This window comes from Rhodoferax sp. (assembly GCF_028689295.1).
Classification (GTDB): Bacteria; Pseudomonadota; Gammaproteobacteria; order Burkholderiales; family Burkholderiaceae_C; genus Rhodoferax.
Genome location: NZ_JAQTWL010000002.1, coordinates 114,331 through 229,236 on the forward strand (window position 1 = coordinate 114,331; position 114,906 = coordinate 229,236).

Sequence of the window (114,906 nt, forward strand, 5' to 3'; positions counted from 1 at the left end):
GCTCTGGCCAACGCCGCTGCGGCCTTGATAGCCAAGCACGGTCCGGCGGACGTCGCCGCCCTGGGTGCCCTGGCTTACACGCAGGACGGCTTTGGACCCACCCTGGAAGATGTGCGCAAGGGCCTCATCGGCAAGATTGGCGAGAATATGAGCTTTCGCCGTTTCAAACGTTTTGCCAGCGGCAACAAGCTCGCGTCTTACCTGCACGGCACCCGTATCGGTGTGGTGGTCGAGTATGAAGGTACTGACGCTGCCGCCAAGGATGTCGCCATGCATGTGGCCGCCATGAAGCCCGTGGCCTTGTCCAGTGACGATGTGCCCGCTGAACTGGTGGCGCGCGAGCGCTCAGTGGCGGCCGCCAAGGCGGCCGAAGATGCCGCCGTGGCCACCGCAGCCGGCAAACCCGTGCAGTCCGCAGAAATCGTGACCAAGCGTGTCGAAGGTGGCGTGCAAAAGTTTCTGAAAGAAGTCTCTTTGCTGAATCAGGCGTTTGTCAAGAATGACAAACAAACGGTTGAACAAATGCTCAAGGACACGGCCACCACAGTCAAGGCATTCACGCTCTATGTGGTGGGAGAAGGCATTGAGAAAAAGGTCAATGACTTTGCTGCCGAAGTGGCGGCCCAGGTGGCTGCTGCGCAGCAGGTCGTCTGATCGGACCCGCGCCGTTTCATCATTGAATCCCACAAACCCAAGGAGCCCACCATGACCGATGCCAAACCCGCCTACAAGCGAATTTTGCTCAAATTGTCGGGTGAGGCACTGATGGGGGACGACCAGTTCGGCATCAACCGTGACACGATCGTGCGCATGGTCGATGAAATCGCTGGCGTGACGGCTCTGGGCGTGCAGGTGGCCGTGGTCATTGGCGGCGGCAACATATTCCGCGGCGTGGCCGGCGGCTCGGTCGGTATGGACCGGGCCACGGCCGATTACATGGGCATGCTGGCCACCGTCATGAATTCGCTGGCGCTGGGCGACACCATGAACAAGGCCGGCCTGACGGCGCGCGTGATGTCGGCCATCGCCATCGAACAGGTGGTGGAGCCCTATGTGCGCCCCAAGGCCCTGCAGTACCTTGAAGAGGGCAAGGTGGTGATTTTTGCCGCTGGCACCGGCAATCCGTTCTTTACCACCGACACCGCTGCCGCATTGCGCGGGGCCGAGATTGGTGCCGAGATCGTGCTCAAGGCCACCAAGGTAGATGGTGTTTACAGCGCCGATCCCAAAAAAGACCCCAACGCCACCCGATACAGCAAAATTTCGTTTGACAATGCCATGTCTCAAAATCTGGGCATCATGGATGCCACGGCTTTTGCCTTGTGCCGCGATCAGAAATTGCCGATCAAGGTGTTCTCCATTTTTAAACACGGTGCGCTGAAGCGCGTGGTGCTGGGCGAGGATGAGGGCACACTGGTTTACGCCTGATCCTGTCCGAATCCGCTGCTATTCAATCGTTTTTTATTTTGCACCCTGAGTGAGGAAAGACCCATGTCAGTCACCGAAATTAAAACCAATGCAGAAACCAAAATGGACCAGTCCATCGAGGCGTTCAAACACAATTTAACCAAGATCCGCACCGGTCGCGCCAACCCCGCCATTCTGGACACTGTGCACGTGGACTATTACGGCGCTCTGGTGCCGATCAGCCAAGTGGCCAATGTGTCGCTGCTCGATTCCCGCACCGTGAGCGTGCAACCCTGGGAAAAGGGCATGGGCGCCAAGATCGAGAAAGCCATTCGCGACAGCGACCTGGGTCTGAACCCTTCGTCCATGGGCGACCTGATCCGCGTGCCGATGCCGCCCATGTCGGAAGAGCGCCGCAAGGAGTTGACCAAGCTGGTGCGCAACGAGGGCGAGGGCGCCAAGATTGCCGTGCGCAACCTTCGCCGCGATGCCAATGAAGGCGTCAAGAAACTGGTCAAGGACAAGCTCGCCTCCGAAGATGAGCAGAAACGCTGCGAAACCGATATTCAAAAAGTGACCGACAAACACATCGGCGTAATCGATCAACTGGTGGCCGCAAAAGAACACGACATCATGGCGGTTTGACCGGCCATGACGAACAAGTCAACGCCCCACCACGTTGCCATCGTCATGGACGGCAACGGGCGCTGGGCCTCCAGGCGGTTTTTGCCCCGCATTGCGGGCCATAAGCAGGGGGTTGATTCGCTCAAGCGCTGTGCCCGGGCCTGCGATGCGCGCGGCATCAAGGTGCTCACCGTGTTTGCCTTTTCGTCTGAAAACTGGCAGCGCCCGCAAGAAGAAGTCTCGGGACTGATGGACCTGTTTGCCATGGCCTTGGGACGCGAGGTGCCCCAGCTCAAGAAGGATGGCGTGCAATTGCGTTTCATCGGCGAACGACAGGGCCTGTCGGCACGTGTGCAGAAGGGTATTGAGCAGGCTGAGGCCACCACCGCTGACAATCGCAGGCTGGTGTTGAATGTCTGTTTCAACTACGGCGGTCGCTGGGACATCGTTCAGGCCGCTGTGCGCGTGGCCGCCCAGGGATTGGCAATGACTGAGCAGAGCCTGAGCCAGATGATGGCGCTGGCGCATGTGCCCGACCCTGACCTGGTGATTCGCACCGGTGGCGAGCAGCGCATCAGCAACTTTTTGCTGTGGCAGTCGGCCTATTCAGAATTTTTCTTCTCCGACAAATTGTGGCCTGACTTTGACGAGGCCGAGCTCGACCTGGCCATTCAAACCTTTGGCCAACGCGATCGCCGCTTTGGCCGGGTCTCGGGCCAGAGTGAGGCCAATGCCTTGCCAACGACCCCCAACTGAGGTGCTGCCATGCTCAAGCAACGCGTGATCACGGCCCTTTTGTTGTTGTTGCTGCTGTTGCCAGCGCTTTTTTACCGTGATCCGGCGCCCTTCAATTTTCTGGCGCTGCTGTTCGTGGCCGCCGCCACTTGGGAGTGGGCGCGTTTGAATGCTTGGGCGATGCCAGCGAGCACACTGGCGGCGGCATTGATGGCTGTGATCTGCGCGCTGTTATGGTGGTCTGGCTGGCTGGCGCAGCCCTTGCCGCTGATCTGGCTTTTCGCCGGGGCCGCCTGGGTTCTGCTGGGCGGCTGGATTTTGCGCGCCGGCGTGCCCGCCTGGGGGCAACTCAATCGCAGTTTCCGCATGCTGGTCGGCCTGCTGGCGCTGGTCGTCACGTGGCTGGCGGTGGCGCAGGCGAGGCTGATCGGCACCAATTTCCTGCTCTCGATCTTTGCCCTGGTGTGGGCGGCCGACATTGGCGCTTATTTTGCAGGCCGCACTTGGGGCAGTCGCCTTATCAAGCGCAAACTGGCGGCGTCGATCAGCCCTGGCAAAAGCTGGGAAGGCGTCTTTGGCGGCATGGCGGTTGTGCTGTTGCTCGCCTGGGGTTGGACCCGTTTTGACCTCTGGGCGCAACCCGCGGTGCCCAGCTTTTACAACCACTTGGCTGGGCGCGGTACGGTGTTTGCCGTGATCGCCTGTTTGTTCCTGGCGGCCATGAGTGTGGTAGGCGACCTGATCGAGTCGTTGGTCAAACGAAGCGCCGGGGCCAAGGACAGCAGCAAGCTGCTGCCTGGTCACGGCGGCGTGCTGGACCGGGTGGATGCGATGCTGCCCACCTTGCCGCTGGCCATGATGCTTTACACCTTTTGAAAGTGACCATGTCTGCGCAAAGCGGTTCTAAAAAGCAACGGGTTGCGATTCTCGGTTCGACCGGCTCGATTGGTGTCAGCACGCTCGAAGTGCTGGCACTACACCCCAATCGGTTTGAAGTCTTTGCCCTGACAGCATCCACCCAGGTTGATAAATTGCTGCAGCAATGCGTGCAGTTCCGGCCCGCTTTTGCGGTGATGGCCACCTGCGAGCATGGCCAGGAACTGGCGCGCCGATGCAAGGCGCTGGGCTTGCCGACCCGGGTGTTGTGCGGCTCAGCCGAGATTACCGCCATGGCCCGTCACGAGCAGGTCGATGTGGTGATGGCGGCCATTGTGGGCGCTGCCGGGCTGGCCTCGTGCTTGGCTGCGGCACGTGCCGGCAAGCGTTTGTTGCTGGCCAACAAGGAAGCTCTGGTGGTCGGCGGCAACTACTTTTTGCAAGCCGTCGCATCGGGCGGCGCCAAGCTGTTGCCGATCGACAGTGAACATTCCGCGGTCTTCCAGTCCCTGCCTGACGATCAAGCCACATGGGCAGCGCAGATCGACAAAATCATCCTGACCGCCTCGGGCGGGCCGTTTCGGCAACGCGACCCAGCCAGCTTTGCCGACATCACGCCCGACCAAGCCTGCGCCCACCCCAACTGGGTCATGGGGCGCAAAATCTCGGTCGATTCGGCCACCATGATGAACAAGGCGCTGGAAGTGATTGAGGCGCACTACCTGTTTGGCGTGGCGCCGGGGCAAATCGAGGTGGTGATCCATCCGCAAAGCGTGATCCACTCGATGGTGCAATACCTCGACCATTCGGTCATTGCACAGCTTGGCACCCCCGATATGAAGGTGCCCATCGCCTATGGCCTGTCCTGGCCGCAGCGCATGGCCTCGGGCGCTGGTGCGCTTGATTTCCGGGCCATGGCGGGGTTGACGTTCGAGGCGCTTGATGCCAACGGCCACCGCGCGCGTTTTCCAGGCCTGGCGCTGGCTTGGTCGGTGCTGGCTGCGCCAGCGGGCACCACGGCGGTGCTCAATGCCGCCAACGAGGTGGCTGTGGCGGCTTTTCTGGGCAGCCAGATCCGCTTTGACCAGATGCACGCCGTCAATCTGGAAACCCTGAGCAGCGTGCAGCCTGCAGCGCCGGGGTCGCTGGAAGACCTGCTCGAACTCGATGCGCAGAGCCGTGACGCGGCTTGCCGCGTGGTGGCACGCTTGGCGCATTGACGGCCTGATCGCGCATGCTGACCTTCATCGCCTTCGTCGTCGCCATTGCGCTGCTGATTGCCGTCCATGAATTCGGCCACTACCGGGTGGCCGTTGCCTGTGGGGTCAAGGTGTTGCGTTTTTCCATTGGTTTTGGCAAGCCGCTGCTGCGCTGGCAGTCCAAAACGAGTGGCACCGAATATGTGCTGGCGCTGTTTCCGCTGGGCGGTTTTGTCAAGATGCTCGACGAGCGCGAAGCCCCGGTGGCGCCCGCCGAACGGCATCTGGCCTTCAACACCCAAAGCCTGGGGCGGCGCACGGCCATCGTGGCGGCCGGCCCGCTGGCCAACTTGTTGCTGGCGGTGCTGCTGTACAGCGTGGTCAACTGGACCGGTGTGCAACTTCCCGCAGCCGTGCTGGCACCGCCGGTGGCCGATTCCATCGCCAGCCAGGCCGGCTTGGTCGGCGGCGAGCGGGTGCTGCGCGCTGGTCTGGAAGGTGAAGCCGACTATGAGGTCAGGTCATTTGAAGACCTGCGCTGGCAATTGACCCGTGGCGCGCTGGAGGGGCAGGACGTCCGGCTCTGGGTGCAGGGCGACGCCTCCACCGAGCGCGAATTCCTGCTCAAGCTTTCGGGCATTGATACCAGGGATGCCGATGCCCGAATGTTCCAGAAAATTGGCCAGATCGGCCCGATGACGCGCCCCGTGCTCGGTGACATCCTGCCCGACTCGGCCGCCGCGCAAGCGGGCTTGTTGATGGGAGATGAAGTGACCCAGGTCGATGGCAAGCCGATCGTCGATGGCCAACAGTTGCGGCTGATGATTCGCCAGTCCGTGGTGGATCAGGTGGCACCGACCCAGCTCTGGGCCATTTTGCGTGCGGGCCGGCGCCTGCAGCTCAAGGTGACGCCACAGGTTGTGATCGAGCAAGACCGAGCCATTGGCCGCATCGGTGCCTATGTGGGGACACCGCCGGAGCAGGTTCTGGTGCGCTATGGCGCGTTCGATGGCAGTTGGCAGGCGCTCGTGAAAACCTGGGATGTCTCGACGTTGACGCTCAAGATGATGGGCAAGATGCTGATCGGCGAAGCCTCGGTAAAAAATATCAGCGGCCCCCTGACCATCGCCGACTACGCCGGCAAGTCTGCGGGTCTGGGGCTGACCCAGTACCTGATTTTTCTGGCGCTGATCAGCGTCAGCCTGGGCGTTTTGAATTTGCTGCCCTTGCCGGTTCTGGATGGTGGACACCTGATGTATTATCTTTGGGAGGGTGTCACAGGTCGGCCTGTTTCAGATGCCTGGATGGAACGCCTGCAGCAAGGCGGCGTTGCCATTCTGGTGCTCATGATGTCGATTGCTCTTTTCAACGACATTTCCCGCTTGTTCGGTTGATCTTTGGTTACATGGCTGGCGGCTATCATTTTTTGAATTTTTAATATGCATCTCAATCGTTTTCGCCTCAAAACCCTCTCTGCTTTTGCGGCGCTGGTGCTCGTTGCCCAATCGTCTTGGGCCGTCAGTCCTTTTACGGTGCGCGATATCCGGATCGAAGGTCTTCAGCGGGTCGAACCGGGCACTGTTTTTGTCTCCCTGCCGGTGCGGGTCGGCGACACCTACAGCGATGACAAGGGCACCGCCGCCATCCAGAGCCTGTTTGCGCTGGGCCTGTTCAAGGACGTGCGCATCGAAGTGATCGGCGATGTGTTGGTGGTGGTGGTGGAGGAGCGACCCACCGTGGCCAATGTGGAGTTCGTCGGCACCAAGGAGTTTGACAAGGATGTGCTGGTCAAGTCCTTGCGTGATGTCGGTCTGGCGGACGGCCGCCCTTTTGACAAGGCCCAACTTGATCGTGCCGAGCAGGAGCTCAAGCGCCAGTACATCAATCGCAGTCTGTATGCCGCCCAGGTGGTGACCACGGTAACGCCAATTGAGCGCAACCGGGTCAATCTGACCTTTACTGTGGTTGAAGGTGAGCCGGCCAATATCAGCGAGATCCGCATCGTTGGCAGCAAGGCGTTTTCCGAATCCACCCTGCGCGGCTTGTTCGATCTGGATACCGGCGGCTGGTTGAGCTGGTACACAAAGTCCAACCGCTATTCGCGCGCCAAGCTCAACGCCGACCTGGAGACGCTGCGCTCCTATTACCTGACGCGCGGTTACCTGGAATTCAAGGTGGACTCGACGCAGGTGGCAATCCTGCCCAACAAGACCGACATCGGCATCAATATCAACATCACCGAGGGCGAACGCTATGTGGTTAGCAGCGTCAAGCTGGCCGGTGAATACCTGGGCAAGGAAGAAGAGTTCAAGTCGCTGGTGGTGATTCGTCCGGGGCAAGCCTTCAACGCCGACGATGTCGCCAAGACCACCAAGGCGTTCACCGACTATTTCGGCAACTTTGGCTACGCCTTTGCGCGCGTCGAGGCAAGGCCCGAGATTGACCGCATCAACAACCGCGTGGCCCTTGTGCTGCAGGCCAACCCGTCGCGCCGCGCCTATGTGCGCAAGATCAACGTGGCGGGCAACACCCGCACCCGCGATGTGGTGGTACGCCGCGAATTTCGCCAGTTGGAGGCGTCATGGTACGACGCTGAAAAGATACGCCTGTCTCGCGACCGGGTGGACCGTCTGGGCTACTTTGGTGAAGTTGCCGTTGAAACTCAAGAGGTTCCCGGCACCCCGGATCAGGTTGACCTGACCATCAATGTGACTGAAAAGCCCACCGGTAGCCTGAGTTTGGGCGCTGGCTATTCAAGTGGTGATGGTCTGGGCTTGTCGTTCGGCCTGAAACAGGAGAATGCGTTCGGTTCTGGCAACTCGCTGGGCATTCAGGTCAACACCAGCAAGATCAATCGGGTGATGGTGCTCAATACCACCGACCCCTATTTCACCGAAGATGGCGTGTCCCGTACCCTTGACCTTTATTACCGGACCAGCCGTCCCTACCAGGATCAGGACTATTACGAGTTGGTGACCGCTGGCGCCGGAATCCGTTTTGGCGTGCCCTTCTCTGAAACTGACACCGTATTTTTTGGATTGGGGATTGAAAATACGGAAATTGTGGAGGGGCTATCGTTACCCCAATCATACAAGGCGTTTGTCGAAGAATATGGCACTCCCACTTTAGCGGTGCCGCTGACGGTGGGTTGGTCGCGTGACAGTCGCGACAGTGCGCTGGCCCCTAACAGTGGACGTTTTCAACGCGTCAATGCCGAGTGGTCTTTTGCTGGTGATGTCAGGTATCTGCGCGCCACCTACCAGTTTCAGCAGTATGTGCCTCTAAGCAAGCAGTTCACCGCGGCAATGAATGCCGAAATTGGACTTGGCGCCTCCGGCAGCGACAAAACCTTCCCGGTATTCAAGAATTTCTTTGGCGGTGGCTTGGGATCTGTTCGTGGTTTTGAGCAGGGCAGCCTGGGACCAGTGGATGTCAATGGCACTAATGTCGGCGGCACCAGCAAGATCAATCTCAACATGGAACTTCTGGCGCCGTTTCCCGGGGTTGGCAACGACCGTACTTTGCGCCTGTATGGATTTTGGGATATCGGCATGGTGAGGGGACCAGATCAGGACTTACCCATTATTAATGCCAATGCCAATGAATTGCGCTCGTCGGTGGGCTTCGGCATCAGCTGGATTTCACCGGTTGGACCGCTGCGTCTGGCGTTTTCCAAACCGTTACGGAAGTTTGATAACGATAGAATTCAGAATATGCAATTTCAGATTGGGACAAGTTTCTAATGAATCATTTTTTACGTCATATTTGTGCATTGACTTTTTGTGGCCTGGCCGTTGTGTCAGTGCAAGCGCAGGAATTGCGCATGGGCTTTGTCAGCACCGACCGGGTACTCAAAGAGGCTGGTACTGCCAAGGCCGCGCAGGCCAAGCTCGAGCAGGAGTTTTCCAAGCGCGAAAAAGAGCTGGTCGATCAAAAGGCCAACATTAAGTCTTTGGCCGACAAGTTTGAGCGCGAGGCACCCACCTTGCCCGAAACCCAGCGCCAGACACGTCAAAAACAACTGCTGGAGCAGGATCGCGATTTTCAGCGCAAGAGCCGCGAATTTCAGGAAGACCTGAACGCCCGCAAGAATGAAGAACTGCAATTGGTGATTCAGCGTGCCAACAAAGTCATCAAGGACATCGCGGTGGCCGAAAAATACGACTTCATCTTTCAGGATGCGGTGTATGTCAACCCCAAGCATGACATGACTGACAAGGTCATCAAGGCGCTCAATAGCGCGCCAGCCAAATAAACCGCCCTTAAAGGCTCGATGCCTGTGACCCTGCGTTTAGGATCTTTTGTTGATGCGCTGGGCGGCGAACTGCATGGCGATGCGAATCTGTTGATCAAGGGCCTGGCTCCTCTGGAAAACGCCGTCCCCGGGCAGTTGAGCTTTCTCAGCCAGACCAGGTTCCTGAAGCAGTTGGCTGCCTGCCAGGCTTCCTGTGTAATCGTCAGCCCGCAGTTCGCGCAGCAGGCGCGTGCGCGCGGCGCCTGCATCATCACGGATCAGCCCTATCTGTACTATGCCCGCGTTACCCAGCTCTGGAAAAGGAACCTGCCTGCGGTTGTCAGACCATTGATTCATCCCAGCGCCGTGATTGACCCCCAGGCCCTTCTTCACCCCAGCGCGCGCATCGGCGCGCTGTGCGTGATCGAGGCGGGTGCCCAAGTGGGCGCCGAAACAGAACTCAAGTCACGCGTCACGCTGGGCGAGCGCTGCGTGGTGGGGGAACGCTGCCTCATTCACCCGGGCGTGGTGATCGGGGCCGACGGCTTTGGCTTTGCCCCCAACGCCGGCGCATGGGAAAAAATAGAGCAACTCGGGGCCGTGCGCATCGGCAACGATGTTGAGATTGGTGCCAACACCTGCATTGACCGCGGTGCTCTGCAGGACACGGTGATTGAAGACGGCGTGAAGCTCGACAATCTGATCCAGATTGCCCACAACGTGCACATTGGCCGACACACCGCCATGGCTGGCTGTGCCGGCGTGGCAGGCAGTGCCACCATTGGCGCCCATTGCACGGTGGGCGGCAGTGCCAATGTGCTGGGCCATTTGACGCTGGCCGATGGCGTGAATATTTCTGCGGGTTCCATGGTGATGCGCTCCATCACCAAGCCGGGTCACTATACCGGCATTTTTCCGATCGACGACAACGCGTCCTGGGAAAAGAATGCGGCAGCGCTCAAACAACTGGCCAACCTGCGTGAGCGCCTGCGTGCGCTCGAGACGCAGCTCAAATCCGGACAAAATTCAAACTAAGGACATTCCCCGATGGATATTCACAAAATTCTCACCAAGCTGCCGCACCGCTACCCGTTTTTGCTGGTCGACCGGGTGCTCGAAATCGACAAGGGCAAGACCATCAAGGCGCTGAAGAATGTCACCATCAACGAGCCCTTTTTTCAGGGCCATTTCCCTTACCGGCCGGTGATGCCGGGCGTGCTGATGCTTGAAGCCTTGGCCCAGGCGTCCGCCTTGCTGGCTTTCGATGCCATGGACTCCGGCGCCACCGAGGACAAGGTCTATTACTTTGCCGGCATGGAAGGAGTGCGCTTCAAGCGGCCGGTCGAGCCCGGCGACCAGTTGATCCTGGAAGCAACGCTTTTGCGCATGAAATCCGGCATTTTCAAGTTCCAGACGCGCGCTTTGGTCGATGGCGTGATCGCCGTGGAGGCTGAACTCACCTGCGCTTTCCGCAAGATCGTCTGAGGGTGCTGCCTTGACTGCCATTCATCCCACCGCCATCATCGACCCGGCGGCCGAGCTGGACAGCACGGTGACGGTCGGGCCCTATACCGTCATCGGTCCGCACGTCAAAATTGGTGCTGGCACCACCGTGGGCCCGCACTGCGTGCTCGAAGGCCACACCACCATTGGACGCGACAACCGCATTTTCCAGTTTGCCTCGCTCGGGGCAATTCCCCAGGACAAAAAGTACGCCGGCGAGCCCTGCGAACTGGTTATCGGCGAGCGCAACACCATTCGCGAGTTTTGCACTTTCAACATCGGCTCGCCGGCCGATGTGGGCGTGACCCGGGTGGGTGATGACAACTGGCTGATGGCCTATGTGCATCTGGCGCATGACTGCCAGGTCGGCAGCAATACCATCTTTGCCAACAACTCGACCCTGGCCGGCCACGTGCATGTGGGTGATTGGGCCATTCTGGCCGGCTTTACCATGGTGCACCAGTTCGTCAGGATCGGCGCCCACAGCATGACGGCCATTTGCTCGGTGCTGCTGGCCGACCTGCCACCGTTTGTCATGTGCCAGGGGCAACCGGCGGTGGCGCGCTCGATGAACTTTGAGGGCTTGCGCCGGCGCGGTTTTTCGCCCGAGCGCATTAGTGTCGTCAAAGCCATGCACAAGGCCTTGTACCGGCGTGACCTGACACTGCAAGCCGCCCAGGAGAGCATCGCCGATTTGAGACAAGCGCACGCGGAATCAGAGCCGGATGTGCAGATGATGCTCTCGTTCCTGGCTCAGACATCGCCCCAGCGCGGCATCGTGCGCTGAGCCTTGTCCTGCGCCATGCAAGCCGCCCTGGTCGCTGGTGAAACGTCTGGCGACCTGCTCGCAGGCTTGCTGCTTGATGGCCTGAAGTTGCGCTGGCCCGGATTGCAATCGGTTGGCATTGGCGGCCCGCAGATGGCACAGCGTGGGTTTGAGGCCTGGTGGCCGCACGACAAGCTGGCGGTGCACGGGTTCAGCTGGGAGGTGCTGCGCCGTTACCGCGAGATTCTCGGGATACGCAATCAGCTCAAGGCACGTCTGCTGCAGCATCGCCCGGATGTTTTCATTGGTGTGGACGCGCCTGATTTCAATCTGGACCTTGAAGCCGCTTTGCGGGCCCAGGGCATCAAGACCGTGCATTTCGTCTGCCCGTCCATCTGGGCCTGGCGGCCCGAGCGGGTTGAGAAGATCAGGCGCAGTGCCGACCATGTGCTGTGTATTTTTCCGTTCGAGCCGGCCCTGCTCGCAGCCCATGGCGTTGCCGCCAGCTACGTCGGCCATCCACTGGCCAGCGTGATTCCGATGCAACCCGACCAAGCGGCGGCGCGCGCCACGTTGGGGCTGGCCGGGCAGGACGCGGTGGTGGCCCTGCTGCCGGGCAGCCGAGCATCTGAAATTGCCTATTTGGCCGGTCACTTTTTTCAGGCGGCCAAGCTGATCCGGCAAGCCCGGCCGGCAACCAAATTCATCGTGCCCGTGGTGGCTGACCGCCAGGCCCAGGTCACTGCGGTGCTCGCGGCCAGCGGCATGAACGACCAAGTGCAACTGGTCATGGGCCAGTCTCACTCAGTGCTCGCAGCCTGCGATGTCACCCTGATCGCCAGCGGCACCGCCACCTTGGAGGCAGCGCTGTTCAAGCGCCCGATGGTGATCGCCTACCGCATGGGCGCACTCTCCTGGTTGCTCATGCGGCGCAAACGGCTGCAGCCCTGGGTCGGATTGCCCAATATCCTGTGCCGTGATTTTGTCGTGCCTGAACTTCTGCAGGAGGCCGCCACGCCGGTCGCGCTGGCACAGGAAGTTTTATGCTGGCTCGACGCCAAGACCCATGCGCCTGAGAAAATACGCGCCCTTGAACAACGCTTTGGCGCGCTGCACGTCGAGTTGCAACGCGACACACCACAACTTGCTGCCCATGCCATCGCGCAACTCCTTTCCAACTAAATCTGGCGCTGGCAAATTGGCTGAGCTGCGTGCAGCGCCTCCCGCCGGGCGGCGCGCCCATCCGCCAGCCAGCATGCAACAGATCGCCCTGCAATGGGGCGTGAACTGCCTGATTGCCGGTGTGGACGAGGTGGGTCGTGGTCCGCTGGCCGGTCCGGTGGTGGCCGCTGCCGTGATTCTGGATGACCTGCAGCCGATCAAGGGTCTGGGCGACTCCAAAAAACTCACGGCCCGCAAGCGCGAGCTTTTGTTCGAAGAAATCCGTGCCAAGGCGCTGTGCTTTGCCGTGGCGCAAGCCAGCGTGCAGGAGATCGATGCACTCAACATTTTGCAGGCCACCCTACTGGCGATGCGCCGTGCGGTGGAAGGCTTGCGCCTGAGCCCGAAGCTGGTGCTGGTCGATGGCAACCGCCTGCCGGTGTTGCCCGTGCGCGCCGAAGCCATCGTCAAGGGCGACGCGCTGGTGGCAGCGATTTCGGCCGCATCGATTCTGGCCAAGGTCACGCGTGACCGCTGGTGCGTCGAATTCGACCTACAGTATCCCCAATATGGTTTTGCCCAGCACAAAGGCTACGGCACGGCATTGCATCTGGCGGCCCTGCAAGCGCACGGTGCCTGTCCATTGCACCGCACCAGCTTCAGGCCAGTGAACGAGACCTTGAGGGGAGCGAAGCCATGACGACGCCCGAGGTACTGCACATCAACTCCCGGGATAACGCCCTTGTCAAAGACCTCAAGCGGCTCGCGCATGGCTCCACCGACTACCGCAAGCAACAGCGCATCTGGGCCGAGGGCGACCACCTGGTGCGCGCCGCCCTGGGTCGAGGTGTGCAACCCGTCCTGGGCATCTTTGCGGCGTCCTATTGGCCTTTGGCCGCCGCCTCCTATACCCGTTCAGCCTTGAAAAATGTCGTCATTTCAGATGACCTGTTTGACGCCATCAGCTCGCTGGAGTCGCCAGCCCGCATGGGTTTCGTCTTCGACCTGGCGCCGGCACCAGCGCTCCAGCCGGGGGTTGCCAGCGTGATTCTGGACCGGGTGCAGGATGCCGGCAATGTTGGCTCGATCCTGCGAAGCGCTTCTGCCTTTGGCTTCAAGCAGATCATCGCCCTCAAAGGCACGGCAGCGCTATGGTCGCCAAAGGTTTTGCGCGCCGGCATGGGCGCGCACTGGGGGCTGCAACTGATCGAGGGCGCTGAACTCGGCCCGCTCACGGCGCTCACCGTGCCACTGCTGGTGACCAGTTCGCATCGTGGCAGCTATTTACACCATGCTCTCTTGAATCAGGAACTGCCGTGGCCCTGTGCATGGGCCTTGGGCCACGAAGGGCAGGGCGTTTGTGCGGAACTGGAGGCGCGCGCCACCGGCCATGTGCGCATTGCCCAACCCGGCGGCGAAGAGTCGCTCAACGTCGGCGCCGCCGCTGCCATTTGTCTGCATGCCAGTGCCACCGCAGGCCTGTCCAAGGGTTGTCCCTAGGCTATAATTCGGGTCAATTTCGCACCCGCGTACGCTCACCGCAGCGGCCCAGCCCCATCCCAGTCAGCAGTCGCTTCAGGAAGCCATTCCTGTGTGTTTGGGCGTACCCGTAACCATTTCGGAGAACCCAGTGCTTTTGTCTCTCAAGGGAAATACCCCACCGGCCATATTGGCGCTCGCAGACGGCACGGTCTATCTTGGCAATTCCATCGGGGCCACGGGTTCCACGGTCGGCGAGGTGGTGTTCAACACCTCGATGACCGGCTATCAGGAAATCCTGACCGACCCCAGCTATTGTCAGCAAATTGTCACTCTCACTTATCCGCACATTGGCAACTATGGTGTCAATGTGCAGGATGTGGAATCTGACCGCGTTCACGCCGCTGGGCTGATCATCAAGGACCTGCCACTGCTGGCCTCCAACTTTCGTTCCACACAGTCGCTCGATGCCTACCTGCGCGAAACAGGCACGGTCGCCATCGCCAATATCGACACACGCCAACTGACGCGCCAACTGCGCACCGAGGGCGCACAAAACGGCTGCATTCTGGCGCTGGCAGACGGCGAAGTTGCCACCCCGGCGGCCATCGACTGTGCCATTGCGCTGGCCAGGGCGGCACCCAGCATGGCTGGCCTGGATCTAGCCAAAGTGGTGAGCGCCAAGATCGGTTATTGCTGGACGCAAACCGAATGGGCGCTGTTCAACCCGGAGCTCGGTGATCAGCCCGGTTTTGGCGAGCAGACCGCACCTCGTTTCCATGTCGTGGCATACGACTTCGGGGTCAAGAAAAATATCCTGCGCATGTTGGCCGAGCGCGGCTGCCGGGTCACCGTGGTGCCGGCGCAAACCTCGGCGGCCGATGTCTTGGCGCAGCAGCCCGACGGCATATTTTTGAGCAATGGCCCGGGTGACCCAGAACCATGCGATTACGCCATTGCCGCAGTTGCCAAACTGATCGACAGCGGAATTCCGACCTTCGGCATTTGCCTGGGGCACCAGATCATGGCGCTGGCCTCTGGTGCCAAGACCTTCAAGATGAAATTTGGCCACCATGGCGCCAACCACCCAGTGAAAGACCTCAACACCGGACGCGTCAGCATCACCAGCCAGAACCACGGTTTTGCGGTCGATGAAAGAACCCTGCCTGCCAACCTGCGCGCCACCCACATCAGCCTGTTCGACGGCACGCTGCAAGGCTTGACGCGCACTGACCAACCTGCGTTCTGTTTTCAGGGGCATCCGGAAGCCTCGCCCGGTCCGCATGACATTGGCTACCTGTTCGATCGCTTCGTGTCGGCCATGGAGTCGCGCGGATGAGCTTTTATGGCGTAACCGATATCTGGACCTACGTGATTGGCGCCTTTGGCATCATTTTGCTGCCCGGTCCCAATTCGCTGTATGTCCTGTCGGTGGCGACTGCGCGGGGAGTGCGCGCCGGTTTTCAAGGCGCTTACGGCGTGTTTGTCGGGGACACCATTTTGCTGCTGTGTACCGCGCTGGGCGCGGCCGGTGTGCTACGCACCTACCCGGCCATGTTCATGGTGGTCAAGTATGTTGGCGCCGCCTATCTGGCTTGGGTGGGTTTCAATTTGCTGCGCGCGGCACTTGTCGGTTTGCGTTCGCAGTCCGATGCGCTGGCAAGCGTTTCTGGTGCAACGGTCCCTCTCGGGTCCAGCGCGGCAACCGACGCCGCCCATTTACAGCGGCCGTTTCGCCGCGCCCTGGTGATCAGCCTGCTCAATCCGAAAGCCATTCTGTTTTTGCTGTCGTTCTTTGTGCAGTTCATCGATACCAGCTATGCCCATCCCGAAGTGCCGTTCCTGATTTTGAGCGCCATCCTGATGACTTTTAGCGCACTGTATCTGTCGGTGCTGATCGTCACTGGGGCCAAATTGGCGCAAGGCTTTGCCCAGCGCAAAAAGCTGTCGGCCGGGCTGTCGAGCCTGGTCGGCGGCCTGTTTTTGTGGTTCGGGGCCAAACTTGCTACCGCCAACCTGAATTGATAAAACAAGAGAGCAGTCCTTCAACATGCCAAAACGTACCGACCTCAAAAGCATCCTCATCATTGGCGCCGGCCCGATCATCATTGGTCAGGCCTGCGAATTTGATTACTCCGGGGTACAAGCCTGCAAAGCGCTGCGCGAGGAGGGCTACAAGGTCATCCTGATCAATAGCAACCCGGCCACCATCATGACCGACCCGGCCACGGCGGATGTGACCTACATCGAGCCCATCACCTGGAAGACGGTCGAGAAAATTATCGCCAAAGAGCGACCGGACGCGATTTTGCCGACCATGGGCGGCCAGACCGCGCTGAACTGCGCGCTGGATTTGTGGCACAACGGCGTGCTGGACAAGTACACCGGCGCGGCCACGGGCATGCCGGTGGAACTGATCGGTGCCAAGCCCGAGGCCATCGACAAGGCCGAGGACCGCCTCAAGTTCAAAGATGCCATGACCAAGATCGGTCTGGGCTCTGCGCGTTCCGGCATCGCCCACAGCATGGCTGAAGCTTGGGACGTGCAACGCACCGTGGGTTTCCCGACCGTGATCCGCCCCAGTTTCACACTGGGCGGCACCGGCGGCGGTATAGCCTACAACCCCGAAGAGTTCGAGGTGATCTGCAAACGTGGCCTGGAGGCTTCGCCCACCAACGAGTTGCTGATTGAAGAGTCGTTGCTGGGTTGGAAAGAGTATGAGATGGAAGTGGTGCGCGACACCGCAGACAACTGCATCATCGTCTGCTCGATCGAAAATCTGGACCCGATGGGCGTGCACACGGGTGACTCGATTACCGTGGCCCCGGCGCAAACGCTGACCGACAAGGAATACCAGATTTTGCGCAACGCCAGCTTGGCGGTGCTGCGCGAAATTGGTGTGGACACCGGCGGCTCCAACGTGCAGTTTTCCATCAACCCCATTGACGGGCGCATGGTGGTGATCGAGATGAACCCGCGGGTAAGCCGCTCCAGCGCGCTGGCCTCCAAGGCGACGGGTTTCCCGATTGCCAAGGTGGCGGCCAAGCTGGCGGTGGGTTACACGCTCGACGAACTCAAGAATGAGATCACCGGCGGCGCCACCCCGGCCAGCTTTGAGCCCAGCATTGACTATGTGGTCACCAAGATCCCGCGTTTTGCCTTCGAAAAATTCCCCGCTGCCGACAGCCGCCTCACCACCCAGATGAAGAGTGTGGGCGAGGTCATGGCGATGGGGCGCACTTTTCAAGAGTCGTTCCAAAAGGCCCTGCGCGGCCTGGAAGTGGGTGTCGATGGCATGAACGAAAAAACCCAGGACCGCGAGATTTTGGAGCGCGAACTTGGCGAGCCCGGCCCCGACCGCATCTGGTACGTGGGTGACGCCTTTGCCGCCGGCTGGAGCGTCGATGAGGTGTTCGACCTGACCAAAATTGACAAGTGGTTTTTGGTGCAGATCGAGCAGATCGTCAAGATCGAGCTGGAAATCGAACACCTGCCGCAGCCGGCTGTCGGCACCGCGCTTGACAGCATTGATGCCGCCACGCTGCGCGCCTTGAAACAGAAAGGCTTTTCCGACCGGCGCCTGGCCAAACAGTTCAAGACCACTGACACGGCGGTGCGCGCGCGCCGCCATGCCCTGGGCGTGCGCCCGGTGTACAAGCGGGTAGACACCTGCGCGGCTGAATTTGCCACCAACACGGCCTACCTGTATTCCACCTATGAAGCTGAAGGGTCAGAGTGTGAAGCGGCGCCCACCAACAAGAAAAAAATCATGGTACTCGGCGGTGGTCCCAATCGCATCGGCCAGGGCATTGAATTTGATTATTGTTGCGTGCATGCGGCGCTGGCGATGCGCGAGGATGGTTACGAGACCATCATGGTCAACTGCAACCCCGAGACCGTCTCGACGGACTACGACACGTCGGATCGCCTCTACTTCGAGCCGCTGACGCTTGAAGACGTGCTGGAGATTGTCGACAAGGAAAAGCCTTTTGGCGTGATCGTGCAATACGGTGGTCAAACCCCCTTGAAGCTGGCACTCGACCTGGAAGCCAATGGGGTACCGATCATCGGCACCAGCCCTGACATGATCGACGCCGCCGAAGACCGTGAACGTTTTCAGAAGCTGCTGCACCAGCTCAAATTGCGCCAGCCGCCCAACGCGACGGCCCGTACCGAGCCCGAGGCGCTGGAAAAAGCCGCCGAGCTTGGCTACCCGCTGGTGGTGCGCCCGAGCTATGTGCTGGGCGGCCGCGCCATGGAGATAGTGCATGAGCAGCGCGACCTGGAGCGCTACATGCGCGAGGCGGTCAAGGTAAGCCACGACTCGCCGGTGCTGCTGGACCGCTTTTTGAACGATGCCATCGAGTGCGACGTGGACTGCGTGCGCGATGCCGACGGCCAAACCTATATTGGCGGTGTCATGGAGCACATCGAGCAAGCGGGTGTGCACAGCGGCGACTCGGCCTGTTCGCTCCCGCCGTACAGCCTGTCTGCCGCGACCGTCACCGAAATCAAGCGCCAGACCGCCGCCATGGCGCACGCCTTGAACGTGGTGGGGCTGATGAATGTGCAATTTGCCATTCAGCACCCGGATGGGCAGGACATGATCTTTGTGCTCGAAGTCAACCCGCGCGCTTCGCGCACAGTGCCCTTTGTCTCCAAAGCCACCGGCGTGCAGCTGGCCAAGGTGGCGGCGCGCTGCATGGTGGGGCAAACGCTGGCCTCTCAAGGCATCACGCGCGAGGTCGATCCGCCTTATTTCAGCGTCAAGGAAGCGGTGTTTCCGTTTGTCAAGTTTCCGGGTGTCGATACCATTCTGGGCCCCGAGATGAAGTCAACCGGCGAGGTGATGGGCGTTGGCAAGACCTTTGGCGAGGCCTTCGTCAAATCCCAAATGGGCGCTGGCTGCAAGTTGCCGCGGCCTTTCACCGCCACCGGCGAACCTACCGGCAAGGTGTTTTTATCCGTTAAAAACAGCGACAAGCCGCGTGCCATCGAGATTGCCAAGGCGCTGGCAGCCATGAATTTTGCCGTGGTGGCCACCAAGGGCTCTGCCGCCGCCATCAATGCAGCGGGCGTGACCTGCGGTGTGGTCAACAAGGTCACCGAAGGGCGCCCCCACATTGTGGACATGCTGAAGAACAACGAGATTGTGCTGGTCATCAACACGGTTGAAGAGCGCCGCAATGCGATTGCCGACTCGCGCCAGATCCGCACCTCGGCCTTGCTCGCCCAAGTGACTACATTCACCACCATCGCCGGCGCCGAGGCGGCGGTGGAAGGCATGCGCTACATGGATGCGTTGGATGTGATTTCGGTGCAGGAAATGCACGCACTTTTGCCACGGCCTTAACAAGCCGGGTCAATCCGTGGCTTGTCGCGATATTCGCGGCATAATTCGAACCATACCGCCGGACGGCAACGTTCGGCGGTTTCATTTTGTGATGTTACTTTTTTCCGGAGCTTGATGTGGCGACCCTTCCTATTACCAAACGTGGTGCAGACAAACTCAAGGCGGAACTGCATCAACTCAAAGCGTTTGAGCGCCCAGCGGTCATTAACGCTATTGCCGAGGCGCGCGCGCAGGGCGATTTGAGCGAAAACGCCGAATACGAGTCTGCCAAGGACAAGCAGGGTTTTGTCGAGGGGCGCATCAAGGAGATCGAGGGCAAGTTGTCGGCGGCGCAGATCATCGATCCGACTGAACTCCATGCCGATGGCCAAGTGGTGTTCGGCGCCACGGTGGAGCTTGAAGACGATGCCTCCGGACAAAAGGTGACGTATCAGATCGTCGGTGAAGACGAGGCCGACCTTAAGCTTGGCCTGATCAACATCAACAGCCCGATTGCGCGCGCCCTGATTGGCAAAGGAGAAGGTGACGCGGTTGAAGTGCAGGCACCCGGCGGCTTACGCCATTACGAAGTGGTGTCGGTCGGTTACCGCTGAATGTTGACTCGCAGTCAAGCCTTGTCGCCCTGGCTGGCGGCCTTGTGGTGGGGTAGCCTGACCACCCTGGGCGCGCTGGTGGTACCGATGTTGTTTGCGAATTTGCCAACGCTGGCCATGGCGGGCGCCATGGCGGCAAAGTTGTTCGCAGCGCAATCCTGGCTCAGCATCGGCTGCGGTGTTCTGCTGTTGCTGATTCACCGGCCAGGCCAGGCGCCAGGCCAAAACGGTCGATCCCAGGCCGTGCTCGTTTTTATACTGCTCGGGGTGCTTCTGGCGTTGCTATCTGAATTTGCGGTAGCGCCCAGAATTGTCAGCCGGGAGAATTTGCGCCTTTGGCACAGCGTGGGCAGCGCGATGTTTGCGCTGCAGTGGCTGTGTGCCGGGGTGACGTTCTGGAAGTTGACGCGAAAGTCCTAGTCGGTTGAGGACAGAGCAACTTCACTCTGTCAGTTTTGGTTGCGTTTCTTGATGCTGACCTGCTTGGGCTTGGAGCGTTTGACTTGGCCGCCTGAGGTCAGGCGCTGGTTGCCGAGCACGCGCAGGGTTTTGACCTCGGGGCGCTGGCCGCCGCGGGTGCTGTACTTGAGCACCTTGACGTCGCGCGGACCGGGCATGCGCTCTTCGCCAGCGGTTTTTTCGCGCTCAGGTTTAGGCCGCCACAGCACCAGCAGTTTGCCGATATGCTGGATAGGCGCAGCGTTCAGTTCATCGGCCAGGGTATGAAACATGGCTTCGCGGGCGGCGCGGTCATCGGAAAAGACGCGCACCTTGATGAGGCCGTGGGCATTGAGCGCCGCGTCGGTTTCTTTTTTGACGGCAGCGGTTAGGCCGTCGCCACCCACCATGACCACGGGGTCGAGGTGGTGGGCTTCGGCCCGGTGAACTTTGCGTTGGGCGGGGGTCAGTTGAATTTGGGACATGGCCGTATTATCGGCGAGAGCAGGGTACTTTATTTTTATGAAATCAGCAGTCAAAAGCAGCAAGGTCAACCGGGCCTGGTTAAATGATCACGTCAACGACACCTATGTCAAGCTGGCCAAAAAGGACGGCTACCGGGCGCGTGCGGCCTACAAACTGCAGGAAATCGACGACACCCTCCACCTGATCAAGCCGGGGCAATTGGTGGTCGATCTGGGCTCGGCCCCGGGCGCCTGGAGTCAGTACGTGCGGCGCAAGTTGTCACCCAAAACGGCCACCGGTGGCGGTGCTGCTGCGGGTGCGCTCAATGGCCGCATCATCGCGCTCGACCTGTTGCCGATGGAGCCGATCGAGGGCGTGCAGTTCATTCAGGGTGATCTTCGCGAAGACGAGGTACTGGCCCAACTGGCCGAGCAGATGCAGGGTCAGTTGGCCGATGTGGTGGTGTCCGACATGGCGCCCAACCTGTCGGGCATCAGCTCGGCCGACGCGGCTCGCATCGCGCATTTGATCGAATTGGCGCTGGAGTTTGCGCAAACCCATCTCAAATCCGACGGCGCGCTGGTGGCCAAGGTGTTTCATGGCGGCAGTTACGACGCGCTGGTCCAGCGCTTTCGCGACACCTTTGTCACGGTCAAGCGCATCAAGCCCAAAGCCTCGCGCGACAAGTCATCGGAGACTTTTTTGATCGGCATGATCCTGAAGAAACCTTGAATTCCTTGCACTCGCTGTGGCTGCTGCTCTTGGGGCTTGTCGCGGCGCACCCTGAACAGCCTAGAATCAGCGCCATTGTGTTGGTGTTTGATCAAAAGCATATCTACTGGAGTTTGGCTTGAACAATCCATGGTTTTCAAAAATTGCGGTCTGGATGGTCATTGCGATGGTGTTGTTCACCGTCTTCAAGCAATTCGACACGCGTCCTGCGGCCGGTGCCGGCTACTTGGGATATTCCGATTTTCTGGAAGAAGTCAGGGGCAACCGAATCAAGAGCGCCATCATCCAGGAAGGCCAGAGCGGCACAGAGATCATTGCGGTCACCAGTGACGACCGAAAGGTGCGCACCACTGCCACTTATCTGGATCGCGGCTTGGTGGGCGACCTGATCGCCAATGACGTCAAGTTCGACGTGAAGCCGCGCGAAGAAGGCTCGCTGCTGATGACGCTGCTGGTCAGCTGGGGCCCGATGCTGCTGTTGATTGGCGTCTGGGTCTATTTCATGCGCCAAATGCAGGGTGGCGGCAAGGGCGGTGCTTTCAGCTTCGGCAAAAGCAAGGCGCGCCTGCTCGATGAAAACACCAACCTGGTCACCTTTGCCGATGTGGCCGGCTGCGATGAAGCCAAGGAGGAAGTCAAGGAAGTGGTGGACTTCCTGAAAGATCCGGCCAAATTCCAGAAGTTGGGTGGCCGCATTCCGCGCGGTTTGCTGCTGGTTGGCCCTCCGGGCACCGGCAAAACCCTGCTGGCCAAGAGTATTGCCGGCGAAGCCAAGGTGCCGTTTTTCAGCATTTCAGGTTCTGACTTTGTTGAAATGTTCGTCGGTGTCGGTGCCTCGCGGGTCCGCGACATGTTCGACAACGCCAAGAAAAATGCGCCGTGCATTATCTTCATCGATGAAATTGACGCGGTGGGCCGTCAACGCGGCGCCGGTCTGGGTGGCGGCAATGACGAGCGCGAGCAAACCCTCAACCAGATGCTGGTCGAGATGGACGGCTTCGAGACCAATGTCGGCGTGATCGTGGTGGCTGCCACCAATCGCCCCGACATTCTGGATGCTGCTTTGCTGCGCCCGGGGCGCTTCGACCGTCAAGTCTATGTGACGCTGCCCGACATTCGCGGCCGTGAGCAGATTCTGAACGTGCACATGCGCAAGGTGCCCTTGAGCCCCGACGTGAACGCGGGTGTGATCGCCCGCGGCACCCCTGGTATGAGTGGTGCCGATCTGGCCAACTTGTGCAATGAAGCGGCGCTGATGGCGGCGCGGCGCAACGCCCGCACCGTCGAGATGCAGGACTTCGAGAAAGCCAAGGACAAGATTTTGATGGGCCCGGAGCGTAAGAGCATGGTCATGCCCGAGAGCGAGCGCCGCAACACCGCCTATCACGAGTCGGGCCACGCGCTGATCGGCAAGCTGCTGCCCAAATGCGACCCGGTGCACAAGGTCACCATCATTCCGCGCGGCCGTGCCTTGGGCGTCACCATGAGCCTGCCGGCGCAAGACCGCTACAGCTACGACAAGGAGTACATGCTCAATCAGATCAGCATGCTGTTTGGCGGCCGTATTGCCGAAGAAGTGTTCATGAACCAGATGACCACCGGCGCCAGCAACGACTTCGAGCGCGCCACTCAGATCGCCCGCGACATGGTGATGCGCTACGGCATGACCGCGGCGCTGGGGCCGATGGTTTACGCTGAAAACGAGGGCGAAGTGTTCCTGGGCCGTTCGGTCACCAAGACCACCAACATGAGTGAAGAAACCATGCAGAAGGTCGATGCCGAAGTGCGCCGCATCATCGACGAGCAGTACGCGCTGGCGCGCCGCCTGATCGAGGAGCACAGCGACCACATGCACGCCATGGCCAAGGCCCTGCTGGAGTGGGAGACCATCGACAGCGACCAGCTCGACGACATCATGGCCGGCAAACCGCCGCGCCCGCCCAAGGACTGGTCGCCACGTGTGCCGCCGGCTTCGTCGGATGCCGGCAGCGGTGGCACCCCCGCCGTCAATCCTGATGCAGCGCCCCACGCTGCCTAGGCTGTGATAACGATCGAACGGGGCTGCGGCCCCGTTTTTTATTCTTTGCATAACGCAGCTCCCGGATGTATTGGCAAACCAGTCGCTATCAGATTGACCTGACGAACCCCAAAGTCATGGGCATTGTCAATGTCACGCCTGATTCATTTTCAGACGGCGGCCAGCACGGTTCCACCCTGGCTGCGCTCAGACACTGCGAGCAACTGGTCCGCGACGGCGCCGACATCCTCGATATTGGCGGTGAGTCAAGCCGGCCCGGTGCGCCACCGCTCAGCCTGGACGATGAACTGGCGCGCGTTCTGCCAGTGCTGCGTGAGGCGGTCCGCATGGGTGTGCCGATATCGGTGGACAGCTACAAGCCGAAAGTGATGCAGGCCGCGCTGGCGCTGGGCGCTGACATCATTAACGACATCTGGGCGATGCGCTGGCGCGACGTTGAGGCGGGTGCACAAGCCCAGCGCGGCGCCGACGTGGTGGCGGCGCACCCAGGCTGTGGTGTCTGCCTGATGCACATGCACCGCGAACCACGAACCATGCAACTGGCGCCCATGCAGGGCGATGTGGTGCCGCAGGTGTTCAGCTTCCTCGACGACGCAGCACGTGGCTTGCAGGCGCTCGGCGTTGACCGGTCCAGAATCATGCTGGACCCGGGCATCGGTTTTGGCAAGACGGTGGCGCAAAATTTCTCCTTGCTGGCGCGCCAGGCGGAACTGTTGCAGGCAGGTTACCCGCTGCTGGCAGGCTGGTCGCGCAAGTCCTCACTGGCGGGCATGGTCTCTTCGAGTGCGCCCGACGCCACCCTTGCGGCGTCAGGGCGTCTTGCGCCGAGCCTGACGGCGGCAGTGCTGGCCGCCGAGCGCGGCGCCTCGGTGCTGCGGGTGCATGATGTCAAGGAAACCGTGCAAGCGTTGCGTGTGTTGCAGGCGATAAGATAGCCGCTGTTTGATTCAAGATTCAGGTGAAGGAATAACAATGACAAGGCAGTATTTTGGCACCGACGGCATTCGCGGTACCGTCGGGCAAGCGCCCATTACGGCAGACTTTGCGCTCAAGCTGGCGCATGCGGTCGGGCGTGTGCTCAAGCGCACCGAGGCCAAACCCACGGTGCTGATTGGCAAGGACACCCGGATTTCCGGCTATATGCTGGAGAGCGCGCTGGAGAGTGGCTTCAACTCGGCCGGTGTCGATGTGGTGTTGCTCGGGCCCTTGCCGACGCCGGGCGTGGCCTACCTGACGCGGGCCCAGCGCGCTGCCTTGGGCGTGGTCATCAGCGCCAGCCATAACCCGTTTGAAGACAACGGCATCAAGTTTTTCAGCGCTCAGGGCACCAAATTGCCCGATGCCTGGGAGCGTGATGTCGAGGCGACACTGCGCCAGGCTCCGGTGTGGGCAGATTCAGCCAATTTGGGCCGATCACGGCGCCTCGAAGACGCGGCCGGGCGCTACATCGAGTTTTGCAAAAGCACCTTTGCCAACAACCTCACGCTCAAGGGCTTGCGCATCGTGGTGGATGCGGCCAACGGCGCTGCCTATCAGATTGCGCCCAAGGTGTTTCACGAACTGGGTGCCGAGGTGATCGCCATCGGTTGCGCGCCGGACGGCCTGAACATCAACAAGGGCGTTGGCGCCACCCACCCCGAGGCGCTGATCGCGGCCGTCAAGGCGCACCGTGCCCATCTGGGCGTGGCGTTGGACGGCGATGCTGACCGCTTGCAGATGGTCGATGCCGATGGCCGCCTGTTCAATGGCGATGAAGTGCTGTACCTGATGGTCGATGACCGCCTGCGCCGCGGTGAACCAGTGCCCGGTGTCGTCGGCACGCTGATGACCAACATGGCGGTGGAACTGGCCCTGCAAGCCCGTGGTGTGCCGTTGGTGCGCGCCAGGGTGGGCGACCGCTACGTGCTCGAAGAACTGGAAAAAAACAATTGGCTGCTCGGTGGCGAAGGTTCGGGCCATTTGCTGGCGCTGGACAAACACACCACCGGTGATGGGCTGATTTCTGCCCTGCAGGTGCTGCAACTGTGCGTGCGCAGCGGCAAACCGCTGGCAGAATTGCTCGGAGACCTCATGCTGTTTCCGCAGACCCTGATCAACATCCGCCTGAAACCCGGGCAGGACTGGCGAGCCAGCGCCAGGCTCGAATCCGAAACGCTTTCGGTGGAGGCCGAACTGGGGCAAGACGGCCGGCTGCTGATTCGCGCCAGCGGCACCGAACCACTGGTGCGGGTCATGGTCGAGGCGCGCGATGCGGACCAGGCCAGAGCATGCGCCCAGCGCATTGCCGACACCATCAGCGCTTGAGGGTCCCATGACAGCCGATGCCACTTTGACGCTTTGCCAGGCCGACTACGCCAAACCGCTGCACATGCAGGCGCTGCTCGACTTGCTGGACGGCTATGCCCGCGACCCCATGGGCGGCGCCGAGCCATTGTCTGACTTTGCCAAGGCCAACCTGCCGCAAGCGCTGGCGGCGCGGCCATTTATGTTCAGCGTGCTGGCCTTTGACCTAACCGGTTTACCGGTGGGGCTAGTCAACTGTGTCGAAGGGTTTTCCACTTTTGCCTGTCAACCCCTGGTCAACGTGCACGATGTGGTGGTTCTGGCATCACACCGCGGCCAGCGCGTGGCCGAGCAGATGCTGGCGTTGGTGACGCAACTTGCGCGCGTGCGGGGCGCCTGCAAGCTCACGCTCGAAGTGCTCGAAGGCAATATGCCGGCGCAAAAGCTGTACCGACGGCTGGGTTTCGAGAATTACCAGTTGGACCCCGCCATGGGACAGGCTCAGTTCATGCAAAAGTGGCTTTAGTGCCTCGATCACACGACCTGCTGCACCATGAACTGGCTCAAAAAACTCCCCGGTTATCAGCGCACGCCTTACGGTTTCGAGTTGCGCTTGCTGCGCATGATGCCGCGTGTGCTGCTGCTGGGCACGCTCTTGCCATTGCTGCTGTCGGGACTGGCACGGCTGTTTTATACCGAAGGCAGCACCGCCGAGGTGGCACGCCATATCGAGGTTTTTGACTTTGCCATGATCGGCCTGGCCGTGCTGCTCTTGACGGCGGTGCTGACGATCTCGATCGGCTGTGTGATTGTTTGGCTCATGAAAGGCCCGGCCTACGTGGCCGATGGCTATGATGTCTCGCACAGCGACAAGCCCAAACGCGACTGACCCGGTCCACACGCTGATGCACACTTTTCTCTGGCACGACTACGAAACCTTCGGTAGCAACACTCGGCAAACACGGGCGGCGCAGTTTGCCGCCATCCGCACCGACGCCGAGCTCAACCCCATCCGCGCACCGATCATGCTGTATTGCCAGCCGGCCAATGACTTCTTGCCCGATCCTGAGGCTTGCCTGATCACCGGCATCACCCCGCAGGAGTGCCTGGAAAAAGGCCTGCCAGAATACCAGTTTGCCGCGCAGATCGAGCAGGCGTTCAGCGAGCCCGGCACCGTGGGCGTGGGCTACAACACCATCCGCTTTGACGACGAGATCACGCGCTTCATGTTCTGGCGCAACCTGATCGACCCCTATGCGCGCGAATGGCAGAACGACTGCGGCCGCTGGGACCTGCTCGACGTGGTACGCACCGCCTACGCACTGCGCCCGGATGGCCTCCAGTGGCCTGTCAAGCCAGACGGCAAGCCCAGCTTCAAATTGACCGACCTGAGTGCAGCTAATGACCTGCTGCATACCGCCGCCCACGACGCTTTGAGCGACGTGCAGGCCACCATTGCGTTGGCGCGGCTCATCAAGACGGCGCAACCCAAGCTGTTCGACTTCTGTTTTGGCCTGCACAAAAAAGACCGCGTCATGGCCGAGCTGGGCTTGCCCACATCCCCGGCCCATGCCAAGCCTTTTTGGCACATCTCGGGCATGTTTGCCCCCGAGCGCGGTTGTCTCGCCCTGATGTGGCCGCTGACCATGCACCCGGGCAACAAAAATGAATTGCTGGCCTGGGACCTGGCCTTCGACCCCGCCGAGCTGGCCAGTCTGAATGCCGAGCAGATCCGTTTGCGTCTGTTCAGCAAGAGCGCTGATCTGCCCGAGGGCATGCGCCGCCTGCCCGTCAAATCGGTGCACATCAACAAGTCGCCCATGGTGATGAGCAACCTGAAGGTGCTGAGTCCGGCCATGGCCGATCGCTGGGGTGTCGACATGGCGGCGCAACTGCAACATGCCGCCGCAGCGCGTGATCTGCCCGACATGAGCGCCATCTGGGCGAAGGTGTTTGCCCGCCCTCAAGCGGTGCCGGTCGATGTTGATCAAGACTTGTACGGCGGCTTCGTCGGCAATTCGGATCGCCGCCGCCTCACCGACTTGCGCCGATGCAGCCCGGACGAGCTTGCCACGGCCCGTCCCGCGTTTGAAGACGCGCGTTTGTCAGAATTGCTGTGGCGCTACCGGGCGCGGAATTTCCCGCAAAGCCTCAGCGCCGAAGAAGCCCAAGCCTGGGAAGCCCACCGCGCGGCGCGCCTGTTCGACGGTGAGGGCGGCGCCCTGACGTTGGACGCCTTGTTTGAAGCACTCGACAAGCTGGCCGAAAACGCCAACGAGCGCGACGAAGCCATCCTCGGCGCGCTTTACGACTACGCCTCCGAGATCGCACCGCAGCGCTGATCCCTTAGCCGCGCCGCAAATCCAGCGTGAACGGAAACTCGCGACTGGCTGGTACGTTAATGGTAGCGGGCGGCACCTGCATCAGGCCCGGCGTGTGGCCCATGGCAAGAAAGCGCGACAGACGGCGGCTTTCCGCCTCGTTGGCGTTGACCGGCAGCGTCTCATAGCTCAGGCCACCCGGGTGCGACACATGGTACTGGCAGCCGCCCAGTGAGCGCTTCATCCAGGTATCGACGATGTCAAAGGTCAGCGGCGCATGCACGCCGATGCTGGGGTGCAGGCTGCTCGGCGGGTTCCAGGCCTTGTAGCGCACACCGGCGACAAACTCGCCGACCACGCCGGTGGGTTGCAGTGACAGCGCGCGGCCGTTACAGGTAATCACGTAGCGGCTCTCGTTGAGGCCGGTGACGCGCACCTCGATGCGTTCCAGCGAAGAATCGACATAGCGCGCGGTGCCACCCGGCGCGCCTTCTTCGCCCATCACATGCCAGGGCTCCAGCGCGTTGCGTAGCGTGAGCTCGATGCCAGCCGAGCAGACCGAGCCAATCAGCGGGAAGCGGAACTCCACGTGCGGGGCAAACCAGCTGTCGTCAAAGGCGTAGCCGGCGCGACGCATTTCAGCCATGACATCGTCAAAATCAAGCTTGATGAATGCGGGCAGCATGAAACGGTCGTGCAGTTCGGTGCCCCATCGCGTGGCGGGCGCGCGGTACGGTTCTTTCCAGAAGCGGGCGATCAGCGCGCGCAGCAGCAACTGCTGCACACTGCTCATGTGGGGGTGCGGGGGCATCTCGAAGGCGCGTAATTCCAGCAAGCCCAGCCGGCCCGTGGCCGAGTCGGGAGAGTACATCTTGTCGATCGAGATTTCGCTGCGGTGCGTGTTGCCGGTGGCGTCGATCAGGATGTTGCGCAGCGTGCGGTCCACCAGCCAGGGTGGCATGGACTGTCCGTAAATCTCTCGGTTCTGGTAGATCTGCTCGATGGCGATTTCAAGCTCGTAGAGCTGGTCGTTGCGCGCCTCATCGACACGCGGCGCTTGGCTGGTGGGGCCGACAAACATGCCGCTGAACAAGTAGCTCAGGGACGGGTGGTTGTGCCAGTAGAGCAGCAGGCTGGCCAGCATTTCGGGCTTGCGCAGGAACGGGCTGTCTGCGGGCGTGGCGCCGCCCATGACAAAGTGGTTGCCACCGCCGGTGCCGGTGTGGCGGCCGTCGGTCATGAACTTTTCAGCCGAGAGTCGCGATTCGAAGGCGGCGTTGTACAGGAATTCGGTGTTGTCGACGAGTTCTTTCCAGTGGCTTGCCGGGTGGATGTTGACCTCGATGACACCGGGGTCGGGCGTGACACTCAGCAGTTTCAGGCGCGGGTCGCGTGGCGGCGGGTAGCCTTCCACCACCAGTTGCATGCCGAGTTCTTCGGCGCTGGCTTCGACGGCGGCCAGAAGATCAAGGTAATGCTCCAGCTTTTCCAGCGGCGGCATGAACACATACAGTACCCCCGACTTTTCACCGACGGCCTCGGCCTTGGGGCCGCTGGCGCGACGCGGGTCGCGCACCTCCACGCACAGCGCGGTGCGGGTGATCCAGTGGGCGGATTCCTGCGCGCCTGGCACACGGGTGAAGTCGGCGGGCTCGGCCTGCGCTGCGCTTTGGGCGCTGGCGGCATAGCCAGCACCAGCATGATTGACGTCATCACAAGGCTGTAGACCGTGGCGAACCATGTCCCCGGCTGACATGGATTGCCGCGCCTCGCTCGCAATCACAGCCCTGCGGACTGTAGCGCTCTGAAATTTTCGAGGTGCTTCTGATTGCGGACCAGCACCGGCCAGGTAATTGGTGCCAGCGGCAGCAGCGGCACGTGCCGCAGTACCCAGGGCCAGACCCGCCGTGCCCGGGGCATATTTGGCCGCAACCGTGCCATATCTGGGCAGGGCGCCATCCAAGACTGAAGGGTCCTGCTCGATCAGGTAGGGGAAATCGGCTTCGCTGACCCAGGGCAGCGAATCGAGCGGCAGGCGCAGGCCCATGGGCGAGTCGCCCGGCATCAGGTACATGCGCTCGTCGCGCAAAAACCAGGGTCCCGTGGACCAGGCCGCACCAAAAGAGTCGTCGTAGCCAGCCACCTTGATGGGCAAGACATAACCGACCGGGGTAACGAGTTTTTGCTCAAAAACCCGGCGCAATCTGGCGCGCTCCATTTCGTCGTCCAGCTTTGAATTGAACGGATCGACGTTGACCGGCAGGCGGCGTTCACGCCACAGGTAGTACCAACTGTCTTCGAACGCGGTCTGAATAAATTTCCCAGTGACGCCGAGTTTGGCCGCTAACAGGATGGTGAAGCGCCGGGCATCTTCGCTGGTGTAGTGGGTGGGCTTGCGCTCGTCGGTGAAGAGGGCTGGGTTGGCCCAAACCGGTTCATGGTCGGCACGCCAATAGATGTTGAGCGCCCAGCGCGGCAACTGCTCGCCGGGGTACCACTTGCCCTGGCCAAAGTGCAAAAAGCCGCCTTGCCCGTATTCGTGGCGCAATCTATGCACCAATTCGGTGGCAAAACCACGCTTGGTCGGGCCCAGGGCGTCGGTGTTCCATTCTGGTGCATCGCGGTCGTCAATGCCGACAAAAGTGGGCTCGCCGCCCATCGTCAGGCGCACATCACCAGACACCAGTTCGGCGTCCACAGCGTCGCCCAGCGCCATGATGGCTGTCCACTGGTCTTCGCTATACGGCTTGGTCACGCGCGGTGACTCGTATATGCGGGTCACCTGCATGTGGTGGGCAAATTCGACCTCGCACTTGTCGGAGTGGCCCTCAATGGGCGCTGCACCCGAAGGCTGGGGCGTGCAGGCCAGCGGAATGTGGCCTTCGCCAGCCAGCAGGCCAGAGGTGGCATCCAGCCCGACCCATCCGGCACCCGGCAAATAGACCTCGCACCAGGCGTGCAAATCAGTAAAGTCAACATCGGTGCCGCTGGGGCCGTCAAGTGCTTTCACATCAGGCTTCAACTGGATCAGATAGCCCGACACAAAACGCGCCGCCAGACCACTGTGGCGCAGCAGGTTGACCATCAGCCATGCCGAGTCTCGGCATGAGCCCGAACCCAGGGTAAGCGTTTCTTCAGGCGCTTGCACGCCAGGCTCCATGCGGATGGTGTAGGCCACCGCGTGGTGAACCAATTGGTTCAGGTCCACCAGAAACAACACACTGCGGCGCTTGGTCCGGTCGATCTTGTCCAGGAAAGCCTGCACCAGCGGGGTGACCGGCTCGGGTGTCAGGTAGGGCGCCAGCTCTTGCTTGAGGTTGTCCTCGTAGCTGAAGGGAAATTCTTCGGCCTCCGGCTCCAGAAAAAAATCAAAGGGGTTGAAGACCGACATATCCACCACCAGGTCCACCGTGACCTTGAACTCTTTGGTCTTTTCCGGGAAAACCAGGCGCGCCTGGTAGTTGGCGAACGGGTCCTGCTGCCAGTTGATGAAATGGTCTTCGGGCTCGACCTTGAGCGAATACGAGATGATCTTGCTGCGGCAGTGCGGGGCAGGGCGCAGGCGCACCACTTGCGGACCGAGCGCAACCAGGCGGTCGTAGCTGTAATGGGTGATATGGTTCAGAGCAGCGTGAATGGACATGGTATCTTTGAATTTAAGGGAGGGTGAGCCTTGGGAACGAGGACTAACAAGCAATGTTGGTGCCAGAGCACTGCCGTCAATTCGGCGGTCTTACATGGCTTGCATCAGCATGGCGTGGTAGTCCTGCGGGGTGGCGATGCGCGGGTTGGTTTTGTGGCAATGGTCGGCCATGGCACCGGCGATGACGGCGGCGAACATGTCAATTGTCACGCCCATGGCGGCCAGTCCGGTGGGCAAGCCCAAACGGGCATTCATGGCCTTGACCGACTCACCAATGTCGCTGCCTGAAGCCAGCCCCATGGCGTGGGCCATGCGCTGCAGGCGGTGTTCATTTTGAATCGATTCAGCCGTTGTATTGAAGGCGATCACCGCTGGCAAAAACATGGCATTCAAGGTGCCATGGTGCAAGCCTGGATCAACACCGCCCAAGCTATGACTCAGGGAGTGGACGCAGCCCAAGCCTTTCTGAAAGGCCAGGGCTCCCTGCATCGAGGCGCTCATCATGTTCAGGCGTGCAACACGGTCGCTGCCGTCGCGGGTGGCGCGCTCAATGTGCGTCCAGCCGCGCGCCAGACCGTCAAGTGCAATACCGTCAGCGGGTGGGTTGAAGGCCGGCGCCATGAAGGTTTCCATGCAATGGGCAATGGCATCCATGCCGGTGGCGGCGGTCAACAGCGGCGGCAAGCCCAGCGTGAGTTCGGGGTCGCAAATGGCGGTTTTTGGCACCAAGTGCCAGGAATGAAAACCCAGCTTGCGGTGGTCATCGACGATCAGGATGGCGCCGCGTGCCACCTCACTGCCAGCGCCGGCCGTGGTGGGCACGGCGATCAGCGGTGCGACCCGCTCAGTGATGCGCGGCGAGCCGCCTTCGATGGTGGCATAACGGCTTAACGGCCCGGTGTGGGTGGCGGCAATGGCCACACCTTTGGCGCAATCGATGGATGAGCCGCCACCGACTGCGATCAGACCGTCGCAATGTTGGCCGGTGTACACCGCTGTGGCAACACGCACGGCGGCTTCGGTGGGGTTGGAGGGGGTCTGGTCAAACACCGCCACCGTCATGCCCGGCAGCGCGTCCAGCGCCCTTTGCAGGATGCCCGCAGCCTTGACGCCCGGGTCGGTGACGATCAGCGGCCGCGTGATGCCGGAGCGTGCGCACTCCTGTTGCAGCAATTGAATGGCACCAAACTCAAACTGGATCTGGGTCACGTAGTAGATCAAAGCCATCACTGTCTCCGGGTTGTTAGCATCAGACCCTGCACTGTAACAAGATCAATCCGCTCAATGACTCACCGCAACCCGCGCGCCTTGCTCACGCCTGCCATGCACGGCGTGCTGGAGCGCATGGCGCGCGCCGGACAGGTGCCGCTGCACGCCTTGACGCCACAACAGGCGCGTGCCTCGTATGAGGTCAACGCCGGCGTGCTTGACCAGGCTCCGGTGAAACTGCACCGGATTGAGAACTTCACCCTGCCCACGCGCGACGGCTTCGAATTGCCGGTGCGTTTGTATGCTCCAAGTGATGAGTCACTGCCGGTGCTGGTGTATTTGCACGGCGGTGGCTTCACCATTGGCAGCATCGCCACGCACGATGTGCTGTGCCGCCATTTGAGCCACCTGGCGCACTCCGCCGTGATGTCGGTGGGCTACCGGCTGGCCCCCGAGCACCGTTTTCCGACCGCCTTCGAGGACGCCTGGGATGCCGTGAAATGGGTGGCGGCCCATGGCGCCGAGAAGGGACTGGACCCGAACCGCATCGCAGTGGGTGGCGACAGCGCCGGTGGTACGCTGGCCGCGGCCTGTGCTTTGCAGGCGCGCGATTCCGGCGTGACCCTGAAGCTGCAACTGCTGTTCTACCCCGGCTGTTGCGCCCACCACGACACGCCATCGCACAAAACATTTGGCCACGGCTTTGTGCTGGAAGCAGAGCACATCGATTATTTTTTTGACCTCTACATTCCCAATGTCAAAGACCGGGAAGACTGGCGCTTTGCCCCGTTGATGGCCGATGACGTCGAGGGTGTGGTGCCAGCCTGGTTTGGCCTGGCCGAGTGCGACCCGCTGGTCGATGAAGGCCTGCAATACGCCGACAAGTTGCGCACTGCCGGGGTGGCCGTTGACCTCGACATTTACCGCGGCGTGACGCATGAGTTCATCAAGATGGGCCGCGCCATCCCCGAGGCGCGCCGGGCGCAACTGGATGCAGCGCGCGCCTTGAAACACGCTTTTTCCGAATGATCAATATGCCTCACACCCAGCTTGAGTCCAGCCGTTTTCACCACCGCCTGCGCGTGCGCTGGGCCGAAGTGGACATGCAGAAAATTGTTTTCAACGCGCATTACCTGATGTACCTGGATACCGCCATGGCCGACTACTGGCGCGCGCTGGCGCTGCCCTATGAGGCCACGCTGGCGGCGCTGCAAGGTGACCTGTACGTCAAGAAAGCAATGCTGGAATACCACGCTTCAGCCCGGCTGGACGACCAGCTCGACGTGGCACTGCGCTGCCAGCACATCGGCAAATCTTCCATCGTGTTTGCCGGCGACATCCGCTGCAGCGGCCGCTCGTTGGTCACAGGCGAACTGGTCTATGTGTTTGCCGACCCTGCCGCGCAAAAATCAAGGCCGGTGCCTGCCGCGCTGCGCGACGTGCTGCTTGGTTTTGAAGCCGGTGAGCCGATGATGAACATTGAGGTGGGCAATTGGTCCAGCCTGGCTGAAGGCGCCCGCGCTGTGCGCCTGGATGTTTTTGTGCAGGAACAGCAAATTCCAATGGCGCTGGAACAGGACGCGGCCGACGCAGGCGCGCTTCATGTGCTGATTCGCAACCGTCTTGGCTTACCAGTGGCCACCGGGCGGCTCTTGCAAGCCGCGCCAGGGGTGGGGCAGATCGGCCGTCTGGCAGTGAACCGCGTGCTGCGCGGCGGCGGCTTGGGTCAGATGGCGCTCAAGGCCTTGATGGCCACCGCTGCCCAGCGCGGCGACCGCGAGGTGATGTTGCACGCCCAGGACAGCGCCAAAGACTTTTACCTGGCGCAGGGCTTTGTCCCGCGTGGCGTGCCATTTCAGGAGGCGGGCATTGAACACATCGAGATGGTGCGGACAGTGTGAATGTGAGTCGCATCGATTGGCCCTACAAACACGAGGGCTTGCGACTGAGATAAGGGTAAACCCTTATACTGACGCCACTTTTACTCCACAGGGACTCACCATGTCCAAACTGATAGGGCTCATCAAAGCTTTCATTCCCGGCTTGAAAAGCCAACACGACATTGAAGACGCATTTCTGGCCGAATCATCCGATGTGTGCGACCTCGAGCGGCGTATGCGTCTGATTGACAGCGACACGCGTGATAGCGCGCGCGGCCTGCTTTTTGGCACCACGATGCCGTGAAAGGTCCACACATGAAAAATTCACTCACGTTGAAAAACACCACCACCGATTTGGGCCGCACGCTGTCGATGGTTCAGGGTTTGCCTTTTGACATGGCCCGTGAACAGTACGCCAAAGCGGTCCAGATGGGCTTGATCCAGCGCTCCATGCTGGCCTGGGCCAAATTTGAGCGTCAAATTGATATGCTGGAAAAAATAACCCTGGGTCCCTGGGCACGCCGGGTTTAAATATCGGCCAGCAAAGGGTAGGGCGCTGCCGACAACGCCAGCAATGGGCCATCAGCTTGCAGCGCGCGCACGCCACCGGTCTCGAATGCACTGATCTGCATCGACACGATGGCATCGAAACCACCGCCGGGCGCAGCCGCAGCCTGCACCACCAGGCCGCAGGGTTGACTGGCATCATCGGGGGCAAACAATTCGTCCCCTGCTTTCAGTGAGGCTTCTGAATGGGCAAGGTAGGCGCGGCGCTTGAGGGTGCCGCGAAACTGGCTGCGCGCCACCACCTCCTGTCCGGGATAACAGCCTTTTTTGAAGTTGACACCACCCACCGACTCGTAATTGAGCATTTGCGGCACCAGCGCCTCAAAAATAGGCTGGGTCACGGTGGCAATGCCACTGCGCACCTCGCCCCAGGCCCATTGCTCGGTTGTCATGACTGCCCCCGCAGGCGCTGGTGTGCCGGCAGGTGCCACCCACAGCGCCCGGACAACGCCATCGGCAGGATACAGGTTGACCAAGGAAATACCAGCTACATCGGTCTTGGCCCATACCGTGCTTTTGTAATCCGCTATGTCCTTGGTCGCCTCAAAGACGGCTGATCCAGCCAGCCCATACACAACAAAGTCAGCGCTGGCATCAAGCAGTTTCACCTTGGCACGCAGCACAAACATGCTCAGGCGCTTCAAGGTGACGGCTAGCAGGTCGGGATTGCACAGCAGCAAAATATCGGCATGGCTGCGCTTGAAGCCGATGAAACTTGCCTGCAACCGGCCCTTGGCATTGCAGAAACCGGCCAAACGCGCCTCGGACAAGCCCAAAAGCGAAAAGTCGCTGGTCAATTGGCCGTGCAGGAATTTGGCGGCATCTTCGCCTTGAGCGCGGATCAGCCCTGAATGTGTCAGCGGGGCTACGCCTTCGAGTGGTGTGTGCATATTGTGAATTATCATGCCCACTCAATTTTGATGAAGGCAATAGGGTTGTGCGACGTTTGATCAAATTCCTGATGGTGTTGGCGCTGGCTTTAGGTGGCTGGGCGTTCTGGTGGGTCAACCACAGTTTGCCGCTGAAAGCCCCAACGCTGGACTTGGCAGTCGAGCCCGGCACCACGCCGCGCGGTGTCGCGCAGGATGTGATGGAAAGCGGCGTGCAAACCTCGGCTGATCTGTTGTACTGGTGGTTTCGCCTGTCCGGCCAGGCGCGCCAGATCAAGGCTGGCAACTATGAGCTTGAAACGGGTCTGACCCCGCGCAGCCTGTTGGCCAAGCTGACACGCGGCGAAGAAGCCCTGCGCTCAGTGACTTTGGTGGAGGGCTGGACTTTCAAACAAGTCCGTGCGGCGCTCTCGAAAGCGGAGTCTCTGAAGCCTGATACACAAGGGATGGATAACAATTTGATCATGCAGAAACTGGGGCAATCGGGGCGACATCCCGAAGGTCGGTTTTACCCGGACACCTACACCTATGCCAAAAACAGCAGCGACCTGAAAGTGTTTTTGCGCGCCATGCACGCGATGGACAAACAGCTTGCACAAGCATGGCAGGCGCGCAGCGCCGATTCGCCCTTGAGAACGCCCGAAGAACTGCTGATCCTGGCCAGCATTGTCGAAAAAGAAACCGGTCGCGCCAGTGACCGCGCCATGGTGGCCTCGGTCTTCACCAACCGTTTGCGCCTGGGCATGATGCTGCAAACCGACCCGACAGTGATTTATGGGCTGGGCGAAAAATTTGACGGCAACCTGCGTCGCCGTGACTTGCAGACTGATACTCCCTGGAACACCTACACCCGCGCTGGCTTGCCGCCGACCCCCATCGCCATGCCCGGCAAGGCCTCGCTCTTGGCCACAGCCCAGCCAGCCAGCAGCCGCGCCCTGTACTTTGTGGCGCGCGGCGACGGCAGCAGCCAGTTCAGTGACAGCCTCGACGCGCACAATCGCGCTGTCAATACATTCCAGCGCGGCCAGTGATCCCATACAGCCATGACAACTCCCGGACTTTTTATCAGTTTTGAAGGCATCGACGGTGCCGGCAAGTCAACCCACCTTGACGCCTTGGCGCAGGCTTTTCGGGCGCAGGGCAGGGTGGTGACCCTGACCCGCGAGCCTGGCGGCACGCCGCTGGCGGAGAAACTGCGCACCTTGGTGCTCAACGACCCGATGGATGCCATGACCGAAGCCCTGCTGGTGTTTGCCGCGCGGCGAGACCATTTGCAGCAGGTCATCGAACCTGCCTTGGAGCGCGGCGAAGTGGTGCTGTGCGACCGCTTTACCGATGCCACTTTTGCCTACCAGGGTGGCGGACGTGGTTTTGATCTGAAAATACTCGGGTATTTGGAGCGGTTCGTGCAGACCGTGACACTGGCGGAAGGTGTTTTTGTGCGCCAGCCTGAACTGACGATCTGGTTTGATCTGGCGCCTGATATTGCCGCTTTGCGCTTGGCGGGTGCGCGCATGCCCGACAAGTTCGAGGCCCAGCCGGTGACGTTTTTTACCCGCGTCCGAGCCGGTTACCAGGCGCGTTATCTGGCCGACCCGCAGCGTTTCGCCCGCATCGCCGCCGAGCAAACCCGTGACGTGGTGTGGCAAGACGTGCTGGTCAGTATCAAACATAGGGGCTGGCTGGCATGAGTGATTCACCTGTCACAACTGCTGCGGTCGCGCCCTGGATTGCCGACCAAACCCGGGCTTTGCTGGCTCAACGCGGCCACGCTTGGCTGCTGGCGGGGCCGTCTGGCCTGGGACAGTACGAACTTGCACTGGCGCTGGTGCGCGCCTGGCTGTGTGAGCACGCCACGGCGCAGGGCGCCTGTGGCAGGTGCGGTAGTTGTCACGCCATCGCGGTGCGCGCCCACGCCGACTTGTGTGTTCTCATGCCAGAAACGGTCATGCTGGCGCTCAATTGGCCGCTGAGCGAAAGGGCGCAGGACGAGCTTGACAGCAAGAAGCGTAAACCGAGTAAGGAGATTCGGGTCGATGCCATGCGCGATGCCGTGGAGTTTGCGCAACGCACCAGCGCCCGCGGCCAAGGCAAGGCGGTGCTGGTGTTTCCGGCCGAACGCATGAACGTCTACACCGCCAACGCCTTGCTGAAAACCCTGGAAGAACCGGCGGGTGATGTCAAATTTGTGCTGGCAACCGATGCCGCCCATCAGTTGCTGGCCACCATTCGCAGCCGCTGCCTGGTCCACACCATGACCTGGCCCGGTCAGGCCAGCGCCCTGCAATGGTTGCAAGGGCAGGGCGTGCCCGCAGGCCAGGCCAGCGTGATGCTGCGCGCCGCCGGTGGCCGTCCACAGGACGCGCTGCAGTTTGCCCCCATTGCCGGTTTGTGGCCATGCTTGCCGCGCGCCGTAAAGGCGGGTGATGTCAGCGTCTTCAAGGACTGGACGCCGCCTCAAACGGTGGATGCCCTGCACAAGCTATGCCACGACCTGATGGCAGTCCACAGCGGCACCCTACCACGTTTTTTTGAGCTTGCCGATTTACCTAGGGCAGGTAGCTGGCAAGCCTTGAGCGCTTGGGCCAAAAGCTTGTCAGACACCATGCGAACGGTCGAGCACCCCTTTAACGCAGGCTTGATGCAGGAGGCTTTGGTCAGCCAGGCGCAACTGGCACTCAACGCAAAATCATGAAGTTCACGGATTCCCATTGTCATTTGAATTTTCCCGAGCTGCTCTCGGACTTGCCAGCCATTCGCGAGGCCATGGCCCAGGCCGATGTCACCCGCGCCCTGTGCATCAGCACCACGCTTGAGGAATTTGGCACAGTGCACCAGATGGCCCTTGATTTTGACAATTTCTGGGCCACCGTGGGCGTGCACCCCGACAACGAAGGTGTCCGGGAGCCTGCGCTGGATGATCTGCTGACTTTGGGTAGGCTGCCGCGGGTGGTAGGCGTTGGCGAGACTGGCCTCGACTATTACCGGCTCAATGGCCGCAGTGTGGCCGACATGGCCTGGCAACGCAAGCGTTTTCGCACCCACATCCGGGCCGCACGTCAATTGCAAAAACCCCTGGTGATCCACACCCGGCAAGCTGCTGAGGACACCCTGGCGATTTTGCGCGAGGAGGGCGAGGATGGCTCTGCAGGCTGTGCAAGCGGCGTATTCCACTGCTTTACCGAAGACGAAAGTGTGGCGCGCCAGGCACTCGATCTGGGCTATTACGTTTCCTTCTCTGGCATTCTGACGTTCAAGAGTGCCCAGAATTTGCGCGACGTGGCTGCCATGGTGCCGCTGGACCGGCTCCTGATCGAGACCGACAGCCCCTATTTGGCGCCAGTGCCGTACCGAGGCAAAACCAACAACCCGTCCTATGTGCCATGGGTGGCCAGGCAACTGGCAGAAATCAAGCAACTGCCTTTGGAAATCATTGCTGAGCGCACGAATGCCAATTTCGACACCCTGTTCAAAGGAATTTTGGTATGAAACAGCCAAGCAGTTACTTAATAAATAACATTAAAAACATTATTTATCTATTTGTTTTAATTGGTTTTAATATTGTTAATGCCGGCTCTTATGAGGATTTTTTCAGGGCAATCAAGCAGGACGACGCGGCCCAGGTCAGCGCTTTGCTCAGTCGGGGATTTGATCCCAATACGCTGGATCCAACAGGTTCGGCGGGTCTCATCCTGGCGTTTCAGGAGTCTTCTTTCACGGTAGCCCAAACGTTGATCAATCATCCGAAAATCAAGGTCGAAGTGCGTAATGCCGCCGACGAAAGCCCCTTGATGTTCGCGGCGCTCAAAGGCGAGACCTTGTTGTGCCAATTGTTGATTCAAAAAGGTGCCGACGTCAACAAGCCAGGTTGGGCACCTTTGCATTACGCGGCCACCAACGGGCACTTGGAAGTGATGAACCTGTTACTTGATCAACACGCCTATATTGACGCCGCTTCGCCCAACAACACCACGCCCTTGATGATGGCTGCACACTACGGGACCCCAGCTGCTGTCAAATTGATGCTGGAGGCCGGCGCGGACCCTATGCTGAAGAATGATCTGGGCTTGACCGCTACCGATTTTGCCCATCGTGCCGATCGCGTTGATTCAGCCAACATCATCGCCACATTTGTCCGCAGCCGCCAACCCAAAGGGTCCTGGTGACGCTTCAATAATACTTTATACGATGTATACAAGGGGTTAGTTCGATATTCATGGAAATTCTTTCATTAGTATATAAATAAATACCTGCTTTTCAAGATGCGCAGGACAATTGAGTTAATGCGCAGATATTGCGCCCCGCGTCGTGGACAAACTCACGGTGTGAGATTTGTTGTTTCATGGTGATACTCCCTCAATACCGCTACGCTTCGCTTCATCAGGGGTTACACCCCCGATACCCCTAACAAGGCATTCCAGCGCCTCAGAAGCCTCCCGGATGGCTTCAATCTGGTTTCTGAAGACCCGCACCCATGCTGGAGCATCCTCACCACCAGCGAGATCGAGGGCTTCACCAATGGCATCAGCAGCGATCAGACGATCATTCAGAACGTCAACGGCAGCAAGAAGGGCGCTCATGACCTGTCCCCTTGACCGACCAAGGGCAGGGGGTTTTTAGTCGCCTGGAGGGCTTTGTAGCGCCTCTGTTGACGGGTCTCAATCACCACCACTGCAGCCGGTTTGGCCCCTTCTTTGGCCTCTTCTTTGGCAAATCGACCGTCCAAACTGCGAAGCTGCAACGCCGATTTATCTGCCATCCACATCGCTTTCAAGCGCCGGATGCGACGAAACGAACTCATTCCCTTAGACATGGTCATTCCCCTTTATTTCAGATGGTGAAATTGTTGCTACATAGTTGATAGCGTATGGAAAAGGGCGTTTTCCCAATGAAACAGAGTCCGCGCCGTACCGCAATTTCCTAAAGTGATCTATTAATAAATTAGGGCCGGTCGGCTGCGCCGCCCGCCCGACTGCGTCGGCGGGTGACGTGGCGCCGACGCCGCCCGCGCCCGCGATGCTGGGCCCAGCCGTCGCCGTCACCCCGTCGCCAGCCCTGATGGCCAATAGGCGGAGCTGGGCTTCCCGATCTGCCATGGTTTTAAAGCAGCGTGCCTGACGCACCAGGAGACCCCACCAGCTCGAATCATTGGGCTTGAAGCCGTGGCCCTCGGGTGACCACAACTGGCCGCTGTGCATGTGCCAGCCATCCCAGCCATTGGCCGGCAGCTCGGCACCGGTGAGGATGCGCAGCAGCCGGTAGGCTGAATACGGGATCAGGGTTTTTCCGGAAATCCAGTACCTGACGGTGCGCGGGTTGACGTGCAACATTTTCCCGGCGGACTCAGGGGTCAGGCCCAGATCAGCCAGCATGACTTTGAGCCGGGCGCTCAGCAAAAGACGGGTTTGGCGTGCCTTGCTAGGCTTGCCTTTGGCCGAATCGTACTTTATACGATGTATATTATGTTAAGTATAGGATCGGTCTCAGTGATTTGAGAATCCCCTTCGCCCTCCTTATCGAGAAACGCTGAAGGAAACCACTGGCGCCGTAGGATCAGAGAATGAAGTGCCCAGCGCAATTTGACCTTCGCCATGCAGCACGCATTCATCGCGTCTTAGCATTAGGTCGGCGCCGCCCCCGGAAAAACGGATCCAACTGCCATAAGAGCTTTCATCGACCATCAGAAAACTGCCATTGCGCCACTCGATGCGGGCGTGGGTCCGTGATACACGCGGATCATTCACAACAAAATCAATTTTCCGAATGCGTCCCAGGTGTATCGGCATTTCGAAAGCATGAAAGGTCTGTTGCTTGTCGTTGTAGGAAAAGACAATCTGCCCGCCCAAAACATCGCCACTCTGTGGAGATGCCAGATTGACGGGATTTTGAATCGTAAAGTATTCCGAGTTTTGTTCTTCCTTCCACTCAATCTGGTACACCGTGCAGGGTTCAGAGCGGCCACGAATGGCAATTGGGCCCAACAACCGGTAATGGACGTCGTTGCGCTCGCGACTGTTTTCAATAGCCTGGTCGTTTACCCATATCTGATGTGGCCCAGTGAGTTCACTCAAACGCGCAGCGATGTTGACAGCATCGCCATAACAGTCATCATCGACAAGCACCACATCTCCCCGAACCACGCCGATGCGCAGCGGCATATAAAGCCGGGGTGACAATTTTGCCAGACGCAATTGGTAGCTGCGTTGAATATCGACAACTGCAGCGATGGCATTTGGACTGTCATCAAAGGTGGCCAGTACCCCATCCCCCAAAAATTTAACAACCCTTCCGCCATTGGCGGCAAATTTCTCAGCCACCCAAGTAGTGGCCTGGGTCACTGCCTCGGTGGCTTTGGCATTACCAAGAGACTCAAACACCCCTGTGCTACCAAACAGATCGGCAAAAACAACGGTTGTTTGAACGTTCATGACTAATCAATTCTCCATTTCACGACAGTAGTTTAAGTCAATGCCCCAGAGGTACCGTCAACGATGCCCCCAAAACATCAGGACATCACGGCCGTCCATTGCCATGTCTATAGCACCACCCACCGGAAGCAAAACTTTGATGGCGACATGGCCGTAGGGCAAATTGGTCAGTAGCGGGACCTTGACCTGCTTTCCAAGCCAGTCCATGACACTCTGCAACTTGAATCCCCGATCATGCGCGACCAATTTGAACTCGGTAAATTGACCCATCACGATGGCTTTTTGACGCGCCAGTACCCCTGCGTGCAGAAGTTGAGTGAGCATCCGCTCGATGCGATACGGATGCTCTGCAACGTCTTCCAAAAATAGCACACCTCCTTTGATTTGAGGAAAATACGGTGTTCCCAAAAGGGACGTCAACACCGTCAGGTTGCCGCCCCATAGGATGGCATTTTTGAGGTTCAAAGCGGGTGCATCACTCGCCATGGCGTCAGGCTTGCGGTGCTGTCGCCAGCCCGTGCCCTCCCCTTGCCCCAGAAGCAAGTCGTTGAAACAGTCCGCCATGATGTCATCGGGTTCACCCTTGACACCAAAACCCTCGCACAGCGCCGGTCCGGCCCAGGTGACGGCACCCGTCTGCGCCAGCAGCGCATTCTGAAAGGCGGTGAAATCACTGATGCCGACGAACTGCATGCCCTGGGCAATGGCCTTGGCCACTTTTTTGTAGTGAATCCCAGGCAGGATCCGCGTAAGACCATAGCCACCGCGAGTAGTCAGCGCCACGTCGGCCTTGCTGGCTGCTGCGCGGTGAATGGCTGCCAGACGGGTTGCGTCATCGCCAGCAAAACGCTGGTAACTTGTCAAGGCGTCTTGGTCAACTTCCACCTCATGTCCCATGGCTTGCAGCCGCGCAATGCCGCGCTTGAAGGCCGCTTTGTCGCGTACCGCGCCAGATGGGGAGTAGATATAGATGTGCTTTTTCATGTAATCTGATTACAGCTGGATATTGGACGCAGTTTTCACACGCCGTTGCCGAAAAAAAGTCTGCAACATATCGGCACATTCCTGCGCCAGGAGTCCGCCCTGCACTTGCGTTTGATGGTTCAGGCGGGCTTGTGCAAACAGATCGATCACCGAGCCACCCGCGCCGGTTTTGGGGTCGGTAGCACCAAACACCACACGTTTCAGGCGGGCATGCAGCATGGCCCCGGCACACATGGCGCACGGCTCCAGCGTCACGAACAATTCGCACTCAGGTAGCCGGTAATTGCCCAGGACTTGCGCCGCAGCGCGCAAGGCCTGCATTTCTGCATGCGCGCTGGGGTCATGGGTGGCAATGGGGGCGTTGCGGCCAGTGGCTATGACGATGCCCTCCCTGAGCACGACGGCGCCTACCGGAACTTCACCTGCGGCAGCTGCCATAGCCGCCTGGGCCAGCGCCAGTGACATGGCTTGCGCGTCGGTCATTCGTTCGGCAGACGTGGACATGGCCTGGCTGGTCAAATCATTCCCACTCGATCGTAGCGGGCGGTTTGCTGCTCACGTCATAGGTGACGCGGTTGATGCCGCGCACTTCGTTGATGATGCGGCTCGACACTTTTTTGAGCAGTGCATAGGGCAGTTCGGCCCAGTCGGCGGTCATGAAATCGCTGGTTTGCACGGCGCGCAAGGCCACCACGTAGTCATAGGTGCGGCCGTCGCCCATCACGCCGACGCTCTTGACCGGCAAAAACACCGTGAAAGCCTGGCTGGTGAGGTCGTACCAGCTTTTGCCGCTGGCCTCGTCAATAAAATTGTTGAGCTCTTCAATGAAAATGGCGTCGGCCCGGCGCAGCAAGTCAGCGTATTCCTTTTTGACTTCACCCAAAATCCGCACACCCAGGCCAGGGCCGGGGAAAGGATGCCGATAGACCATGTGGAACGGCAAGCCCAGTGCCACACCGAGTTCACGCACCTCGTCCTTGAACAATTCGCGCAAGGGCTCAAGCAGCTTCAGGCCGAGCAGTTCGGGCAGACCGCCTACATTGTGGTGGCTTTTGATGACCACGGCTTTTTTGTTCTTGGCGCCGCCCGACTCGATCACATCCGGGTAAATGGTGCCTTGAGCCAGCCACCTGGCACCATTTTTTGTCGTATCCGACGCCGTCAAGGCAAGTGCTTGCGCCTTGAAAACCTCGACAAACTCACGGCCGATGATCTTGCGCTTGGCCTCGGGGTCGCTGACGCCCGCCAAGTGTCTCAAAAACTGGTCTGCAGCATCGACGCGAATGACCTTGGCGTGCAGCTTGCCGACGAACATGTCCATCACCATGTCGCCCTCGTTCAGGCGAAGCAAGCCATGATCGACAAAGACACAGGTCAACTGGTCGCCAATGGCGAGGTGAATCAGGGCCGCCGCCACCGATGAATCGACGCCGCCGGAAAGTCCCAAAATGACCTCTTCATCACCCACTTGGGCGCGAATGGATGCCACCGCCTCGCTGACGTAGTCGCCCATGAGCCAGTCGGCGCGGGTGCCGCAGATGTCGAGCACAAAACGCTCCAGAATCGCCGCACCGCGCTTGGTGTGCGTGACTTCGGGGTGAAACTGCACGGCGTAAAAGCGGCGCTCTTCGTCAGCCATGCCGGCAATTGGGCAACTGTCGGTGCTGGCCATCAGCTTGAAACCATGCGGCAACTCGGTGACCTTGTCGCCATGACTCATCCAGACTTCCAGCATGCTATGGCCTTCTGGCGTGGTGAAGTCCTGAATGCCTTCGAGCAAAGCGGTGTGGCCATGCGCGCGCACCTTGGCCGGGCCAAATTCGCGCTGGTGTCCACTGGTCACCATGCCTCCGAGTTGGTGCGCCATGGTCTGCATGCCGTAGCAAATACCCAGCACTGGCACGCCCAGTTCAAACACCGCTTGCGGCGCCTTGTCGGTAGTGTCTTCATAAACGCTGGCGTGGCTGCCAGAGAGAATGATGCCCTTGAGCGTGCCATCGCGGGCATAGGCGCGCACCCAATCGTCGGTCACGTCACAGGGATGCACTTCGCAAAACACATGGGCTTCGCGAACGCGCCGAGCGATGAGTTGAGTGACTTGGGAGCCAAAGTCAAGGATGAGGATTTTTTGATGCATGGTCGGTCACGCCAGTCGTTTACTCGGCGCGGTAATTCGGGGCTTCTTTGGTGATTTGCACGTCGTGCACATGGCTTTCCCGAATGCCCGCTGTGGTGATTTCCACAAACTCGGCCTTCTCCTGCATCTCGTGGATGGTGGCGCAGCCGCAATAGCCCATGCTGGCTCGCAAGCCGCCAGACATCTGGTAAATCAGGGCGATCATTGATCCTTTGTAAGGCACGCGGCCTTCGATGCCTTCGGGGACCAGCTTGTCTGCGTTGGGGTTGCCCGTGCTCGATTCCTGGAAATAACGGTCCGCACTGCCCTGCTGCATGGCGCCAATGCTGCCCATGCCGCGGTAGCTTTTGTAGCTGCGGCCTTGGAACAAAATCACTTCACCGGGGGCTTCTTCGGTGCCGGCAAACATGCCGCCCATCATCACCGTGCTGGCGCCAGCCGCAATGGCTTTGGAGATGTCGCCACTGAACCGGATGCCGCCGTCGGCAATGAGTGGCACACCGGTTCCCTTGAGCGCTGTGGCCACGCTGTCGATGGCCATGATCTGTGGCACACCAACGCCCGCCACGATGCGGGTGGTGCAAATGGAGCCCGGACCAATGCCGACCTTGACGGCGTCGGCACCGGCTTCAACCAATGCCAGCGCGGCAGCGCCCGTGGCGATATTACCGCCAATCACTTCAATATTGGGGAAATTTTGCTTGACCCAGCGCACCCGATCCAGCACACCCTTGCTGTGGCCATGCGCCGTATCAACCACGATGGCATCGACACCGGCACGAGCCAATAGCTCGACACGTTCCTCGGTGCCCTCGCCCACGCCCACCGCCGCGCCAACGCGCAACTTGCCTTGGGCATCTCGCGCGGCATTGGGAAAACTGGTTTGTTTGGTGATGTCCTTGACAGTGATCAGACCCTTGAGTTCAAAAGCGTCATTAACCACCAGCAATCGTTCGATCTTGTATTGGTTCAGCAACACCTTGGCCTGTGTAATGGTCGTGCCGTCGGGGACAGTGACCAGTTTTTCACGCGGCGTCATGATGTGGCTCACGGGTAGGTCAAAGCGTGTCTCGAAGCGCAAATCGCGCCCGGTCACCAAGCCCACCACCTTGCCGCCGTCGATCACTGGGAAACCCGAAACACCCAGTTGCTCGGACAAGGACATCACTTGGCGCACGGTGTGCTGCGGCGTAATGACCACCGGGTCGCGCAAAACGCCCGATTCATAGCGTTTTACTTTAGCGACTTTGGCCGCCTGCTGCTGCGCCGTCATGTTCTTGTGGACGATGCCAATACCGCCCTCCTGAGCAATGGCAATTGCCATTCGGGATTCCGTGACCGTGTCCATGGCCGCTGAAACCAGCGGCAGATTAAGCGCAATATTGCGGGTTAAACGGGTGGCAAGGGAAGTGTCCTTGGGCAGGACTTGGGAGTAGGCTGGCACCAATAACACGTCGTCAAAGGTGAGCGCTTTACCGATCAGGCGCATGTTCAAAGCTCCAAATTATCGATTGTATCTGCCACTTGGTTCGCAAGCTGGCATAAACTTGCGTGCTATGACTCAAACTCTGCATCTCTTTTTGATTCTGGCCAGTTTGCTCTCTTTTGATGCGACGGCTCAGTGGGCCTGGACAGACAAAGAAGGGCACCAAGTCTTCAGTGACCGGGCGCCACCCGTCAGTGTTCCTGAAAAAAGTATTTTCAGGCGTCCCGATCTAAACGCGACTGCCAACAGGCAGGATATCTCTGCAAATGTTGGCGTACCCGAACCAGCGGCCAAAACAGCTGCTCCCACACAGTCTAATGCCAGCAGTCCGCAAGCAGCAGGCGTCGATAAAGACCTCGCCGAACGTATGAAAAAAGCAGCGCAGGTCCAAGCCATGCAACGCAAGGCAGAGGAGGACCGCATCAGCCAGCTCAAGGCGGACAACTGTCAGCGTGCCAGGTTGGCCCAAAAAACACTGGATTCCGGTGTTCGCTTATCGCAAATCAACATTCGGGGAGAGCGAGAAGTGATGGATGACGCGGCTCGAGCAGCAGAGACAAAACGAATCCGGTCCATCGTAGAGAGCGACTGTAATTAGCCAACTGCAAAACCAGCAGGCAGCCCTGAGTCAGTAGCCGGCTTTGGCACCCGCACGTTTCTTGACGAACAGACCTGCACTGCGGCTACCCTGGCTGACAAACCGTTCGCGACGGGCTACTTTGGGGTCCACCCGCAAGGAGCGGTAAATTTCTACCCGGTCATGATCACGCAAGCACTGATCGGGTTTGGCCTTGTGGCCCCAGACGCCGATCAGCACGTCATGGTTGTCAATTTCAGGATGGCGCAGCAGTAGCCCGCTTTGCTGCAATGCCTGCAATGCCGTGCAAGGGGCATTCAGTTGCAAATTAACTTCGAAAACTTCTCGCGCCTTGAGGGCGTAAACAACGCTCAGACGCAAAAAGACTTTACTCACCGTAAGCTTGTTTGGCGCGTTTGACGAAGGCATCGACCATGCTGCCCGCGATTTTGTCAAAGACTGGGCTCACCAATCGGCCAATGGCACTCTCGAAACTGTAGGTAAGGACCAATTCAACCTTACAGGCGCGCTCCATGGCATCCCCCAAAGGCAAAAAATTCCACTCGCCCTCCAGTTTGGAAAAGGGGCCGTTGACCAAATTGATGATGACCTGGCGGTCCACCGTATGCATGTTGCGGGTGGTAAAAGTTTGATGGATACCCGAAAAAGCAATGCCGATTTCGGCCAGCATGCCGTTTTCTTCATGTGTCACCACGCGCGCCTTGTCACACCACGGTAAAAACTGCGGGTATTTGTCAACATCGGTCACCAGCCGGTACATTTCAGCCGGGCTGTACCAGATTAAAACGGACTTTTTGACAGTTTTCATAGAATGGAGGTATTCGTCAGATTGTAGTCAAGCTTGGCTGGCGGCTCTTATTCTCTAAACCCTTCTCCATGGCAAAAAAACCCGATACATCCTCGCGCATTGCAGACAACAAAAAGGCCACTTTCAATTATTTTTTTGAGGAACGGTTCGAGGCTGGCATCGTGCTGGAGGGCTGGGAGGTCAAGTCGCTGCGCGAAGGTAAAGTGCAGCTCACCGACGGCTATGTGGTGGTTCGTAACGGCGAGCTGTTCATCATCGGTCTGCAGATCAGCCCGCTGGGCACGGCATCGACGCACATCAGTCCGGACAAGCAGCGCACCAAAAAGCTGCTGATGCATAAGGAAGAAATCAAACGACTGATTGGCAAGGTGGAGCAAAAAGGCTACACCCTGGTGCCGCTCAACCTGCATTGGAAAAATGGCAAGGTGAAGTGTGAAATAGCCCTGGCCAAAGGCAAGGCTGAACACGACAAACGCGACACCATCAAGGACCGCGAAGGCAAACGCGAAGTGGAACGGGCCATGAAAGGGCGTCACCGGTAAACGCTGTAAACGCAGGTGACTCAAGTCAACCATTTGAACGGTCTAAAATCACTTCTCAACGGCCCAACCTGCGTTGGGCCGATTTGTTTGTTGTCGCCCTCGAAAGACCTTCGCCATGACCGTCGCCAGCCCAAAGATTGAAGCCAGCTCACCGCATGTGATGAACACCTACGGACGCTTGCCCATTGCGCTCGACTACGGTCAGGGTTGTCGGGTTTGGGACGTTAATGGCAACTGTTATCTGGATGCGCTGGGCGGCATTGCCGTCAATACCCTGGGCCACAACCATGCCAAGCTGGTGCCGGCGCTGCAGGACCAGATCAGCAAGATCATCCACAGTTGCAACTACTACCACATTCCCAACCAGGAAGCGCTGGCCAAAAAACTGGTTGAACTCTCTGGTATGTCCAATGTGTTTTTTTGCTCCACCGGCCTTGAGGCCAATGAGGCGGCCTTGAAGCTGGCCCGCAAGTTTGGCCACGACAAGGGCATTGAACGACCGGAAATTGTGGTTTATGAAAAGGCTTTTCATGGCCGTTCCATCGCCACCTTGAGCGCCACTGGCAACCCCAAAATCCAGGCAGGTTTTGGTCCGCTGGTGGAAGGCTTCATTCGCGTACCGATCAATGACATTGATAGCCTGAAAAGTGCCACCGAAGGCAACCCCAACGTGGTCGCGGTATTTTTCGAAGCGATCCAGGGCGAAGGCGGCGTCAACCTCATGCGCATGGACTACCTGCGCGAGCTGCGCACCCTGTGCAACAAGCGCGACTGGCTGATGATGATCGATGAAGTGCAATGCGGCATGGGTCGCACCGGCAAGTGGTTCGCCCACCAATGGGCTGATATCGTGCCAGACGTGATGCCGCTGGCCAAGGGCCTGGGCTCCGGCGTGCCTGTAGGCGCGGTGGTGGCCGGTCCCAGAGCCGCCCACATCTTTCAGCCAGGCAACCACGGCACCACTTTTGGCGGCAACCCGCTGGCCATGCGCGCTGGCGTAGAGACCATCCGTATCATGGAAGAAGATGGTCTGCTGGAAAATGCCGTCCGTGTGGGTGCTCACCTGAGTCAGGGACTGGCGCAGGCGCTCTCAGCTGAGTTGGCCAGTGGTGCGGTGCGCGAGATTCGTGGCCAGGGCTTGATGATTGGGGTGGACCTTGCCAAGCCTTGCGGCGCGCTGGTGCAGCAATGCGCCGACAACGGGCTGCTGATCAGTGTCACCGCCGACACCGTGATCCGGTTGGTACCGCCCTTGATCATGAGCGAGGCCGAGGCTGATGAAGTCATCCAAATTTTGTGCCCGCTGGTCCGGCAACTGCTTCAAGTGCCTTGAACCACCCTACCCTTTGATCCATCGGTTGAACCCATGACTGCCATCAAACACTACCTGCAATTCACTGATCTCAGCGCCAGCCAATACGCCTATCTCTTTGACCGCGCAACGCTCATCAAAAAAAAGTTCAAGGCCTACGAAAAACACCAACCCTTGGTGGACCGTACGCTGGCCATGATATTTGAGAAGGCGTCAACCCGCACGCGCGTGAGTTTTGAGGCGGGCATGTACCAATTGGGCGGCAGCGTGGTGCACTTGACCACCGGCGACAGCCAACTCGGACGCGCCGAGCCGATTGATGACAGCGCCAGGGTCATCAGCCGCATGGTGGACCTGGTGATGATTCGCACTTTTGAGCAAACCAAGATCGAGCGCTTTGCCGAGTTTTCACGGGTGCCTGTCATCAACGGCTTGACCAACGAATTTCATCCCTGTCAGATCCTGGCGGACATCTTCACCTTCATTGAGCACCGTGGCTCCATCCAGGGCAAAACCGTGGCTTGGGTCGGTGACGGCAACAACATGGCCAATACCTGGCTGCAAGCCGCCGAGCTGCTTGACTTCAGGGTCAACGTCAGCACACCCAATGGCTACGAAGTCGATGAGAAAATTGCGTCCATCACAGGTAAGATCAACGCCAACCACTATCAAACCTTTGGCAACCCCATGGATGCCTGCCGGGGTGCCGACCTGGTCACGACCGATGTCTGGACCAGCATGGGCTATGAGGCCGAAAACGAGGTGCGCAGAGAAGCCTTTGCCGCCTGGCGCGTCAGCGCCGACATGATGGCCGTGGCGCAACCCAGTGCCTTGTTCATGCATTGCCTGCCCGCCCACCGGGGCGAAGAAGTCGATGCGGACGTGATAGATGGCGCGCAAAGCGTGGTCTGGGATGAGGCTGAAAACCGCATGCACGTGCAAAAAGCGCTGATGGAATTTTTGTTGCTGGGCCGTTTGTCCTGACGGTTTGATTGATCGTTGGCTTCCTTCGTCACGGGGTTGTGCACCATGGCGCCGTATCATGCGCCAAGGCCATCCAAAGAGCCCAGCCGGAACTCAAAGCCAAAGCCAGTCCAGCCAGACGAACGCCCCAATCACCGTTGTGATTGCCGCGCAAGCGCAGCCATAGCCAGGGTCCGAGCATCATCGAGACACTGGTACCCATGGCAAACAACGCCATCACCAAGGCTCCCTCCATGGGACCACCAGCCAGGGCGGCTACCAACAGCGCTGAATACAACAGTCCGCAGGGCAGGAAGGTCCAGACTGCACCGATGAGCAAGGGGGCGCTGGCACCTTTATGGGAAACGAGCCCCCTGACCTTGCACCACAATTCTCTGCCTGCCTGTTCCATCCAGATGGGTTGCTGTGCTTTCCACATCAGCAGCAAGCCCAAGACGATCATCGCCACATGAAACATCGACCAGACGGGCCGCAAGGCACTTGACTGCACAGTCAGCCAACCCAGCCCTTGCATTGATGCGGCTGCCAGTGCGCCCAAACCCGAATAACCCAACACCCGGCCCAACTGGAATGTCCACATGGCCGAGGTACTGCGGGCGCCAGCCGCCTGGCCAATACCTGCGCAAGCCGCGCCACACATGGCGATGCAATGTGGACCACCAACCACTCCCATGAGAAGCGCCGTCGTGGCAAGGGTTGTTTGCATTCCCCGAACTTAGAGTATTTTGGAAAACTTGGCGCGGGTTCGGTCGGTTTGGAGATAACGATCGAAAACCATGGCAACGGCACGCACGAAGAACCACCCCTTTGGGGTCACCTTGATGCCGCTGTCATCAAGTTCGACCAGCCCTTCCTCGACCTGGCCTTTCAATACTTCCATTTCCTTGGCAAAATATTCCTTGAAATTGATCAGGTAAGCCAACTCGATGGACTCATAAGCCAATCTGCCCTGGCACATCAAGGCCATGATCACGCTGCGGCGCAGCAAATCATCTTTCGACAACGCCAGCCCTTTGACGATGGGAAAATGTCCTTGGTCAAGAAAATCGTAATACTCTTCCAGTGTTTTCGCGTTCTGGCTGTAGGTTGCGCCGACCCGTCCGATGGACGACACGCCCAGACCAATCATGTCGCAATCGGGTTGTGTGCTGTAGCCCTGGAAATTGCGATGCAAGCGCCCTTGTCGCTTCGCGATGGCCAGCGAATCGTCAGGCAAGGCAAAGTGATCCATGCCGATATAAACATAGCCTGCAGCCATCAGCGCCGCCATGGAACGGGACAACATGGTCACCTTTGAAGCCGCCGTTGGAATTTCGGTTGACGATATCCGGCGCTGTGGTTTGAAGCGTTCCGGCAAATGCGCGTAGGCATACAGCGCGATACGGTCGGGTTTGAGTTCGGAAATCTGCGCCATGGTGCGATCCACGGATTCAGGTGTCTGTTCGGGCAAACCGTAAATCAGATCGACGTTGATCGACTCAAAACCACGTGCGCGCGCAGCGTGGACCAAATCAAACACTTGTTCGGCGGGCTGAACGCGATGGACAGCTTTTTGCACTGCAGGGTCAAAATCCTGCACGCCAAAGCTCAGGCGATTGAAGCCCATCTCGGCCAGAGCATCCAGTCGGCCATTATCGATGGTGCGAGGATCGATCTCGATGGAATATTCACCATTCGGGATGAGGTTGAAATTGCGTCGTAACATGCCCATCACTTCGCGCAACTCGTCATCGCTCAGAAAAGTAGGTGAGCCGCCACCAAAATGCAATTGGGACACCGTTTGACCGCTTCCCATGTGCTGGATGTGGAGGTCAATCTCACGACTGAGGTAGGTAATGTAGGCAGCCGCACGGTCGTGATGCTTGGTGATGATCTTGTTACAGGCACAGTAATAGCACAGCGACTCGCAAAATGGAATATGCACATACAAAGATAGCGGCAAGGCCAGTGCCGAGGCACCAGAACGCCGCTGTTCCAGCGCCTGTATGTAATCCTGAGCAGTAAATGCTTCCACGAATCGGTCTGCAGTCGGATAGGATGTGTAACGTGGCCCGGACACGTCATATTGCCGGATCAGACTCTCTGAAATCGGCTCGGCGACACTTTCAATCATTCTCGTTCCTTTGAAATTTATTTGAATATGCCGTCAAAACAACGCGATATTCTTGATGTTGATCAACAAACATTGAAGATATGACCTCATCTTTGCTTTTGCATAAAATTGACGTAAGTCAGAGATCATCTTCAAAGAGTGTCAAAATCAGCCCAATGAACCATCAGTCCATCAAAATCGCTTGTGCAAACTGCAACATGCGTGAATTATGCATGCCCATCAGCTTAAGCGAAGGCGACCTAGAACGTATTGATGCAATCATTGGTGTACGCAAAAAAATCAAAAGGGGTGAGACGCTTTATCACAATGGTGACAGGTTCAACAATCTGTATGCCATCAGGACCGGTTTTTTCAAGACCTGTATCACTTCTGAAGATGGGCGAGATCAAGTCACCGGCTTTCAGATGGCAGGCGAAGTGATCGGTCTGGATGGCATTGTGAATGACCAGCACACCTGCGATGCCGTGGCTTTGGAGGACGCTGAAATTTGCACCATGCCATTTGCCCAGATCGAAGACCTGTCACGAGAAGTGAATGCCCTCCAGCATCATGTGCACAAAATCATGAGTCGAGAAATTGTTAGGGAACATGGTGTCATGTTGCTGCTGGGCAGCATGCGTGCGGAAGAACGTTTGGCGGCTTTTCTGTTGAATTTGGCGCAGCGATTGCACGCACGAGGGTTTTCCCAATCTGAACTGATCCTGCGCATGACACGGGAAGAAATCGGCAGCTTTTTGGGACTCAAGCTGGAGACCATCAGCCGTACTTTTTCGAGATTTGTAGAGGACGGCATCGTTGAAGTCAAGCAGCGCCATGTCCGTATCGTCAATACAACTGCACTTCAGGAAATCGTGAACCCGAAATAGCCGCAGGCTACTTCAAGCCATCACTTGGCTGGCGGCACGATCCCGGTCGTGGCATGGTTGCGGCCCAGCATTGCTGGCGCATCTCCGCTTTCTTTTCTGCGCGCCTCAGTCGACATATCCGACTGCCTGCCCTGCTGATAAGTTGTCTCATCCACGATCTCATTCGGGCGGCTCACCGCGAGGTAAAACGTCACAAAACCAGCTACGACCACAATGGCCGGACCCGCAATGATCATCCAGACGAAGCCGTGCTTCCACCAGGGATCATTCAAATGCTCCAGAGGTTTTTTCATTGAATCATCTTAATTTTTGGGGACAATAAATGTCGATTTCTCTGAGTCATGGTTTTCCCGATCTACGGGATAAATGCGAAATCTGATCACCTTTAAACCTTAATCGAATCCTCATAAAAGGAAAAGACCTGATTTCCCAAACCAGGAAACCAAGTCTTGAGCAGGTCAGCTTGAAGCTTACTTGTTCGACATGCCCCACACATAGGCCGTCAGGACATGAATTTGAGCCTCGGTCAATTTGCCACCTTTCTCGGCGGACTGCGCCGGCATCACATTGACTTTGCCATTGTTGACCATATCGGCGATCGCCTTTTCACCAAAGCCATGCAGCCAAATATTGTCTGTCAGATTGGCCGAACCCACCGCTTGCATGCCTTTGCCGTCAGGGCCGTGGCAAGCTGCACAAACGGCAAATTTTTCCTTGCCCAAAGCCGCACGAGTGGAGTCATGCGGGCTGCCCGACAGGCTCAACACGTACTGAGCAACGTTTTTTACATCATCAGAACTTCCCACAGCCGCAACCATGGGAGGCATGTTGCCAATGCGTCCACCCACAATGGTTTCCTTGATCTTTTCCGCAGTGCCCCCATGCAGCCAATCGCCATCTGTCAAATTCGGGAAGCCTTTATTGCCACGGGCATCAGACGCATGACACTGCGCACAATTGTTGCCGTACAGGCGCTCACCAATCGCCATGGCTTGTGCATCCTTGGCCACGTCCTCCGGCTTCATGGACATGAACTTGGCATAGATCGGGGCCGTCTCCGCATTACCCTTGGCCACCTCATCGGCATGTAATTTGGCTGAAGACCAACCCAAGGTCCCCGCATAGCTACCCAATCCGGGGTAAAGCACAAGATAAGCCAATGAGAAGACGATGGTGAAAACAAACATGTAACTCCACCATCTTGGTAGCGGGTTGTTCATTTCGCGCAGATCGCCGTCCCAGACATGTCCCGTGGTGTTGTCGCTGGCGGTAGATGCTTTCATCTTTCCGGTGACAACTAGCAAAACCAGGCAGGCGATGATGCCGACCAAAGTAATGCCAGAAATATATATTTCCCAAAAATTACTTGTGAAATCACTCATTTTTTTTCCAATCAGGTGAATGGGTCAATCCTGCTCAAAAGGCAGGTTGGCAGCTTTGTCAAAGTCAGCAGAATTCTTGCGGGAGTAAGCCCAGGCAATGATCCCGACGAACGCCAAGAAGCTCGCCAAAGTGACCAGTGAGCGAAATGTGTTGACATCAAACTCCATACAGGCCCCTTTTTACTTAGAAGTCGTGCCAAGAACCTGGAGGTAAGCCACCATGGCATCCATCTCGGTCTTGCCCTTGAGCTCTTCGACCGAAGCGGCAATCTCGGCGTCGGTGTATGGCACGCCCACTTTACGCAGCGCAGTCATGTGCGAAGGCATGCTGGCAGCGTCCACGGGGGTGTTCATCAACCAGGGATAAGCCGGCATGATGGACTCAGGGACCAGATCGCGCGGATTATTCAGGTGCGTAATCTGCCATTGGTCGCTGTACTTGCCGCCCACACGATGCAGATCCGGGCCAGTGCGCTTGCTACCCCATTGGAACGGATGGTCATAGACAAATTCGTTGGCCTTGGAGTATGGGCCGTAACGAAGTGTCTCGGCTCGGAATGGGCGAATCATCTGTGAATGGCAGTTGTAGCAACCTTCACGGGTGTAGATGTCGCGTCCGGCCAACTGAAGCGAAGTGTAGGGTTTGAGTCCCGGTGCCGGAGTGGTGGTTGATTTCTGGAAAAACAAGGGCACGATTTCAACCAGGCCACCAAACAACAAGACAATAAGCATCAAAACAATCATTAACCCGTTGTTGGTTTCGATGGTTGCATGCGACAGTCCGCCGCTTTGATTGGATGTAGACATATTTTTATTCCTCAGGCGTGTGCGACAACAGACGGAATGTTGACGGTGACAGATCGACCGGCAGTTGCCGTCTTGATGGTGTTCCAGAGCATGATGATCATGCCTGTGAGATACAACAAACCACCGGCCAGGCGCAACACATAGAACGGATAGCTGGCCTTGACAGATTCCACAAAGGTATATGTCAGGGTGCCATCAGCGTTAATCGACCTCCACATCAAACCCTGCATGACACCAGCTATCCAGAGCGCGGCAATGTAGAGCACGATACCGATGGTGGCCATGTAGAAGTGAACTTCAATGGCCTTCACGCTGAACATCTGCTTTTGTCCAAACAAGCGGGGGATCAGGTAGTACATCGAACCCATGGTGACAAGGCCCACCCAGCCTAAAGCACCAGAGTGCACGTGGCCTACGGTCCAGTCGGTGTAATGAGACAAGGCGTTCACCGTTTTGATGGCCATCATGGGGCCTTCAAAGGTGGACATGCCATAGAAGGAAAGCGACACAATGAGGAAACGCAGGATGGGGTCGTCGCGCAGTTTGTGCCAAGCACCAGACAGCGTCATGATGCCGTTGATCATGCCGCCCCAGCTTGGTGCCAAAAGGATCAGGGAAAACACCATACCCAAGGACTGCGTCCAGTCAGGCAAAGCGGTGTAGTGCAAGTGGTGCGGGCCCGCCCACATGTAAGTGAAAATCAGCGCCCAAAAGTGGACGATCGACAGACGGTAGGAATAAACAGGCCGACCCGCTTGCTTGGGAATGAAGTAATACATCATGCCCAGAAAGCCCGCCGTCAGGAAGAAACCCACAGCATTGTGGCCGTACCACCACTGCACCATGGCATCCTGCACACCCGCATAGGCCGAGTACGATTTCAGGCCCATGAGCGCCACTGGTATCTCCGCACTGTTGACCAGGTGCAATATGGCGACGGCCAGAATGAAGGCGCCAAAGAACCAGTTGGCCACGTAAATATGCTTAACCTTGCGGGTTCCGACCGTGCCAAAAAACACGATGGCATAAGACACCCACACAAGGGTAATCAGAATGTCAACGGGCCATTCCAGTTCAGCGTATTCCTTGCCAGAGGTGTAACCCAGAGGTAGTGAAATCGCCGCGATAAGAATGACCAGTTGCCAGCCCCAAAAGGTGAGCGCCGCCAGTTTGTCACTGAAGATGCGCACTTGGCAAGTACGTTGAACCACATAGTAAGACGTCGCAAAGAGGCCGCAACCACCAAAGGCAAAGATGACAGCGTTGGTGTGCAACGGACGTAATCGCCCAAAGGATAAAAACGAAATGCCCATATTGAGCTCTGGCCATGCCAACTGGGCAGCAATGATCACGCCGACCAGCATGCCAACCACGCCCCACACCACCGTCATGATGGCAAACTGCCTGACAACCTTGTCGTTGTAAGTTGTTGCCTGCGAATTTGGAAATGCCATGTTCACCTCTTTTCAGTTTCAGTCTGTCAAAGTGTGCAAGATGCAACCCTGACGCCATTTGATACAGATCAAATAAATTAAAAAATAGTTGATCAATCCTTAAGAATTCTTTCCCCCTCTTTCTCCATGTCGTCGAATTGTCCACTGTGGATGGCCCACCAGATACCGCCAATGATAAAAAATACCAGAACTACCGAGAGCGGAACCAAAAAATACAGAATGTCCATCAGGTTTTCCGTTCAAACTGCGCGTCCTTTGACAGACGCAATGCGTTGAGCACCACCAGCAAGGAACTGCTGGCCATTCCCAGCCCCGCGAGCCAAGCCGGCAACATGCCAAAAATGGCCAGCGGCACGCACACCGCGTTGTAGATCGCTGCCCACCACAGATTTTGCCTCACAATAAAAAGGGTTCGCCGTGATAACAAGAGCGCGTCCACCACGTTCATCAATCGGCCGCCAGAGACCAAAAAATCTGCCTGAGCCTGCGCCAGAGGCACTGCCTGGCCAAAAGCAAATGAAACGTGCGCCCCCGCCAGCACCGGCCCATCGTTCAAACCATCGCCGATAACGGCAACTTTACTGCCTTGGCGCTGCGCGTCACGTAAAAAATCAAGCTTGTCCTGTGGTGAACATTGCCCCTTGACGGCTGATATCCTTACCTTTTCAGCCACCCGCTGCACTGCCTCACGGGCATCCCCAGACAGCAAATGCACGCTGATCCCGGCGCGCCGCAAGGCGGAAACCGTCTCTGTAGCATCCGGGCGAATTTCTTCCAGGAACCCAAAGCTGGCAAGCCATCCCCGATCGTCACTCAAATGCACCTGCAAAGCGCTCCCATCCGTTGGTGGCGCGCCACAAAAATCGCCTGAGCCCAGGCGCAAGAGCCGGTCAGGTTCAGTATCGCCCGCCAAAGCAACTCTGGCACTTATTCCCTGCCCGGCTTGCTCGGTCACTTGATCAGCGCGCCAGTTACCTGGCACTTCCGCCAAATTTGCAGCGACAACAATGGCTCTGGAAACAGGATGAAGGGAATGTTGCGCCAGCGCTGCAGCCATGGCCAGCACTTGCTGCTCAGGCAAGCCTGGGCGAACTTGAATGCTAGTCAACACCATTGCATCGCGCGTCAAGGTACCAGTCTTGTCAAACATCACAGTGTCCACGGCGGCCAAAGACTCGAAGGCATCAAGACGCCGCACCAACACTCCACGTCTGGCCAATGCGCCCGCGGCCGACAGCATGGCGGCGGGTGTGGCCAGTGACAATGCGCAAGGGCAGGTCACCACCAGCACCGACACTGCGACCATCAGCGCACGTTCAGGATCAGTCTGCCACCAGTAGCCACACGCCAGGCCAGCGGCGAGCAACACCCCCATTAAAAATGGCTTGGCGATGGTGTCAGCCAAGCGAGCCAGGGGTGGCTTGGTGGTGGCGGCACTCTCCATCAGATTGACGATCTGGGCAAAACGCGTCTGCTCCCCCACCCGATCCACCCGCATTTGTACCACCGCCGACAGGTTGTGACTGCCGGAGATCACCTCATCTCCCACATTGCGTGTCAACGGCTGGGATTCACCCGTCAACAAAGCCTCATCAACCGCTGTGCGCCCTTGCAACAACACGCCATCGGCTGGAAAGGCTTCGCCTGGCAATACACGAATTACATCTCCGGGATGCAGACGCCGCACAGGGACACGTTCGAATTGCCCATCTGATTTAAGTCGCGACACGCTGTCCGGCAGGCGGTTCATCAAGGCTTCCAGTGAGCCTGCCGTCTTGTCACGCAGGCGCAACTCGAACCAGCGCCCTGCCAACAGGAAAAACACAAACATGGTCAGGGAATCGAAGTACACCTCGTGACCAAAAATGCCTGCCGGGTCGAACGTCCCGGCTGTGCTGACCAAAAAGGTGATCAACATGCCCAATGCCACCGGCAAGTCCATGCTGACGCGCCGGTGCAGCACATCCCGCCAGGCGTTGCCAAAGAAGGGGCCGCATGAGAACAGGATCACCGGCAGCGACAGCACCCAGGAGGCCCAGCGCAGCAATTGCTCCATTTCCTGGGTCAAATCTCCAGGCCGGGCCACATAGGCGGGGTAGGCATACATCATGACCTGCATCATGCACAGGCCCGCGACCATCATTCGCCACAAGGCCCTGCGCGACTCTGCAAGGCGGCGCTCGCGTGCAAAAGCATCGTTTGCCGGAAGCGCCCGGTAGCCAGCTTTTTGCACCGCCTGAATCCAGCCTGACGGTGCAACAGCTTGCGCCTCCCACACCACCTTGGCCCGGTGACTGCCGGCACTGACTTCAGCACTGAGCACACCCGGCACGCCCTTGAGCGCATCTTCTATGCTCAGCGCACAGGCCGCACAATGCATGCCTTCAATCACCACGTTGGATTCCCAACATCCGGGCTGTTGAGCACGCGGGCGGCTAAAAGCTGTCCATTCCTGTTCATCATCGAGGAGCGACAGCGTCGCCCTTGTGTCCTGCCCGTGCGGCTCGTCCTCGGCTGCTGCCGGGGTTGTGCTGAGTTGAAGCGGATCAAACTCCGGGCGACCAGGAATCATAAGAGACATATATATTGTTGAAGTTAACTGAGAAGAGCTACTCATTGACTGACTTTTATCAACTGCCAAGCGTCAGATCTGGGTGTATGCTGACATTTTTAACACGCTGGAGACTCCATCATGTATGACAAAATTCTTCTCGCAACCGACGGGTCAACATTGTCCAAGAAAGCCGTCAGCAGTGCCATCTCGCTCGCCGCCCTGACAGGGGCGAGTCTGGTCGCCCTGAAAGTGGTTCCCCGCTATCCGCAAAGCTACTTCGAAGGTGGGCTGGCTTTGCAGGCGGCCGAGGTGGGGCGGATTGAAAAGCAATGGGCTGAAGAGGGACAGGCGGTCGTTGACCAAGTTAAAAAAACAGCAGAGGAACAAGGGGTCAAGACACGCGCCCTGACCATCAAGTCGGACATTGTGTCAGATGCCATCATTGCCACGGCGCGCAAACACAAATGCGATTTGATCGTGATGGCTTCACACGGCCGCAAAGGCGTGAAACGCCTGCTCCTTGGCAGCGAAACCCAACAGGTCCTGACGCATTCGCACATCCCTGTGCTGGTTTTGAGATAAGCCGGAAAAACGCAAGCCACCCTGGATTCAGGGCGCTGTACGTGGCCATTTCAACTGTATTGCGCGCGCAGCAAATTCTTTTGCACCTTGCCCATGGCGTTGCGCGGCAGATCCGCCACCACGTGGCATTGTTTGGGCACCTTGTAATTGGCCACGCGCGCTTTCAATTCAGTCAGAATCTGATTTGAATCCAGCTTTGCCCCAGGTCTTGGCACCACCACGGCGACCCCGACCTCGCCGAAGTCTGCATGCGGCACGCCGACCACCGCGCTTTCGGCCACGCCAGGCAGGTCATTGATGAAGCTCTCCAGTTCGGCCGGGTAGACGTTGTAGCCGCCGCTGATGATCAGGTCTTTGCTGCGCCCCGCGATGGTGACGTAACCGTCTGCATCGATCCACCCCACATCGCCGGTCTTGAAAAATCCATCCACGGTAAATTCTTCGGCGGTTTTTTCGGGCATGCGCCAGTAGCCTGCAAACACATTCGGTCCTTTGACCTGAATGTCACCAATTTCGCCTATGGCCCGTTCTGCGCCCGGCCCGTCCACTACCCGCAGCATGACCCCTGGTAAAGGGAAACCCACGGTACCGCCGCGGCGCTCTCCCCGGTAGGGATTGGATGTGAGCATGATGGTCTCACTCATGCCGTAGCGCTCCAGAATGGTATGGCCGGTGCGCTGCTGCCAAGCGGTAAAGGTGTCGAGCAGTAGCGGTGCCGAGCCCGAAACAAACAGCCGTATGCGCTGTGCAATTTCTTTGGTCAGCCCCGGCTCGGCCAGCAGGCGCACATACAGCGTGGGCACCCCCATGAACACCGTGGCTTGCGGCATGTGCCTGAGCACGACCTTGGGATCGAATTTGCCCAGCCAGATCATCTTGCTGCCGTTGATGAGGGCGCCATGAATCGCCACAAAAAGTCCGTGCACATGAAAAATCGGCAGCGCATGGATCAGCACGTCACCACCTTGCTCCGGGCTGCGCCAGCCCCAATAGTCCCTTAATACCAGGGCGTTGCTCAACATGTTGCCATGGGTAAGCATGGCCCCTTTGGATCGACCCGTGGTGCCGCTGGTGTAAATGATCACCGCCACATCGTCCGGCTTTTTGAACGCCACGGCATGCTGGTCAGACGCATGGGCCGCGCGCTCCAGCAGGGAGCCGGTCCGGTCTTCGTTCAAGGTCAATACGTGACGCGTGCCGGCCTTGAACGCCAGCGTGCTGACCCAGCCAAAGTTGTGATCACTGCACACCACCACGGCCGGTTCGGCATTGCCAATGAAATACTCGATTTCAGCGCTTTGGTAGGCTGTGTTGAGCGGCAAAAAAATATAGCCGGCGCGCAGCGTGGCCAAGTACAGCATCAGCGCTTCAACCGACTTTTCAACCTGAACCGCGATGCGTGAGCCGGCTGGCAACTCCAGCGACTGCAAAAAGTTGGCCAGCATCGCTGTGCCTCGATCGAGATCGCGCCAGTTGTACAACTGGCCCGCATCGGTTTCAATGGCAGCGCTGTCCAGGTCGCCAGGAAAAGCCCGGCGCAGGTGTGCATAAAGGTTGACAGAGACTTCAGACACAGTAGTTTCCTCGTTTATCCAAGTGAATTGGGGTAAGTTGAATTGAATTAAATTGAACGGGTGGTTTGTCAAAACCTGGGCGGTCGTTTTTCCAGAAAAGCATGGATGCCCTCGCGCTGCTCGGCGCTGTCAGCGTAGCCGTAGGCCGTGACCAGCAAAGCTGACAAGGGATCGGCATGGGTCGGTAATTGCGAAGCGGGTGGCATGGCATTCGTCAAGACGGGCGACGAATTCAACACCCGCAGCGTTTGCTTGTTCAGGCGCGCCGCTTGCGGGGCCAACTGGCAAATGCGCTGCACCGTGGTTTGAGCGAGCGCGACTAAATCGACATCGGCCACGACCCGACTCAAAAACCCGCGCTGCAGCATCTCTGGCGCCCCCAGCACCGCTGCTTCCAGCAGCATCTGGCGGGCAGTCACCAGGCCGACTTCGCGCACCATCAGCGCTGCCTCGCGCGGTGCCATCGGAAAGCCGAGCCTCGCAATGGGTGCGCCAAACTGGGCCGACTCTGCAGCCACCCGGATGTCGCAGCAACTGGCCAGCTCAACCCCGGCGCCCATGCAATTGCCGGCAATTTGCGCCACCATTGGCACGTCGCAAGCCAGCATGGCGCGCAAGGCACCCCAGACCGCGACCTCATGAAACTCATGCAGAGAGGTTTCATTGAACCTGAAAGCGGTATATTCCGAAATATCGCCACCGGCACAAAAATGCGCGCCCTGCCCTGATATCAGTACACAGCGCACGTCGCCGTTGCCTTGAATACGCTCAAAGACAGCCCGCAAATCAAGCCACATGGCGCGCGACATGGCGTTGAAACGCCTGGGGTAAGCGAGCGTGACGTACGCCACTCCATGGCTCTGTTCAAACTTGACTTTTGCGGTCATTCTCTGCCTTCAACTGAAAATCACACGTGGCGCTGCAAGTCCAGCTCAACGTGTCTTCTTGCCCAAATTTACAGGCTGCCTGCCTGCCCACCACCATAGCCCCAGGCCACCCAAAATCATCGGCAGGCACAGCCATTGGCCCATGCTCATGCCCAGCGACAACAGGCCCAGGTGCGCGTCGGGCTCACGGAAAAACTCGGCAATGAATCTGAACACGCCATAACCCAGCAAGAACATCGCTGCCACCCGGCCCTGGGCGCGCTCATTGCGTGCATATAGCCATAGCAAGACAAACAGCAGCAGGCCTTCCAACAGGAACTGGTAAATCTGCGACGGATGACGCGGCAAGTCTCCGGCACCCCTGAACACCATTCCCCAAGGCAAATCCGGACTGGCCGTCCTGCCCCATAGTTCGCCGTTGATGAAGTTACCCACGCGCCCGGCAGCCAATCCCGTGGGCACACAAGGTGCCACAAAATCGGCCACCTGCAACCAATGCCGACCGCGTGAATGAGCAAACCAAAGCATGGCGAAGATCACGCCCAGCATGCCGCCATGAAAACTCATACCGCCCTGCCACACCGCGAACACCTCCAGCGGATGGGCCGCGTAATACAGCGGCTTGTAAAACAGGCAATAGCCCAGCCGCCCGCCCAGCACCACACCCATCACACCAAGAAACAAAATGTCTTCAACATCCTGCTTTTTCCAGGCTTGCGGGCCGAGCAGAGAAGCAAATGGCGCATGGTGCAGCCGCAGGCGCCCCAACCAGACAAACAGGCCAAAGGCCGCTAAATAGGTCAACCCGTACCAATGAATGGACAAGGGGCCGAGTTGCAGGGCGATCGGGTTTATTTCGGGATGAATCAGCATGGTTGACATTGTCTCGCAAGCCAATGGCAATTTTGGCGACCAAGGTTCTTTAAAATAGGCCAATGCGCTTCGCACTTGTGCCCGGCGCTTGGCCTGAACACTGCAACCAACCCTAGTGAGCTTTTATGGACATCAAACCCGTCGTCATGAACCCGCGCAGCAAAAACATCACCGAGGGCAAATCGCGCGCGCCCAACCGCTCCATGTATTACGCAATGGGTTACGAGGGCGACGACTTCAGCAAACCCATGATCGGTGTCGCCAACGGCCACAGCACCATCACGCCATGCAATTCGGGACTGCAAAAGCTCGCTGACGCTGCCATTGTGGCGATTGAAGAAGCCGGCGGCAACGCCCAGGTGTTTGGCACTCCCACCATCTCGGACGGCATGTCGATGGGCACCGAGGGCATGAAATACAGCTTGGTCAGCCGCGAGGTGATATCCGACTGCATCGAGACCTGCGTGCAGGGCCAGTGGATGGACGGCGTGCTGGTGATCGGCGGCTGCGACAAAAACATGCCAGGCGGCCTGATGGGCATGCTGCGCGCCAATGTGCCCGCCATCTATGTCTATGGCGGTACCATTTTGCCGGGTCATTACAAGGGGCAGGACCTTAACATTGTGAGCGTATTCGAAGCCGTAGGCGAAAACGCCGCCGGCCGCATGAGCGACGAAGACCTGCTGGAGATCGAGCGCCGCGCCATTCCCGGCCCGGGTTCGTGCGGCGGCATGTACACCGCCAACACCATGAGTTCGGCTTTCGAGGCACTGGGCATTTCGTTGCCCTATTCGAGCACCATGGCCAATCCGCACGATGAAAAGCTGAACTCTGCCAAGGAATCTGCCAGAGTGCTGATCGAGGCCATCAAGAAAGACCTCAAGCCGCGCGACATCGTGACTCGCAAGTCGATCGAGAACGCCATCGCCGTAGTCATGGCCATTGGCGGCTCGACCAACGCTGTGCTGCACTTTTTGGCCATCGCCCACGCCGCCGGGGTCGAATGGACCATCGATGATTTTGAGCGCGTGCGCGTCAAATCCCCGGTGCTGTGCGACCTCAAGCCCAGCGGCAAATACCTGGCAGTCGATTTGCACCGCGCCGGTGGTATTCCGCAAGTCATGAAGATGCTGCTCAGCGCCGGCCTGTTGTACGGCGACTGCATCACCATCACCGGCCAGACCGTGGCTGAAGTACTCAAAGACATTCCCGATGCACCGCGTGCCGATCAGGATGTGATCCGACCCATGAGCAGGCCGATGTATGCCCAGGGCCACCTTGCCATTCTCAAAGGCAACCTGGCACCCGAAGGCTGCGTGGCCAAGATCACCGGTTTGAAAAATCCGGTCATGACCGGCCCGGCGCGCGTGTTCGAGGACGAGCAGTCAGCCCTGAAAGCCATTCTGGCGAACCAGATCGTGGCCGGCGACGTGATGGTGTTGCGCTACCTTGGCCCCAAGGGCGGTCCGGGCATGCCGGAAATGCTGGCGCCCACCGGCGCGTTGGTCGGCCAGGGCTTGGGCGAATCCGTAGGACTGATCACCGACGGCCGTTTTTCCGGCGGCACCTGGGGCATGGTCGTCGGCCACGTGGCCCCTGAAGCCGCCACTGGCGGCCTGATTGCACTGATCGAAGAAGGCGACTCGATCACCATCGACGCGCACCAGTTGCTGCTGCAACTCAATGTCAGTGACGACGTCATCGCCAAACGGCGCGCTGTCTGGACGGCCCCCGAGCCGCGCTATACGCGTGGGGTACAAGCAAAGTTTGCCTTCAACGCATCGACCGCCAGCAAGGGCGCTGTGCTGGACAACTACTGAAACGATCCGTGCAAGACCAGCCGGTCCTGGCGGTTGGGCTACGCGCATTCAGCGCTTCCTTTGTTGGTAGTTGGCATCGAGCGCGTTTTTGGTGCGCGCTCGGCGCTTCTTGATCCTACTGTTTTCACGCTCCATTGCCTTGCGCTTGGTGTAGCCAAAGCTGTCAGCCCAGAACCACCACAGCACAGCCATGACAAATGGCGATAGCACCCACCACCACGACCAGTCGGCGACCGGCCCCACGGCAGCATATTTCATGAGCAACAACACCAAGCCCAAACCCAGTAAATACATGGCCTCTCCTTTTTAATGAAATAGTTGTTGGCAAAACACCCATGTCAACAGCCATCCCTAAAATAACGTTCAGACACTCTAACCCATCTTTTCAAAGGACAACCGCATGAAACGAACTCTTTTTGTTTTGCTGGCGGCCGCTTTTGTGGCTGCACCGGCTTTGGCAGATCAGGCGTTGGCGCAAAAGAAGAACTGCATGGCTTGCCACGCGGTCGAGAAAAAAATTGTCGGCCCGGCCTACAAAGACGTCGCCAAAAAGTACGCCGGCAAGGACATGGCTGCCAAACTGGCGGCAAAGGTCAAACAAGGGGGCTCCGGTGTGTGGGGCGCGATTCCGATGCCGGCCAATCCGCAAGTTAGTGATGCAGAAGCCACACAATTGGTCACCTGGGTCTTGTCACTCAAATAAACAAGTCGTCTCTCCAGATGTGAAAAAGCCCGCAACTGCGGGCTTTTTTTATGTAATTTTCAGGCCACGAACACTTGCAAAACAAGCGTTCGTGAACCAACTTTGCAGCGCCTCAGTAGGCTTGGCCCAACTGACCCAAGATTGCCGGGTTTTCCAGCGTCGAGGTATCCTGGGTGATGTTTTCACCCTTGGCCAGCGAACGCAGCAAACGACGCATGATCTTGCCCGAACGCGTCTTGGGCAGGTTTTCACCAAATCGGATGTCCTTGGGCTTGGCAATGGGGCCAATCTCCTTGGCAACCCAATCGCGCAGCTCTTTGGCGATTTGCTTAGCTTCGTCGCCTGTCGGCACGCCACGCTTCAACACCACAAAGGCGCAAATCGCTTCACCCGTCAGATCATCCGGCCGGCCCACCACAGCAGCCTCAGCCACCAGGTCGGTCTTGGCAACCAGGGCCGATTCGATTTCCATGGTGCCCATGCGGTGACCCGACACATTCAGCACGTCATCGATTCGGCCGGTGATTCGGAAGTAGCCACGGTCTTCACTGCGCACAGCGCCGTCACCGGCGAGATAGTAGGTGCCGCCCATTTCGGCCGGGAAGTAGCTGGACTTGAAGCGTTCCGGGTCGCCCCAGATGGTACGGATCATCGATGGCCATGGGCGCTTGACGACCAGCATGCCGCCCGAACCGTTGGGCACGTCATGACCGGCTTCGTCAACGATGGCAGCCATGATGCCAGGCAACGGCAAGGTGCAGCTACCTGGCACCAGCGGTGTCGCACCCGGCAACGGCGTGATCATGTGGCCACCGGTTTCGGTTTGCCAGAAAGTGTCCACGATCGGACACTTTTCATGGCCGATGTTCTTAAAGTACCACATCCAGGCTTCCGGATTGATGGGCTCGCCCACCGTGCCCAAAATGCGCAGGCTCGACAGGTCCGAACGGTCCGGATGCACTTTTTCGTCGCTTTCGGCGGACTTTATCAGCGAGCGGATGGCGGTGGGTGCCGTGTAGAAAATGCTGCACTTGTGGCGCTCGATCATTTGCCAGAAACGACCGGCGTTCGGGTAGGTCGGGATGCCCTCAAAAATGATCTGGGTGGCACCCGCCGCCAGCGGGCCATAAGCCACGTAGGCGTGACCGGTGATCCAGCCGATGTCGGCGGTACACCAGAAAATGTCATCGGCGCGCAAGTCAAAGGTCCAGTCCATGGTCAGCTTGGACCACAGCACAAAGCCGCCGGTGGAATGCTGCACGCCCTTCGGCTTGCCGGTGGAACCGGAGGTGAACAAGATGAACAGAGGGTGCTCGGCACCGACCATCACCGGCGCGCATTCGGTGCTTTGACCCGCCAGGGCTTGCGTGAACGTGATGTCACGGCCAGCGACCATGTTGCAGGGGCTGTTGGTGCGTTCGAACACAAACACCGTCTTGATGGATTCGCAGCCACCCAGACCCAGACCCTCATCCACAATGCCCTTGAGCGGCAACTGCTTGCCACCGCGCATCTGGAAGTTGGCGGTCACCACCGCCACGGCGCCGGCGTCGATGATGCGTTCTTGCAAGGCCTTGGCCGAGAAGCCGCCAAACACCACGCTGTGCGTGGCGCCAATGCGGGCGCAGGCCTGCATGGCAATCACGCCTTCCAGGGTCATGGGCATGTAAATCAGGACACGGTCACCCTTCTGGATGCCCTTGGCTTTGAGCGCATTGGCGAACTGGCTGACCTTGGCGAGCAGTTCCTTGTAAGTGGTTTTGGTGACCGCGCCGTCGTCGGCTTCGAAAATAACAGCGACTTTGTTCTCGTTGGGGGTACCCATGTGCTTGTCGAGGCAGTTGGCCGATGCATTGAGCTCGCCGTCTTCGAACCACTTGTAGAAAGGCACATTGGACTCGTCCAGCGTCTTGGTAAAAGGCTTGCTCCAGACCACGTTTTCACGCGCCAGGCGGGCCCAAAAACCTTCGAAATCTTTTTCAGCTTCTGCGCACAGCGCGTAATAGCTTTCCATCCCCGAGATGCGTGCTGCCTTGACGGTGGCCTCGCTTGGCGGGAAAACACGGTTTTCAACCAACATGGATTCAACAGCTGTTGTGGGTGTAGTCACGGATCAATCTCCTCTAGTTAAACAAAGTTCGCCCGATAATGTCACGGCTGGCACTTACAGGCCACTGACTGGCAAGTCCGGCACAAGCCGCCCCATAAAATCAAGCCGACACCACTTTAATTCAAACACCAATGACCCTATCCACAACGCCCACCAAATCACCCCTGCGCCCGATTCCGCGCCTGATTTTTGCGAGCCGCTGGCTGCAATTGCCGCTTTATCTGGGGCTGATCGCCGCGCAAGGTGTTTATGTATTTCACTTTTGGGTGGAGTTGGTGCACCTGCTCGAAGCTGCCTTTGGCAGCCCGACAGCCCTGCAGGCGCTCATTGACGGCATTGGCTACAAGACCGATGTGCCCATCACGCAACTGAACGAGACCATCATCATGCTGGTCGTGCTGGCGCTGATTGACGTGGTCATGATCTCCAATCTGCTGATCATGGTGATCGTGGGCGGCTATGAGACCTTCGTGTCACGTTTGAACCTGGAAGGCCATCAGGACCAGCCCGAATGGCTGGACCATGTGAATGCATCCGTGCTCAAGGTCAAGCTGGCCACCGCCATCATCGGCATCAGCTCGATCCATCTGCTCAAGACCTTCATCAATGCCGCCAATTACAGCGACAAAGTGCTGATCGCTCAAACGGTCATTCACATCACGTTTCTTCTTTCAGCCATTGCCATCGCCTACACCGACCGGCTGATGTCGCACCCGCCGGCAGCGCCGCACTGAGCGCCCTGCTCAGGCGGCCAGCCCATGCGCCAAAGCCATCACCTGCCCGGGTGGCAGCGCCCTGAGGTGATGGTCACTCCAGACCTGGCGCCAGCGCCTCGCCCCCGGCAGACCGTGGCGCAAACCCAGCATGTGGCGGGCGATGGTGGGCCAGGGGATGCCAAAGCGCTCGGCCTGCTCGGCCATGTAGGCCACCATCTGCTGCTCCACTGATTCGCGGGTCAGGCCAGCCTGACCGACATCGGCAAAAAACCGTCGGTCCCATTCGCTCAGCCACCAGGGGTTGTGGTAGGCCTCGCGGCCCAGCATGACGCCATCGACGTGTTGCAGGTGTTGCTCGATCTGGTCCGTCTGGGTGATGCCGCCATTGATGACAAATTCAAGCGCTGGAAAATCCTGTTTCAGCCGGTACACCGCTTCATAACGCAAGGGCGGCACCGATCGGTTGTCCTTGGGGTTCAAGCCCTTCAGCCAGGCATTGCGCGCATGCACGATGAACGTGCTGCAACCAGCCAGGCTGATCACGCCGACAAAGTCGCGCACAAAGTCATAACTCTCTTCTTTGTCGATGCCAATTCGGTGCTTGACCGTGACCGGGATCGACACCGCATCGCGCATGGCTTTGACGCCCTCGGCCACCAGAGCCGGTTCGCGCATCAAACAGGCGCCAAAAGCGCCGCGCTGCACCCGCTCGCTGGGGCAGCCGCAATTCAAGTTTACCTCGCCGTAGCCCCAATCCTGCGCCCAGCGCGCGCACTTTGCCAGATCGGCGGGTTCACTGCCACCCAATTGCAGTGCCAATGGCGACTCGGCCGCGTTGTAGTCCAGATGCCGGGTCCGATCGCCGTGTATCAGTGCCCCGGTGGTCACCATCTCGCTATATAGCAACGCGTGTCTGGACAACAGACGGTGAAAATAGCGGCAATGGCGATCAGTCCAGTCCAGCATGGGCGCAACGCAGATTTTGTGGCTGATCACGAAAGTTTGAGCAAGTTGAGTGAAAAAATGCCATTTTCCCCTGCTTCAGTCCTGCCACCATGACCCCGCCAGGAAACACCTATAAAAAACGGCTCTTGACCGCGATGGGATAATTTACAGCATGACGATTACTTACAAAGACCCCGACGGCATTGCCGGCATGCGCATCGCCGGCCGCCTGGCCGCTGAATTGCTGGACTATCTAGCCCAGTTTGTCAAACCTGGCATCACCACCAACGAGCTCGACCGGCTGGCCGAAGACTACACCACACAGGTGCTTGGGGCCATCTCGGCACCCTTGAACTATGCGCCGGGTGGCCACAACCCCTACCCCAAATCGATCTGCACGTCGATCAACCACCAGGTCTGCCACGGCATTCCCAACGACAAGCCGCTCAAGAAAGGTGACATCATCAATATTGATGTCACGGTCATCAAGAACGGCTGGCATGGCGATTCAAGCCGCATGTACCAGGTGGGCGAAGTGTCCATCGCGGCCAAACGCCTGTGCAATCTCACATACGAGGCCATGTGGAAGGGTATCAGACAAGTGCGTGACGGCGCTTACCTGGGTGACATTGGGCATGCCATCCAGACCTTTGCCGAAGGCCACGGCCTGAGCGTGGTGCGCGAATACTGCGGCCACGGCATCGGCCAGAAGTTTCATGAAGACCCGCAGGTGCTGCACTACGGAAAGCCGGGCACGCTGGAGCAGCTCAAGGCCGGCATGACCATCACCATTGAGCCCATGCTCAACATCGGGCGCAAGGAAATCAAGGAACTGGGCGACGGCTGGACCATCGTCACCAAAGACCATTCTCTATCAGCCCAATGGGAGCACACCGTGCTGGTGACGCCCACCGGCTATGAGGTGTTGACCCTGTCCGCCAACAGCCCGCCAATCCCCGAATTTGTCAAGCCTGCTGCGCCCGCGATCACCCTGGCGGTTGCCTGATTCGCAATTTTCAAAACAGCTTTCCATGATCGATCTTAAAGTCCTGCGCGAGCAATTCCGTGCCAATAAAACGGCTCTTTTCCAATCGTTGGCAGAAGGAAACAGCAGTGCGCGCGGCGTCGCGGCCACCTTGGGCAAGCTCTCCGCCCTGGCCGATGACACTCTGAAGACCTTGTGGCAGCGCGCCGATTTTCCCCAAGGCCTGACGCTGGCTGCCGTGGGTGGCTATGGCCGGGGAGAGCTGTTTCCATATTCGGATATCGATGTTCTGGTGCTGTTGCCCGATGACATCATGCTGGAGCACGACGCCGACCTGAAAGTCCGTATCGAGGGGTTTATTGGCAGTTGCTGGGACGCCGGGCTGGAGATCGGCTCCAGCGTGCGCTCAGTGGCCGACTGCCTGAACGAGGCGGCTAAAGATGTCACGGTGCAAACCTCTCTGCTGGAGTCGCGCCTGATCACTGGCAACTCAGCCACCTATGATGCGTTCAAACGCCAGTTTGTTGCCGCCATCGACCCGCAGGCATTTTTCATAGCCAAAACCCTGGAACTGCGCCAGCGCCACAATAAGTTCGACAACACGCCCTACTCGCTGGAGCCCAACTGCAAGGAGTCGCCCGGCGGTCTGCGTGATTTGCAGGTGATCTTGTGGGTGGCCAAAGCGGCGGGGCTGGGCAACAATTGGAGCGAGTTGGCCAAAAATGGCCTGGCAACTGCTTTTGAAATCAAACAGATCAAGCGCAACGAGGCCTTGCTGTGGCTGATTCGCACCAGACTGCACCTGATCGCCAAACGCCGTGAAGACCGGCTGATTTTCGACATGCAAAATGCGGTGGCGCAGGCCTTCGGTTTTGAAGCGCCGCCAGCGACCGCCGACCGGCGCTCTCTGGTGCGCCCAAGCGAGGCGCTCATGAAACGCTACTACTGGGCCGCCAAGGCGGTGACCCAGCTCAACCAGATCCTGCTGCTCAACATCGAAGAGCGCCTGAGCCCCAGCACCCATGAACCACGCCCCATCAACGCCCATTTTTCCGACAAGGCAGGCATGGTCGAAGTGGTCAGTGACGACCTCTACCAGCGCGAGCCGTACGCCATCCTGGAAACTTTCCTGGTGTTCCAGACGGCCGGCATGAGTGGCTTGTCGGCGCGCACGCTGCGCGCCCTCTACAACGCCCGTGACCTGATGAACGGCGCCTTTCGCAAGGACCCGATCAACCACACCACCTTCATGCAAATCCTGCAGCAGAACAGCGGCATCACCCATGCCATGCGGCTGATGAACCAGACTTCGGTGCTGGGACGCTACCTGTGGGCGTTTCGCCGCATCGTCGGGCAAATGCAGCACGACCTGTTTCATGTTTATACGGTGGACCAGCATGTGCTGATGGTGCTGCGCAACGTGCGGCGCTTCTTCATTGTCGAGCACGCCCACGAATACCCATTTTGCTCGCAACTTGCCAGCGGCTGGGACAAGCCCTGGCTTTTGTATGTGGCGGCCTTGTTTCACGACATTGCCAAGGGCCGTGGCGGCGACCACTCGCAGCTGGGCGAAGTCGAGGTGCTGCGCTTTTGCAGGCAACACAACCTGAGCCGGGAAAATACCGAACTCATTGCCTTTGTCGTGCGGGAACACCTGACCATGAGCCGCGTGGCCCAGAAAACCGACCTCAGCGACCCTGATGTCATCGCGACCTTTGCCAAACGCGTGGGCAACGAGCGCTACCTGACCGCGCTCTACCTGTTCACAGTGGCTGACATTCGGGGCACTTCGCCCAAGGTCTGGAACGCCTGGAAAGGCAAGCTGCTCGAAGACCTGTACCGGCTGACGCTGCGCGTGCTCGGCGGCCACGCCGCCGACCCGCATGTCGAAGTCGAGACCCGCAAGCGCGAGGCCCTGATCCAGCTGGCCCTGCACGCCCAGCCCTTTGAGGGGCACAAGGCCTTGTGGGACACGGTCGATGTCGGCTACTTCATGCGCCACGACGCCTCCGACATTGCCTGGCACACGCGTCAGCTCTCGCGTCATGTGAATTCAGGCAAGTCGATTGTGCGTGCCCGCTTGTCGCCGCTTGGCGAAGGCCTGCAAGTGCTGGTTTACACGCCCGACCAGCCCGATCTGTTTGCCCGCATTTGCGGCTACTTCGAGCAGCGCGGTTTCAGCATTCTGGACGCGCGCATCCATACCGCCTACAACCACTATGCGCTCGACACGTTTCAGGTCACGGCCGAGGCCATGCCCGAGCTCTACCATGAGTTGACCAGCATGGTGGAGACCGAACTGGCACGCGCCATTTTGCAGAAAGACCCGCTGCCCGCACCCGGCAGGGGCCGGGTATCGCGGCGCGTCAAGAGCTTCCCGATTGCACCCCGTGTCAGTTTGCAGCCCGATGAAAAAGGCCAGTGCTGGCTGCTCAACATCTCGGCCAGCGACCGGGTGGGCTTGCTCTACTCGGTGGCCCGCGTGCTGGCCCGGCACAAGGTCAATGTGCAACTGGCCAAGATCAACACGCTGGGTGAACGCGTCGATGACACCTTTTTGGTAAACGGCCCCGAACTGCAGGAAAACAAGGCGCAGATCGCCATCGAGACCGAACTGCTGGAAGCGCTGGCCTGAGGCTTCACGAGCCCTAATCGTCCGCAGCGTCAGCCAGTTCGGGAAACAGCACCGAGGTAAAGCCGAACTGCGAGAAGTCGCACATCCGCATCGGGTACAGCATACCGAGCAGGTGGTCACATTCGTGCTGCACCACGCGGGCGTGAAAACCTGCCACGGTGCGGTCGATCGGGTCGCCATACTGGTCAAACCCGGTATAGCGAATCTGCTCGAAACGCGGCACCTTGCCACGCAGGCCGGGCACCGACAGACAGCCTTCCCAGTCTTCAGTCTGGTCAGCCGAGAGCGGCGTGATGACCGGGTTGATCAGCACCGTACGGGGCACGACCGGCGCCTGCGGGTAGCGCGGGTTGATGCTGTCGGTGCCAAAAATCACCAGCTGCGAATCGACGCCAATTTGCGGCGCCGCCAAGCCAGCGCCATCTGCCGCGCGCATGGTGTCAAGCAGGTCGGTGATCAGCAGGTGTAGTGCATCGGTGTCAAACGCGGTCACGACCTGCGCCACGCGGAGCAGGCGCAGGTCACCCATTTTGAGAATTTCACGCACCGCCATCAAGCATCTCCTTCAACTGGTCTTCATCGAGCACCGCCACACCCAGCTCGCGCGCCTTGTCGAGCTTGCTGCCGGCCTCGGCACCCGCCACCACAAAGCTGGTTTTCTTGCTGACCGAGCCCGCCACCTTGCCGCCAGCGGCCTCGATCATGGCCTTGGCCTCTTCCCGCCCCAGCGTGGGCAGGGTGCCGGTGAGCACAAAGGTCTGGTCGCTCAAAGGCTGTGCCGCCACCGGCGCGGGCTCGCCCTCGGGCCAGGTGACACCGCAGGCGCGCAACTGCTCAACCACCTCGCGGTTGTGCACCTGGTCAAAAAAGGTGCGAATGCTTTTGGCCACGATGGGCCCCACGTCGGCCACCGCCAGCAATTGCTCTTCGCAGGCGTCCATGATGGCGTCGAGTTTGCCAAAGTGGCGCGCCAGCGCCTTGGCCGTGGCCTCGCCCACATGGCGAATGCCCAGGCCAAACAGAAAACGCGGCAACGTGGTCTGTTTGGATTTTTCCAGGGCGTCCAGAATGTTTTGCGCTGACTTGTCGGCCATGCGCGCCAGATTCGCCAGGGCCGTGAAGCCCAGCCGATACAGATCTGGCAGGATGCTGATGATGCCTGCATCGACCATTTGATCGACCAGTTTGTCGCCCAGGCCTTCAATTTCGACGGCGCGCCGCTGCGCATAGTGCAAGATGGCCTGCTTGCGCTGGGCGCTGCAAAACAGGCCGCCAGTGCAGCGGTAGTCGGCTTCGCCCTCCTCGCGCACCGCCGCACTGCCGCACACCGGGCACTGACGCGGCATGGTGAAGATGGCAGGATCGTCCACGCGCTTGTCGGGCAGCACACTCACCACCTCGGGAATCACGTCACCCGCACGGCGCACGATCACCGTGTCACCCACGCGCACGTCCTTGCGACGCGCCTCGTCCTCGTTGTGCAGGGTGGCATTGGTCACGGTCACGCCGCCAACAAACACCGGCGCCAGCTTGGCCACCGGCGTCAGTTTGCCAGTGCGCCCCACCTGCACGTCAATGGCCAGCACCGTGGTCAGCATCTCTTGCGCCGGAAACTTGTGCGCCACGGCCCAGCGCGGCTCGCGCGTGACAAAGCCCAACTGGCGCTGCAGCACCAGGCTGTTGACCTTGTACACCACACCATCGATGTCAAAGCCGAGGCCATCGCGCTGCGCGCCAATCGACTCGTAATACGCCACCAGCTCGGCAGCACCCTGTGCAATTTTGATCAGGCTTGATACCGGAAAACCCCAGGTTTTCAGGGTCTGCATCATCTCGAAATGCGTCTGCCATACCGGTCCGCCAGCTTCTGGCGCTGTGACTTCACCCAGGCCATAGGCAAAAAAACTCAAGGGGCGCTGTGCCGCAATGGCCGGATCCAGCTGGCGCACCGCCCCGGCGGCAGCGTTGCGCGGGTTGACAAAGGTTTTTTGCCCAATTGATCGTTGCTTGGCGTTAAGTGTCTCGAAATCGTCGCGGCGCATATAGACCTCGCCGCGCACCTCCAGCACAGCGGGTACATCAAAGGGCAAGCGCAGCGGAATCTGGCCAATGGTGCGGATATTTTGTGTCACATTCTCGCCAACCTCGCCGTCGCCGCGCGTGGCGGCCTGCACCAGCACGCTGTGTTCATAGCGCAGGTTCATCGCAAGGCCGTCAAATTTGGGCTCGGCCACATACTCAAGCGCTGGGTCGGCCTCCGTCATCTGCAGCTCACGGCGAATGCGGGCATCAAAATTCTTCGCGCCACTGACCTCGGTATCGGTTTCGGTGCGAATACTGAGCATCGGCAGCGCGTGGCGCACTTGGGCAAACTGCTCCAGCAGCTTGCCGCCAATGCGCTGGGTCGGCGAATCGGGCGTGATCAGCTCCGGGTGCCGCGCCTCCAGCGCCTGCAACTGGCTGAAAAGCCGGTCGTATTCGGCATCTGGAATGGTGGGCGCGTCCTGCACGTAATAGCGATGCGCGTGCTCATGCAGGGTCTGGCGCAATTGCGCCATCGCGCTAGCATCGTCAGGCTCGGGCGCAAACAAATCGGGCGTGGTCATACACCAAAGCCTTCAGGAAAAAAGCCGTCGCGCCAGGGGCGAGCCCGCCGCCAGTTCATGCTGCTCCAAGATGTCGTACAACTGCTCCAGTTCAGCAGCGATCACCGTCATGGCGTCAGGCGACAAGGTCGCGCCCTGGTCGTCGGTGACCACACCATCCATATCCTGGGCCAGCGCATCGGCCACGGCGCGCAGGCGCTCGAATGGCTTTTCGCTGCGGTCCACCTGCGCCACATCCAGGCCCAGGGTGATCTGGCGCAGGGCAGATTGCGTCGGGTCATCCGCCAGGGCTGCCAGCGCATCGAAGCTCAGGCTCACCACCGGCGGCAAGCCGGCGGTGCTGGCAGGCATCACCAGGCGCCCGGCCAGGGAACCCATGACAAAGCCGTGCCGCGCCGAGGTTTGCTGAATGTAGCTGGGGCTCCAGGCCACCCGGCGGGCCTGCACCATCAGCACCAGTTGCGCGTCGTGGCCGCTGGCAAACTGGTCGAGTTCGCGCGCCCGGTTGACTTCGCTGCGCATGACGGGCAAATCGGGGGTGCCGTTGATGGCATCGCAAAAGTTTTGCGTCTTCATGACAAATTCGGAAAACTCGATGTCATTGAGCGCACCTGAGCGGTTGGCCAGTTGCACACCGGCCTGCAACTGGCTGTAAGTTTGCCCCACCGTGGGCGGCTCCCAGCGCTGTGTGGCGGCATTGAGTCCCTCGATGGCAAACGGCTTGCTGCCGACCCTGCGCGTGGACGGCAGGGCCACCAGCACGGCTTCGCCCGACAAAGGCGCTTCAAGCGCAATCGGGGCAACGGCATCGATCAAGGCATCGAGACCCGGCTTTTTCTCGGGGGCCGGGCCGGGCAAGGCATCGCCCGCGAGCGGAAAGTCGTTTAAATGCGGTTCGATGCGCCCCGCCTCGTGCTCCGTGGTTCGTGGCTCGGTCGGCTCAGCCTGGCGCGGCCGGCTCTTGCGCGCCTGCCAGCCGTAATAGCCCGCCATGGCGAGCAGCAGCAACACGCCTAACAACAACAGACTCATTTGCAAGGACATCATGATTCTCCCCATTCAGACATCGACAGGGCAGCTTCCATATCGACCGCCACAATGCGCGACACGCCTTGTTCCTGCATCGTCACCCCGATCAGTTGTTTGGCCATTTCCATGGCAATCTTGTTGTGGCTGATGAACAAAAACTGGGTGCTCTGGCTCATGCTGGCCACCAGTTTGGCATAACGCTCGGTGTTGGCGTCGTCCAGCGGCGCATCGACCTCATCGAGCAGGCAAAACGGCGCCGGGTTGAGCTGAAAAATAGCAAACACCAGCGCAATGGCGGTGAGGGCTTTTTCCCCACCGGAGAGCAGGTGGATGGTCTGGTTTTTCTTGCCCGGCGGCTGCGCCACCACCTGCACGCCGGAGTCCAGAATTTCTTCGCCGGTGATCACCAGGCGGGCATTGCCACCACCGAACAGCTCCGGGAACATCTTGCCAAAGTGCTCATTGACCTTGTTGAATGTGTCTGACAGCAGCTCGCGGGTTTCACCATCGATCTTCTTGATGGCGTCTTCGAGCGTGGCCATGGCTTCCTGCAGGTCTGCCATTTGCGCGTCCAGAAATTGCTTGCGTTCGCGGGCGGCGGCCAACTCGTCCAGAGCCGCCAGGTTGACCGCGCCCAAAGCGGCAATGTCGCGGTTGACACGGTCGATTTCGCCCTGCAGGCCGGCCAGGCGCACATGGTCCCGGGTGATGGACAGCGCCACGGCTTCCAGATCGGCCTGGGCGTCGTTCAAGAGCTGGCTGTATTGCTCAAAACCGATGCGGGACGCTTGCTCCTTGAGCTGGAACTCGGTGATGCGGGCGCGCAAGGGATCGAGCTCGCGCTCGAGTTGCAGGCGGCGCTCGTCACTGGCGCGCAGCTTGGCGGTGAGGTCATCGTACTGGCTGCGCCGGGCGCTTAATTCTTGTTCGCGCTGCAACTTGACCGCCAGTGCCTGTTGCAGGCCGCCCTGGGCAGCGGCATCGTTCAAACGGGTCAATTCATCCTGGGCACGCTGGCTCTCGGCAGCCACCGCGGCAGCCTGGGCCGCCGCCGTTTCGATGGCGCGCGACAACTCGGCTTTGCGCGCGTCCAGGCTGCGCAGGGTAAACGTGGCTTCCTGAGCCTGGCGCTCCAGGCTGCGTTGCTGCTCACGACTCGCGCCCAGCTTGCGCTCGGCGTCCATCACCTGGTCATCGAGCTCTGCATGGCGCTGTTGGGCTGTGGCTAGCTGCATGTCAAGTTCCTCAAAGCGGGCCTCTGCGGTGATGCGGCGCTCCTGCAGATCGCCCAACTGGCCTTCGAGCTCGGCCAAGTCGCCAGCAATCTGGGCGCTGCGGCTGCGCGCCTGCTCAGCGTGCTGGCTCAATTGCAGGGTTTGCACTTGCAGGGCGTGCGCATCTTGTTGCGCCTCCAACGCCTCCTTGCGGGCGCTAATCATGCGCTGCGCCACATCGGCATAAGCCGCATCTAAGCGCACCAGCACGGTACGGGCTTCGTCGCTGATCAGCACTTGCGCACGCAGCTCTTTCTCCAGGTTTTCAATCTCCCGGGCGCGCGCCAGCAAGCCCGCCTGCTCGGAATCGGGCGCGTAAAAGCCTACGCTGTGACGACTGACGGCATGACCCGTTTTGACATAGATGGTGTCACCGGGCTGCAACGCTTCGCGGCTGACCAGGGCGTCTTCGAGACTGGCTGCGGCATAACAGCCCTGCAACCAGTCATCGAGCACGGCTTTTTGGCCCGCATCGTGCAGCCGCAGCAAATCGGACAAGCGCGGCAAAGCCGAAGCGGGCGCGTTATGAGCGGCGGTCGGCGGGCTGTAAAACGCCAGCTTGGCCGGCGGTGCGTCCTGCGCAAAGGCGCACACTAGTTCCAATCGGCTCACTTCCAGTGCGCCCAGACGCTCGCGCAAAGCGCCCTCCAGCGCGTTTTCCCAACCCTGTTCAATGTGCAGGCGACTCCACAAACCGTGCAGATGGTCGAGTCCATGCTTTTTCAGCCAGGGCTGCAGTTTGCCGTCGGTTTTTACCCTGTCCTGCAGCGCCTTGAGCGCTTCCAGCCGAGCCGAGAGCTCGGCCAACTGAGCCAATTCACGGTTCACCGTTTGCTGCTGGTTGCGCCTGCGCTCATCGAGCTCGGGTGCGCTGTCGGTCAGCGCCTCCAGGCGCGCCTGGACCACATCCAGATCACCCAGCGCTTGCGCCAGCCGGCCTTGCTGCTCGGCTAACTTGAGCTCATCGGGTGCCACCAGGTTGTTGCGGTCGGTCAGCAGGCGCTCGCGTCGTGTGCCCAATTGGTGCGACTGTTCTTCAATGCCGCGTTGTTCAGCAGCGAGCACGCCGATCTGTTGCTGCACATCGGCGACGCTGGCGCGCTGCGCGTTGGCGTTGTTCTGTGATTGGCGCAAGGTCTCATCCAGCGTTGGCAGGTACTGCGCCTGTTCTTCCAGTTGGGCGGTCAGCAATTCGTTCTTTTCCTCGCCCAGCAATTCAAGCTCGGCCAGGTCATCGAGCGCTGTTTCTGCGTCATGCCGGCGCATGGCCCACTCGGTGGTCTGCTCCAGCAGGGTGCGCAAACGCTGCTCCACGCGCTGCCGGCCTTCCACCACAAAACGGATCTCCGCCTCCAGTCGGCCGACCTCGGCGCTGGCTTCGTACAACTTTCCCTGCGCCTGGTTGACCTGGTCGCCAACGGCGTAATGGGCCTGGCGCACGGTCTCCAATTCGGCCTCGATGTGGCGCACATCGGCCAACCGACCTTCCAGCGCATTCACCGCAGTCAGTCCTTCGGCCTGGATGCGATCTTGCTCAGCTTGCGACTCAGCGCGCTTCAAAAACCAGAGCTGATGCTGCTTGCGTGTGCCGTCTATGGTCAAAGCGTTGAACTTTTGCGCCACTTCGGCCTGTTTTTCGAGCTTGTCGAGGTTGGCATTGAGTTCGCGCAGAATGTCTTCGACTCGGGTCAAGTTCTCGCGCGTGTCGCCCAGGCGGCTTTCAGTCTCGCGGCGGCGCTCCTTGTATTTGGACACGCCTGCCGCCTCTTCCAGGAACAGGCGCAATTCTTCAGGTTTGCTCTCGATGATGCGGCTGATGGTGCCTTGGCCGATGATGGCGTAAGCGCGCGGCCCCAGGCCGGTGCCCAGAAACACATCCTGCACATCGCGCCGGCGCACCACCTGGTTGTTGATCAGGTAGCTGCTGTTGCCGTCGCGTGTGAGCACGCGCTTGACGGCAATTTCGCCAAACTGGTTCCATTGACCGCCGGCGCGGTGGTCGTCGTTGTCGAACACCAGTTCGACGCTGGCGCGGCTTGCGGGTTTGCGCGTGGTGGTGCCGTTGAAGATCACATCCTGCATCGACTCGCCGCGCAGCTCCGAAGCCTTGCTCTCACCCAGCACCCAGCGCACCGCATCCATGATGTTGGATTTGCCGCAACCGTTGGGCCCGACCACACCGACCAGTTGCCCGGGCAGCAAGAAATTGGTGGGCTCGGCAAACGACTTGAAGCCTGATAACTTGATGGAATTGAGACGCACGGAAATCGGTGAAGACAGCTGGAAAAAGGCACAACGGCCTAAAACCAAGGCCGTCACCAAAACGAGCCATCATGATACCTTGATGAAGATACCTCCAACCCGCCGCAAGGCGTCCTCTATATTCCTATGAAGAATATGATAATCATTTAAATGTAGTTTGAAATATATGAATTGACCCGTAAAGTCCGCATCCATGGCTGATATCGCTTTTATTTTTGCTGGTTTTTTCGTTGGCTTCGTGGTCGGCTTGACCGGAGTGGGCGGCGGTTCGCTGATGACGCCGATTCTGATTTTTGTCTTTGGCGTCAAGCCTTACATGGCCGTAGGCACCGACCTGCTGTTTGCGGCCTTCACCAAAATGGGCGGCTCCGTCAAGATGGCGCGCTCCGGCCTGGTGCCCTGGCGCGTGGTGCTGCACCTCAGCGCCGGCAGCATTCCGGCGGCTTTGGTCACGCTGTGGGTGCTCAAGAACGTAGGACCGGCCGATGCCGCCATCCAACGGTTGATGACCTCCACCCTGGGGGTGGCGCTGCTGTTCACCGCCGCCACCACCCTGTACAAGGCCGTGCGCGGCAAGGCCGCACCAATCCGCATCGCCGCTGGCCAGGAGGCTCTTGCCTCCACACCGCGCCACTGGATTTTGCCGCTGTTGTTTGGCGCCCTGATCGGTACGCTGGTATCGCTGACCTCGGTGGGAGCCGGTGCCATTGGTGTCACCGCGCTGATGCTGCTTTATCCCATGTTGCCGCTGCCGCGTATTGTGGCCGCCGACATTGCCTATGCCGTGCCCTTGACCCTGGTGGCCGGTGTCGGCCATGCCTCGCTGGGGTCGGTGAACTGGTCGATGCTGGGCTTGTTGCTGGCCGGCTCACTGCCCGGCATCTGGCTCGGTGCGCACTTCATGATCCGCGTGCCAGACCGCGCCATCCGCGCGCTGTTGTCGTTGTTGTTGGCCTATGCCGGCACCAAGCTGATTGCCATCTAACGCTCTTTTTTAAATTTTGTTAACCCAGACTGAAACCATGTACCAATACACCGACTTCGACCGCCAGTTTGTCCGCCAGCGCGCCGCCCAGTACCGGGACCAGCTCGAACGCAACCTGCGCGGCGAGCTCAAGGACGACGAATTTCGACCTTTGCGCCTGCAAAACGGCTGGTATGTGCAACGCTACGCACCCATGTTGCGCGTGGCCGTGCCCTATGGCGAGCTGGCCAACCGCCAGCTGCGCGTGCTGGCCCAAATTGCCCGCGAGTATGACCAGCCCAGTGCCGCCGTCTACCATCACGCCAGCAAGGCCCAGGCCGAACTCGGCACGCCACACCTGCCGGTGGGTTACGGCCACTTCAGTACCCGTCAAAACGTGCAGTTCAACTGGATTCCTTTGGAAAAAAGCGCCGACGTGATGGACCTGCTGGCCACGGTTGACCTGCACGGCATCCAGACCAGCGGCAATTGCATACGCAACATTACCAGCGACGCGCTGGCCGGCATAGCGCCGGACGAAGCCATCGACCCCCGCCCTTATGCTGAAATCATGCGCCAGTGGAGCACGCTGCACCCGGAGTTTGCGCATCTGCCGCGCAAGTTCAAGATCGCCATCAGTGGCGCCGCTGAAGACCGCGCCGCCACCGCATGGCACGACGTGGGCCTGCACCTGCGCCACGATGCGAAGGGCCAGGTCGGCTTCAAGGTGCTGGTCGGCGGCGGCATGGGGCGTACCCCGATGATTGCCAGCACGTTGCGCGAGTTTTTGCCCTGGAACCAGATTCTGAATTACCTCGAAGCCGTGGTGCGCGTTTTCAACCGCTTTGGCCACCGTGACAACCTTTACAAGGCGCGCATCAAGATTCTGGTCAAGGCCGAGGGTCAGCGTTTTGTCGATGAGGTCGAAGCGGAGTTCGAGAGCATCCTCACGCACGACGGCGCCGCGCACGCGATTCCCCAGGCCGAGCTGGACCGGGTTTCGGTCCATTTCTTGCCGCCGGTCACCATGGATCGCCACGGCCTGCGGCCTTGCGATGACGGAGCTCCCGTCATTGCGAGCGAAGCGCGGCAATCCATGTCTTTGTGCGCAACCGATTTACCCGACTACCAGCGCTGGCTCGCGCAGAACGTGCGTGCCCACAAAAATCCGGCCTTGCGCGCGGTCACGCTGTCGTTCAAGCGCCTGGGCCACGCGCCCGGCGACGCCACCGCCGACCAGCTTGACGCCGCCGCCGACCTGGCCGACCGCTTTAGCGCCGGTGAAGTCCGCGTGACCCACGAGCAAAACCTGCTGCTGCCCTGGGTGGCCGAGCACGACCTGACCGCGCTGTGGCAGGCCGCCCGCAAACTGGGCGTGGCCAGGGCCAACATCGGTCTGCTCACCGACATGATCACCTGCCCCGGTGGCGACCTGTGCGCGCTGGCCAATGCCCGCTCGCTGCCGCTGGCCGCAACCATCACCGAGCGTTACCAGGACCTTGACGAACTGTTCGACATCGGCCCGATCGACCTGCACATCAGCGGCTGCATGAACTCCTGCGGCCACCACCACACCGGTCACATTGGCGTGCTCGGCGTGGACAAGGACGGCCGCGAGTGGTACCAGATCTCGCTCGGCGGCTCCGACGGCAGCCTGCTCAGCGGCGCCGCCGTGCCCGGCAAGGTAATTGGCCCGGCGTTTGCTGCCAGCGAAGTGACCGACGTGGTCGAAGCGCTGATCGACAGCTACCGCGTGTACCGCAAAGCGGGCGAAACCTTCATCGACTGCGTGCGTCGCGTTGGCATGGAGCCCTTCAAGCTGGCGGCCAACGGGGTGCGCCATGAAACCCGCAACGGCAACCAAGTGCCGGATGCGCACCTGGCCACCGCCGATGCTGCGTCGGTCTAAACCATTGAACATCATGACAAATACACTCAGATTAATCGTTGCTCACGACTCTTCTTCTGGCGCCAAAAACCAGAACGTCGTTGAACTTTCAAACCATGCCGATCCCGCCGGCCTGTCGCTGCAAGGCATTGAACAAATCAGGCTGAGCTTTCCCAAATTTACCGATGGCCGTGCCTTCAGTCAGGCTTATTTGCTGCGCCGCCGTCTGGGCTTCAAGGGTGATTTGTGTGCCACCGGCGATGTGCTGGTGGACCAGCTGCTGCAAATGAAGCGCTGCGGCTTCAGCTCGGCGGTGCTGCGCGCTGACCAGAGCATGGACCACGCGCAACGCCAATTGGGCCACTTCGCCAGCTATTTCCAAGGCGACGCCACGCACCCGCAACCCCTGTTTACATCTGAAGGAGCCTCCGCATGAATGCAATAGACCTGAACGCCCGCGCCTCTGCCGACTTTGCACACAAGTTGGCTGAAACCCGGAACCTGTTGAAACAAGCCGCGCTGGACTACGCGCCACGCGCGCCAGGTGAAGAGCCACGCATCACCCTGGCTTGCAGCCTGGGCGCCGAAGACATGGTGCTGGTCCACCTGGTCAACAGTCTGCAGCTCGACATTGGCATTTTTGTGCTGGAAACCGGCCAGTTGCACGCCGAAACGCTGGCGCTTTTGCATCACCTGCAAGCCACATCACGCGCTCCGGTGCAGGTTTATACGCCGGTCAATGAGGCCGTGATCCAGTTCGTGAAACGGGAAGGCACCGAGGCCATGTACCACAGCATCGCCCTGCGCAAAAGCTGCTGCAACGTCCGCAAGATGGAGCCGCTGGGCCGCGCGCTGGCCGGCAAAGCCGCCTGGATCACCGGGCTGCGCCGTGAGCAATCCGGCGCGCGCGCCGAAGTGCCGTTGATCGACACCTCGGATGCCAGCCGCGCCAAGCTCAACCCGTTGGCCAACTGGACTTGGGGTGACGTGTGGTTCTACATCTCGGAAAACAAGGTTGACTACAACCCGCTGCACGACCAGTCTTACCCCAGCATTGGCTGCGCGCCGTGCACCCGCGCCATCAGCGCCGGCGAAGACTTCCGCGCTGGCCGTTGGTGGTGGGAAGACGAAGCCGCCAAAGAGTGCGGTCTGCACGTCGTCCAAGGCGGCCATGGCGTCAAGGCCAAACCAGTCACCGAACAAGAATTAGCCCCCGCATGAACGTCCGACTAGATGCCAAGCTGTTCCAGCAGCAAGGCAGGCACCATGCTGACCACCTGAGCAACGCCCACCTGGACGCGCTGGAGGAGGAAACCATCTTCATCCTGCGTGAAGTGGCTGCCGCCTTCGAGCGCCCCACCCTGCTGTTTTCGGGCGGCAAAGACTCGCTGGTGATGCTCAAGTGCGCCGAAAAGGCCTTCGGCACCCCGGCCAACGGCGGCAAGATTCCCTACCCGCTGCTGATGATCGACACCGGCCACAACTTTGTTGAGGTCACCGACTTCCGCGACGCCCGCGCCGCCGAGCTGGGAGCCGAACTGATCGTGCGCAGCGTCGAAGACTCGATGGCGCGCGGCACCGTGCGGCTGGCACACCCGGGCGAGTCGCGCAACGTGCACCAGTCGGTCACGCTGCTCGAAGCCATCGAGGAATTCCGCTTTGACGCGCTGATTGGCGGTGCCAGGCGTGACGAGGAAAAAGCCCGCGCCAAGGAGCGCATCTTTTCCCACCGCGACAGCTTCGGCCAGTGGCAGCCCAAAGACCAGCGGCCCGAGCTGTGGACGCTGTTCAACACCCGGCTGCAACCCGGCGAGCATTTCCGCGTGTTCCCGATCAGCAACTGGACCGAGCTCGACGTCTGGCAATACATCGCCCGCGAAGCCATCGCCCTGCCCTCGCTCTATTACACCCACCAACGCGAAGTGGTCGAACGCAAGGGTCTGCTGGTGCCGGTGACCGAGTTGACGCCGTTGAAACCGGGCGAAGTGGCCGAGCTGCGCAACGTTCGTTTTCGCACCGTGGGCGACATCACCTGCACCTGCCCGGTGGAAAGTCTGGCCGCCACGCCCGACCACATCGTGCTGGAAACGCTGGCGGCTGACGTGAGTGAGCGCGGCGCCACCCGCATGGACGACAAGACCTCAGAGGCTTCGATGGAGAAGCGCAAGAAAGACGGATATTTTTAATGAACACCATGACGGGATTCACCATCTCCAAGGACGAGGTAACCACCATTCGCCCTGAGCTTGTCGAAGGGTCGGCTTCGACAGGCTCAGCCCGAACGGACTTTGGCTCAGCCCTCAAATTCATCACTTGCGGCTCCGTCGATGACGGCAAAAGCACGTTGATCGGCCGCCTGCTGATCGACAGTCGCTCGGTGCTGCAGGACCAGCTGGCCAACGTCTCCAGAAGCGGCGAGGCCGACCTTGCGCAGTTCACCGACGGCTTGAGCGCCGAGCGCGAGCAGGGCATCACCATCGACGTGGCCTACCGCTACTTCAACACGGCCAACCGCAAGTTCATCATCGGCGATGCGCCCGGCCACGAGCAGTACACCCGCAACATGGTCACTGCCGCCAGCAGCGCCGACGCCGCCGTGGTGCTGGTCGATGCCACCAAGCTGCAGTGGCAAGATCCGAACCTGAAGCTGCTACCGCAAACCCGGCGGCATGCTTTGCTGTGCCATTTGCTGCGCGTGCCCGGAATTGTGTTCGCGGTGAACAAGCTCGATGCGTTGGGTGATAACGCGACACCGGCGTTTGCCAACATCCGTGGCGCGCTAGCAGGTTTTGCGCAGGATGCCGACCTGGAAGTATCAGCCATCGTCCCTATTTCTGCACTCAAGGGCCACAACGTGGTCGAATCCGTGGATGGCTGGTGCGACTACACCGGCCCGAGCCTGCTCGATATCCTGGAGGAACTGCCGGTGACGCCTGCGGACACGGCACTGCCGCTGGCCTTTCCAGTGCAATGGGTGGAAAAATTCTCGGCCAGTGCCGACATCACGCAAGGCCGCCGGGTGTTCTGGGGCCGGGTGGCCGCTGGCATCGCGCAAGTTGGCCAGCGCATCCAGGTGCTGCCCAGCGGGCAAACCGCGACTGTGGCACAGGTGCTGGGCCATACCCGCAAGCCGCTGAGCGTGGCAGCAGGTCACAGCGCGGGCATTGTGCTCGACCGCGAGGTGGACGTGTCACGCGGCGACTGGCTGCTGGCGCTTGACTCACCAGCCCCCTGCCGCGAGTTGAAGGTCACCGTGGCCTGGATGGATGGCGAGCCGCTGGTGGCCGGGCGCACCTATTGGGCCCTGCACGGCCACCGCTGGGTCAAGGCACGCGTCAAGCGCGTGGTGCACCGCCTCGACATCAACACGCTGGCTGAAGAAGATGCGGATGCGCTGCCCGCCAACAGTATCGGCCACGTCGAACTGCAATTGCAAGAGGGCATTGCCGCGCGGCCATATCAAGAGTCTCGCGTGCTCGGTGCTTTGGTGCTGGTCGATACCGCCAGCCACAGGACTGCGGGTGCGGTCTTGCTCAATTGATGCAAATCAAGGCGCATCATGTCCAATGCCATTATGCTTCGCAGCCCTGAACGTGAGCCTTTAAAATCACGCTTTTGCATTCAACCGAAGAACCCTCAAAATGACCCATACCGTCACCGAAGCCTGCATCAAATGCAAGTACACCGATTGTGTCGATGTCTGCCCCGTGGACTGTTTCCGAGAGGGCCCCAACTTTTTGACCATCGATCCCGATGAATGCATCGACTGCGCGGTCTGCATTCCAGAATGCCCGGTCAACGCCATTTACGCCGAAGAAGACGTGCCCAAGGACCAGCGCCACATGACCAAGCTCAACGCCGAGCTGGCCAAGCTGCCAACCTGGAAAAGCATCACCAAACGCAAAGCCGCTTTGCCCGAAGCCGAAGAGTGGAAAGACAAGACCGGCAAGCTCTCCGAGCTGATACGCTGAACCTCAATCTGTCATTGCGTGCGTAGCGCGGCAATCCATGCCCGAATCCGCAGTCATCCACACCGACGCACTGGTCATCGGGGCCGGGCCGGTGGGCTTGTTCGAGGTGTTTCAGCTCGGCCTGCAAGGCATTCACACCCATGTGGTCGATGTGCTTGACCAGGCTGGCGGTCAGTGCATCGCGCTCTACCCCGACAAGCCCATTTACGACATTCCCGGCCTGCCTTACAGCACCGGCCGCGAGTTGACCCAGCGGCTACTTGAACAAATTGCACCCTTCAAGCCCGAGTTTCATTTCAACCAGCAGGTCGGTCAGGTCAACCGCCAAGCCGATGGTAGGTGGCTTGTCGCCACGCCAGTTCAGCAATTTCTGACGCGCGCGCTGTTTATTGCCGCCGGGGTGGGCGCCTTTGTTCCCAAAGAACTCAAAGTGGACGGCCTGGCAGCGTTTACCGGCATGCAACTGTGGTATCGCCTGAACCCCCCTGATCTATTAAAGGGCCAGCAAGTGGTGGTGGTGGGCGGTGAAGATGCCGCGGTTGAATACGCCATTGCATTGGCCGCCAACGAATCGCAGCGAGCGCAACGTGTTACTTTGCTGCACCGACGAGATGTGCTGCTGGCCAGCCCCGCTGCATTGGCCCAATTGGCCGAACTGCGCGCCAGTGGGCGCATCCGATTTGTCGCCGGACAAGTCACCGGCATCCAGACCCGTGCTGATCGGCTCAGCGGCGTGGTGATCAACACCCCCGATGATCAATCGCTGACGCTGGCGCTGGATGCCTTGCTGGTTTGTCAGGGCATCAGCCCCAAGCTGGGCCCCATCGCCCAATGGGGGCTGGCCATGGAACGCAAACAGCTCAGCGTCGATCCGGCCAGCTTTGCCACCAACGCGCCCGGCATCTATGCCGTGGGCGACATCAACACCTACCCCGGCAAAAAGAAACTCATCCTCTGCGGTTTCCATGAAGCGACGCTGGCCGCCTTCGCCGCCGCCAGCTATTTGAACCCGCAGGCTTCTGGCGTTTTGCAATACACCACCAGCAGCGCGCTATTGCAGCAGCGCCTCGGCGTTCAATAGCTACTTGCCCACCAGCTGGTTGAGCTTGTCGGCCTCGAAGTGCTCCTGCAACGCGGCATCGCCCGGCACGACCGTGGTGGCGTTGCGCTGGCAGGTGAGTTTTTCCAGGGATTGCCACAACATGGCGATCTGGTGTTCCTGGGTGGCCGCGTTGTCGATCAAACCGCGAAGGGCCTGGCTCAGTGGGTCGTCGTTTTGGGTGACCCCGTAAGCCGAAAAACCCATTTTGGAGGCCACTTCTTCGCGCCTGACATCGAGTTCGGCCTGGATGATGCGCGCCGGATTTCCCACTGCCGTGGCGCCGGCGGGCACCGGTTTGGTCACCACTGCGTTCGACCCCACCTTGGCGCCGTCGCCCACGGTAAAGCCGCCCAGCACCTGCGCCCCGGCGCCCACCACCACGCCACGGCCCAGGGTGGGGTGGCGCTTGGTGCCTTTGTAGAGCGAGGTGCCGCCCAGCGTGACACCCTGGTAAATGGTGCAGTCGTCGCCGATTTCTGCCGTCTCGCCCACCACCACGCCCATGGCATGGTCAAAAAACACCCGTTCGCCAATTTTGGCACCGGGGTGGATTTCGATACCGGTCAAAAACCGGGCCAGTTGCGAGATGAAGCGCCCGAGCCATTTGAAGCCATGAACCCAGCAGGCATGCGCCAGCCGGTGCAGCAACACCGCGTGCACACCGGGGTAGCAGGTCAGCACTTCCCAGGCGCTGCGCGCCGCCGGGTCGCGCTCCAGAATGCATTGAACGTCGGATTTGAGTCTTGAAAACATGCGCTTAGTTTATTCTCTGGGCGAAACCTCTGAGGCTGGCAGTGGCTGCGGTCTAAGCATCCTTTTGGCCATGCCGCGCAAGATGTGAATTTCTTCCTGCGTCACTGCCGCGCGGTTGAACAATTGGTTCAGGCGCGGCATGAGTTTTTTGGGCGATTGCGGGTCGAGAAAACCGATGCCGGTGAGCGCCTGCTCCAAGTGCGCCAGCATGCCTGCCACCTGCGCCGCATCGGCCAGCACCGCTTCGGTGGTAACCGCCTGCACCGGGTAGGCACCCAGCGCCACACGCCAGTCGTAGGCAATCACCTGCAGGGCGGCACCCAGGTTGAGCGAGCCGAATCTGGGGTTGCTGGGAATACTTAAGGCAGCATGGCAGCGGTAAACGTCTTCGTTACGCATGCCAAAACGCTCGGAACCGAACAAAAAGGCGACACCGCAGTGCGGGGTGTCTTGCACTTTCAGGAGCGCCGCGAAGTGCTCGCGCGGCGTCACCGTGGGTGGGCCGAAGTCGCGCGGGGTCATGGCGGTGGCGCACAGGTGCGTCATGCCATCGAGCGCTTCATCGAGCGTGGCCACGATGCGGGCGTTTTTGAGCACATCGGTGGCGCCGCTGGCGCGCTGGATGGTTTCTTCGCGATTGAGCACGTTGGTCCAGCGCGGCGCGACCAGCACCAGGTCGTCGAAACCCATGGTTTTCATGGCGCGTGCGGCCGCGCCGACGTTGCCGGCGTGGCTGGTATTGATCAGGATAAAGCGCGTCTGCATAGGAATACCCAAACACTGGCCGTTAAAATAACGCCATTGTCGCTGCCCGCATCGCCTTGCAGCGCGTCGCTCATCCATCTCACAGACTCAGGCTCCCGCAGTCCGTTCTACAAAAATCGATATGAATCCTTCTAACTTGCACCCCATGGTCAACGTGGCCGTGAAGGCCGCACGCGCTGCTGGCGCCATCATCAACCGCGCCGCGCTCGATGTGGAGTCGGTCCGCGTTTCGCAAAAACAGGTCAACGACTTTGTCACCGAAGTGGATCAGGCGTCCGAGCAAACCATCATCGAAACCCTGCTCACCGCTTACCCCGGCCACGCCATCTGGGCAGAGGAATCGGGTCGCGTTCACGGCGCGCAAGACTCCGAGTTTGTCTGGATCATCGATCCGCTGGACGGCACCACCAATTTCATCCACGGCCTGCCCATTTACTGTGTCAGCATTGCGCTGGCCGTTCGGGGCAAGGTCGAGCAGGCCGTCATTTACGATCCCAGCCGCAACGACCTCTTCACCGCCACCAAAGGGCGCGGCGCTTACCAGAACAATCGCCGCCTGCGCGTGGCCAAGCGCACCCGCTTGCAGGAATGCCTGATTTCCACCGGTTTTCCCTACCGCCATGATGACGACTTCAACACCTACCTGCGCATGATGGGCGACATGATGCAACGCACCGCCGGCCTGCGCCGCCCCGGCGCCGCCGCGCTTGACCTGGCCTATGTGGCCGCCGGTTTTACCGATGGCTTTTTTGAAACCGGTTTGCAGCCCTGGGATGTAGCTGCGGGCTCGCTATTGATCACCGAAGCCGGTGGCCTGGTCGGTAATTTCTCGGGCGACGCCAACTTTCTGGAACAAAAAGAATGCATGGCGGCCAACCCGCACATTTACGGCCAGATGGTGGCGCTGCTGGGCAAATACAGCAAATTTGCCAATGCCGGTAACAAAGCCGCCGTGCGCGAAGCCGTGGCGGAACTGGCCAAGACGCCCACCTAAAACAAACAGCAGGACAACCATCGGCCCGGAGCGGCCCAAGATACCGGTTTGTTACCTGCGCCGCGCCGAGCGCACACCCGGCAGTTCGGCCACCAGGCCCAGCACCTTGTGCAGGCGTCCCGAGTCGGAGACTTCCACCGTAAAGGTCATCCAGGCCGTGCCCTTGATGGACTGCGTCTGCACGCCGGTCACGTTCATCTTTTCCTTGGTGAAGACTTCAGAGATGTCGCGCAGCAGGCCTTGCCGGTCTTGCGCCTGCACTGCCACATCCACAGGAAACACCGAGCCGCCGGCGGTCTGGTTCAGGCCCCATTCGACGTCAATCAGGCGCTCGCCATTTTTCGCGACCATTTCCTTCAGGTTGGGGCAGTCGGTGCGGTGCACGCTGACGCCTTTGCCCCGGGTGACGAAACCGCAGATGGCATCGGGTGGTGCCGGTTTGCAGCACTTGGCCATTTGCGTCATGAGCGAGTCCACGCCCACCACCAGCAAGCCACCCTTGCTGGGGTTGCTGTCGCTACGGGGCTTGCGGATCAGCGGCGCCTCCAAGTCATGCTGGCTAGGCTCGTCGGGGCGCAACTGCTGCTCGATGGCGCGCAGCGAAAATTCTTCCTTGCCCACCACCTCGAACAGGGCGTCGGCCGAGGTGAAGCCAAGCTGGGAAGCCAGGTCGTCGAGCTTGAGGGCGGTCTTGCCCTCGCGTTGCAACAGTTTTTCCACGGCTTCACGGCCTTTGGCGATGGTCTCCGCCATGGCCTGGGCGTTGAACCAGGCGCGCACCTTGGTGCGGGCGCGGTGGCTGACCAAGTAGCCCTGATCAGGGTTGAGCCAGTCGCGCGACGGGCCGCCCTCTTTCACCGTGATGACTTCCACCGTCTGGCCGTTTTTGAGCGGCGTGTTAAGCGGCACCATGACACCATCGACGCGGGCGCCGCGGCAGCGGTGACCCAGGCTGGTGTGCACGCTGTAGGCGAAGTCCACCGCCGTGGCACCTTGCGGCAACTCGACAATGGCGGCTTCGGGGGTCAGGACATAAATCAGGTCGTCAAAAACGCCCGTTGTCTGGGTGCCCGAGAGGTCGCGCTCCCACGCCAGCAACTGGCGCAGCACCGCAATTTTGTTGTCGTAGGCACCGCTGGCCGAGACTCCGGCGTAGCCCTTGGCGCCGGCTTCCTTGTAGGCCCAATGAGCGGCGACACCGTTTTCGGCATGGTCGTGCATGGCTTGGGTGCGAATCTGGATTTCGCAGACCTGGCCTCCACGATCGCGCACCACTGTGTGCAGCGACTGGTAACCGTTGACCTTGGGCTTGGCGATGTAGTCGTCGAATTCCTCCGGCAAAGGGGTGTAGTGGCTGTGCACCCAACTCAGGGCGGCATAACACTCGGGCACACTGGCCACGATGATGCGTAGCGCGCGCACGTCATACACCTGCTCAAAACCAAGCTCCTTGCCGCGCATCTTCTTGACAATGCTGAAAATGTGCTTGGGCCGACCCGAGACGCTGGCGCCAATGCCATTGGCGTTCAGGTCGGTCTCCAGCTGGGCGCGCATGCGCTCAACGTAGGCTTCGCGCTCGGCGCGTTTTTCATCGAGCCAGTTGGCCACCTGGCGATAAGTGTCGGGCTCCTGGAAACGAAACGCCAGGTCCTCCATTTCCCACTTGATTTCCCAGATGCCCAGGCGATTTGCCAGCGGCGCAAAGACCTGCAGGGCCTCGGCGGCAATGCCGTCCGACACCGGCAGTTTGGATGCCGCAAAGAAGCGCAGGGTTTGCAGGCGCGAGGCCAGGCGCAGCATGACCACGCGCAGATCGCGCGAAAAAGCCAGCAGCATCTTGCGCACGTTCTCGGTCTGCAAGGCACCGGCCTGCAGGCTGGCACTGTTGTTGTGCGCCAGCGCCAGCCGGGCCAGGCGCGCTTGACGCTGCACCCGCACCAGTTTGGTGGTTTCTATGGCCAGGGCGGCAAAATTGTCGCCAAATGCCTTGGCGATCAACTCTTGCGGGCGGTTCAGGTGGTCGCAGGCATAGACAAGATAGCTGGCGGCCTGCATGGCTTCGGAGCCGCCAATACTGCGCAGGATGTCGGCCACCGCATCAGCATGAGCAAGGATGTTTTCCCCGGTGTCGAGCGTCTCGGTGGCCAACAGGGGTTCGGCAAAGGCGCGGGCACGCGCCAGCGCGTTGGCTTGTTCGGGCATACTGTGCGCGGTGGCCGCCACTACCGGCAACACCGGTTTGGAGGCAGAGGCGTTTTCGGTACTGGCAGTGAATTGACTTTTCATCAGAAGTGACGCCGCCTCAAGCCAGCAAAAATGACACCACAGCCTGCACCTGATCGTCCGCGATAAAAGTCGGCGCGTGGCCGACACCGGCAAATTCGAGCAGGCTGGCTTTGGGGCCGCGCCGGGTCATGGCGTGTGCCGTCTCGGGTGACAGCAGATCCGATTCGGCACCGCGAACCAGCAGGGTTTTGGCATTGATCTGGTCATAGGATTGCCACAGCATGGCCTCGCCCTGCGCGGCGGACTCAGGCGTGACTGCCTTGAAGGGCTCGGCAAGCGCCGGGTCGTAGTGCAGCGTCAGGCGGCCGCTGTCATCGTTCAAGGGTTTGAGCATGGGCCGCGTCAGCGCCAGCCACTGCTCGGGAGTGTGGGGGCCAAAGCTGCTGGCGACCGCCCACAAGGCATCCGCCGCCTGCTGCTCGGTCTCGAAGGCGCCGGTCTTCCCAAGATACAGGCCGATGCGCTGCAGGGCCTGCCACTCGATCACCGGCCCCACATCGTTGAGCACCAAGCGGCGTACCTTGGCAAACGCGGGCGCGTCAGGCAGGCCCGCCACCACCATGCCGATCAGCCCGCCCATGCTGGTGCCGAGCCAGTCGAGCGTGCTGGGCTGCAACTGCATCAGCAAGGCCAGCATGTCACCGGCGTAGCTTGGAATCTGGTAGCCCGCCGGGTCTTTCAACCAGTCGCTTTTGCCACGCCCAACCACGTCAGGGCAGACCACACGCAGGCTCTGGCCGCTGTCGGCAGCGCGCCGGCACAGGGCTTGCGCCAGCAGATCGAAGTCGCGGCCCTGGCGCGTCAGACCATGCACGCACAGCACCACGTGGCCGCTGTCAGGCTCGCCCCACTGCCAATAGGCCATGCGGTGGCCGCCCTGCGCATCGGGGCAAGTGACAAATTCAAGGCTGGGTTCAAACATGGCGAAGTCGGCAATCAGGTGGAAGGCTGGATAATGAGCGGGTGGCTTGCGCCGATGACTTGCGTCAGGCATATGGCAACATCCTAATTCAAACTCGGTCTGAACTCTTCCGGCTCTAGCCAATCAACCATCATTTTCGGAGAAATATCCCATGCTCAAAGGCAAGACAGCGCTCGTCACCGGTTCCACCAGCGGCATTGGTCTGGGCATTGCCAAGGCCCTGGCCGCCCAAGGCGCCAACATCGTGATGAACGGCTTTGGCGATGTCGAGACCCCCAAGGCGGTCATTGCGGCGCTGGCCGTCAAAGTGGGCTACCACGGCGCAGACATGAGCAAGCCCGACGAAATTGCGGCCATGATGGCCTATGCCGCCGAACAGTTCGGCCGGGTCGATATTTTGGTCAACAACGCCGGCATCCAGCACGTGGCGCGCATCGAGAACTTTCCGCCAGAGCGCTGGGACGCCATCATCGCCATCAACCTGAGCAGCGCGTTTCACGCCACGCGGCTGGCGCTGCCGGCTATGCAGGCGGCGGGCTGGGGCCGCATCATCAACGTGGCCTCTGTGCACGGGCTGGTGGCGTCGGCAGAAAAATCGGCCTATGTCGCGGCCAAGCACGGTGTGGTCGGCCTGACCAAAGTGACCGCGCTGGAAAACGCCACCACCGGCGTCACCTGCAACGCCATCTGCCCGGGCTGGGTATTGACGCCGTTGGTGCAAAAACAGGTCGATGCCAAGGCCGCCGCCTTGGGCTTGTCCAACGAGGGGGCCAAAAAACTGCTACTGGGCGAAAAAGAGCCCTCAATGCAGTTCACCACCCCCGAAGAATTGGGCGCGCTGGCGGTGTTCTTCTGCTCACCCGGCGGCAACAATGTGCGCGGAGTGGCGTGGAACATGGACGGCGGCTGGGCCGCGCAGTAGCTCAGGGGCGAATGTAAGGCCAGCCTTCTTGCTGGCGTTTCATGATCTCGATCACGCCGGCGGGCACGTAGCTGATGGCCGGGTTCATGTCAGCCAAGACCAGTTTATTGGCCTTCATGGTGTTTTCGCAGGCCACCACCTGAACCCCTGATTTGATGGCGTCATTGATCCGGTTGGCCGTAACGGCATCAAACTTGAGCATGCCGATGCCGGGGCCAAAAGCCACCATTTCAATTTGAACCTTGTCAGCGCCAAGATCATTCTGGATGTTTTTGGCGGCGTTCAGCGCCAGATTCCATTTGGCGGCATCGCCGTCACTGACCTGCATCACGACTTGTTTCCTGGGCGCCGCCGGTGCGTTGGCACACCCCGACGCCATCAAAGTGATGCCAACCAGCGCCAGCGCGAGACATAGGGTTCTGCGATTCATGGGGTTTGTCTCCAATTTAATTCAAAAGCTGAGGCAAGGATGGTAGTTAACCTGTCTTGCGTTAAATACAGGTGTTAACCCCAACACCACCACTCCAGAAAATTACACTCCCGCGGGTGTAAAGTGCGTGCCACCTATTTCACGAGGAATTCAAGATGAGCAATGAACTATCGGGTGCAGAACAAGCCCTTGGCGACGCATCGCGTGATTACCACCGCTTTCCCACCCACGGCAAGATTTCGGTCAACGCCACCAAACCGCTGATCAACCAGCGAGATCTGGCGCTAGCCTACTCACCCGGTGTGGCTTACCCCTGCCTGGATATTCAGGCCAACCCGGATCTGGCTTATGAATACACCAGCAGAGGCAACCTGGTGGGGGTGATCACCAACGGCACCGCCGTGCTGGGCCTGGGCGACATTGGACCGCTGGCGGGCAAACCCGTGATGGAGGGCAAGGCCTGCTTGTTCAAGAAATTTGCCGGTGTGAATGTGTTCGACATTGAACTCGACGAGCGGGATCCGGACAAGCTCGTCGAAATCATCGCTGCGTTGGAGCCGACACTGGGCGGCATCAACCTGGAGGACATCAAGGCGCCCGAATGTTTTTACATCGAAGAAAAGCTCAAGGCGCGTATGGGCATCCCTGTGTTTCATGACGACCAGCATGGCACCGCCATCATTTCCAGCGCGGCGCTGGTCAATGCGCTGGAACTGGTGGGCAAGAAGATCGGCGACGTGAAGGTGGCGGTGTCTGGCGCCGGCGCGGCGTCCATCGCCTGCCTGAACGTGATGGTGGGCTTGGGAGTGCAGGTCAAGAACGTGTTTATTTGCGACTCCAAGGGTTTGGTTTACAAAGGTCGCCCCGGCGGTTATGACGCCTCCAAAGCCCGCTTCGAGCAAGACACCAGCGCCCGCACGCTGGCCGATGTCGTCAACCAGGCCGATGTGTTCCTCGGCTGCTCGGCCGCGGGCGTGCTGACACAGGACATGGTCAAGACCATGGCAGACAAGCCCATCATCCTGGCGCTGGCCAACCCAGAGCCTGAAATTCGCCCGGAGTTGGCCAAGGCGGCGCGACCTGACTGCATCATTGCCACCGGCCGCTCGGACTACCCGAACCAGGTCAACAATGTGCTTTGTTTCCCGTATATCTTCAGGGGTGCGCTGGACTGCGGCGCGACCCAGATCACCGAAGCCATGAAGCTGGCCTGCGTGCATGAAATTGCCGCCCTGGCCAAGGCCGACATCAGCGAAGAAGTGGCCCATGCCTACGCCGGCCAGGAGTTGGCCTTTGGCGTGGACTTCATCATTCCCAAGCCCTTTGACTCGCGCCTGATTCTGCGCATTGCGCCCGCCGTGGCCGCTGCGGCCGAGGCCTCGGGCGTGGCCAAGCGCCCCATCAAGGACATGGACGCCTATCGCCGCACGCTGTCGCGCTTCATTTATTCCACCGGCCTGCTGATGGAGCCGGTCTTCAACGCGGCCCGCAACGCGCCAGCCGCCACCAAACGCGTGGCTTATGCCGAAGGCGAAGACGAACGCGTGCTGCGCGCTGCCCAGATCGTCGTCGAGGGCAACCTGGCGCGCCCGATTTTGATTGGCCGCCCGGCGGTAATGGAAGCGCGTATTGCCAAGGCTGGCTTGCGCCTGCAACTGGGCCGCGACGCGGATGTGGTCAACCCCGAGAACGACCCGCGCTTTCGCTTGTATTGGGAAAGCTACCACAAACTCATGGGGCGAAACGGTGTCAGCCCGGAAGCCGCCAAGGCCGCAGTGCGCCGTTCCACCACCATCATTGCGGCACTGAGTGTCAAGCTGGGCCATGCCGACGCCATGCTGTGCGGGCTGCATGGCCGCTTCGACGTGCACCTGGAGCATGTGCGCGACGTGATTGGCCGTGCGCCCGGGGTCAGCAACTATGCCACCCTGAACGCGCTGATGCTGGAGCGCCACTCACTGTTTGTAGCCGACACCTATGTCAACGAAGACCCCAGCGCCGAGCAATTGGCCAGCATCGCGCAGATGGCCGCCACCGAGGTCAGGCGCTTCGGCCTGGCCCCCAAGGTGGCGTTTTTGTCGCACTCCAACTACGGCTCATCCACACGGGCCTCCGCCCGCAAAATGCGCGCCGCCAGAGACTTGTTCAGAGTTGCCTGCCCTGACGTGGAATGCGACGGCGAACTGCAGGGCGATGCCGCCCTGTCGGAAGAGATTCGCCACACCAGCCTGATGGAAACCAGCCTCAACGGGCCGGCGAACATCCTGATCTGCCCCAATCTGGATGCCGCCAACATCCTGTTCAATGTGCTCAAGATGACCGGCAGCAATGGCGTCACGGTGGGTCCCATTTTGCTGGGTGCTGCCGCCACCGCGCATGTGCTCAACCCGTCCAGCACCGTGCGCCGTGTCGTCAACATGACGGCGCTGGCGGTGGCCGATGTAAGCGCGTTGCGCTAAACAGGGGGGCAACACTGGAAACAGCCCTCATTCAATGAGATGAGCTGGCACGCCCAACTTGACATCGATTACAGCGTTGATCAGCAGCGCAGCGTAGCGCGCCATAGCCACAAAGGGCCGCTGCGCATACTCCAAAGCCTGTACCCCGAAGGCGATGCCATTTGCCACAACGTGCTGGTGCACCCGCCCGGTGGGCTGGTGGGCGGCGACACTCTGGACATGACGATTGCGGCCAGCGGCACGGCCCATGGCCTGATCACCACGCCGGGCGCAACACGCTTTTATCGCTCAACAGGCGAGACGGCGATGCAGCGCACCCGCATTTCGCTGCAAGACCAGGCGCGCCTGGAATGGTTGCCGCTGGAAGCCATCGCCTACAACTCCTGCCTGGCGGAAAACCACATGACCGTAACCCTCGGACCCGAGGCAGAGTTCATGGGCTGGGATATCACTGCGCTTGGCCTGCCCAGTGCGAACTTGCCCTTTGATGAAGGCCAATTCTTGCAACACATTGAGGTGCCCGGCCTGTGGCTGGAGCGGGGCCTGATGAAGGCCCATGACCGCTGCTTGATGGATGGTCCGTTGGGCCTCGCCGGGCAACGCTGCATGGCTTCGCTGTTTTTTGTCAGCGGCAGCAAAATGACCCGGAACCGACGTGAGGCCGGGCTGGAACTGGCCCGCCAGGTGATCACCGGCCACGCCTTGACCACCACAGCGGGCGCGACTTGCCCGAACGAGCAGGTAATGGTGCTGCGGGTGCTGGCCCCGCTGGTGGAACCCGCGGCGGACCTGCTGCGCCAGGTGTGGCAGGTGTGGCGGCAACACTTTTGGCGATTGCCCGCGACTGTGCCGCGCATCTGGTCGACCTAATCAGTTGGGGACAGAGCACGTCGCTTTGCGAGTGGTCTGACCCGCAAAGTCTCAGGTCTTAAATCGCCACCAGTTGGCGCACGCCGTCAATCTCCATGTTGGCGCCCAGTCCCTGTGCACGCACGGCGCCGCGCTCCATCACCACGTAGTTGTCGGCGAGTTCCTGAGCAAAGTCGTAATACTGCTCCACCAGCACAATCGCCATGTCACCACGTTCGGCCAGCATACGAATGACGCGGCCGATGTCCTTGATGACGCTGGGCTGGATGCCCTCAGTGGGCTCGTCCAGGATCAGCAGCTTGGGTCCGGCCGCCAGCGCACGGGCGATAGCCAGCTGCTGCTGTTGCCCGCCCGACAGGTCACCGCCGCGGCGGTGCAGCATTTGCTTGAGCACCGGAAACAGCTCGAACAGTTCAGGCGGGATCGGTGTGCTGGCGGGCTTGTAGGCCAGACCCATGGCCAGGTTTTCCTGCACCGTGAGGCGGCCAAAAATCTCGCGCCCCTGAGGCACAAATCCAATACCGGCGCGGGCGCGCTCATATGGCGTGGCGTTGTGGATCGGTTGGCCATCAAATTCGATGCTGCCACTCTTGATCGGCACCAGGCCCATCAGGCTTTTCAACAATGTGGTCTTGCCGACCCCGTTGCGCCCCAGAATGACCGTAACCTTCCCCAAGGTGGCCTGCAGGCTGACGTCGCGCAGGATGTGCGATCCGCCGTAGTATTGGTTGATGTTTTTGACGTTCAGCATAAGGTTGCCATCTCATCGGCCCAGATAGACTTCAATGACGCGCTCGTCGGCCTGCACCTGCGCCAGCGTGCCTTGGGCCAGCACCGAGCCGTCGCACAACACGGTGACGATGTCAGAAATGGTGTTGATGAAACTCATGTCGTGCTCCACCACCATCAGTGAGTGTTTGCCTTTGAGGCTTAAAAACAGTTCGGCGGTACGCTCGGTTTCCTCGTCGGTCATGCCCGCCACCGGCTCGTCGAGCAGCAGCAGCTTTGGGTCCTGCATCAGCAGCATGCCGATCTCCAGCCACTGTTTTTGGCCGTGGCTAAGATTGCCGGCCTGGCCGCGCACGCTGTCCACCAGGTGAATGGTGTGCAGCACTTCCGCCAGGCGGTCGCTCTGGGCGGAGTCGAGCCGGAAGAACATCGAACGGGTGACCGTTTTGTTGGTTTTGAGCGCCAACTCCAGGTTCTCGAACACGCTCAACTGCTCGAACACCGTGGGTTTCTGGAACTTGCGGCCAATGCCCATCTGGGCGATTTCGGATTCCTTGTAGCGCAGCAGGTCGATGGTGCTGCCAAAGAACATATGACCTTCATCGGGGCGCGTCTTGCCGGTGATGATGTCCATCATGGTGGTCTTGCCGGCGCCGTTGGGTCCAATGATGCAGCGCAGCTCGCCCGGCGCAATGTCCAGGCTCAGCTTGTTGATGGCCTTGAAACCGTCGAAGCTCACGCTCACGTCTTCGAGGTAAAGAATGCGGCCGTGTGTGACGTCGACTTCGCCGGGTGTGGCAATGCGCGAAAAGCCCGCCTGACGCCCACCCGATTCGGTTTGCCCTAGCTTGGCGGTCTGAGCAGTCTGATAAACCTCCAGTCGCCGGGCGCACTGCTCCATCAATTCGGGGGTCATTTCGCACCGTCCTTCAATTTTTTGACCAAGCCCACCACACCGTTGGGCAGGAACAGCGTCACACCAATGAACAGCAGGCCCAAAAAGTACAACCAGAACTCGGGGTAGGCTACCGTCAGCCAGCTCTTGGCCCCGTTCACAATGAAGGCCCCCACAATCGGGCCGATCAGCGTGGCGCGCCCGCCCACGGCGGCCCAGATAGCGATTTCGATCGAGTTGGCCGGGCTCATTTCGCTCGGGTTGATGATGCCCACCTGCGGCACATACAGGGCGCCGGCCACGCCACACATCATGGCCGAAATAGTCCAGATGGTGAGCTTGTAGCCCAGTGGGTTGTAGCCGCTGAACATGACCCGGGTTTCAGCATCACGCACCGCCTGCAGGACCCGGCCAAACTTGCTGCCAATGAGCCAGCGCGCCATCAAGAAGAAACCCAGCAGCGTCAAGCCGGTCAGCACAAACAGGGTCATGCGCATCTCTTGTGTCGCCACCGGAATGCCCAAGATCCGCTTGAAATCGGTGAAGCCGTTGTTGCCGCCAAAACCGGTCTCGTTGCGAAAGAACAGCAGCATGGCGGCAAAGGTCAGGGCCTGGGTGATGATGGAAAAGTACACCCCCTTGATGCGCGAGCGAAAGGCAAAGTAACCAAAGACATAAGCCACCAGCCCGGGCACCGCCACGATCATGACCAGCGTGGCGATGAAACTGTCAGACAGGGTCCAGTGCCAGGGCAGCGCCTTCCAGTCCAGAAACACCATGAAGTCGGGCAGGTTGCTTTTGTAGTTGCCGTCGGTACCAATCTGGCGCATCAGGTACATGCCCATGACGTAGCCGCCGAGTGCAAAAAACAGGCCATGGCCCAGGCTCAGGATGCCACTGAAGCCCCAGATCAGGTCCATCGCCAGCGCGCAAATGGCGTAACACATGATCTTGCCAAGCAGGCCCACGGCGTAATCGCTCAGGTGGAAAACGCTGTTGGCGGGCACCCATAAATTGAGCACAGGTGCCACCGCGCACACCAGCAATATGGAAATGATGAAAGCACTCCAGCCAGTGCGCGTCAGAAGTGGACTTTTTGACGGAAGCGCTACCCCAACCGTTCGGGCTGAGCCTGTCGAAGCCCACCCTTCGACAGGCTCAGGGCGAACGGAAGGGGGCTCAGGGCGAACGGCAATGTTGTCTTCAGTTTTGTGCATGTTCATGCCTCGGCCGAACGGCCACGCATGGCAAAGATGCCTTGCGGTCGCTTTTGAATAAAGATGATGATGAACACCAGCACGGCAATCTTGGCCAGCACAGCACCCGCCCAGCCTTCCAGGAATTTGTTCAGGATGCCCAGCCCCAGGGCGGCATAGACGGTACCGGCCAGTTGACCAACGCCACCCAACACCACCACCATGAAGGCATCAACGATGTAGCCCTGGCCCAGGTCCGGCCCCACGTTGCCGACCTGGCTCAAAGCACAGCCGGCCAGCCCGGCAATGCCCGAACCCAGGGCAAAGGCATAGGTGTCGATGCGCGCGGTGTTGACACCCATGCACGACGCAATCGGCCGGTTTTGCGTAACGCCGCGCACAAATAGTCCCAATCTTGTTTTACCGATGAGCCAAGCCACCGAGCCCAACACAAAGAGGGCAAAGCAGATGATGACCAGCCGATTGAACGGCAACGACAAATTGCCCAGCACCTGCACACCGCCGCTCATCCACGAGGGGTTTTCCACGCCCACGTTTTGCGCGCCAAAGATCGTGCGAACCAATTGCATCAACATCAGGCTAATGCCCCAGGTGGCCAGCAGCGTCTCCAGCGGCCGGCCATACAAAAAACGGATCACGCTGCGCTCAAGCAGTGCGCCCATCAGCGCAGAAGCAATGAAAGCCACCGGCATCGCCGCGAGGAGATACCAGTCAAATGCGCCAGGCAGGTGGCGCTGAAACAGCCCCTGCACCACGTAGGTGGCATAGGCGCCAATCATCATCAGCTCACCATGCGCCATGTTGATGACACCCATGAGACCATAGGTAATGGCCAGGCCCAGCGCCACCAGCAGCAGGATGGACCCAAGGCTGATGCCGCTGAACACTGCGCCCAACCTGTCGCCCCAGGCCAGCCTGGACTCCACCTCGCGCAGCGCCTTGCCCAAGACCGCTTTGACCCCGGTGTCAGACTCGGACTCCAGGTGTGCCAGCAGGATGGTCTTGGTTCCAGACTGGTTGCTGGAGCCCAACAAGGCGGCCGCTTGCAGACGTTGTGATTTGTCGGTGCTGCCCAGCAGCGCAGCGGCACGCACCAGCGCCAGCTGGTCCTTGATATTGGGGTTTTGCTCGGCCGCAAAGGCTTGCTCGATCAGTGCCAGCTTGCTCGGGTCGGCATCGCTTTGCATCTGCTGCACGGCGGCCATTCGCACGCTGTCGTCTTTGGAAAAGAGCTTGAGCGCCGCCAGAGCCGAGTCAATTTCGCCGCGCATGCGGTTGTTATTAATCACGTCTTCGGCATCGTCTGGCAAGGCAAATTCAGTGCCAGAGGCCGGGTCAACGCCTTTGTCGCCCCTGACCATGATGGCCTTGCCGCGCACCAGCTTGACCGCATCCTCGGCCAGAGCCTGCAAAAACACCGCAGTACCGGCATCGGCATGGGCCACAGCCTGGCTCAGGGCTTCGATGCGGGCATCGGTCTCACCAGTGCTGATGGCATTGACCTCATCCACGCTGATCGCGTGGGCACTCGCGGCGAGCGACACAATAGCAGTGAAAAACAGTTTTGAAAACAACATAAAGACCCTGTAGGGTGGGCGCGTTGGCAGTGCCCACACTGCAATTTCCATGGCTTTCCCCGGCTCGCCTTGTCTTTTGTAGGAGCTGCGCCCTCGCAGCGATTGGCTATTGAATTCAAAACAGCCATCGTCGCGGGGGCGCGACTCCTACAGGGACATCAGCGCAGCTTCAAAAAAGCGATTTATTTCTTCACTGGCTCATCCGGCTTGGATGCATTGCCTTCGATGTACGGGCTCCATGGCTTGGCTTTCACCGGGCCGGGGGTCTTCCAGACCACGTTGAACTGGCCGTCGGCCTTGATCTCGCCTATGAACACCGACTTGTGCAGGTGGTGATTCTTTTCATCCATCTTGCTCACAATGCCGCTGGGTGCCTTGAAGGTCTGGCCGGCCATGGCGGCGATCACCTTGTCGACATCGGTGGACTTGGCTTTTTCAACGGCCTGCTTCCACATGTTGATGCCGATGTAAGTGGCTTCCATCGGGTCGTTGGTCAAAGGCTTGTCCTTGTGACCAGCGATGTTCTTGGCCTTGGCATAGGCTGACCATTTCTTGATGAACTCGGTGTTGGTCGGGTTCTTGATCGACTGGAAGTAGTTCCAGGCGGCCAGATGCCCCACCAGCGGCTTGGTGTCAACACCGCGCAGCTCTTCTTCACCCACGCTGAACGCAACCACCGGCACGTCTTTGGCCTTCAGGCCGGCGTTGCCGAGTTCCTTGTAGAACGGTACATTGGAGTCGCCATTGATGGTGGACACCACGGCGGTCTTGCCGCCGGCCGAGAATTTTTTGATGTCAGCCACGATGGTCTGGTAATCCGAGTGACCAAACGGGGTGTACTTCTCGTCGATGTCGGTGTCTTTCACGCCCTTGGATTTCAGGTAGGCGCGCAAGATCTTGTTGGTGGTGCGGGGGTAAACGTAGTCGGTGCCCAGCAGTACCCAGCGTTTGGCGCCGCCGCCGTCTTTGCTCATCAAATAGTCCACTGCGGGAATCGCTTGCTGATTCGGTGCGGCACCGGTGTAGAACACGTTTTTCGACAGCTCTTCACCCTCGTACTGCACCGGGTAGAACAGCAGGCCGTTCATTTCCTCGACCACTGGCAAGACCGACTTGCGCGACACACTTGTCCAGCAACCAAAGATCACATCCACCTTGTTCTGACCCAGCAACTGCTTGGTCTTTTCGGCAAACAGCGGCCAGTTGGAGGCCGGGTCAACCACCACGGGCTCCAACTTTTTGCCGAGCAAACCGCCCTTGGCATTGATCTCGTCAATCGCCATCAGCACGGTGTCTTTCAACACGGTTTCCGAAATGGCCATGGTGCCAGACAAGCTGTGCAGGATGCCGACCTTGATGGTGTCGGCGGCCAGCGCCGGCAGCGCCGTGAGGGTGGTGAGCGCGACGGCGGCGGTGAGCGCCTTGAGCGTAAAACGACGTGAGTTCAAAGATTGCATGTGCTACTCCAAAGTTGATGAAACCGTTGTCGCTGTTTCCGCAGCGATGGGGTAACTTTAGGGAGGGTCGGCAGTTCTGGAAATACGCCGAGTGGCGTAGGCCCGCACGGCGGCGGCACCTGATGGCGCATCGCTATTGGTCGTTCTCGCCTCGTTTTGGGTTCTAATTCACGTTTACAACAGGCAGCAGTCATATTTTCAGCAAAACTGCGCTTCTCCTGATAACGCCTTCACGCCGGAAAACCATGAAGCATTTGCGTTTCTTCTTTTTCAAACCATGGTCCCGCCTCGTGCTGCTCGCCATGACTGTCGGTGCTTGCGCCACCAAATCCGCTGCGCCTCCAAGTGCGCACGCTCTCTCGGTTCCTGCAGCCATCATGGCGCTGGAACAACACCATGTTGAATTTGGCGGCGGAGTCCATCTCGATTACCAGATCAAGCGGACAATCTCCTCCTTGAACGGCATCAGCTGCTACGCCTTCATTACCGGCACACTGAACAATGATTCAAACCATGTGTTGAGCCGCCGGACGATTCTCGACTTCAATTTCTTCAGCGGCGGCAAGCAGTCTTTTCGCGACCTGACCCATCCTGTGATGAACGTGCCTCCCGGCAGCGGTACGATGTTTGAAATGGTGGTTTCTCCAGTGCACCAGCATGGCTGTGTCAACTATGACCGCATTGATATTGCACTGAGAAAAGTCGTCCTGAAGTGAACGGACAGATTTGGTAAGACGCCGGCTAGCCCTCGAACTGCGGCTGCAGTTGCCGTATGCGGCGCATCGCCATGGCGGCAGCGGCGGTGCGGGTCTCGACACCCAGTTTGGCAAACACATGCTCGAGGTGTTTCTTCACGGTCATCGGGCTTGACCCCACGATATCGCCGATGTCGCGGTTGATCTTGCCCTTGACCACCCAGTACAGCACCTCGGCTTCCTTCGGGGTGAGCTTGAAGCACAGGCCCATCGCCTCGATCACACTCTCATCACTGACCTCCTGCATGATGATGAGCCAGTCGCCGCCACCCTCGCTGTCGCCAATCTGCTGGTGCAGGCGAAAGCCCAGGCGTTTGGGACCGGCCTCAATGCTGAGGCGTGGCGGTTCGACACCGCTCAACCCCTTCGCCACATGGCGGCGCAGCCAGGTCAGCACGGGGATCGGCGTGGTAGGCGCGTCGGTGCCGTAATAACGCATCAGCAACTCACGCGCCAGCGAGGTCTGCCACATCAAGCGCCCGTCGCTCACACGCACGGTGATGCTGGCATAACCAAAGGCATCGAGCGCGTTGCGGGTCTGGCGCTTCTCACGCGCGCCCTGCAGGTGCACCGCCATGCGCGCCAGCACCTCTTTGGGCTTGATCGGCTTGGTCACGTAGTCCACACCACCGGCTTCCAGCGCGGCCACCAGGTGCTCGGTCTCGGTCAGGCCGGTCATGAAAATGATCGGGATGTGCGCCGTTTGCGGGTCGGCCTTGAGTTGGCGCGCCACCTCAAAACCGTCCATGCCGGGCATCATGGCGTCGAGCAGCACCACGTCGGGCAGCGCTTGCGCCGCGCGCTGCAGGGCGGCCGTACCGCTGAGGGCCACCAGCACGGTGTAGCCCGATTCGTCCAGCGCGTCGTGCAGCACCGCCAGGTTGTCGGGCACGTCGTCGACAATCAGCACCACATCGCTGTTGGCGCGGTCCAGCGTGCGGTCAAGCGCCTTGTTTGTGTTATTGGTCATGGTCAATGCCGGCCAACTGCTGGCTCATGGTCTCAAACTGGAATTGACGGGCCAGGTCGCGCATGCTGGCGACAAACCCGGCGCACTCGGGCTGCGCCGCCTCCAGCGCGTCAAGCTGGTTCAGGATGCCACGGTAAAAGCCCAGCGTCACCACCTCCTGCAAGGCGTCGAGCTGGGCTCGATCCGGGTAAACGAGCGCGCCGGCCGGGCGCCTCTGCGGGCTTGCCAGCACCGGCTCAAGGGTCTCCAGCCAGGTCAGGCCCAGGCGCTGGGTCAGCCAGTCCAGCAGATCGGCGTGGCGCACCGGCTTGCAAAAAAAGTCATCGCCGGGAACACCAGCATCGTTGTCCAGCCCTTTGTCAAAGGCGTTGGCCGACACGATGGCAATGTTGGCGACTGGGCGCTGCGTGGCTTGCTCCAGCACCCGCACCCGGCGCACGGTTTCCCAGCCGTCAATGCCGGGCATGGCCAGGTCCATGAACACGGCATGGGGCTGGTAACCGCTGGCCAGCAAGTCCAGGGCGTCATGGCCGCTGGCTGCGGTGCGGAGCTCGAAACCCAGGGGTTGCAGCACTTGCACCAGAAGTTCCCGGTCAGCCTCGTCGTTGTCAACCACCAGCACCCGCTGGCGCGGCCCGACATAGCCCAGACGCGGTTTGACCGGCGCGACCAGGGGCGTGCCCCGCTGCGCGGCCCCCTCGCCGGTGGCTGCAAAACTGGTGTGCAGCTCGGGCAAGAAGAGTTTGACCTTGAACACCGAGCCTACGCCCGGCTGGCTGCTGACGCTGAGGTCGCCCCCCATCAGATCGGTCAGCATCCGGGCAATGGTCAAACCCATGCCGGCCCCGGGCGCACCCAGGCCAGTCGCGTTGGCGCGGGCAAAGGGCTCAAACACATGCGCCAGATCATCTTCACTCAAGCCAGGCCCGGTGTCTTCGACCTCGATGTGGGCCATTTCAACCGCATAGCGCAAGCGCAGGGTCACCTGGCCGTTTGCGGTGAACTTGATGGCGTTGCCCAGCAGGTTCAGCAAAATCTGGCGCACCCGCTTCTCGTCCGCCCTCACCACGGCAGGCAACTTGCCTTGCACCTCGAAGACAAAGCGCAAGGCCTTGCGCTCGGCTTCAAGCTCAAACATGTCGGCCAGGTCCTGCATGAAGTCGGCAAACGCCAGCGGCCTGGCCTTCAGCGTCAGCCGGCCCGCCTCGATGTGTGCCAGGTCGAGCGTGCCTTCGATGAGTGAGAGCAAATGCTCACCACCACGTTTGATCACCGCGACGGCCTGCTTGCGGTGCGCCGGAATGCTGGCGTCCTGCCCCATCAACTGGGCATAACCCAGAATGCTGTTGAGCGGCGTGCGCAGCTCGTGGCTGATGGCGCTGATATAGCGGCTCTTGGCTTGATTGGCGCGTTCTGCAGCCTGCTTGGCCAATTGCAGCGCGGCATCGGTCTGGCGGTGCAACTCAATTTCTCGCAGCAACAGGCTGGTCTGCCGGTTGGATTCGTCCTGCGCCACCCGACGACTCTGATGCGCGAGCACCACCCACCAGGCCACCAGGCCGGCAATCAGCAGCAAGGCCATGTAGGCCTTGACAAAGCCCGAACGCAGCGCCTCCTGGCCAATCTGCAGCATTGGCGTGTCGAAAATCGCCCGCGCCAACGCGCCGGTTTCCTGCTGGTAAAGCAGGCCAAAAACAACCCCAAGCAGCGGCGCAATCACCAGCATCAAGAGCAAAAAGTAGCCCAACCCCTTGTCCAACAGCGCCCAGCTGCGCCGTGGCAACAGCCAGTGCAGCGCCACTGACCATTGGGCGGCCAGACTGGCGTGCGGTTTGCACAGGTCGCCACAGCGGGCGTCAAGCGTGCAGCAAAGTGAACAAATTGGTCCCTGATAGGCGGGGCAATGCGCCATGTCGGGGACTTCGTAGTCGCGCTCGCAAATTACGCATCGCTGCAGGCGCTGGTAAGCGCCCGCATCCGAGGTCGGCAAAACCTTGGCAGCGCGCGCCAGGTAGTACTTGCCCCGGGTGGCCACGGCAATAAGGGGCGAGGTGACCAATGCCACGGCCAAAGCGATCAGCGCCGAAAACGCCTGCGCCATTGGACCGAAGAACCCCAGATAGGCTGTGACCGACAGCACCGAGGCCAGCGCCATGGCGCCCACACCCACCGGGTTGATGTCATACAAATAGGCACGCTTGAACTCAATGCCCCGGGGGCTCAGGCCCAGGGGCTTGTTGATGACCAGGTCGGCCACCACCGTCATCATCCAGGCAATGGCGATGTTGGAATACAGCCCGAGCACTGCCCCCAGGGCGGCAAAGACGTTCATCTCCATCAGCATGAAGGCGATCAGCGTGTTGAACACCACCCACACCACGCGCCCGGGGTGGCTGTGCGTCAGGCGCGAAAAAAAGTTGCTCCAGGCCAGCGAGCCGGCGTAGGCGTTGGTGACATTGATCTTGAGCTGCGACACCACCACAAACAGCGCCGTGGCCGCCACCGCCCAACCATAGTTCGGAAATACATACTCGTAGGCGGCCAGGTACATCTGATTGGGGTCCACCGCTCGCTCTGGCGGCACCGCGTGGCTGATGGCCAAGTAGCCCAACAAGGCGCCGCCCAGCATTTTCAGCACCCCCAGAATCACCCAGCCCGGACCGCCCAGCAGCACGCTGAGCCACCAGCTACGACTGTTGGCGGCGCTCAAAGTGGGCATGAAGCGCAGGTAGTCGGCCTGTTCGCCCATTTGCGTCATCAGCGCGACCCCCACCGTCAGCGCCGCACCAAACAAGGGCAGACTGAAGCCTTCCGACTGGCCCTTTTCACCAACATAGTGCACCACCCCCGCAAACGCAGTGGGCTCGCGCCACAGCACAAAGGCAAACGGCAGCAGCCACATCACGAGCCACAGCGGCTGCGTCCAGACCTGCAAGCGGCTGATGGTGGACACCCCGTGTGTCACCAGCGGGATCACCACCAGCGCGCAGATCAGATAACCCCAGCGCGGCGGTATGTCCAGCGCCAGCTCCAGCGCGTAGGCCATGACAGCGGCTTCGAGCGCGAAAAAGATGAAGGTGAAAGAGGCATAAATCAGCGACGTCAACGTTGATCCGATGTAACCAAAACCGGCACCACGCGTGAGTAAGTCCATGTCGACACCGTATTTGGCGGCGTAGATGCTGATCGGCAATCCTGCCAAAAAGATGATCAGCCCGGTGGCCAGAATCGCCCAAAGTGCGTTGACAAAACCGTATTGCACCAGCAGTGTGGCACCCACCGCCTCCAATATCAAAAAAGCGGCGGCACCGCCGAGTGCGGTTTGCGCCACCCGCCACGGCGACCATTGGCGAAAGCCCTGCGGCGTGAAGCGCAAAGCGTAGTCTTCCAGCGTTTCGCTGGCCACCCAGCCGTTGTAGTCCCGGCGCACCAACGTGATGCGCTGCGACGGCGCGTCCTGATGCACTGAACTGGATGGGGGCTGGAATGCTGAAGTCACACCACAACGGTGCAGTATTCATGCCATGCCAGGCACAACGACGGCGTCCAGCGCGGTGGGCAGTCTGGGTGGCTGACGATTTTTGGTACCCCAGTATGAGGAAGCTGCCCAGACTTTCCGCCGCGCGGGTTAATCCGCCAATTCTTAGGCACGGCTTTTGCATTATTGAAATTATGGAACTCACCCCCCGCGAAAAAGACAAGCTCCTGCTGTTCACCGCCGGCCTGCTGGCAGAACGCCGAAAAGCACGTGGCTTGAAACTCAACTACCCCGAAGCCGTGGCGCTGATCAGCTGCGCCGTGATGGAAGGCGCGCGCGACGGCCAAACCGTGGCCCAGCTCATGAGCTTTGGCCGCACCATACTGACACGCGCCGACGTGATGGACGGCATCGCCGACATGATTCCCGACATCCAGGTTGAGGCCACCTTCCCCGATGGCACCAAGTTGGTCACGGTCCACCAGCCGATTGTCTGAAAATCAATAAAGCGAGCCATCCATGATCCCTGGCGAAGTATTCACCGATGGCCCCGACCATGTGCTCAACCCCGGCAGGCGCACCCAGACACTGGTGGTGGTCAACGCGTCCGAGCGCCCGATCCAGGTCGGCTCGCATTACCACTTTGCCGAAACCAACGCCGCGCTCGGCTTTGACCGTGCCGCAGCGCAAGGCATGCGATTGAACATCCCGTCGGGGTCGGCGGTGCGTTTTGAGCCGGGCCAGCAGCGCACGGTGGAACTGGTGGACTATGCAGGACGTCGCATTGTTTACGGCTTTCGTGGCCTCACTCAAGGTGCACTTTAACTGCCAAGCACCGTTCGGGCTGAGCCTGTCGAAGCCCAAAAAAGCAACCTATCACCAGCCCTTCGACAGGCTCAGGGCGAACGGAAAGTGAATCACATGGCAACGATTGGACGACGCGCTTACGCAGAAATATTCGGCCCCACCGTGGGGGACAGGGTGCGCCTGGCCGACACCAACCTGGTCATCGAGGTCGAAGCCGACCTGACCCTGCGCGCCGGCGGCTACGGCGAGGAAGTCAAGTTCGGCGGCGGCAAGACCATCCGCGACGGCATGGCGCAAAGCCAGCGCGCCCGCGCTGAAGGGGCTATGGACACCGTCATGACCAACGCCCTGATCATCGACCACTGGGGCATCATCAAGGCCGACATCGGTCTCAAGGACAGCCGCATCGTCGCCATTGGCAAGGCCGGCAACCCCGACACCCAGCCGGGCGTGGACATCGTCATCGGTCCGGGCACTGAAGTGATCAGTTGTGAAGGCAGCATCGTCACCGCAGGCGGTTTTGACAGCCACATCCACTTCATCTGCCCGCAACTCATCGAAGAAGCCCTGAGCAGCGGCATCACCACCATGACCGGCGGCGGCACCGGCCCGGCTACCGGCACCTTTGCCACCACCTGCACCCCGGGGCCGTGGCACATCGAGCGCATGTTGCAGGCCGCCGACGCTTTTGCCATGAACCTGGGCTTTCTGGGCAAGGGCAATGCCAGCCTGCCGCATGCACTGCATGAGCAGATCAACGCCGGTGCCATCGGCCTCAAGCTGCATGAAGACTGGGGCACCACGCCGGCCGCCATCGACAACTGCCTGAACGTGGCCGAGGCCACCGACACCCAGGTCGCGATCCACACCGACACCCTCAACGAATCAGGCTTTGTGGAAGACACGCTGGCCGCCTTCAAGGGCCGCAGCATCCACACTTTTCACACCGAGGGCGCGGGCGGCGGCCATGCGCCCGACATCATGAAACTGGTGGGCGAACCCAATGTGTTGCCCTCCTCCACCAATCCCACGCGCCCCTACACCGTCAACACGCTCGACGAGCATGTCGACATGCTGATGGTCTGCCACCACCTCGACGCGGGCATTGCCGAAGACCTGGCTTTTGCCGAGAGCCGCATCCGCAAGGAAACCATCGCCGCCGAGGACATCCTGCACGACCTGGGCGCGATCAGCATCATGAGCAGCGACAGCCAGGCCATGGGCCGTGTTGGCGAGGTCATCATCCGCACCTGGCAGACCGCGCACAAGATGAAGGCGCAGCGCGGCTGGCTGGCACCACCGGTGGGGCGCAACGAGCCGGTGGAACAACAGCAACGCAACGACAATTACCGCGTCAAGCGCTACCTCGCGAAGTACACCATCAACCCGGCGCTGACCCACGGCATGGCGCATGAGGTGGGCAGTATCGAGATCGGTAAATGGGCCGACCTGGTGGTCTGGAAACCTGCGTTTTTTGGCATCAAGCCCGCGCTGATTCTCAAGGGCGGTTTTATCGCCATGGCCGCCATGGGCGATCCCAATGCGTCAATTCCCACACCGCAGCCGGTGCATTACCGGCCCATGTTTGGCAGCTATGGCGGCGCCTTGGCCAGGGGCTCGATTACTTTCATCTCGCAGGCGGGCGAGAACGCAGGCATCAAGGAGCGCTTTGGTCTGGCCAAAAATGTGAGCTCGGTGCGCAACATCCGTGGCATTCGCAAAGAGCACATGATCCATAACCACGCCCTGCCCAGGATGGAGATCGACGCCCAGACCTACAGCGTGCGCGCCGACGGCGAGCTGCTCACCTGCGAGCCGGCCGTGACCTTGCCGATGGCGCAGCGCTACTTCTTGTTTTGATGTTCCACATCTCCAAACTGATTCCTCAAGGGCAGTGCCTGGCCCCGGTGCTGCTCAAGCGCGCGACCCATGTCGAACTGGACTGGGACCTGCGGCAGAAGAGCCGGTTTGAAGCCATCGACTCTGCCGGGCGAGCGATCGGCATCTTTCTGCCACGAGGCACAGTGGTACGCGGAGGCGATGTGCTGGTGGCGGAAGACGGCTCACTGATCAGGGTGATTGCGGCACCGCAGACCGTGCTGCGCATCACGCCTTGCAGCAGCCATGGATCGACTTTCGATTTGGTTCGCGCCGCCTACCACCTGGGCAACCGCCATGTGCCGATCGAACTCAAGCCCAACCACCTCAAGATCGAGCCCGACCATGTGCTGGCCGACATGCTGCGCGCCATGCATTTGATCGTAACTGAGGTGACCGAGGCTTTCGAGCCGGAGAGCGGCGCCTATGCCAGCGACGGCCATGCGCATGGACACGATCACCACCATGCATGACACCAGCCTGCTGCAACTCATGTGGCTGGCCTCGCCGGCACTGCCGATTGGCGGTTTTTCGTATTCGGAAGGTCTGGAGGCAGCGGTCGACACGGCTCGGGTAACGACAGAAGCTGAAGCCGAAGATTGGCTGTTGGACCAGCTTGAACTGAGCCTGGCGCGCGGTGACCTGGCGGTACTGGCCCAAGCCATTCCCGCATGGCGGGCCGCAGACGCCAGCCGCATCGCCACCCTCAACACCTGGGTGCTGCAGACACGCGAAAGCAGCGAACTGCGCGCGCAGACCGAGCAAATGGGCCGCTCCCTGCTCGAATGGCTGCGCAACCACACCACTTCCAGCGCATCGCAAATCGAACTGCTGGCCGAACTGCAACCCACGTATCCGCTGGTCTTTGCGCTGGCCGCCAGCGCCACTGGCGCGCCCGTGCGCGAGTGCTTGCTGGCCTGCGCCTTCGGCTGGGCCGAGAACATGGTTCAGGCCGCGATCAAATC

General features: G+C 59.9%; 108 protein-coding genes and 2 pseudogenes (2 of these 110 cut by a window edge). 65 read left to right on the forward strand and 45 right to left on the reverse strand.

Going from position 1 to position 114,906, the window contains the following annotated elements; translation table 11 throughout:
• From tsf to PHF15_RS02945, 20 genes are all read left to right on the forward strand, one after another.
• Positions 1–654: the 3' portion of a translation elongation factor Ts gene (gene tsf / locus PHF15_RS02850; protein WP_300118808.1), read on the forward strand. The gene continues 270 nt to the left of window position 1, outside the view; 654 of the gene's 924 nt are visible here — the last part of the coding sequence; its start codon lies off the left edge, out of view; it ends in the stop codon at positions 652–654.
• Positions 655–705: 51 nt separating this feature from the next.
• On the forward strand, positions 706–1,428 hold the full coding sequence (pyrH, locus tag PHF15_RS02855) for a UMP kinase (protein ID WP_300118810.1): 723 nt from the start codon (positions 706–708) through the stop codon (positions 1,426–1,428).
• Between the two features lie 63 nt (positions 1,429–1,491).
• Complete coding sequence (gene frr, locus PHF15_RS02860) at positions 1,492–2,052, forward strand: ribosome recycling factor (protein ID WP_300118812.1); 561 nt, start codon at positions 1,492–1,494, stop codon at positions 2,050–2,052.
• A 6-nt stretch (positions 2,053–2,058) separates the two neighbouring features.
• Positions 2,059–2,787, forward strand: a complete 729-nt coding sequence (gene uppS, locus PHF15_RS02865) for a polyprenyl diphosphate synthase (RefSeq protein WP_300118813.1) — start codon at positions 2,059–2,061, stop codon at positions 2,785–2,787.
• A gap of 9 nt (positions 2,788–2,796) precedes the next feature.
• Positions 2,797–3,642 carry a phosphatidate cytidylyltransferase gene (locus tag PHF15_RS02870; protein WP_300118814.1) on the forward strand — a complete coding sequence of 282 codons (846 nt, stop codon included), beginning with the start codon at positions 2,797–2,799 and terminating at the stop codon, positions 3,640–3,642.
• A gap of 8 nt (positions 3,643–3,650) precedes the next feature.
• Positions 3,651–4,862, forward strand: coding sequence for a 1-deoxy-D-xylulose-5-phosphate reductoisomerase (gene dxr / locus PHF15_RS02875; protein ID WP_300118815.1), 1,212 nt, complete (start codon positions 3,651–3,653; stop codon positions 4,860–4,862).
• 14 nt (positions 4,863–4,876) lie between these two features.
• A complete protein-coding gene (rseP, locus tag PHF15_RS02880; protein WP_300118816.1) occupies positions 4,877–6,235 on the forward strand; it encodes an RIP metalloprotease RseP in 1,359 nt (452 codons plus the stop codon).
• Positions 6,236–6,280: 45 nt separating this feature from the next.
• Positions 6,281–8,584 carry an outer membrane protein assembly factor BamA gene (bamA, locus tag PHF15_RS02885; RefSeq protein ID WP_300118817.1) on the forward strand — a complete coding sequence of 768 codons (2,304 nt, stop codon included), beginning with the start codon at positions 6,281–6,283 and terminating at the stop codon, positions 8,582–8,584.
• Entirely contained in the window at positions 8,584–9,096 is a 513-nt protein-coding gene (locus PHF15_RS02890) for an OmpH family outer membrane protein (protein ID WP_300118818.1), read from the forward strand. The genes bamA and PHF15_RS02890 overlap by 1 nt, the downstream gene beginning before the upstream one ends.
• Positions 9,097–9,120: 24 nt before the next feature.
• On the forward strand, positions 9,121–10,110 hold the full coding sequence (lpxD, locus tag PHF15_RS02895) for a UDP-3-O-(3-hydroxymyristoyl)glucosamine N-acyltransferase (protein ID WP_300118819.1): 990 nt from the start codon (positions 9,121–9,123) through the stop codon (positions 10,108–10,110).
• A 12-nt stretch (positions 10,111–10,122) separates the two neighbouring features.
• Positions 10,123–10,560 carry a 3-hydroxyacyl-ACP dehydratase FabZ gene (gene fabZ, locus PHF15_RS02900; protein ID WP_300118820.1) on the forward strand — a complete coding sequence of 146 codons (438 nt, stop codon included), beginning with the start codon at positions 10,123–10,125 and terminating at the stop codon, positions 10,558–10,560.
• Between the two features lie 10 nt (positions 10,561–10,570).
• Positions 10,571–11,365 (forward strand): acyl-ACP--UDP-N-acetylglucosamine O-acyltransferase, encoded by a 795-nt coding sequence (lpxA, locus tag PHF15_RS02905; RefSeq protein ID WP_300118821.1) that lies wholly within the window; start codon positions 10,571–10,573, stop codon positions 11,363–11,365.
• Positions 11,366–11,380: 15 nt separating this feature from the next.
• Complete coding sequence (gene lpxB / locus PHF15_RS02910; RefSeq protein WP_300118822.1) at positions 11,381–12,526, forward strand: lipid-A-disaccharide synthase; 1,146 nt, start codon at positions 11,381–11,383, stop codon at positions 12,524–12,526.
• 73 nt (positions 12,527–12,599) lie between these two features.
• Positions 12,600–13,205, forward strand: a complete 606-nt coding sequence (gene rnhB, locus PHF15_RS02915; protein ID WP_300119089.1) for a ribonuclease HII — start codon at positions 12,600–12,602, stop codon at positions 13,203–13,205.
• The gene (locus tag PHF15_RS02920) at positions 13,202–14,005 is read left to right on the forward strand and encodes an RNA methyltransferase (protein ID WP_300118823.1); all 804 of its coding nucleotides are present in this window, start codon (positions 13,202–13,204) and stop codon (positions 14,003–14,005) included. The genes rnhB and PHF15_RS02920 overlap by 4 nt, the downstream gene beginning before the upstream one ends.
• Positions 14,006–14,135: 130 nt before the next feature.
• Entirely contained in the window at positions 14,136–15,323 is a 1,188-nt protein-coding gene (gene carA, locus PHF15_RS02925; protein WP_300118825.1) for a glutamine-hydrolyzing carbamoyl-phosphate synthase small subunit, read from the forward strand.
• On the forward strand, positions 15,320–16,009 hold the full coding sequence (gene leuE, locus PHF15_RS02930; protein WP_300118827.1) for a leucine efflux protein LeuE: 690 nt from the start codon (positions 15,320–15,322) through the stop codon (positions 16,007–16,009). The genes carA and leuE overlap by 4 nt, the downstream gene beginning before the upstream one ends.
• 25 nt (positions 16,010–16,034) lie before the next feature.
• Positions 16,035–19,337: a carbamoyl-phosphate synthase large subunit gene (gene carB, locus PHF15_RS02935; protein WP_300118830.1), complete on the forward strand. Its 3,303-nt coding sequence runs from the start codon at positions 16,035–16,037 to the stop codon at positions 19,335–19,337.
• Between the two features lie 116 nt (positions 19,338–19,453).
• Positions 19,454–19,930, forward strand: a complete 477-nt coding sequence (greA, locus tag PHF15_RS02940) for a transcription elongation factor GreA (RefSeq protein WP_300118832.1) — start codon at positions 19,454–19,456, stop codon at positions 19,928–19,930.
• Entirely contained in the window at positions 19,931–20,350 is a 420-nt protein-coding gene (locus PHF15_RS02945; protein WP_300118834.1) for a DUF4149 domain-containing protein, read from the forward strand.
• A 29-nt stretch (positions 20,351–20,379) separates the two neighbouring features.
• Here the strand turns inward: PHF15_RS02945 and PHF15_RS02950 are convergent, their stop codons facing one another.
• The gene (locus PHF15_RS02950; RefSeq protein ID WP_300118836.1) at positions 20,380–20,853 is read right to left on the reverse strand and encodes a YhbY family RNA-binding protein; all 474 of its coding nucleotides are present in this window, start codon (positions 20,851–20,853) and stop codon (positions 20,380–20,382) included.
• A 37-nt stretch (positions 20,854–20,890) separates the two neighbouring features.
• On the opposite strand from PHF15_RS02950, the gene PHF15_RS02955 reads away from it, so the two are divergent.
• From PHF15_RS02955 to sbcB, 7 genes are all read left to right on the forward strand, one after another.
• Entirely contained in the window at positions 20,891–21,565 is a 675-nt protein-coding gene (locus tag PHF15_RS02955; RefSeq protein WP_300118838.1) for an RlmE family RNA methyltransferase, read from the forward strand.
• A gap of 118 nt (positions 21,566–21,683) precedes the next feature.
• Positions 21,684–23,603, forward strand: coding sequence for an ATP-dependent zinc metalloprotease FtsH (gene ftsH / locus PHF15_RS02960; RefSeq protein WP_300118839.1), 1,920 nt, complete (start codon positions 21,684–21,686; stop codon positions 23,601–23,603).
• A 65-nt stretch (positions 23,604–23,668) separates the two neighbouring features.
• Positions 23,669–24,538 carry a dihydropteroate synthase gene (gene folP / locus PHF15_RS02965; RefSeq protein WP_300118840.1) on the forward strand — a complete coding sequence of 290 codons (870 nt, stop codon included), beginning with the start codon at positions 23,669–23,671 and terminating at the stop codon, positions 24,536–24,538.
• 37 nt (positions 24,539–24,575) lie between these two features.
• Positions 24,576–25,907 (forward strand): phosphoglucosamine mutase, encoded by a 1,332-nt coding sequence (gene glmM, locus PHF15_RS02970; RefSeq protein WP_300118841.1) that lies wholly within the window; start codon positions 24,576–24,578, stop codon positions 25,905–25,907.
• A 7-nt stretch (positions 25,908–25,914) separates the two neighbouring features.
• Positions 25,915–26,412, forward strand: coding sequence for a GNAT family N-acetyltransferase (locus PHF15_RS02975; RefSeq protein WP_300118842.1), 498 nt, complete (start codon positions 25,915–25,917; stop codon positions 26,410–26,412).
• Positions 26,413–26,439: 27 nt separating this feature from the next.
• A complete protein-coding gene (locus PHF15_RS02980) occupies positions 26,440–26,775 on the forward strand; it encodes a hypothetical protein (RefSeq protein ID WP_300118843.1) in 336 nt (111 codons plus the stop codon).
• A 16-nt stretch (positions 26,776–26,791) separates the two neighbouring features.
• The gene (gene sbcB / locus PHF15_RS02985; protein WP_300118844.1) at positions 26,792–28,228 is read left to right on the forward strand and encodes an exodeoxyribonuclease I; all 1,437 of its coding nucleotides are present in this window, start codon (positions 26,792–26,794) and stop codon (positions 28,226–28,228) included.
• A gap of 4 nt (positions 28,229–28,232) precedes the next feature.
• Here sbcB and PHF15_RS02990 read toward each other — a convergent pair whose 3' ends face one another.
• Both PHF15_RS02990 and PHF15_RS02995 read right to left on the reverse strand, forming a co-directional pair.
• Positions 28,233–31,850, reverse strand: a complete 3,618-nt coding sequence (locus PHF15_RS02990; RefSeq protein WP_300118846.1) for a transglutaminase family protein — start codon at positions 31,848–31,850, stop codon at positions 28,233–28,235.
• A gap of 90 nt (positions 31,851–31,940) precedes the next feature.
• Positions 31,941–33,077 (reverse strand): iron-containing alcohol dehydrogenase, encoded by a 1,137-nt coding sequence (locus tag PHF15_RS02995; RefSeq protein WP_300118848.1) that lies wholly within the window; start codon positions 33,075–33,077, stop codon positions 31,941–31,943.
• A gap of 57 nt (positions 33,078–33,134) precedes the next feature.
• Here PHF15_RS02995 and PHF15_RS03000 point away from each other — a divergent pair, with 57 nt between their 5' ends.
• The 4 genes from PHF15_RS03000 to PHF15_RS03015 all read left to right on the forward strand — a co-directional run bounded on the left by PHF15_RS03000 (position 33,135) and on the right by PHF15_RS03015 (position 35,470).
• Positions 33,135–34,088, forward strand: a complete 954-nt coding sequence (locus PHF15_RS03000) for an alpha/beta hydrolase (protein ID WP_300118850.1) — start codon at positions 33,135–33,137, stop codon at positions 34,086–34,088.
• 5 nt (positions 34,089–34,093) lie between these two features.
• Positions 34,094–34,960, forward strand: coding sequence for a YbgC/FadM family acyl-CoA thioesterase (locus PHF15_RS03005; protein ID WP_300118852.1), 867 nt, complete (start codon positions 34,094–34,096; stop codon positions 34,958–34,960).
• A gap of 100 nt (positions 34,961–35,060) precedes the next feature.
• Positions 35,061–35,243 carry a DUF3563 family protein gene (locus tag PHF15_RS03010; protein WP_300118854.1) on the forward strand — a complete coding sequence of 61 codons (183 nt, stop codon included), beginning with the start codon at positions 35,061–35,063 and terminating at the stop codon, positions 35,241–35,243.
• Between the two features lie 11 nt (positions 35,244–35,254).
• Positions 35,255–35,470 (forward strand): hypothetical protein, encoded by a 216-nt coding sequence (locus PHF15_RS03015; RefSeq protein WP_300118856.1) that lies wholly within the window; start codon positions 35,255–35,257, stop codon positions 35,468–35,470.
• Here PHF15_RS03015 and PHF15_RS03020 read toward each other — a convergent pair.
• Positions 35,467–36,396, reverse strand: coding sequence for a folate-binding protein (locus PHF15_RS03020; protein ID WP_300118858.1), 930 nt, complete (start codon positions 36,394–36,396; stop codon positions 35,467–35,469). The genes PHF15_RS03015 and PHF15_RS03020 overlap by 4 nt on opposite strands.
• A 71-nt stretch (positions 36,397–36,467) precedes the next feature.
• Between PHF15_RS03020 and mltG the strand changes: the two genes are divergently transcribed.
• The 5 genes from mltG to PHF15_RS03045 are packed head-to-tail and all read left to right on the forward strand — an operon-like array spanning position 36,468 to position 40,562.
• On the forward strand, positions 36,468–37,427 hold the full coding sequence (gene mltG / locus PHF15_RS03025; RefSeq protein ID WP_300119090.1) for an endolytic transglycosylase MltG: 960 nt from the start codon (positions 36,468–36,470) through the stop codon (positions 37,425–37,427).
• Positions 37,428–37,439: 12 nt separating this feature from the next.
• On the forward strand, positions 37,440–38,087 hold the full coding sequence (gene tmk, locus PHF15_RS03030; RefSeq protein WP_300118860.1) for a dTMP kinase: 648 nt from the start codon (positions 37,440–37,442) through the stop codon (positions 38,085–38,087).
• A complete protein-coding gene (locus tag PHF15_RS03035; protein ID WP_300118862.1) occupies positions 38,084–39,091 on the forward strand; it encodes a DNA polymerase III subunit delta' in 1,008 nt (335 codons plus the stop codon). The genes tmk and PHF15_RS03035 overlap by 4 nt, the downstream gene beginning before the upstream one ends.
• Positions 39,088–39,885, forward strand: coding sequence for a TatD family hydrolase (locus PHF15_RS03040; RefSeq protein WP_300118863.1), 798 nt, complete (start codon positions 39,088–39,090; stop codon positions 39,883–39,885). Before PHF15_RS03035 ends, PHF15_RS03040 begins: the two co-directional genes overlap by 4 nt.
• Entirely contained in the window at positions 39,882–40,562 is a 681-nt protein-coding gene (locus tag PHF15_RS03045) for an ankyrin repeat domain-containing protein (RefSeq protein ID WP_300118864.1), read from the forward strand. The genes PHF15_RS03040 and PHF15_RS03045 overlap by 4 nt, the downstream gene beginning before the upstream one ends.
• A 174-nt stretch (positions 40,563–40,736) precedes the next feature.
• Here the strand turns inward: PHF15_RS03045 and PHF15_RS03050 are convergent, their stop codons facing one another.
• The 8 genes and pseudogenes from PHF15_RS03050 to guaB form a co-directional block, all read right to left on the reverse strand.
• A complete protein-coding gene (locus PHF15_RS03050) occupies positions 40,737–40,976 on the reverse strand; it encodes a hypothetical protein (RefSeq protein WP_300118865.1) in 240 nt (79 codons plus the stop codon).
• Positions 40,973–41,209, reverse strand: coding sequence for a hypothetical protein (locus PHF15_RS03055; protein ID WP_300118866.1), 237 nt, complete (start codon positions 41,207–41,209; stop codon positions 40,973–40,975). The genes PHF15_RS03050 and PHF15_RS03055 overlap by 4 nt, the downstream gene beginning before the upstream one ends.
• Positions 41,202–41,768 (reverse strand): VC1465 family Xer recombination activation factor, encoded by a 567-nt coding sequence (locus PHF15_RS03060; RefSeq protein WP_300118867.1) that lies wholly within the window; start codon positions 41,766–41,768, stop codon positions 41,202–41,204. Before PHF15_RS03060 ends, PHF15_RS03055 begins: the two co-directional genes overlap by 8 nt.
• A gap of 141 nt (positions 41,769–41,909) precedes the next feature.
• Positions 41,910–42,824: an FHA domain-containing protein gene (locus tag PHF15_RS03065; RefSeq protein ID WP_300118868.1), complete on the reverse strand. Its 915-nt coding sequence runs from the start codon at positions 42,822–42,824 to the stop codon at positions 41,910–41,912.
• Positions 42,825–42,881: 57 nt separating this feature from the next.
• Positions 42,882–43,808 carry an LD-carboxypeptidase gene (locus PHF15_RS03070; RefSeq protein WP_300118869.1) on the reverse strand — a complete coding sequence of 309 codons (927 nt, stop codon included), beginning with the start codon at positions 43,806–43,808 and terminating at the stop codon, positions 42,882–42,884.
• A gap of 39 nt (positions 43,809–43,847) precedes the next feature.
• Positions 43,848–44,291, reverse strand: a pseudogene (tadA, locus tag PHF15_RS03075) (tRNA adenosine(34) deaminase TadA); the annotation flags it as partial.
• Positions 44,292–44,328: 37 nt separating this feature from the next.
• Entirely contained in the window at positions 44,329–45,945 is a 1,617-nt protein-coding gene (guaA, locus tag PHF15_RS03080) for a glutamine-hydrolyzing GMP synthase (protein WP_300118870.1), read from the reverse strand.
• Positions 45,946–45,964: 19 nt separating this feature from the next.
• A complete protein-coding gene (guaB, locus tag PHF15_RS03085) occupies positions 45,965–47,434 on the reverse strand; it encodes an IMP dehydrogenase (RefSeq protein WP_300118871.1) in 1,470 nt (489 codons plus the stop codon).
• On the opposite strand from guaB, the gene PHF15_RS03090 reads away from it, so the two are divergent.
• Complete coding sequence (locus PHF15_RS03090) at positions 47,433–48,029, forward strand: DUF4124 domain-containing protein (RefSeq protein ID WP_300118872.1); 597 nt, start codon at positions 47,433–47,435, stop codon at positions 48,027–48,029. The two genes, guaB and PHF15_RS03090, sit on opposite strands and share 2 nt — an antisense overlap.
• Positions 48,030–48,059: 30 nt before the next feature.
• Here PHF15_RS03090 and PHF15_RS03095 read toward each other — a convergent pair whose 3' ends face one another.
• Both PHF15_RS03095 and PHF15_RS03100 read right to left on the reverse strand, forming a co-directional pair.
• Complete coding sequence (locus PHF15_RS03095) at positions 48,060–48,404, reverse strand: RnfH family protein (protein ID WP_300118873.1); 345 nt, start codon at positions 48,402–48,404, stop codon at positions 48,060–48,062.
• Entirely contained in the window at positions 48,397–48,837 is a 441-nt protein-coding gene (locus PHF15_RS03100; protein ID WP_300118874.1) for a type II toxin-antitoxin system RatA family toxin, read from the reverse strand. Before PHF15_RS03100 ends, PHF15_RS03095 begins: the two co-directional genes overlap by 8 nt.
• Before the next feature lie 68 nt (positions 48,838–48,905).
• Between PHF15_RS03100 and smpB the strand changes: the two genes are divergently transcribed.
• From smpB to argF, 3 genes are all read left to right on the forward strand, one after another.
• On the forward strand, positions 48,906–49,379 hold the full coding sequence (smpB, locus tag PHF15_RS03105) for an SsrA-binding protein SmpB (protein WP_300118875.1): 474 nt from the start codon (positions 48,906–48,908) through the stop codon (positions 49,377–49,379).
• A gap of 115 nt (positions 49,380–49,494) precedes the next feature.
• Positions 49,495–50,712, forward strand: a complete 1,218-nt coding sequence (locus tag PHF15_RS03110; protein WP_300118876.1) for an aspartate aminotransferase family protein — start codon at positions 49,495–49,497, stop codon at positions 50,710–50,712.
• A 33-nt stretch (positions 50,713–50,745) separates the two neighbouring features.
• Positions 50,746–51,675, forward strand: coding sequence for an ornithine carbamoyltransferase (argF, locus tag PHF15_RS03115; RefSeq protein WP_300118877.1), 930 nt, complete (start codon positions 50,746–50,748; stop codon positions 51,673–51,675).
• A gap of 28 nt (positions 51,676–51,703) precedes the next feature.
• Here the strand turns inward: argF and PHF15_RS03120 are convergent, their stop codons facing one another.
• Both PHF15_RS03120 and hemN read right to left on the reverse strand, forming a co-directional pair.
• Positions 51,704–52,381 (reverse strand): sulfite exporter TauE/SafE family protein, encoded by a 678-nt coding sequence (locus tag PHF15_RS03120; protein WP_300118878.1) that lies wholly within the window; start codon positions 52,379–52,381, stop codon positions 51,704–51,706.
• Between the two features lie 9 nt (positions 52,382–52,390).
• Positions 52,391–53,788 carry an oxygen-independent coproporphyrinogen III oxidase gene (gene hemN / locus PHF15_RS03125; RefSeq protein WP_300118879.1) on the reverse strand — a complete coding sequence of 466 codons (1,398 nt, stop codon included), beginning with the start codon at positions 53,786–53,788 and terminating at the stop codon, positions 52,391–52,393.
• Between the two features lie 155 nt (positions 53,789–53,943).
• Between hemN and fnr the strand changes: the two genes are divergently transcribed.
• Positions 53,944–54,654, forward strand: a complete 711-nt coding sequence (gene fnr, locus PHF15_RS03130; protein ID WP_300119091.1) for a fumarate/nitrate reduction transcriptional regulator Fnr — start codon at positions 53,944–53,946, stop codon at positions 54,652–54,654.
• 20 nt (positions 54,655–54,674) lie between these two features.
• Here fnr and PHF15_RS03135 read toward each other — a convergent pair whose 3' ends face one another.
• The 7 genes from PHF15_RS03135 to PHF15_RS03165 form a co-directional block, all read right to left on the reverse strand.
• Positions 54,675–54,947, reverse strand: coding sequence for a FixH family protein (locus tag PHF15_RS03135; protein WP_300118880.1), 273 nt, complete (start codon positions 54,945–54,947; stop codon positions 54,675–54,677).
• Positions 54,948–55,124: 177 nt separating this feature from the next.
• On the reverse strand, positions 55,125–56,036 hold the full coding sequence (gene ccoP, locus PHF15_RS03140; RefSeq protein WP_300118881.1) for a cytochrome-c oxidase, cbb3-type subunit III: 912 nt from the start codon (positions 56,034–56,036) through the stop codon (positions 55,125–55,127).
• 24 nt (positions 56,037–56,060) lie between these two features.
• On the reverse strand, positions 56,061–56,204 hold the full coding sequence (locus PHF15_RS03145; protein ID WP_300118882.1) for a cbb3-type cytochrome c oxidase subunit 3: 144 nt from the start codon (positions 56,202–56,204) through the stop codon (positions 56,061–56,063).
• A gap of 12 nt (positions 56,205–56,216) precedes the next feature.
• Entirely contained in the window at positions 56,217–56,843 is a 627-nt protein-coding gene (gene ccoO / locus PHF15_RS03150; protein WP_300118883.1) for a cytochrome-c oxidase, cbb3-type subunit II, read from the reverse strand.
• 11 nt (positions 56,844–56,854) lie between these two features.
• Positions 56,855–58,297 carry a cytochrome-c oxidase, cbb3-type subunit I gene (gene ccoN, locus PHF15_RS03155; RefSeq protein ID WP_300118884.1) on the reverse strand — a complete coding sequence of 481 codons (1,443 nt, stop codon included), beginning with the start codon at positions 58,295–58,297 and terminating at the stop codon, positions 56,855–56,857.
• A 92-nt stretch (positions 58,298–58,389) separates the two neighbouring features.
• Entirely contained in the window at positions 58,390–58,524 is a 135-nt protein-coding gene (gene ccoS, locus PHF15_RS03160; RefSeq protein WP_300118885.1) for a cbb3-type cytochrome oxidase assembly protein CcoS, read from the reverse strand.
• A complete protein-coding gene (locus PHF15_RS03165) occupies positions 58,524–60,878 on the reverse strand; it encodes a cation-translocating P-type ATPase (protein ID WP_300118886.1) in 2,355 nt (784 codons plus the stop codon). The genes ccoS and PHF15_RS03165 overlap by 1 nt, the downstream gene beginning before the upstream one ends.
• A 111-nt stretch (positions 60,879–60,989) precedes the next feature.
• Here PHF15_RS03165 and PHF15_RS03170 point away from each other — a divergent pair, with 111 nt between their 5' ends.
• A complete protein-coding gene (locus PHF15_RS03170) occupies positions 60,990–61,433 on the forward strand; it encodes a universal stress protein (RefSeq protein WP_300118887.1) in 444 nt (147 codons plus the stop codon).
• A gap of 50 nt (positions 61,434–61,483) precedes the next feature.
• On the opposite strand, the gene PHF15_RS03175 is transcribed toward PHF15_RS03170, so the two are convergent.
• The 3 genes from PHF15_RS03175 to lgt all read right to left on the reverse strand — a co-directional run bounded on the left by PHF15_RS03175 (position 61,484) and on the right by lgt (position 64,767).
• Positions 61,484–63,007 carry a malonyl-CoA synthase gene (locus PHF15_RS03175; protein WP_300118889.1) on the reverse strand — a complete coding sequence of 508 codons (1,524 nt, stop codon included), beginning with the start codon at positions 63,005–63,007 and terminating at the stop codon, positions 61,484–61,486.
• Positions 63,008–63,075: 68 nt separating this feature from the next.
• The gene (locus PHF15_RS03180; RefSeq protein WP_300118890.1) at positions 63,076–63,894 is read right to left on the reverse strand and encodes an enoyl-CoA hydratase/isomerase family protein; all 819 of its coding nucleotides are present in this window, start codon (positions 63,892–63,894) and stop codon (positions 63,076–63,078) included.
• A gap of 45 nt (positions 63,895–63,939) precedes the next feature.
• Complete coding sequence (gene lgt, locus PHF15_RS03185) at positions 63,940–64,767, reverse strand: prolipoprotein diacylglyceryl transferase (RefSeq protein WP_300118891.1); 828 nt, start codon at positions 64,765–64,767, stop codon at positions 63,940–63,942.
• A 125-nt stretch (positions 64,768–64,892) separates the two neighbouring features.
• On the opposite strand from lgt, the gene ilvD reads away from it, so the two are divergent.
• Entirely contained in the window at positions 64,893–66,587 is a 1,695-nt protein-coding gene (gene ilvD / locus PHF15_RS03190; RefSeq protein ID WP_300118893.1) for a dihydroxy-acid dehydratase, read from the forward strand.
• A gap of 48 nt (positions 66,588–66,635) precedes the next feature.
• Here the strand turns inward: ilvD and PHF15_RS03195 are convergent, their stop codons facing one another.
• On the reverse strand, positions 66,636–66,881 hold the full coding sequence (locus PHF15_RS03195) for a TIGR04438 family Trp-rich protein (RefSeq protein ID WP_300118895.1): 246 nt from the start codon (positions 66,879–66,881) through the stop codon (positions 66,636–66,638).
• 106 nt (positions 66,882–66,987) lie between these two features.
• Between PHF15_RS03195 and PHF15_RS03200 the strand changes: the two genes are divergently transcribed.
• Positions 66,988–67,290: a c-type cytochrome gene (locus tag PHF15_RS03200; protein WP_300118897.1), complete on the forward strand. Its 303-nt coding sequence runs from the start codon at positions 66,988–66,990 to the stop codon at positions 67,288–67,290.
• Between the two features lie 112 nt (positions 67,291–67,402).
• Here the strand turns inward: PHF15_RS03200 and acs are convergent, their stop codons facing one another.
• A complete protein-coding gene (gene acs, locus PHF15_RS03205; RefSeq protein WP_300118898.1) occupies positions 67,403–69,400 on the reverse strand; it encodes an acetate--CoA ligase in 1,998 nt (665 codons plus the stop codon).
• 131 nt (positions 69,401–69,531) lie between these two features.
• Between acs and PHF15_RS03210 the strand changes: the two genes are divergently transcribed.
• Positions 69,532–70,134 carry a YqhA family protein gene (locus tag PHF15_RS03210; RefSeq protein ID WP_300118899.1) on the forward strand — a complete coding sequence of 201 codons (603 nt, stop codon included), beginning with the start codon at positions 69,532–69,534 and terminating at the stop codon, positions 70,132–70,134.
• A gap of 9 nt (positions 70,135–70,143) precedes the next feature.
• Here PHF15_RS03210 and dusA read toward each other — a convergent pair whose 3' ends face one another.
• Complete coding sequence (dusA, locus tag PHF15_RS03215) at positions 70,144–71,082, reverse strand: tRNA dihydrouridine(20/20a) synthase DusA (RefSeq protein ID WP_300119092.1); 939 nt, start codon at positions 71,080–71,082, stop codon at positions 70,144–70,146.
• 151 nt (positions 71,083–71,233) lie between these two features.
• Here dusA and map point away from each other — a divergent pair, with 151 nt between their 5' ends.
• Positions 71,234–72,067, forward strand: a complete 834-nt coding sequence (gene map / locus PHF15_RS03220; RefSeq protein ID WP_300118900.1) for a type I methionyl aminopeptidase — start codon at positions 71,234–71,236, stop codon at positions 72,065–72,067.
• Between the two features lie 25 nt (positions 72,068–72,092).
• Positions 72,093–74,681, forward strand: a complete 2,589-nt coding sequence (locus PHF15_RS03225) for a [protein-PII] uridylyltransferase (protein WP_300118902.1) — start codon at positions 72,093–72,095, stop codon at positions 74,679–74,681.
• A gap of 13 nt (positions 74,682–74,694) precedes the next feature.
• Here the strand turns inward: PHF15_RS03225 and def are convergent, their stop codons facing one another.
• From def to smc, 4 genes are read right to left on the reverse strand one after another with little or no spacing between them, the layout of a single operon-like run.
• On the reverse strand, positions 74,695–75,234 hold the full coding sequence (gene def, locus PHF15_RS03230; protein WP_300118903.1) for a peptide deformylase: 540 nt from the start codon (positions 75,232–75,234) through the stop codon (positions 74,695–74,697).
• Complete coding sequence (gene ligA / locus PHF15_RS03235) at positions 75,221–77,287, reverse strand: NAD-dependent DNA ligase LigA (protein ID WP_300118904.1); 2,067 nt, start codon at positions 77,285–77,287, stop codon at positions 75,221–75,223. Before ligA ends, def begins: the two co-directional genes overlap by 14 nt.
• A 12-nt stretch (positions 77,288–77,299) precedes the next feature.
• Positions 77,300–78,334 carry a cell division protein ZipA C-terminal FtsZ-binding domain-containing protein gene (locus PHF15_RS03240; protein WP_300118906.1) on the reverse strand — a complete coding sequence of 345 codons (1,035 nt, stop codon included), beginning with the start codon at positions 78,332–78,334 and terminating at the stop codon, positions 77,300–77,302.
• Positions 78,331–81,852, reverse strand: coding sequence for a chromosome segregation protein SMC (gene smc, locus PHF15_RS03245; protein WP_300118908.1), 3,522 nt, complete (start codon positions 81,850–81,852; stop codon positions 78,331–78,333). Before smc ends, PHF15_RS03240 begins: the two co-directional genes overlap by 4 nt.
• Before the next feature lie 193 nt (positions 81,853–82,045).
• Here smc and PHF15_RS03250 point away from each other — a divergent pair, with 193 nt between their 5' ends.
• The 8 genes from PHF15_RS03250 (at position 82,046) to PHF15_RS03285 (ending at position 89,756) form a co-directional block, all read left to right on the forward strand.
• Complete coding sequence (locus tag PHF15_RS03250) at positions 82,046–82,837, forward strand: sulfite exporter TauE/SafE family protein (protein WP_300118910.1); 792 nt, start codon at positions 82,046–82,048, stop codon at positions 82,835–82,837.
• 37 nt (positions 82,838–82,874) lie between these two features.
• On the forward strand, positions 82,875–84,725 hold the full coding sequence (locus PHF15_RS03255) for a nitrite/sulfite reductase (protein ID WP_300118911.1): 1,851 nt from the start codon (positions 82,875–82,877) through the stop codon (positions 84,723–84,725).
• Positions 84,726–84,738: 13 nt separating this feature from the next.
• On the forward strand, positions 84,739–85,140 hold the full coding sequence (locus PHF15_RS03260) for a DUF934 domain-containing protein (RefSeq protein WP_300118913.1): 402 nt from the start codon (positions 84,739–84,741) through the stop codon (positions 85,138–85,140).
• The gene (locus PHF15_RS03265) at positions 85,137–85,925 is read left to right on the forward strand and encodes a phosphoadenylyl-sulfate reductase (RefSeq protein WP_300118915.1); all 789 of its coding nucleotides are present in this window, start codon (positions 85,137–85,139) and stop codon (positions 85,923–85,925) included. Before PHF15_RS03260 ends, PHF15_RS03265 begins: the two co-directional genes overlap by 4 nt.
• Positions 85,922–86,890 carry a sulfate adenylyltransferase subunit CysD gene (gene cysD / locus PHF15_RS03270; protein WP_300118917.1) on the forward strand — a complete coding sequence of 323 codons (969 nt, stop codon included), beginning with the start codon at positions 85,922–85,924 and terminating at the stop codon, positions 86,888–86,890. The genes PHF15_RS03265 and cysD overlap by 4 nt, the downstream gene beginning before the upstream one ends.
• A gap of 8 nt (positions 86,891–86,898) precedes the next feature.
• Positions 86,899–88,245: a GTP-binding protein gene (locus PHF15_RS03275; protein WP_300118919.1), complete on the forward strand. Its 1,347-nt coding sequence runs from the start codon at positions 86,899–86,901 to the stop codon at positions 88,243–88,245.
• A gap of 100 nt (positions 88,246–88,345) precedes the next feature.
• The gene (gene fdxA / locus PHF15_RS03280; RefSeq protein WP_300118921.1) at positions 88,346–88,675 is read left to right on the forward strand and encodes a ferredoxin FdxA; all 330 of its coding nucleotides are present in this window, start codon (positions 88,346–88,348) and stop codon (positions 88,673–88,675) included.
• Positions 88,676–88,712: 37 nt separating this feature from the next.
• The gene (locus tag PHF15_RS03285; protein ID WP_300118923.1) at positions 88,713–89,756 is read left to right on the forward strand and encodes an NAD(P)/FAD-dependent oxidoreductase; all 1,044 of its coding nucleotides are present in this window, start codon (positions 88,713–88,715) and stop codon (positions 89,754–89,756) included.
• On the opposite strand, the gene cysE is transcribed toward PHF15_RS03285, so the two are convergent.
• Positions 89,757–90,530 (reverse strand): serine O-acetyltransferase, encoded by a 774-nt coding sequence (gene cysE / locus PHF15_RS03290; protein ID WP_300118924.1) that lies wholly within the window; start codon positions 90,528–90,530, stop codon positions 89,757–89,759.
• 9 nt (positions 90,531–90,539) lie between these two features.
• Positions 90,540–91,295, reverse strand: a complete 756-nt coding sequence (locus PHF15_RS03295) for an RNA methyltransferase (protein WP_300118925.1) — start codon at positions 91,293–91,295, stop codon at positions 90,540–90,542.
• A gap of 121 nt (positions 91,296–91,416) precedes the next feature.
• Here PHF15_RS03295 and PHF15_RS03300 point away from each other — a divergent pair, with 121 nt between their 5' ends.
• Complete coding sequence (locus PHF15_RS03300; protein WP_300118926.1) at positions 91,417–92,289, forward strand: inositol monophosphatase family protein; 873 nt, start codon at positions 91,417–91,419, stop codon at positions 92,287–92,289.
• 51 nt (positions 92,290–92,340) lie between these two features.
• Here the strand turns inward: PHF15_RS03300 and PHF15_RS03305 are convergent, their stop codons facing one another.
• Positions 92,341–94,575 carry a bifunctional (p)ppGpp synthetase/guanosine-3',5'-bis(diphosphate) 3'-pyrophosphohydrolase gene (locus tag PHF15_RS03305; RefSeq protein WP_300118927.1) on the reverse strand — a complete coding sequence of 745 codons (2,235 nt, stop codon included), beginning with the start codon at positions 94,573–94,575 and terminating at the stop codon, positions 92,341–92,343.
• A 16-nt stretch (positions 94,576–94,591) separates the two neighbouring features.
• Entirely contained in the window at positions 94,592–95,497 is a 906-nt protein-coding gene (locus tag PHF15_RS03310) for an alpha/beta fold hydrolase (protein WP_300119093.1), read from the reverse strand.
• Positions 95,498–95,648: 151 nt separating this feature from the next.
• Here PHF15_RS03310 and PHF15_RS03315 point away from each other — a divergent pair, with 151 nt between their 5' ends.
• Positions 95,649–96,419 (forward strand): 3-hydroxybutyrate dehydrogenase, encoded by a 771-nt coding sequence (locus PHF15_RS03315; RefSeq protein ID WP_300118928.1) that lies wholly within the window; start codon positions 95,649–95,651, stop codon positions 96,417–96,419.
• Between the two features lies 1 nt (position 96,420).
• Here PHF15_RS03315 and PHF15_RS03320 read toward each other — a convergent pair whose 3' ends face one another.
• Positions 96,421–96,849 (reverse strand): DsrE family protein, encoded by a 429-nt coding sequence (locus PHF15_RS03320; RefSeq protein WP_300118929.1) that lies wholly within the window; start codon positions 96,847–96,849, stop codon positions 96,421–96,423.
• Between the two features lie 155 nt (positions 96,850–97,004).
• On the opposite strand from PHF15_RS03320, the gene PHF15_RS03325 reads away from it, so the two are divergent.
• Together PHF15_RS03325 and PHF15_RS03330 are read left to right on the forward strand one after the other, a co-directional pair.
• Positions 97,005–99,308 (forward strand): NADP-dependent malic enzyme, encoded by a 2,304-nt coding sequence (locus tag PHF15_RS03325; RefSeq protein ID WP_300118930.1) that lies wholly within the window; start codon positions 97,005–97,007, stop codon positions 99,306–99,308.
• A 39-nt stretch (positions 99,309–99,347) separates the two neighbouring features.
• Positions 99,348–100,178: an urease accessory protein UreD gene (locus tag PHF15_RS03330; protein WP_300118932.1), complete on the forward strand. Its 831-nt coding sequence runs from the start codon at positions 99,348–99,350 to the stop codon at positions 100,176–100,178.
• Between the two features lie 58 nt (positions 100,179–100,236).
• On the opposite strand, the gene urtE is transcribed toward PHF15_RS03330, so the two are convergent.
• From urtE to urtA, 5 genes are all read right to left on the reverse strand, one after another.
• A complete protein-coding gene (gene urtE / locus PHF15_RS03335; RefSeq protein WP_300118933.1) occupies positions 100,237–100,929 on the reverse strand; it encodes an urea ABC transporter ATP-binding subunit UrtE in 693 nt (230 codons plus the stop codon).
• 12 nt (positions 100,930–100,941) lie between these two features.
• A complete protein-coding gene (gene urtD / locus PHF15_RS03340; RefSeq protein ID WP_300118935.1) occupies positions 100,942–101,823 on the reverse strand; it encodes an urea ABC transporter ATP-binding protein UrtD in 882 nt (293 codons plus the stop codon).
• Entirely contained in the window at positions 101,820–102,887 is a 1,068-nt protein-coding gene (gene urtC / locus PHF15_RS03345; protein ID WP_300119094.1) for an urea ABC transporter permease subunit UrtC, read from the reverse strand. Before urtC ends, urtD begins: the two co-directional genes overlap by 4 nt.
• Before the next feature lie 134 nt (positions 102,888–103,021).
• Positions 103,022–104,596, reverse strand: a complete 1,575-nt coding sequence (gene urtB / locus PHF15_RS03350; RefSeq protein WP_300118937.1) for an urea ABC transporter permease subunit UrtB — start codon at positions 104,594–104,596, stop codon at positions 103,022–103,024.
• A gap of 182 nt (positions 104,597–104,778) precedes the next feature.
• Positions 104,779–106,053 (reverse strand): urea ABC transporter substrate-binding protein, encoded by a 1,275-nt coding sequence (gene urtA / locus PHF15_RS03355; RefSeq protein ID WP_300118938.1) that lies wholly within the window; start codon positions 106,051–106,053, stop codon positions 104,779–104,781.
• Between the two features lie 245 nt (positions 106,054–106,298).
• Here urtA and PHF15_RS03360 point away from each other — a divergent pair, with 245 nt between their 5' ends.
• Positions 106,299–106,769 (forward strand): hypothetical protein, encoded by a 471-nt coding sequence (locus PHF15_RS03360; RefSeq protein ID WP_300118940.1) that lies wholly within the window; start codon positions 106,299–106,301, stop codon positions 106,767–106,769.
• A gap of 25 nt (positions 106,770–106,794) precedes the next feature.
• Here the strand turns inward: PHF15_RS03360 and PHF15_RS03365 are convergent, their stop codons facing one another.
• A complete protein-coding gene (locus PHF15_RS03365; RefSeq protein ID WP_300118941.1) occupies positions 106,795–107,778 on the reverse strand; it encodes a response regulator in 984 nt (327 codons plus the stop codon).
• Entirely contained in the window at positions 107,768–111,277 is a 3,510-nt protein-coding gene (locus tag PHF15_RS03370; RefSeq protein WP_300118943.1) for an ATP-binding protein, read from the reverse strand. The genes PHF15_RS03365 and PHF15_RS03370 overlap by 11 nt, the downstream gene beginning before the upstream one ends.
• Positions 111,278–111,450: 173 nt before the next feature.
• On the opposite strand from PHF15_RS03370, the gene ureA reads away from it, so the two are divergent.
• The 5 genes and pseudogenes from ureA to PHF15_RS03395 form a co-directional block, all read left to right on the forward strand.
• Positions 111,451–111,753, forward strand: coding sequence for an urease subunit gamma (gene ureA, locus PHF15_RS03375; protein WP_300118945.1), 303 nt, complete (start codon positions 111,451–111,453; stop codon positions 111,751–111,753).
• A 22-nt stretch (positions 111,754–111,775) separates the two neighbouring features.
• The gene (locus PHF15_RS03380; protein WP_300118947.1) at positions 111,776–112,081 is read left to right on the forward strand and encodes an urease subunit beta; all 306 of its coding nucleotides are present in this window, start codon (positions 111,776–111,778) and stop codon (positions 112,079–112,081) included.
• Between the two features lie 96 nt (positions 112,082–112,177).
• Positions 112,178–113,923 (forward strand): urease subunit alpha, encoded by a 1,746-nt coding sequence (gene ureC / locus PHF15_RS03385; RefSeq protein WP_300118949.1) that lies wholly within the window; start codon positions 112,178–112,180, stop codon positions 113,921–113,923.
• Positions 113,923–114,399, forward strand: a pseudogene (ureE, locus tag PHF15_RS03390) (urease accessory protein UreE); the annotation flags it as partial. The gene ureC and the pseudogene ureE, both read left to right, overlap by 1 nt.
• A protein-coding gene (locus tag PHF15_RS03395; protein WP_300118950.1) for an urease accessory UreF family protein crosses the window boundary here: on the forward strand, positions 114,368–114,906 show its 5' portion. It continues 178 nt past the right edge of the window; only the first 539 of its 717 coding nucleotides appear in the window; the start codon lies at positions 114,368–114,370; its stop codon lies beyond the right edge, outside the window. The pseudogene ureE and the gene PHF15_RS03395, both read left to right, overlap by 32 nt.

Coding starts and splice junctions, on each gene's coding strand:
- PHF15_RS03035 (WP_300118862.1), top strand. CDS start 38,084: ATGAGTGATTCACCTGTCACAACTGCTGCGGTCGCGCCCTGGATTGCC.
- PHF15_RS03000 (WP_300118850.1), top strand. CDS start 33,135: ATGACTCACCGCAACCCGCGCGCCTTGCTCACGCCTGCCATGCACGGC.
- carB (WP_300118830.1), top strand. CDS start 16,035: ATGCCAAAACGTACCGACCTCAAAAGCATCCTCATCATTGGCGCCGGC.
- rseP (WP_300118816.1), top strand. CDS start 4,877: ATGCTGACCTTCATCGCCTTCGTCGTCGCCATTGCGCTGCTGATTGCC.
- fdxA (WP_300118921.1), top strand. CDS start 88,346: ATGACCCATACCGTCACCGAAGCCTGCATCAAATGCAAGTACACCGAT.
- PHF15_RS03240 (WP_300118906.1), bottom strand. CDS start 78,334: ATGATGTCCTTGCAAATGAGTCTGTTGTTGTTAGGCGTGTTGCTGCTG.
- PHF15_RS03210 (WP_300118899.1), top strand. CDS start 69,532: ATGACCCTATCCACAACGCCCACCAAATCACCCCTGCGCCCGATTCCG.
- leuE (WP_300118827.1), top strand. CDS start 15,320: ATGAGCTTTTATGGCGTAACCGATATCTGGACCTACGTGATTGGCGCC.
- PHF15_RS03010 (WP_300118854.1), top strand. CDS start 35,061: ATGTCCAAACTGATAGGGCTCATCAAAGCTTTCATTCCCGGCTTGAAA.
- PHF15_RS02990 (WP_300118846.1), bottom strand. CDS start 31,850: ATGTCCATTCACGCTGCTCTGAACCATATCACCCATTACAGCTACGAC.
- PHF15_RS03050 (WP_300118865.1), bottom strand. CDS start 40,976: ATGAGCGCCCTTCTTGCTGCCGTTGACGTTCTGAATGATCGTCTGATC.
- PHF15_RS03325 (WP_300118930.1), top strand. CDS start 97,005: ATGAGCAATGAACTATCGGGTGCAGAACAAGCCCTTGGCGACGCATCG.
- PHF15_RS03200 (WP_300118897.1), top strand. CDS start 66,988: ATGAAACGAACTCTTTTTGTTTTGCTGGCGGCCGCTTTTGTGGCTGCA.
- ccoS (WP_300118885.1), bottom strand. CDS start 58,524: ATGGACATTCTGTATTTTTTGGTTCCGCTCTCGGTAGTTCTGGTATTT.
- PHF15_RS03165 (WP_300118886.1), bottom strand. CDS start 60,878: ATGTCTCTTATGATTCCTGGTCGCCCGGAGTTTGATCCGCTTCAACTC.
- PHF15_RS03265 (WP_300118915.1), top strand. CDS start 85,137: ATGAATGCAATAGACCTGAACGCCCGCGCCTCTGCCGACTTTGCACAC.
- def (WP_300118903.1), bottom strand. CDS start 75,234: ATGGCGGTGCGTGAAATTCTCAAAATGGGTGACCTGCGCCTGCTCCGC.
- PHF15_RS03310 (WP_300119093.1), bottom strand. CDS start 95,497: ATGTTTGAACCCAGCCTTGAATTTGTCACTTGCCCCGATGCGCAGGGC.
- PHF15_RS02995 (WP_300118848.1), bottom strand. CDS start 33,077: ATGGCTTTGATCTACTACGTGACCCAGATCCAGTTTGAGTTTGGTGCC.
- PHF15_RS03225 (WP_300118902.1), top strand. CDS start 72,093: ATGATCGATCTTAAAGTCCTGCGCGAGCAATTCCGTGCCAATAAAACG.
- ccoP (WP_300118881.1), bottom strand. CDS start 56,036: ATGAGTGATTTCACAAGTAATTTTTGGGAAATATATATTTCTGGCATT.
- fabZ (WP_300118820.1), top strand. CDS start 10,123: ATGGATATTCACAAAATTCTCACCAAGCTGCCGCACCGCTACCCGTTT.
- PHF15_RS03135 (WP_300118880.1), bottom strand. CDS start 54,947: ATGAAAAAACCTCTGGAGCATTTGAATGATCCCTGGTGGAAGCACGGC.
- smpB (WP_300118875.1), top strand. CDS start 48,906: ATGGCAAAAAAACCCGATACATCCTCGCGCATTGCAGACAACAAAAAG.
- PHF15_RS03320 (WP_300118929.1), bottom strand. CDS start 96,849: ATGAATCGCAGAACCCTATGTCTCGCGCTGGCGCTGGTTGGCATCACT.
- PHF15_RS03065 (WP_300118868.1), bottom strand. CDS start 42,824: ATGAACGTTCAAACAACCGTTGTTTTTGCCGATCTGTTTGGTAGCACA.
- urtD (WP_300118935.1), bottom strand. CDS start 101,823: ATGACCCCCGAATTGATGGAGCAGTGCGCCCGGCGACTGGAGGTTTAT.
- PHF15_RS03380 (WP_300118947.1), top strand. CDS start 111,776: ATGATCCCTGGCGAAGTATTCACCGATGGCCCCGACCATGTGCTCAAC.
- PHF15_RS02945 (WP_300118834.1), top strand. CDS start 19,931: ATGTTGACTCGCAGTCAAGCCTTGTCGCCCTGGCTGGCGGCCTTGTGG.
- PHF15_RS03110 (WP_300118876.1), top strand. CDS start 49,495: ATGACCGTCGCCAGCCCAAAGATTGAAGCCAGCTCACCGCATGTGATG.
- PHF15_RS03250 (WP_300118910.1), top strand. CDS start 82,046: ATGGCTGATATCGCTTTTATTTTTGCTGGTTTTTTCGTTGGCTTCGTG.
- guaB (WP_300118871.1), bottom strand. CDS start 47,434: ATGCGCCTGATCGGTAAAGCGCTCACCTTTGACGACGTGTTATTGGTG.
- glmM (WP_300118841.1), top strand. CDS start 24,576: ATGACAAGGCAGTATTTTGGCACCGACGGCATTCGCGGTACCGTCGGG.
- PHF15_RS03060 (WP_300118867.1), bottom strand. CDS start 41,768: ATGCTGGCTGATCTGGGCCTGACCCCTGAGTCCGCCGGGAAAATGTTG.
- PHF15_RS03315 (WP_300118928.1), top strand. CDS start 95,649: ATGCTCAAAGGCAAGACAGCGCTCGTCACCGGTTCCACCAGCGGCATT.
- PHF15_RS03070 (WP_300118869.1), bottom strand. CDS start 43,808: ATGAAAAAGCACATCTATATCTACTCCCCATCTGGCGCGGTACGCGAC.
- cysD (WP_300118917.1), top strand. CDS start 85,922: ATGAACGTCCGACTAGATGCCAAGCTGTTCCAGCAGCAAGGCAGGCAC.
- ureC (WP_300118949.1), top strand. CDS start 112,178: ATGGCAACGATTGGACGACGCGCTTACGCAGAAATATTCGGCCCCACC.
- lgt (WP_300118891.1), bottom strand. CDS start 64,767: ATGCTGATTCATCCCGAAATAAACCCGATCGCCCTGCAACTCGGCCCC.
- PHF15_RS03145 (WP_300118882.1), bottom strand. CDS start 56,204: ATGGAGTTTGATGTCAACACATTTCGCTCACTGGTCACTTTGGCGAGC.
- PHF15_RS02890 (WP_300118818.1), top strand. CDS start 8,584: ATGAATCATTTTTTACGTCATATTTGTGCATTGACTTTTTGTGGCCTG.
- cysE (WP_300118924.1), bottom strand. CDS start 90,530: ATGTTTTCAAGACTCAAATCCGACGTTCAATGCATTCTGGAGCGCGAC.
- ilvD (WP_300118893.1), top strand. CDS start 64,893: ATGGACATCAAACCCGTCGTCATGAACCCGCGCAGCAAAAACATCACC.
- PHF15_RS02870 (WP_300118814.1), top strand. CDS start 2,797: ATGCTCAAGCAACGCGTGATCACGGCCCTTTTGTTGTTGTTGCTGCTG.
- PHF15_RS03090 (WP_300118872.1), top strand. CDS start 47,433: ATGTTCAAAGCTCCAAATTATCGATTGTATCTGCCACTTGGTTCGCAA.
- PHF15_RS03040 (WP_300118863.1), top strand. CDS start 39,088: ATGAAGTTCACGGATTCCCATTGTCATTTGAATTTTCCCGAGCTGCTC.
- PHF15_RS03285 (WP_300118923.1), top strand. CDS start 88,713: ATGCCCGAATCCGCAGTCATCCACACCGACGCACTGGTCATCGGGGCC.
- dusA (WP_300119092.1), bottom strand. CDS start 71,082: ATGCTGGACTGGACTGATCGCCATTGCCGCTATTTTCACCGTCTGTTG.
- PHF15_RS03255 (WP_300118911.1), top strand. CDS start 82,875: ATGTACCAATACACCGACTTCGACCGCCAGTTTGTCCGCCAGCGCGCC.
- lpxB (WP_300118822.1), top strand. CDS start 11,381: ATGCAAGCCGCCCTGGTCGCTGGTGAAACGTCTGGCGACCTGCTCGCA.
- PHF15_RS03195 (WP_300118895.1), bottom strand. CDS start 66,881: ATGTATTTACTGGGTTTGGGCTTGGTGTTGTTGCTCATGAAATATGCT.
- PHF15_RS03180 (WP_300118890.1), bottom strand. CDS start 63,894: ATGACCGCAAAAGTCAAGTTTGAACAGAGCCATGGAGTGGCGTACGTC.
- PHF15_RS03045 (WP_300118864.1), top strand. CDS start 39,882: ATGAAACAGCCAAGCAGTTACTTAATAAATAACATTAAAAACATTATT.
- ureA (WP_300118945.1), top strand. CDS start 111,451: ATGGAACTCACCCCCCGCGAAAAAGACAAGCTCCTGCTGTTCACCGCC.
- PHF15_RS03260 (WP_300118913.1), top strand. CDS start 84,739: ATGACAAATACACTCAGATTAATCGTTGCTCACGACTCTTCTTCTGGC.
- fnr (WP_300119091.1), top strand. CDS start 53,944: ATGAACCATCAGTCCATCAAAATCGCTTGTGCAAACTGCAACATGCGT.
- bamA (WP_300118817.1), top strand. CDS start 6,281: ATGCATCTCAATCGTTTTCGCCTCAAAACCCTCTCTGCTTTTGCGGCG.
- PHF15_RS03055 (WP_300118866.1), bottom strand. CDS start 41,209: ATGTCTAAGGGAATGAGTTCGTTTCGTCGCATCCGGCGCTTGAAAGCG.
- mltG (WP_300119090.1), top strand. CDS start 36,468: ATGGTGTTGGCGCTGGCTTTAGGTGGCTGGGCGTTCTGGTGGGTCAAC.
- PHF15_RS02975 (WP_300118842.1), top strand. CDS start 25,915: ATGACAGCCGATGCCACTTTGACGCTTTGCCAGGCCGACTACGCCAAA.
- ligA (WP_300118904.1), bottom strand. CDS start 77,287: ATGACCACGCCCGATTTGTTTGCGCCCGAGCCTGACGATGCTAGCGCG.
- tmk (WP_300118860.1), top strand. CDS start 37,440: ATGACAACTCCCGGACTTTTTATCAGTTTTGAAGGCATCGACGGTGCC.
- argF (WP_300118877.1), top strand. CDS start 50,746: ATGACTGCCATCAAACACTACCTGCAATTCACTGATCTCAGCGCCAGC.
- PHF15_RS03005 (WP_300118852.1), top strand. CDS start 34,094: ATGCCTCACACCCAGCTTGAGTCCAGCCGTTTTCACCACCGCCTGCGC.
- PHF15_RS03015 (WP_300118856.1), top strand. CDS start 35,255: ATGAAAAATTCACTCACGTTGAAAAACACCACCACCGATTTGGGCCGC.
- PHF15_RS03295 (WP_300118925.1), bottom strand. CDS start 91,295: ATGCAGACGCGCTTTATCCTGATCAATACCAGCCACGCCGGCAACGTC.
- PHF15_RS03365 (WP_300118941.1), bottom strand. CDS start 107,778: ATGACCAATAACACAAACAAGGCGCTTGACCGCACGCTGGACCGCGCC.
- PHF15_RS03170 (WP_300118887.1), top strand. CDS start 60,990: ATGTATGACAAAATTCTTCTCGCAACCGACGGGTCAACATTGTCCAAG.
- ccoO (WP_300118883.1), bottom strand. CDS start 56,843: ATGTCTACATCCAATCAAAGCGGCGGACTGTCGCATGCAACCATCGAA.
- urtA (WP_300118938.1), bottom strand. CDS start 106,053: ATGCAATCTTTGAACTCACGTCGTTTTACGCTCAAGGCGCTCACCGCC.
- map (WP_300118900.1), top strand. CDS start 71,234: ATGACGATTACTTACAAAGACCCCGACGGCATTGCCGGCATGCGCATC.
- PHF15_RS03275 (WP_300118919.1), top strand. CDS start 86,899: ATGACGGGATTCACCATCTCCAAGGACGAGGTAACCACCATTCGCCCT.
- hemN (WP_300118879.1), bottom strand. CDS start 53,788: ATGATTGAAAGTGTCGCCGAGCCGATTTCAGAGAGTCTGATCCGGCAA.
- PHF15_RS02920 (WP_300118823.1), top strand. CDS start 13,202: ATGACGACGCCCGAGGTACTGCACATCAACTCCCGGGATAACGCCCTT.
- PHF15_RS03305 (WP_300118927.1), bottom strand. CDS start 94,575: ATGAAAAGTCAATTCACTGCCAGTACCGAAAACGCCTCTGCCTCCAAA.
- PHF15_RS03300 (WP_300118926.1), top strand. CDS start 91,417: ATGAATCCTTCTAACTTGCACCCCATGGTCAACGTGGCCGTGAAGGCC.
- PHF15_RS03100 (WP_300118874.1), bottom strand. CDS start 48,837: ATGAAAACTGTCAAAAAGTCCGTTTTAATCTGGTACAGCCCGGCTGAA.
- uppS (WP_300118813.1), top strand. CDS start 2,059: ATGACGAACAAGTCAACGCCCCACCACGTTGCCATCGTCATGGACGGC.
- PHF15_RS03330 (WP_300118932.1), top strand. CDS start 99,348: ATGAGCTGGCACGCCCAACTTGACATCGATTACAGCGTTGATCAGCAG.
- rnhB (WP_300119089.1), top strand. CDS start 12,600: ATGCAACAGATCGCCCTGCAATGGGGCGTGAACTGCCTGATTGCCGGT.
- pyrH (WP_300118810.1), top strand. CDS start 706: ATGACCGATGCCAAACCCGCCTACAAGCGAATTTTGCTCAAATTGTCG.
- PHF15_RS02955 (WP_300118838.1), top strand. CDS start 20,891: ATGAAATCAGCAGTCAAAAGCAGCAAGGTCAACCGGGCCTGGTTAAAT.
- urtE (WP_300118933.1), bottom strand. CDS start 100,929: ATGCTGAACGTCAAAAACATCAACCAATACTACGGCGGATCGCACATC.
- sbcB (WP_300118844.1), top strand. CDS start 26,792: ATGCACACTTTTCTCTGGCACGACTACGAAACCTTCGGTAGCAACACT.
- PHF15_RS03020 (WP_300118858.1), bottom strand. CDS start 36,396: ATGCACACACCACTCGAAGGCGTAGCCCCGCTGACACATTCAGGGCTG.
- dxr (WP_300118815.1), top strand. CDS start 3,651: ATGTCTGCGCAAAGCGGTTCTAAAAAGCAACGGGTTGCGATTCTCGGT.
- PHF15_RS03120 (WP_300118878.1), bottom strand. CDS start 52,381: ATGCAAACAACCCTTGCCACGACGGCGCTTCTCATGGGAGTGGTTGGT.
- PHF15_RS03360 (WP_300118940.1), top strand. CDS start 106,299: ATGAAGCATTTGCGTTTCTTCTTTTTCAAACCATGGTCCCGCCTCGTG.
- ccoN (WP_300118884.1), bottom strand. CDS start 58,297: ATGGCATTTCCAAATTCGCAGGCAACAACTTACAACGACAAGGTTGTC.
- guaA (WP_300118870.1), bottom strand. CDS start 45,945: ATGCATCAAAAAATCCTCATCCTTGACTTTGGCTCCCAAGTCACTCAA.
- folP (WP_300118840.1), top strand. CDS start 23,669: ATGTATTGGCAAACCAGTCGCTATCAGATTGACCTGACGAACCCCAAA.
- PHF15_RS02950 (WP_300118836.1), bottom strand. CDS start 20,853: ATGTCCCAAATTCAACTGACCCCCGCCCAACGCAAAGTTCACCGGGCC.
- PHF15_RS02980 (WP_300118843.1), top strand. CDS start 26,440: ATGAACTGGCTCAAAAAACTCCCCGGTTATCAGCGCACGCCTTACGGT.
- frr (WP_300118812.1), top strand. CDS start 1,492: ATGTCAGTCACCGAAATTAAAACCAATGCAGAAACCAAAATGGACCAG.
- urtB (WP_300118937.1), bottom strand. CDS start 104,596: ATGTTGTTTTCAAAACTGTTTTTCACTGCTATTGTGTCGCTCGCCGCG.